This window comes from uncultured Gilvimarinus sp. (genome assembly GCF_963975215.1).
Classification (GTDB): domain Bacteria; phylum Pseudomonadota; class Gammaproteobacteria; order Pseudomonadales; family Cellvibrionaceae; genus Gilvimarinus.
The window spans coordinates 1-102,207 of record NZ_CAXBFW010000013.1; the positions used below are offsets into that span (position 1 = coordinate 1).

The 102,207-nt window shown below is 52.9% G+C and carries 77 protein-coding genes and 1 other RNA gene; 57 read left to right on the forward strand and 21 right to left on the reverse strand.

Annotation, left to right across the window (positions count from 1 at the left end):
• Positions 1-208 precede the first annotated feature (208 nt).
• The 3 genes from rimI to AAC019_RS10135 are packed head-to-tail and all read right to left on the reverse strand — an operon-like array spanning position 209 to position 3,056.
• Positions 209-709, reverse strand: a complete 501-nt coding sequence (gene rimI, locus AAC019_RS10125) for a ribosomal protein S18-alanine N-acetyltransferase (RefSeq protein ID WP_339898697.1) — start codon at positions 707-709, stop codon at positions 209-211.
• Entirely contained in the window at positions 702-1,496 is a 795-nt protein-coding gene (locus tag AAC019_RS10130) for a hypothetical protein (RefSeq protein ID WP_339898698.1), read from the reverse strand. The genes rimI and AAC019_RS10130 overlap by 8 nt, the downstream gene beginning before the upstream one ends.
• Positions 1,497-1,508: 12 nt before the next feature.
• The gene (locus AAC019_RS10135; RefSeq protein ID WP_339898700.1) at positions 1,509-3,056 is read right to left on the reverse strand and encodes a 2-isopropylmalate synthase; all 1,548 of its coding nucleotides are present in this window, start codon (positions 3,054-3,056) and stop codon (positions 1,509-1,511) included.
• Positions 3,057-4,567: 1,511 nt separating this feature from the next.
• Here AAC019_RS10135 and AAC019_RS10140 point away from each other — a divergent pair.
• The 5 genes from AAC019_RS10140 (at position 4,568) to AAC019_RS10160 (ending at position 9,164) form a co-directional block, all read left to right on the forward strand.
• Positions 4,568-5,902, forward strand: a complete 1,335-nt coding sequence (locus AAC019_RS10140) for an MATE family efflux transporter (protein WP_339898701.1) — start codon at positions 4,568-4,570, stop codon at positions 5,900-5,902.
• Positions 5,903-6,220: 318 nt separating this feature from the next.
• Positions 6,221-6,844, forward strand: a complete 624-nt coding sequence (gene cysC, locus AAC019_RS10145) for an adenylyl-sulfate kinase (protein WP_339898703.1) — start codon at positions 6,221-6,223, stop codon at positions 6,842-6,844.
• A 19-nt stretch (positions 6,845-6,863) separates the two neighbouring features.
• Entirely contained in the window at positions 6,864-7,670 is an 807-nt protein-coding gene (cysQ, locus tag AAC019_RS10150) for a 3'(2'),5'-bisphosphate nucleotidase CysQ (RefSeq protein ID WP_339898705.1), read from the forward strand.
• Positions 7,671-8,447 (forward strand): ABC transporter permease, encoded by a 777-nt coding sequence (locus tag AAC019_RS10155; RefSeq protein WP_339898707.1) that lies wholly within the window; start codon positions 7,671-7,673, stop codon positions 8,445-8,447.
• A 9-nt stretch (positions 8,448-8,456) separates the two neighbouring features.
• Positions 8,457-9,164, forward strand: coding sequence for an ATP-binding cassette domain-containing protein (locus AAC019_RS10160; RefSeq protein WP_339898708.1), 708 nt, complete (start codon positions 8,457-8,459; stop codon positions 9,162-9,164).
• 742 nt (positions 9,165-9,906) lie between these two features.
• Here the strand turns inward: AAC019_RS10160 and AAC019_RS10165 are convergent.
• Complete coding sequence (locus tag AAC019_RS10165) at positions 9,907-11,241, reverse strand: UDP-glucose/GDP-mannose dehydrogenase family protein (RefSeq protein WP_339898710.1); 1,335 nt, start codon at positions 11,239-11,241, stop codon at positions 9,907-9,909.
• A 234-nt stretch (positions 11,242-11,475) separates the two neighbouring features.
• Between AAC019_RS10165 and AAC019_RS10170 the strand changes: the two genes are divergently transcribed.
• The 21 genes from AAC019_RS10170 to AAC019_RS10270 all read left to right on the forward strand — a co-directional run bounded on the left by AAC019_RS10170 (position 11,476) and on the right by AAC019_RS10270 (position 47,666).
• Positions 11,476-11,829 (forward strand): winged helix-turn-helix transcriptional regulator, encoded by a 354-nt coding sequence (locus tag AAC019_RS10170; RefSeq protein WP_339898712.1) that lies wholly within the window; start codon positions 11,476-11,478, stop codon positions 11,827-11,829.
• Complete coding sequence (locus tag AAC019_RS10175; RefSeq protein WP_339898713.1) at positions 11,826-13,232, forward strand: hypothetical protein; 1,407 nt, start codon at positions 11,826-11,828, stop codon at positions 13,230-13,232. The genes AAC019_RS10170 and AAC019_RS10175 overlap by 4 nt, the downstream gene beginning before the upstream one ends.
• 6 nt (positions 13,233-13,238) lie before the next feature.
• Positions 13,239-15,422 carry a hypothetical protein gene (locus tag AAC019_RS10180; RefSeq protein ID WP_339898714.1) on the forward strand — a complete coding sequence of 728 codons (2,184 nt, stop codon included), beginning with the start codon at positions 13,239-13,241 and terminating at the stop codon, positions 15,420-15,422.
• Between the two features lie 3 nt (positions 15,423-15,425).
• A complete protein-coding gene (locus tag AAC019_RS10185) occupies positions 15,426-15,734 on the forward strand; it encodes a hypothetical protein (RefSeq protein WP_339898716.1) in 309 nt (102 codons plus the stop codon).
• A complete protein-coding gene (wecB, locus tag AAC019_RS10190) occupies positions 15,731-16,852 on the forward strand; it encodes a UDP-N-acetylglucosamine 2-epimerase (non-hydrolyzing) (protein ID WP_339898718.1) in 1,122 nt (373 codons plus the stop codon). The genes AAC019_RS10185 and wecB overlap by 4 nt, the downstream gene beginning before the upstream one ends.
• 14 nt (positions 16,853-16,866) lie before the next feature.
• On the forward strand, positions 16,867-18,144 hold the full coding sequence (wecC, locus tag AAC019_RS10195) for a UDP-N-acetyl-D-mannosamine dehydrogenase (protein WP_339898719.1): 1,278 nt from the start codon (positions 16,867-16,869) through the stop codon (positions 18,142-18,144).
• A 94-nt stretch (positions 18,145-18,238) separates the two neighbouring features.
• Positions 18,239-21,382 (forward strand): glycosyltransferase, encoded by a 3,144-nt coding sequence (locus tag AAC019_RS10200; protein WP_339898720.1) that lies wholly within the window; start codon positions 18,239-18,241, stop codon positions 21,380-21,382.
• The gene (locus AAC019_RS10205) at positions 21,379-23,460 is read left to right on the forward strand and encodes a glycosyltransferase (RefSeq protein ID WP_339898721.1); all 2,082 of its coding nucleotides are present in this window, start codon (positions 21,379-21,381) and stop codon (positions 23,458-23,460) included. Before AAC019_RS10200 ends, AAC019_RS10205 begins: the two co-directional genes overlap by 4 nt.
• A gap of 52 nt (positions 23,461-23,512) precedes the next feature.
• Positions 23,513-24,280 carry a hypothetical protein gene (locus AAC019_RS10210; protein WP_339898722.1) on the forward strand — a complete coding sequence of 256 codons (768 nt, stop codon included), beginning with the start codon at positions 23,513-23,515 and terminating at the stop codon, positions 24,278-24,280.
• A gap of 20 nt (positions 24,281-24,300) precedes the next feature.
• The gene (locus AAC019_RS10215; RefSeq protein WP_339898723.1) at positions 24,301-24,840 is read left to right on the forward strand and encodes a sulfotransferase; all 540 of its coding nucleotides are present in this window, start codon (positions 24,301-24,303) and stop codon (positions 24,838-24,840) included.
• Between the two features lie 571 nt (positions 24,841-25,411).
• A complete protein-coding gene (locus tag AAC019_RS10220; RefSeq protein ID WP_339898725.1) occupies positions 25,412-26,374 on the forward strand; it encodes a hypothetical protein in 963 nt (320 codons plus the stop codon).
• Positions 26,375-26,973: 599 nt separating this feature from the next.
• Positions 26,974-29,469, forward strand: coding sequence for an acyltransferase family protein (locus tag AAC019_RS10225; RefSeq protein WP_339898727.1), 2,496 nt, complete (start codon positions 26,974-26,976; stop codon positions 29,467-29,469).
• Positions 29,470-29,953: 484 nt separating this feature from the next.
• A complete protein-coding gene (locus AAC019_RS10230) occupies positions 29,954-31,291 on the forward strand; it encodes a class I SAM-dependent methyltransferase (RefSeq protein WP_339898729.1) in 1,338 nt (445 codons plus the stop codon).
• Positions 31,292-31,757: 466 nt separating this feature from the next.
• Complete coding sequence (locus AAC019_RS10235) at positions 31,758-33,734, forward strand: glycosyltransferase (RefSeq protein ID WP_339898731.1); 1,977 nt, start codon at positions 31,758-31,760, stop codon at positions 33,732-33,734.
• Positions 33,735-33,797: 63 nt separating this feature from the next.
• Positions 33,798-36,218: a glycosyltransferase gene (locus tag AAC019_RS10240; RefSeq protein WP_339898733.1), complete on the forward strand. Its 2,421-nt coding sequence runs from the start codon at positions 33,798-33,800 to the stop codon at positions 36,216-36,218.
• 1,251 nt (positions 36,219-37,469) lie between these two features.
• Entirely contained in the window at positions 37,470-39,611 is a 2,142-nt protein-coding gene (locus AAC019_RS10245; RefSeq protein WP_339898735.1) for an HAD family hydrolase, read from the forward strand.
• Between the two features lie 2 nt (positions 39,612-39,613).
• The gene (locus AAC019_RS10250) at positions 39,614-41,896 is read left to right on the forward strand and encodes a glycosyltransferase (protein WP_339898736.1); all 2,283 of its coding nucleotides are present in this window, start codon (positions 39,614-39,616) and stop codon (positions 41,894-41,896) included.
• 37 nt (positions 41,897-41,933) lie between these two features.
• Positions 41,934-43,397: an MBOAT family protein gene (locus AAC019_RS10255; RefSeq protein WP_339898737.1), complete on the forward strand. Its 1,464-nt coding sequence runs from the start codon at positions 41,934-41,936 to the stop codon at positions 43,395-43,397.
• A gap of 7 nt (positions 43,398-43,404) precedes the next feature.
• Complete coding sequence (locus AAC019_RS10260; RefSeq protein ID WP_339898738.1) at positions 43,405-44,880, forward strand: hypothetical protein; 1,476 nt, start codon at positions 43,405-43,407, stop codon at positions 44,878-44,880.
• A 33-nt stretch (positions 44,881-44,913) separates the two neighbouring features.
• On the forward strand, positions 44,914-46,749 hold the full coding sequence (locus AAC019_RS10265; protein WP_339898739.1) for a glycosyltransferase family 2 protein: 1,836 nt from the start codon (positions 44,914-44,916) through the stop codon (positions 46,747-46,749).
• Positions 46,746-47,666 carry a hypothetical protein gene (locus AAC019_RS10270; RefSeq protein ID WP_339898740.1) on the forward strand — a complete coding sequence of 307 codons (921 nt, stop codon included), beginning with the start codon at positions 46,746-46,748 and terminating at the stop codon, positions 47,664-47,666. Before AAC019_RS10265 ends, AAC019_RS10270 begins: the two co-directional genes overlap by 4 nt.
• A 577-nt stretch (positions 47,667-48,243) precedes the next feature.
• On the opposite strand, the gene AAC019_RS10275 is transcribed toward AAC019_RS10270, so the two are convergent.
• Positions 48,244-49,161: a glycosyltransferase gene (locus tag AAC019_RS10275; protein WP_339898741.1), complete on the reverse strand. Its 918-nt coding sequence runs from the start codon at positions 49,159-49,161 to the stop codon at positions 48,244-48,246.
• A gap of 24 nt (positions 49,162-49,185) precedes the next feature.
• Positions 49,186-50,217, reverse strand: coding sequence for a glycosyltransferase family 2 protein (locus tag AAC019_RS10280; RefSeq protein WP_339898742.1), 1,032 nt, complete (start codon positions 50,215-50,217; stop codon positions 49,186-49,188).
• A 362-nt stretch (positions 50,218-50,579) separates the two neighbouring features.
• Between AAC019_RS10280 and AAC019_RS10285 the strand changes: the two genes are divergently transcribed.
• A complete protein-coding gene (locus AAC019_RS10285; protein WP_339898744.1) occupies positions 50,580-52,163 on the forward strand; it encodes a peptide chain release factor 3 in 1,584 nt (527 codons plus the stop codon).
• Positions 52,164-52,663: 500 nt separating this feature from the next.
• On the opposite strand, the gene AAC019_RS10290 is transcribed toward AAC019_RS10285, so the two are convergent.
• Positions 52,664-53,884 (reverse strand): TonB family protein, encoded by a 1,221-nt coding sequence (locus tag AAC019_RS10290; RefSeq protein WP_339898745.1) that lies wholly within the window; start codon positions 53,882-53,884, stop codon positions 52,664-52,666.
• 360 nt (positions 53,885-54,244) lie between these two features.
• Between AAC019_RS10290 and AAC019_RS10295 the strand changes: the two genes are divergently transcribed.
• The 3 genes from AAC019_RS10295 to AAC019_RS10305 all read left to right on the forward strand — a co-directional run bounded on the left by AAC019_RS10295 (position 54,245) and on the right by AAC019_RS10305 (position 56,680).
• Positions 54,245-54,937, forward strand: coding sequence for a cyclic nucleotide-binding domain-containing protein (locus AAC019_RS10295; RefSeq protein WP_339898746.1), 693 nt, complete (start codon positions 54,245-54,247; stop codon positions 54,935-54,937).
• A 260-nt stretch (positions 54,938-55,197) separates the two neighbouring features.
• Positions 55,198-55,881 carry a flagellar brake protein gene (locus AAC019_RS10300; protein WP_339898747.1) on the forward strand — a complete coding sequence of 228 codons (684 nt, stop codon included), beginning with the start codon at positions 55,198-55,200 and terminating at the stop codon, positions 55,879-55,881.
• 1 nt (position 55,882) lies between these two features.
• Positions 55,883-56,680 carry a hypothetical protein gene (locus AAC019_RS10305; protein WP_339898748.1) on the forward strand — a complete coding sequence of 266 codons (798 nt, stop codon included), beginning with the start codon at positions 55,883-55,885 and terminating at the stop codon, positions 56,678-56,680.
• A 140-nt stretch (positions 56,681-56,820) separates the two neighbouring features.
• Here the strand turns inward: AAC019_RS10305 and AAC019_RS10310 are convergent, their stop codons facing one another.
• Positions 56,821-57,597, reverse strand: coding sequence for a hypothetical protein (locus AAC019_RS10310; protein ID WP_339898749.1), 777 nt, complete (start codon positions 57,595-57,597; stop codon positions 56,821-56,823).
• 296 nt (positions 57,598-57,893) lie between these two features.
• Here AAC019_RS10310 and dinB point away from each other — a divergent pair, with 296 nt between their 5' ends.
• Both dinB and AAC019_RS10320 read left to right on the forward strand, forming a co-directional pair.
• The gene (gene dinB, locus AAC019_RS10315) at positions 57,894-58,964 is read left to right on the forward strand and encodes a DNA polymerase IV (protein WP_339898750.1); all 1,071 of its coding nucleotides are present in this window, start codon (positions 57,894-57,896) and stop codon (positions 58,962-58,964) included.
• Positions 58,965-59,169: 205 nt separating this feature from the next.
• Positions 59,170-59,598, forward strand: a complete 429-nt coding sequence (locus AAC019_RS10320) for a biopolymer transporter ExbD (protein WP_339898751.1) — start codon at positions 59,170-59,172, stop codon at positions 59,596-59,598.
• 1,237 nt (positions 59,599-60,835) lie between these two features.
• Here AAC019_RS10320 and AAC019_RS10325 read toward each other — a convergent pair.
• From AAC019_RS10325 to AAC019_RS10355, 7 genes are all read right to left on the reverse strand, one after another.
• Positions 60,836-62,116, reverse strand: coding sequence for an aminotransferase class I/II-fold pyridoxal phosphate-dependent enzyme (locus AAC019_RS10325; protein WP_339898752.1), 1,281 nt, complete (start codon positions 62,114-62,116; stop codon positions 60,836-60,838).
• A gap of 102 nt (positions 62,117-62,218) precedes the next feature.
• Entirely contained in the window at positions 62,219-64,141 is a 1,923-nt protein-coding gene (locus AAC019_RS10330; protein ID WP_339898753.1) for a M48 family metallopeptidase, read from the reverse strand.
• 27 nt (positions 64,142-64,168) lie between these two features.
• Positions 64,169-64,765 (reverse strand): LemA family protein, encoded by a 597-nt coding sequence (locus tag AAC019_RS10335; RefSeq protein ID WP_339898754.1) that lies wholly within the window; start codon positions 64,763-64,765, stop codon positions 64,169-64,171.
• A gap of 21 nt (positions 64,766-64,786) precedes the next feature.
• On the reverse strand, positions 64,787-65,365 hold the full coding sequence (locus AAC019_RS10340) for a BON domain-containing protein (RefSeq protein WP_339898755.1): 579 nt from the start codon (positions 65,363-65,365) through the stop codon (positions 64,787-64,789).
• Complete coding sequence (locus AAC019_RS10345; protein ID WP_041524482.1) at positions 65,365-65,952, reverse strand: SIS domain-containing protein; 588 nt, start codon at positions 65,950-65,952, stop codon at positions 65,365-65,367. The genes AAC019_RS10340 and AAC019_RS10345 overlap by 1 nt, the downstream gene beginning before the upstream one ends.
• 23 nt (positions 65,953-65,975) lie before the next feature.
• Positions 65,976-66,365: a YraN family protein gene (locus tag AAC019_RS10350; protein WP_339898756.1), complete on the reverse strand. Its 390-nt coding sequence runs from the start codon at positions 66,363-66,365 to the stop codon at positions 65,976-65,978.
• Positions 66,362-68,362, reverse strand: a complete 2,001-nt coding sequence (locus AAC019_RS10355) for a penicillin-binding protein activator (RefSeq protein WP_339898757.1) — start codon at positions 68,360-68,362, stop codon at positions 66,362-66,364. The genes AAC019_RS10350 and AAC019_RS10355 overlap by 4 nt, the downstream gene beginning before the upstream one ends.
• A 78-nt stretch (positions 68,363-68,440) precedes the next feature.
• On the opposite strand from AAC019_RS10355, the gene rsmI reads away from it, so the two are divergent.
• The 22 genes from rsmI (at position 68,441) to AAC019_RS10465 (ending at position 94,197) form a co-directional block, all read left to right on the forward strand.
• Positions 68,441-69,286: a 16S rRNA (cytidine(1402)-2'-O)-methyltransferase gene (rsmI, locus tag AAC019_RS10360; protein WP_339898758.1), complete on the forward strand. Its 846-nt coding sequence runs from the start codon at positions 68,441-68,443 to the stop codon at positions 69,284-69,286.
• Positions 69,287-69,328: 42 nt separating this feature from the next.
• Positions 69,329-69,679, forward strand: an RNA gene (rnpB, locus tag AAC019_RS10365) — RNase P RNA component class A.
• Positions 69,680-70,001: 322 nt separating this feature from the next.
• Positions 70,002-70,442 (forward strand): division/cell wall cluster transcriptional repressor MraZ, encoded by a 441-nt coding sequence (mraZ, locus tag AAC019_RS10370; protein ID WP_041522469.1) that lies wholly within the window; start codon positions 70,002-70,004, stop codon positions 70,440-70,442.
• A gap of 8 nt (positions 70,443-70,450) precedes the next feature.
• Positions 70,451-71,383, forward strand: a complete 933-nt coding sequence (gene rsmH, locus AAC019_RS10375) for a 16S rRNA (cytosine(1402)-N(4))-methyltransferase RsmH (protein WP_339898759.1) — start codon at positions 70,451-70,453, stop codon at positions 71,381-71,383.
• 5 nt (positions 71,384-71,388) lie between these two features.
• Positions 71,389-71,691, forward strand: a complete 303-nt coding sequence (ftsL, locus tag AAC019_RS10380; protein WP_339898760.1) for a cell division protein FtsL — start codon at positions 71,389-71,391, stop codon at positions 71,689-71,691.
• Entirely contained in the window at positions 71,692-73,440 is a 1,749-nt protein-coding gene (locus AAC019_RS10385) for a penicillin-binding protein 2 (RefSeq protein ID WP_339898762.1), read from the forward strand.
• Positions 73,437-74,969, forward strand: a complete 1,533-nt coding sequence (locus tag AAC019_RS10390; RefSeq protein ID WP_339898763.1) for a UDP-N-acetylmuramoyl-L-alanyl-D-glutamate--2,6-diaminopimelate ligase — start codon at positions 73,437-73,439, stop codon at positions 74,967-74,969. The genes AAC019_RS10385 and AAC019_RS10390 overlap by 4 nt, the downstream gene beginning before the upstream one ends.
• An 8-nt stretch (positions 74,970-74,977) precedes the next feature.
• A complete protein-coding gene (gene murF, locus AAC019_RS10395) occupies positions 74,978-76,342 on the forward strand; it encodes a UDP-N-acetylmuramoyl-tripeptide--D-alanyl-D-alanine ligase (protein ID WP_339898765.1) in 1,365 nt (454 codons plus the stop codon).
• Positions 76,343-77,425 (forward strand): phospho-N-acetylmuramoyl-pentapeptide-transferase, encoded by a 1,083-nt coding sequence (mraY, locus tag AAC019_RS10400; RefSeq protein WP_339898767.1) that lies wholly within the window; start codon positions 76,343-76,345, stop codon positions 77,423-77,425.
• 20 nt (positions 77,426-77,445) lie between these two features.
• Positions 77,446-78,789, forward strand: a complete 1,344-nt coding sequence (gene murD, locus AAC019_RS10405; RefSeq protein ID WP_339898768.1) for a UDP-N-acetylmuramoyl-L-alanine--D-glutamate ligase — start codon at positions 77,446-77,448, stop codon at positions 78,787-78,789.
• A complete protein-coding gene (ftsW, locus tag AAC019_RS10410; RefSeq protein WP_339898770.1) occupies positions 78,786-79,991 on the forward strand; it encodes a putative lipid II flippase FtsW in 1,206 nt (401 codons plus the stop codon). Before murD ends, ftsW begins: the two co-directional genes overlap by 4 nt.
• On the forward strand, positions 79,988-81,058 hold the full coding sequence (gene murG / locus AAC019_RS10415) for an undecaprenyldiphospho-muramoylpentapeptide beta-N-acetylglucosaminyltransferase (protein ID WP_339898772.1): 1,071 nt from the start codon (positions 79,988-79,990) through the stop codon (positions 81,056-81,058). Before ftsW ends, murG begins: the two co-directional genes overlap by 4 nt.
• Positions 81,051-82,478, forward strand: a complete 1,428-nt coding sequence (gene murC, locus AAC019_RS10420) for a UDP-N-acetylmuramate--L-alanine ligase (protein WP_339898773.1) — start codon at positions 81,051-81,053, stop codon at positions 82,476-82,478. The genes murG and murC overlap by 8 nt, the downstream gene beginning before the upstream one ends.
• Before the next feature lie 11 nt (positions 82,479-82,489).
• Positions 82,490-83,425: a D-alanine--D-alanine ligase gene (locus tag AAC019_RS10425; RefSeq protein WP_339898775.1), complete on the forward strand. Its 936-nt coding sequence runs from the start codon at positions 82,490-82,492 to the stop codon at positions 83,423-83,425.
• The gene (locus AAC019_RS10430) at positions 83,422-84,240 is read left to right on the forward strand and encodes a cell division protein FtsQ/DivIB (protein WP_339898777.1); all 819 of its coding nucleotides are present in this window, start codon (positions 83,422-83,424) and stop codon (positions 84,238-84,240) included. The genes AAC019_RS10425 and AAC019_RS10430 overlap by 4 nt, the downstream gene beginning before the upstream one ends.
• A gap of 37 nt (positions 84,241-84,277) precedes the next feature.
• A complete protein-coding gene (ftsA, locus tag AAC019_RS10435; protein ID WP_339898778.1) occupies positions 84,278-85,513 on the forward strand; it encodes a cell division protein FtsA in 1,236 nt (411 codons plus the stop codon).
• A gap of 66 nt (positions 85,514-85,579) precedes the next feature.
• A complete protein-coding gene (ftsZ, locus tag AAC019_RS10440; RefSeq protein WP_339898779.1) occupies positions 85,580-86,734 on the forward strand; it encodes a cell division protein FtsZ in 1,155 nt (384 codons plus the stop codon).
• Positions 86,735-87,059: 325 nt separating this feature from the next.
• The gene (gene lpxC, locus AAC019_RS10445; RefSeq protein ID WP_339898780.1) at positions 87,060-87,971 is read left to right on the forward strand and encodes a UDP-3-O-acyl-N-acetylglucosamine deacetylase; all 912 of its coding nucleotides are present in this window, start codon (positions 87,060-87,062) and stop codon (positions 87,969-87,971) included.
• Positions 87,972-88,237: 266 nt separating this feature from the next.
• Complete coding sequence (locus tag AAC019_RS10450) at positions 88,238-89,170, forward strand: M23 family metallopeptidase (protein WP_339898781.1); 933 nt, start codon at positions 88,238-88,240, stop codon at positions 89,168-89,170.
• Between the two features lie 108 nt (positions 89,171-89,278).
• Positions 89,279-91,999 (forward strand): preprotein translocase subunit SecA, encoded by a 2,721-nt coding sequence (gene secA / locus AAC019_RS10455; protein ID WP_339898782.1) that lies wholly within the window; start codon positions 89,279-89,281, stop codon positions 91,997-91,999.
• Between the two features lie 13 nt (positions 92,000-92,012).
• Entirely contained in the window at positions 92,013-93,233 is a 1,221-nt protein-coding gene (argJ, locus tag AAC019_RS10460; RefSeq protein ID WP_339898783.1) for a bifunctional glutamate N-acetyltransferase/amino-acid acetyltransferase ArgJ, read from the forward strand.
• A 1-nt stretch (position 93,234) separates the two neighbouring features.
• Positions 93,235-94,197, forward strand: a complete 963-nt coding sequence (locus tag AAC019_RS10465; RefSeq protein ID WP_339898784.1) for a Nudix family hydrolase — start codon at positions 93,235-93,237, stop codon at positions 94,195-94,197.
• A gap of 177 nt (positions 94,198-94,374) precedes the next feature.
• Here AAC019_RS10465 and yacG read toward each other — a convergent pair whose 3' ends face one another.
• From yacG to pilB, 5 genes are all read right to left on the reverse strand, one after another.
• Positions 94,375-94,560 (reverse strand): DNA gyrase inhibitor YacG, encoded by a 186-nt coding sequence (yacG, locus tag AAC019_RS10470; protein WP_339898785.1) that lies wholly within the window; start codon positions 94,558-94,560, stop codon positions 94,375-94,377.
• A gap of 875 nt (positions 94,561-95,435) precedes the next feature.
• A complete protein-coding gene (gene coaE / locus AAC019_RS10475) occupies positions 95,436-96,050 on the reverse strand; it encodes a dephospho-CoA kinase (protein ID WP_339898786.1) in 615 nt (204 codons plus the stop codon).
• Positions 96,051-96,260: 210 nt separating this feature from the next.
• Positions 96,261-97,136 carry an A24 family peptidase gene (locus AAC019_RS10480; protein WP_339898787.1) on the reverse strand — a complete coding sequence of 292 codons (876 nt, stop codon included), beginning with the start codon at positions 97,134-97,136 and terminating at the stop codon, positions 96,261-96,263.
• A gap of 4 nt (positions 97,137-97,140) precedes the next feature.
• Positions 97,141-98,400 (reverse strand): type II secretion system F family protein, encoded by a 1,260-nt coding sequence (locus AAC019_RS10485; RefSeq protein WP_339898789.1) that lies wholly within the window; start codon positions 98,398-98,400, stop codon positions 97,141-97,143.
• A gap of 2 nt (positions 98,401-98,402) precedes the next feature.
• A complete protein-coding gene (gene pilB, locus AAC019_RS10490; protein WP_339898790.1) occupies positions 98,403-100,112 on the reverse strand; it encodes a type IV-A pilus assembly ATPase PilB in 1,710 nt (569 codons plus the stop codon).
• Between the two features lie 333 nt (positions 100,113-100,445).
• On the opposite strand from pilB, the gene AAC019_RS10495 reads away from it, so the two are divergent.
• Positions 100,446-100,931, forward strand: coding sequence for a pilin (locus tag AAC019_RS10495; RefSeq protein ID WP_339898792.1), 486 nt, complete (start codon positions 100,446-100,448; stop codon positions 100,929-100,931).
• A gap of 74 nt (positions 100,932-101,005) precedes the next feature.
• On the opposite strand, the gene AAC019_RS10500 is transcribed toward AAC019_RS10495, so the two are convergent.
• Positions 101,006-101,398: a hypothetical protein gene (locus AAC019_RS10500; protein ID WP_339898796.1), complete on the reverse strand. Its 393-nt coding sequence runs from the start codon at positions 101,396-101,398 to the stop codon at positions 101,006-101,008.
• 132 nt (positions 101,399-101,530) lie between these two features.
• Between AAC019_RS10500 and AAC019_RS10505 the strand changes: the two genes are divergently transcribed.
• Positions 101,531-101,785 carry a type II toxin-antitoxin system ParD family antitoxin gene (locus AAC019_RS10505; protein ID WP_339898793.1) on the forward strand — a complete coding sequence of 85 codons (255 nt, stop codon included), beginning with the start codon at positions 101,531-101,533 and terminating at the stop codon, positions 101,783-101,785.
• Entirely contained in the window at positions 101,785-102,081 is a 297-nt protein-coding gene (locus tag AAC019_RS10510; RefSeq protein ID WP_339898794.1) for a type II toxin-antitoxin system RelE/ParE family toxin, read from the forward strand. Before AAC019_RS10505 ends, AAC019_RS10510 begins: the two co-directional genes overlap by 1 nt.
• The last annotated feature ends 126 nt before the right edge of the window (positions 102,082-102,207 follow it).

Below are 102,207 nucleotides of genomic sequence, written 5' to 3' on the forward strand. Positions count from 1 at the left end.
CGATCGGGAATCTAGTGACTTTGGGTGTGGCACTTTGCCGGTACAGGCGTACCGTTTGTCTAAAGTCACTGGGTCCCCGATCGCCGCTTCGCTCTGTCGGGGACGACGCTGTAGTGTAGTTGGGTGTTTTTGCCGTCATTCTCGGCTACGAGGGGAGTCCCGTGCCTTCTACCTCGTCATTCCCAGCCGCGACCGGGAATCCAGTGTCTTACAGGGTGTAGGCCAGGATAATGGCGTCTTCGCGGCCTTTGGGGGCGGGGTAGTAATTGGGGCGAATACCCACTTCCACAAAACCGGTGTCTTCGTACAGGGCGATGGCGGATTCGTTTGACTCGCGCACTTCCAGATAGAGGGTGTCGGCGTAGGGGGTTACGGCCTTAATAACGTGTTGCAAAAGCGCGCGGGCAATTCCCTGGCGCCTGTTCTTTTTAGCCACCACCAGATTAAGTAATTCGGCATTGCCGGCAACGGCATTGACTACCGCAAAGCCAACGATATTCTCGTCATTAAAAGCAACCACGCAAGGCTGGCGCACGCCCAGACAATCGCTAAACAGTTTGCGGCTCCAGGGAAAGGCGTGTGCTTCGCACTCGAGCTGGCAAATGGCGTCAAGCAGGCTCTCGTCTAACAGCCGAAACTCTAGTGATAAACCACCGCTTGCTACGCCCGAGCCTTTGAGGTTATCGGGCAACAGCTTGGGCTCAGCCATTATCGTGTACCGTCGTCCAGAGTTTAGTTTTAAGCTCGGGGGTGTTGAGCATTTCGGTCAGGCTGGGCAATACCAGTGCCTCGCGTGTGCCCGATGCTTTATCGGCCGTGGCAAGCGGCAGCCGCTTAAAGTGATACGCGTCGGGAGTTTCTTTGGCGGCATCCGGCTGCAATAAAAACTTGGCGGCCTCTGCCCCAAATAACCAAACGTGTGCCTCGGGTGTTTTTTGCAGCTCTTCGGAGAACCACGCTTGCAGCTCTAGCTGCATATCCTCACGGGTATAAAGGTTGGCTACTTTGTCACTGATAGGGCAGCGAACCGCCTCGCCGGCATTTACTTGCACATCGGGCCGCCACAAAAGTTTTAGGATGTTGTGCAGCAGTTTATCGCTAGGCAAAGCGGTGCCTGGCTGGTAGTGATCGAGCACAATTAAATCTTCGGCGGGGCGCCATAGGTGTAGGTGAATGGTCTCTAATGCTTCGCGGCGTTTTGGCAGTGCGGCTTTTAATGGCTCTTTGCGTACCGGCTCAGATTTGCTGACGCCCATGTCACGCAAGACTTGCCCCACCGCCTCGGCACCGGCGGTGCCCGAGGCTTTTTGCGGTGCGGGTGCCTGGCTCGCGGCTGCTTGCTTAGGCGCACTTACCAAGGCCTGCGGCGCGGGGGCTTGTGTTACTTGCGGTAATTCACAAGGCACCGAGGGTTTTGCCCACGGCAATACCAGCCGGGGTACAAAGGTCTCGATACCTAAAGCCGATAAGTAACGCTGGCGCTGCAGTTCATCCATAGCCGGGTTCCGTTATATACCTTCGCGCTGCGGGTGCGAGCGCTCGGGCGCGACCAATAAATTTAGCGCGTGCAAATAAGCTTTGGCCGATGCCACGACAATATCCGTATCGGCGCCAACGCCATTAACGATATGGCCGCCTTTTTCTAAACGCACGGTGACATCGCCTTGCGAGTCTGTCCCCTGGGTAATCGCGTTAACCGAGTAAAGCTTTAACGTGGCACCGCTGTTTACCACGCTCTCGATGGCTTTGTAGGTGGCGTCTACCGGGCCACTGCCCGTCGCGGTGCAAGTGTGCGGCTCGCCGTTGATTTTTACATTAATGGTGGTGCTGGGCTGTTGCCCGCTTTTAGAGTGAACTTCCATCTCACCCAGCTGGTACACCTCGACCACCTCTTGCGGGCGAACATCGCTAACCAGCGCTTGTAAATCTTCGTCAAAAATCTCGTGTTTTTTATCGGCCAAATCCTTAAAGCGGGCAAATGCCGCACCCAGTGCCTCGGGGTTATCAAAGGTAATACCCAGCGCCTCAAAACGAGCCTTTACGGCGGCGCGGCCTGAGTGCTTGCCCAGCACCAGTTTGTTGGTGTTCCAGCCGACATCTTCGGCGCGCATAATCTCGTAAGTTTCGCGGTGCTTAAGTACGCCATCCTGATGAATGCCCGACTCGTGGGCAAAGGCATTGGCGCCAACGATGGCTTTATTGGGCTGCACCGGAAAGCCGGTGATGCTGCTTACCAAGCGAGAGGTAGGCACAATATGCTGCGCGTCGATATCGGTTTCAACCGGCATCATGTCCTGGCGCGTGCGCACAGCCATAACAATTTCTTCCAGCGCGGCGTTACCGGCGCGCTCGCCCAGGCCGTTAATGGTGCACTCAACCTGACGGGCACCGTGCATTACCGCCGATAAACTGTTGGCCACAGCCAGGCCTAAATCGTTGTGGCAGTGCGTCGAGAAAATGGCTTTATCAGCATTGGGAATGTTGCCAATCAGGCGGCCAAACATCTGGCCGTACTCACCCGGCTCGCCATAGCCAACCGTATCGGGCAAATTAATAGTACCGGCGCCGGCATCGATTACCGCCTCGATAATCTGACACATAAAATCAAACTCAGAGCGGCTTGCATCCTCCAGCGAGAACTCGACGTTATCGGTATGGTTGCGCGCCAGCTTAACCGCCGCAACGGCTTGCTCAAGCACCTTAGGCGGATCCATTTTTAGCTTGTACTGCATATGGATCGGCGAGGTAGCAATAAAGGTATGAATCCGGCCGCTGTTGGCAGGCTTAATCGCCTCGGCGGCGCGCTCGATATCGCCCGGTACCGCCCGCGCCAGCGAGCAAATGGTGCTGTCTTTAACCGCGCGGGCAATCGCCTGAATCGACTCAAAGTCGCCTTTGCTGGCAATCGCAAAGCCCGCCTCAATCACGTCGACTCGCATTTTCTCAAGCATCTTGGCGATGCGGATTTTTTCATCCCGCGTCATAGAGGCGCCGGGGCTTTGCTCGCCGTCGCGCAGGGTGGTGTCAAAGATATACAGTTTGTCTTTACTGGCCATGATGGTTCCCGATAATGCAGTGGCGCACCCAGCGGGCGCTTATTCATCAACACATTATAAGGGCTAGCCAGCCGGAAACCTACCGCGGGGGTTAATTGAGGGCCGAGGTGATCTGGGTGCCCGGTTGGTAGCCAAAGACGCTAGATTCCCGCCTGCGCGGGAATGACGGGATAAAAGTCACTAGATCCCCGATCGGAGCCGGGGATGACGGCAAGGCACCCGACACCTACACCGTCATTCCGGGCGAAGCGGAGCGTAGACCCGGAATGATGTGCAGGATGCACGAATGCCGGCGGGAGCAGGGAGAGTCGGAGCCGGCCCAGTGACTTTGAACAAACAGTACACCTGTATCGGCAAAGTGCCACACCCAAAGACGCTAGATTCCCGGTCGCGGCCGGGAATGACAAGATCGAAGACACTAGATCCCCGATCGGAGCCGGGGATGACGGCCAGGCACCCAAGCACCTACACCGTCGCCCCCGACAAAGCGAAGCGGCGATCGGGGGCCCAGTGACTTTGAACAAACGGTACGCCTGTGTCGGCAAGGTGCCAAATCCAAAGACACTAGATTCCCGGTCGTGGCCGGGAATGACAAGATCGAAGACACTAGATTCCCGATCGGGGTCGGGAATGACGAGATAAAAGACCCTAGATCCCCGATCGGAGTCGGGGATGACGGCAAAGCACCGAGTCACCTACATCGTCGCCCCCGACAGAGCGAAGCGGCGATCGGGGGCCCAGTGACTTTGAACAAACGGTACGCCTGTGTCGGCAAGGTGCCAAATCCAAAGACACTAGATTCCCGGTCGTGGCCGGGAATGACAAGATCGAAGACACTAGATTCCCGATCGGGGTCGGGAATGACGAGATAAAAGACCCTAGATCCCCGATCGGAGTCGGGGATGACGGCAAAGCACCGAGTCACCTACATCGTCGCCCCCGACAGAGCGAAGCGGCGATCGGGGGCCCAGTGACTTTGAACAAACGGTACGCCTGTGTCGGCAAGGTGCCAAATCCAAAGACACTAGATTCCCGGTCGTGGCCGGGAATGACAAGATCGAAGACACTAGATTCCCGATCGGGGTCGGGAATGACGAGATAAAAGACCCTAGATCCCCGATCGGAGTCGGGGATGACGGCAAAGCACCCAGTCACCTACATCGTCGCCCCCGACAAAGCGAAGCGGCGATCGGGGGCCCAGTGACTTTGAACAAACGGTACACCGTATCAGCGACGTGCCACACCCAAAGACGCTAGATTCCCGATCGGGGTCGGGAATGACAAGATCGAAGACACTAGATTCCCGGTCGGAGCCGGGAATGACGGGATAAAAGACACTAGATTCCCGGTCGTGGCCGGGAATGACGGGATAAAAGGCGCTAGATTCCCGATCGCGGCCGGGAAGGGCGACCAAAACAAAGCACTGGCCTCCCGCCCGATCAAAACCGGCCCGGTTGCTTTGATGGTGTATACTGCCGCTGCTTCACATTCACCTCGTTACAGGCCTGTTTATGCCTCCCATGCCCGCGACTTTGACAGAAGGCTCCGTACCCCGGCAGCTTCGTTCGCTCGCGTTGCCTATGGTGTGGGGGTTGCTGGCAACCATGTCGTTTAACGTGGTGGATACCTTTTTTGTGGCGCAGCTGGGCAATACGCCGTTGGCGGCCATGAGCTTTACCTTTCCGGTGGTTATGTTGCTTACCAGCATGGGCATTGGCCTGGGGGCCGGCACCTCGTCGGCTGTGGCGCGGGGGGTGGGCGCGGGCGACTCCGGCCGTGCCCAGCGCCTGGCCACCGATGCCGTTACCTTAACGCTGTTGTTGTCGGTGACGGTGTGCCTGGTGGGTTGGCTAACCATTAACCCGCTATTTACCTTGCTGGGCGCCTCGGCCGAGTTGCTGCCGTTAATCCATCAGTACATGAGCATTTGGTACATCAGCGCGCCTTGTTTACTGGTGCCTATGGTGGCGTTGGCCTCGTTGCGGGCCATGGGGTTAAGCCAAATCCAGGGCACCTTAATGGGCGCGGCGGCGCTGTTTAATGCCGCGCTCGACCCAATCCTGATTTTTGGCTTACTGGGCGCGCCAAAGCTTGGCTTGGCAGGGGCGGCGTGGGCCACCTTAATTACCCGCAGCATTACGCTGATAGTAGCGCTGTACATTTTGCGGGTACGGGTGGGGTTACTGGTGAGCCCGCTGGCGCCCTGGGCGCGGTTGTTGGCCTCGTGGCGCTCAGTCGTGCACGTGGGTGTGCCGGCCATGGCGGCCAATATGATTATCCCTTTGGCCAGTGCCATCGTGGTGATGATGGTGGCGCGCTACGGTAACGATGCCGTAGCCGGGCTGGGCATTGCCGTGCGGGTCGAGCCGGTGGCGCTGATTGTGTTTTACGCACTATCGGGTGTCATAGGCCCGTTTTTTGGGCAAAACCACGCCGCTGGCAAGCAGGAGCGGTTGGCCGAGGCTCAGCGCATATTGCTGATATTTTGTGTGGGGTTTGGGTTGTTGCTGGCCGCCATATTGTGGTTTTTAGGGCCTTTTATCGCCCGGCTTTTTACCAATCATGCCGAGGTGGCGGCGGTGGCGGTGCGCTACCTTGCCATTGTGCCTATCAGCTACGGCGCCTATGGCTTGGTGATGTCTTGCAATGCAGCGTTTAACGGTTTGGGTACACCCTGGCCTGCCATGCTGCTGTCACTGTGTCGGGTACTGGTGGTATTTTTACCGCTGGCAGGGGCTTTGCAATATATTTGGGGGCTAGATGGCCTGTTTGCCGCTGCCGCCATCACCAATGTAGTGGTAGGGGCGTGGGCGTGGCGTTGGTTGCGCCGGCACTTGCAGCAATAAACCAATTGTTTATTTTGCGATGTGGTACCCGTGGCACACATTGTCGCGCTTGGTGCGCGCCGGTGCTTGCGGTAGAATCCTGCTATTGGCCAATGCAGTGTGCCGCTCCTGCGGCCCCAAAAATTAGCCCCAAACAGGAAGCTTAAAGGACGTCTAACGGACAAAAGACCCGCCACGAGGGAATGAACCATGCATCAAACGATGTTATCAGTGCTCTCTTTTAGCGCGTCTTCACTAAACTCCTGCTTATTATTGTGCTGTGCCTTCAGCCGTTTGTTCGCCTAGCGCTGTAACGTAAGTGACATTGAGATTCGATATATGGACAAATCAAAATCTAGCCACCCTTACGAGCTTAAAGACATTACGCTCCCCTCCAATGCCGTATGGCACAAAAGCACCGTTTGCCCCGCCGAGCGGGCCGCCTCTATGGGCCAAACGCCGCGCTGTATTTGGCTTACGGGGCTCTCTGGCTCGGGTAAGTCGACGGTGGCCAATGCGCTCGACGCCACCTTACACGCCAATGGTTTTAACTCTTTTTTGCTCGATGGCGATAACGTCCGCCACGGCTTAAACAAAGACTTAGGCATGACTGAATCCGACCGGGCCGAAAATATTCGCCGCGTGGGCGAGGTGGCCAAACTGATGGTCGAATCTGGCCTGATTGTGATTTGTGCGTTTATCTCCCCCTACAAGCGCGACCGGCAAATGGTGCGCTCGATGTTTAAACCCGGCGAGTTTGTCGAGGTGTACCTAGACACACCCTTAAGTGTGTGTGAAAAACGCGACCCTAAAGGCCTATACAAAAAAGCCCGCGCCGGCGTTATTAAGCAGTTTACCGGCGTAAGCGACCCCTACGAGCAACCCGAAAGCGCCGAGCTAATTTTAAACACCACCGACATTACCGTTACTCAGAGCGTTGAGGCGATTTTAAAAGTTTTATAATTCTTATTTGGACTGTTTCATGTCAGCAACTAGCACTGTGTCGCCCGCGGCCTACCAACAGGTAGTAAGCATCGCGCAACAAGCCGGCGATGCTATTTTAAGCATCTATAATCGCGACTTTGAAGTACACAATAAATCAGACGATAGCCCCCTAACCGAGGCCGATTTAGCCGCCCACCGGCTGATAGTGGCCGAGCTTGGTAAATTAACACCCGATGTACCGGTATTGTCAGAAGAAAGCGCCACCACCGACTGGGCCGAGCGTCAACAGTGGCAGCAGTACTGGTTGGTCGACCCGCTTGATGGCACCAAAGAGTTTATAAAAAAGAATGGCGAGTTTACGGTAAACATTGCGCACGTTGTTAACGGCGAGCCTGTGTGGGGCGTGGTGGTAGCACCGGCGCTGGGGGTCACGTACCAGGGCGGCGCTGCCAGCAAGGGCAGCCAAAAAACCAGTGCCGGGGGCACGGCCGATATACACGTCGGGGAGCTACCCGGTAGCCCGGACGGCTGGTGTGTGGTGGGCAGCCGCTCGCACCAAAGCGACGAGTTTATCGAGTTTTTAACCGCCTTTAACAACCCCTCCATCACCAGCATGGGCAGCTCGCTAAAAATATGCCTGGTGGCAGAGGGTGCGGCGCACCTTTACCCACGCTTGGGCCTTACCAGCGAGTGGGATACCGCCGCCGCCCACGCGGTACTGATTGGTGCCGGGGGTAAAATCGTGCAGGCCGATACCGGTAATACGCTGGAGTACAACCAAAAAAATAGCCTGCTCAACCCGTTTTTTATTGCCGCGCCGGCAAGCTACCAAGGGGTAGCGTAAGTGAGGTTAAGGCAATTTTTTGAGCTGGTAGACGTGCAGGCACGCATGTCGCTTAAGGCCGAGGCCTCTAAGCTGTATTTAAGTTATTTGTGGTGGGTGCTCGAGCCAATCCTTTACGTATTGGTGTTTTACTTTGTATTTGATGTGGTGTTAAACAAAGGCCGGGCCGATTTTTTGCTGTTTTTAATGTGCGGCAAAATCCCTTTTTTGTGGTTCTCTAAATCCGTTAACAGCGGCAGCAATAGCTTAGTGCAAAACAAAGGCCTAATGGGGCAGCTGGATGTACCCAAAACCTTATTCCCCTACGTTACCTTGCAAGAGGTTCTGTACAAGCAATGGGCCGTGTTTTTGGTGTTGTTTGCCATGGTGGTGTACTACGGCAATATGCCAACGCTTAACTGGTTATGGCTGGTGCCGCTTATGGTAACCCAGTACGTGTTTATCGCATTTTGTACACTGCTGGGCGCCTGGTTAGTCAGCTATGTGCGCGATGTGCGCATGTTAATTCAAATGGGCACCATGTTTATGCTGTTTACCTCGGGCATTTTTTGGGATATCAACCAAGTGCAAAATGAGGCGCTTAAACAAGCCCTGTTAACCTGGAACCCGCTGGCTTTTTTAATCGATGCCTACCGCAGCGTACTGATGCAAAACCAAGTGTACGACTACCGCCATTTGGCGGCATTAGCCGGGGTAATGGCCACAGGTTTGGCATTGGTGCACGGCTTGTATCACGGCCAAAGTAAACGTATCGCCGCGCGTATTGTGGCCAGTTAAGGCGCCTGTATGACAGAGATTTTATTAAGCGCCGAGAATGTTAGCCTTACCTACAAAACCCGCATAGGCGGCTTTAAATGGTTTGAGCATAAAGCGTTAAGCGACATTAGCTTTACTCTAAAGCGCGGCGATAAGCTCGGCATTTTGGGCCGCAATGGTAGCGGTAAAAGCACCTTACTGCGCATTTTGGCGGGTATTGTGCCACCTACCAGTGGCAGCGTTAGCTGCGCCGCCGATGTTAGGCGCAGTTTATTAACGCTGGGGCTCGGTTTTAGGCAAGATCTATCGGGGCGCGATAACGCCCTGCTTAGCGCCATGCTGCAAGGCTATCGCCGGCGCGATGCCAAAGCACGGCTAGAAGAGATCAAAGAGTTCTCTATGTTGGGCGACTTTTTTGAGCGGCCATTGTTTACCTACTCGTCGGGCATGCGCTCGCGCCTGGGGTTTTCAACCGCGCTCTACACCGGCATCGATATTTTATTAATTGACGAAGCTCTTAGCGTAGGCGACGCCACCTTCCGCGAGCGCGCACAAAACGCACTCGAGCAGAAGCTAGGCGGCGATCAAAGCCTGGTGTTTGTCAGCCATGTGCCAGGGCAAATGGCTCAGCTGTGCGACCGCGTCATCTGGCTGGAAGACGGCTTGGTGCGTATGGAGGGCGGTGTGGCAGAGGTGTCAGAGCAATATGAACTGCCGGCAGAGCCGATGACAGAATAGACACTGGATTCCCGTTTTCACGGGAATGACGGGACAGAAGACACTAGATTCCCGATCGGGGCCGGGAATGACAATAAAAGCACCCCGCCACACTACACCGTCACCCCCGCGAAGGCGGGGGTCCAGCGACTTTGATCAGACGGTACGCCTGTATCGACAAGGTGCCACTGCCAAAGACACTAGATTCCCGATCGGGGCCGGGAATGAAGAGAAAAAGCACCCAACCACGCTACACCGTCACCCCCGCGAAGGCGGGGGGCCAGCGACTTTGATCAAACGGTACGCCTGTATCGACAAAGTGCCACTGCCAAAGACACTAGATTCCCGGTCGGGGCCGGGAATGACGGGACAGAAGACACTAGATTCCCGATCAGAGTCGGGAATGACAATTAAAGCACCCAACCACACTACACCGTCACCCCCGCGAAGGCGGGGGCCCAGCGACTTTGCTTGTGGTCAATGCACGAATACCGGCGGGGCAGGGATAGCCAGAGCTTACGGTACGTCTTTATCGATAAAGTGCCACTGCCAAAGACACTAGATTCCCGGTCGGGGCCGGGAATGACGGGACAGAAGACACTAGATTCCCGATCAGAGTCGGGAATGACAATTAAAGCACCCAACCACACTACACCGTCACCCCCGCGAAGGCGGGGGCCCAGCGACTTTGCTTGTGGTCAATGCACGAATACCGGCAAGAGCAAGGAGGGCCACCAAAGCCAGCCTCGAAACTTTTGCCCGATTAACCCTTTAACGCCCGTCCCACAGAATAATAAACAAACCCTTTCTGCTGCATACGCACAGGCTCATATAAATTCCGCCCATCAAAAATCACCGGGTCAGTAAGCGCAGTTTTGATTAAGTCAAAATCCGGTGCCCTAAAAGGTTGCCACTCGGTGGCAATAATAAGCGCATCGGCTTGGTGCAATGCCGCCTCTTTGGTACCGCAAAGCGCCAAGTCGGGGCGATTACCGTAAACCCTTTGAATTTCTGCCATAGCCTCCGGGTCGTACGCTTTTACCTTGGCGCCCGCAGCCCAAAGCGCCTCCATAATCACACGCGAAGGGGCCTCTCTTACATCATCGGTGTTGGGTTTAAACGCCAACCCCCACAGCGCGAAGGTTTTGCCTGCAATGTCACCTAGATAGTGCTTAAGCACTTTTTGATACAAAGTGGATTTTTGGTCCGTATTACGGGCCTCAACAGCCTTAAGTACTTTTGCCTCAAAGCCAATATCGTCGGCAGTGCGGATAAGTGCCTGCACATCTTTGGGGAAGCAAGAGCCACCGTAACCTACCCCAGGGTAAATAAACTGGTAACCAATACGGGGGTCACTACCTATGCCTTTGCGCACGGCCTCAATGTCAGCCCCCAGTAGCTCAGCCAGGTTTGCTATCTCATTGATAAAACTGATTTTTGTGGCCAGCATACAGTTGGCCGCATATTTGGTTAGCTCTGCACTGCGCGTGTCCATAGTCATAATTTTGCTATGTTTACGCTCAAACGGGCTATACAGTTCGTGCAATACTTCTTTTGCGTAGTCGCTGCTGGTGCCAATAATAATCCGGTCGGGGCTCATGCAGTCATGTACTGCAGAGCCTTCTTTTAAAAACTCGGGGTTGGATACTACATGGCACTCTAGCTCTGTTTGTTGTCGTATCCCCAGCGCAGCCGTGATTTCCTCTTGAACTTTGTCGGCAGTGCCGACGGGCACGGTAGACTTGTTGATGACGACCTTGGGGGTGGCCATATTCTCGCCAATAGTGCGGGCTACAGCTAAAACGTACTGTAAATCGGCAGAGCCATCTTCATCGGGAGGGGTACCAACGGCTATATAGATGACATCGCCATGGCGGACGCCATCTTGGGCGCTAGTGGTAAATTTTAGACGCCCGGTGGATAAATTCTTTTGTACCAAGGGCTCAAGTCCCTGTTCGTAAAAGGGCACTATGCCTTTGGAGAGTGGCTGAAGTTTGTGCGCGTCTATATCAATGCACAAAACCTCGTTGCCCATTTCGGCCAGTACGGCTCCTTGCACAAGGCCAACATAGCCGGTGCCAAAAATACTCACTTTCACGTGAAACCCCTATGGTGTTAAGTGCGCATATGTTACGCGCAAAGTAGGCCTGCGCAAACAGCGTAACGCTCATGTAGGTCGTGGCGCGCTTAGAGCGCAAAATTATAGAGAATGAGGGGTAGATAGTTGCATGGTTTAGTTAAAGTTTGTAGCATAGCGTTCATTGGTTGAACGGAAGCTGGCCATTGGCCTGTTGTACTTTCCTTATTGGGGTTCCTGCCCTAGGTTGCTAGGATGCTAACCGACGAATACCGTTATAAAATATTAAAAGTGCTGGAAGATGATCCGCACATCACGCAGCGTGAATTAGCTAAAAGGCTTGACGTCAGTTTGGGCTGGGTGAATGCCTGCCTAAAGCAAATGGCTGATGAGCAGTTAATCGAATCCCTGCGTTTATCCGGCCAATCCCACCAGTTTGTATACCAGTTGATGCCTACCGGGCGGCAAACCAAAAATATTATCGCAGTCAGCGTGCTAATCACTAAAAAGGCCCAGCTCAAAGCGCTAGAGCGTGATATATCTGAACTTGAAGCAGAGTTAAAACAAAGTAAAGCCCCTAGCGAAGTACCGCAGAGAGCAAGATTATGACCCACGACAATACTTTGGCGAATCAACAAGAGGCTTGTGCAGCGATTCTGGCCCCCATGGGCGGGGCAGATGTGATGCAGGCATATTTTCAGCAGCTAGGGTTGCTATTAACCCCTCTGGCAATTGACGCCGATGCGCCTGAATCGGCGCCACTGTTGTTAGCTTATACACCGCCGCAGATAGCCATTGCGCAGGCATTAGATGCGGGTGTGCAACCAGAGCAAGCGGTTAGTGATTGGTGCAGACAAGCAAGAAACCTTATCGACTATTATATAACGAACCCGGCGAATGCCAGCGCATTTTGTGCGCCAGCCGCTCTATTGCAATCAGGGTTATTATCACAGTGGCTGAGTGAGCGCCACGGAATAGAGTTTCCTGAAGCCGCTATAGAGGCGAATATCGAGGCCCCTCTGGCGTGGGAGCGGGGCTCCCCTCTGTCAAGTTTAACGGCTTCTTTATTTGTGGCGACGCATCCTGATGTGCTGGAAGTTATGCCCGAGCTACAGGCAATCAGTTTGCCTTTAGCTTGGGCCGAAGAGCCTGCAAGTGAACTACATCAAAGAGCGCATTCTCAAATCGCTGGTACTAGCCTTCAGTTGACCCAGGCTAAAGAGGGGGGGGAGTTAATTCTGGGGCAGTTGCACTCTGTACAAGAGCAGCTTGAGGCCTACCACCAAGATAACAACGTCATAACTCAAGAATTATCTGTGGCCAATGCTGATAAGGCGGCCTTACAAGAGGCGCTTAATTCGGCTCAAAGTGCATCGGCGGAATCTGCACAAACAATAAAAGCTTTAGAGGCAGAGCTGGCCGACGCTAAAGGTGAAGCCAAATTGGTTCTCGATCAACTGTTTTTAGTGCAAGAGCAACTGGAAGAGTATTACCTAAAAAACAAAGAGCTGGAGCAAACGCAAACGGATAGCCTTAAAAAAGCCGAAGATTTAAAACAAAAAGTACAGCAGCTTGACGGTGAGCTATCTGCCGAGCGGCAAGCTAAAGATGTAGTAGCTAATGATGTAAAAACATTGTTAGACCTAGGTAAAACGCTACAACCTGCGCCTAAAAGGTCAATGCTAAGTCCTGCCCGTGCGATGGTAAAAAACCTTTCACCGAAGCACCGTCAGCTTAAAAAAGATGTTGAACTGGTTAGGCAGTCAGAGCTGTTTGACCGAGAATGGTACTTGGAGCACAACCCAGATGTACTGTTCACAGGGGCAGATCCGGCGGCTCACTATGTGCTACACGGCGGTCCCGAGGGGCGTAGCCCAGGCCCTGCTTTTGATGCAGAGCGGTATTTGACAACTTATCAAGATGTCGCCGATAGCGGTATGAACCCGCTGCTCCACTATTTAAAGTTTGGCAAGGCGGAAGGCCGTGAATGTCAAGTAAGGCTAGAGGGGTAAAGATCAATGCAGGTAAAAATCCCCGACAATATAAACACGATTGTGCATATAGGTGCCGGCGAAGGATCAGAGCTGCCAACGTACCTGGAAAGTGCTGCTGCGCGTATCGTATTAGTCGAGCCTAATCCAAAGCTTGCAGAGTATTTGCGAGACCAAGTCGACAATAATGATCGAGTAATAGTGCTCGAGAGCGCTGTGGGTGGCGCCAGTGCTGGCAAAACACTATGTGTTTATAGCTTGACCCACACGAGCAGTGTGTACCCGCTTGGGGAACTTAAGAGTTTATATCCCGGGTTGAAGCTTCTTAGGTCTTATGATGTTGAGCAAGAAAAGTTTTCTCAATTATTAAAGAAATTAGATTTGCGCGGAAGTAATAACTTTTTAGTAGTGCAGGCCCCAGGAGTCGAAGCTGATGTTCTGGAAGGGTTAACTCATAGTAATTATTTAGAGTCATTTTCTCAGGTTTACCTACAAGAAACTAGACATGGTTTGTATCAATGCCCTGAGGTTGACGTTGTGTCCAAGCTGCTACAGCTAGGGTATAACCTTGATTCCAGTAGCAATGAAAGTACGGCGACACTTATACATGCTCACCTGGATTCCGGAAGGTTGGCATTGTCGCGCTTGACTGAAAGTTTGGATGTTTTAAGTAAGAAATACGAAAAAGAGTGTGCAGCGCATATCAAGACAAAAAAGAATCTAGATGGGTATAAAGAGCGTTCAGAGCAGAAGTTAAAAAATTTAGAGGGTCAGCTAGCCCGGAAAGAATCAGAGCTTGTTAATATGAAAGAGCAGCTCTCTGAGCAAGCCCAAAAGAACCAAAAAGCACTTAATAGTCTCATCTCTGATCATAAAGAACAATTGTTAAAAATAGAGGACATCTCTGGCAGTAAGCTTAATGCAGTACAGCTAAATCTCAGTGACGCGATCGATAAGCAAGCAGAAGCCGAGGTGAAGAACCAAAATCTTTTGCAGAATTTGGACGAGGTTAACGACAGACTCGACAAGGCTCTGCAAAGCAAAAAGGTTTTGGAGAATACGCTTCAGCCGCTAGGAAAAAAAGTCCTTCAGTTAAGTTCTCTGGAAAAACAAGTCGATGAGCATAAAAAACGCGCAGAGGATGTAGAAAAGGAGCTAAAAAGTTTTAAGCAGGCGGCCGAAAAAGATCTTCAGAATGAGAAGGATGCACATAAAGCGCTACAGGACGAGTGTTGCCAGCTAAGGGAATCTTTATCGGAGACTAAAAAATCACTTGAAGATAATAAAGCTTGGTTTGCGTCACGTAAAAAACAAGCAGAGCAGCTAAAACTTGAGGTGGAAGAATTAAGGGCTCAGTTGCTCCGGTCAGAGCAGCTAGCCAGTGGCTTTGAGGCAATTAAGCAGCAGTTGGAGCAGCTGGGTAGTAAGGTTACCTCGCATGTAGATAAGTCGCTGGAAAATAGTAATAAAAAACTTGAGTCTAGTATGGGGCTTAATCAGTATCTGGCGACAGGTGCTATGCCTTTGTCGGTGCAGGAGCGTCCTTTGGCTCCTGGGGCCGCTTTGTTTCTAGCTGAAAAAATAGAAGCAAACGACTATGACCTGATTGTATCATTGGGCGCAGGAAGTACTACAACGTTGGTCGCAAAAAGCATCCTTAATAAGATGCATCGGTTAGTCGGTGGTGAGGGGCTAGCCTTGCCAAGTGGTGGTGGAAAAGCAAGCTCTGAAGTTGTGGCACCTAGCCAACGTGATTTGCCTGTTAGAGTTGTTGTGTTCGAACATGATAAATCTTGCGTTGAAAAAATAAGAACCCAGGCGAGCTCTAATCAGTTGAGTTCGCTGGTCAAAGTATTTCATAGTCCGTTGGTCGACTATAAACACTCCGGCAGTGATTTTTTACATTACGATTGCGAGGCAGAGTTAAAACGTATGGCGGATTATTTAGACGGCCGGCCTTCCCGTCTTTTAATTATCGTAAATGGCCCACCATCGATGGTTGGGCCGAAGTCCTTCTACCCTGCTTTACCCAAGGTTCTTAACCATTTTAGTCAGCATGCTTTAGATGTTGTAGTCAGCAGTATCACTCGTCAAGATCAAAGAGATGTCATTGACGAGTGGTGCTCCCAATTGCAAAAGCGCAGCTTAACATTTAAACGATACGATAAGCTGGATTTCAGCATCAGCACCTTAGAAATTAATAAACAGTAAAATATGGAACAGTTAATTGTAGCGCAGGCAAAAGAGCACTTTGCTCAAGGTAACTATCAGGCGGCAAAATCGCTTTTTGAGAAGGCGCAAGCGCGCTATGGAAATGCTTTGTTTGAGGTAAACATAAAGCTTTGCTTGGATCGATTGGCGCGGGCTGCAAAAACAGTGCCGCAATCCAGTGGGTTAGGTGATGATGCGGTGAGCGCTGAACAGCAGCTGATAAAAACTCAAGCTTTGCTAGAAGAGTACTACACAAAATATCAGGAGGCCGTTTGGAGACTGCGGAAATTAGATCAAAAGGGAGAGTTATGAAAAAGGTACTAACGGTATTTGGTACACGCCCGGAGGCCATTAAGATGGCCCCGTTAGCCCTAATGCTAGAAAACGACGAGCGATTTGATGCCCGAGTCTGCGTCACTGCTCAGCACCGTGAAATGTTAGATCAGGTGCTTGAGTTGTTTAAAATCACGCCACAATACGATTTAAACTTAATGAAGCCCGGGCAGGATCTTACTGATGTAACTACCGGTATTTTACAAGGGCTTAAACCAGTGCTGTCTGATTTTAACCCCGACATTGTTTTGGTTCACGGAGATACAGCCACAACATTCGCAACTACATTAGCTTGTTATTATCAACAAGTGGCCGTTGGTCATGTAGAGGCGGGCCTTCGTACGGGTAACCTTTACTCGCCGTGGCCGGAGGAGGGTAACCGCAAGCTAACCGGCGCTATAGCGGCATTACATTTTGCGCCGACAGAGACCTCACGGCAAAACCTGCTAAATGAAAACGTGGATGAAAGTAGTATTACCGTAACCGGTAATACTGTCATCGATGCGTTATTGTCCGTAGTTGAGAGTTTAAAAGTCGACACTGAAATGGCCGAGGGTTTATGGTCACGTTTCCCATTTTTGGATGACAGTAAACGAATGATATTGGTCACCGGTCATCGTCGTGAAAGTTTTGGGGGTGGTTTTGAGCGAATTTGCCAAGCGTTGGCCGAAATTTCAGTTAGGCACCCTGACTGCCAAATTGTTTACCCGGTACACTTAAATCCAAATGTACAAGAGCCAGTAAAGCGGCTTTTGTCCGAACACGACAATATACATTTGATTGAACCGTTAGATTATTTACCTTTTGTTTACTTAATGAGTCGGTCTGAAATTATCCTTACGGATTCTGGCGGCATACAAGAGGAGGCCCCGTCACTTGGTAAGCCAGTTTTGGTGATGCGCGAAACCACTGAGCGTCCTGAAGCGGTAACCGCCGGAACCGTAAAGCTGGTAGGTACAGATGTCAAAAAAATTGTCAGTGAAATTGACACTTTACTCAACGATGAAAATGCCTATAAGAAAATGAGTTTTGCTCATAACCCATACGGTGACGGTAAGGCGTGCCAGCGGATACTTGATACATTGCATGGTTTTTAATTTTGGGGAAAATTATGTCCTTTAAAACTATTTCTGTCGTTGGGCTAGGGTATATAGGCTTGCCGACGGCAGCTGTTCTGGCCTCGCGCAAACAAAAAGTTGTCGGCGTGGATGTAAATCAGCACGCGATTAGCACGATAAACAAAGGCGAAATTCACATTATAGAGCCCGACCTAGACATTGCGGTTCGTTCGGCTGTGTCACAGGGGTACTTGCGTGCAACCGATAAACCCGAGCCTGCGGATGCGTTTATGATTGCTGTGCCCACTCCGTTTATAGAGAGGCAGGATGGCGGGCATACTGCTGACCTAAGTTTTATAGAGGCGGCAGTTAAAACAATTGCACCAGTGTTGAGCAAAGGTAATTTGGTGGTGTTAGAGTCGACCAGTCCAGTAGGGGCGACAGAAAAAATGGCTGGCTGGCTGGCTGAAGCTCGCCCGGATCTTACATTCCCGCAAACTCATGGTGAGCAGTCGGATATACGTGTTGCGCACTGCCCGGAGCGTGTACTTCCCGGGCACGTAATGCGCGAACTAATCGAGAATGACCGGGTGATTGGGGGGATGACTCCAGCCTGCTCAATGCGTGCATGCGAGCTGTATAAGATTTTTGTGCAGGGCGAATGCATTGCGACAACGGCACGTACAGCAGAGATGGCGAAGCTCACAGAAAACAGCTTTCGAGATGTGAACATTGCATTTGCAAATGAGTTGTCGACTATATGCCATGAGTTGGATATTAATGTTTGGGAGCTTATCAAGCTGGCTAATTTGCACCCTCGGGTAAATATTCTTCAGCCGGGCGCTGGCGTAGGGGGGCATTGTATTGCGGTAGACCCTTGGTTTATCGTCGACGCCTGCCCCGAGCAGGCGCGCCTTATCCGTACGGCTCGAGAAGTGAATGATGGTAAGCCGGGCTGGGTACTAGAGCAAATCAAAGTGAAGTTGGAGCAATTTCACCAAGCTAACCCCAATGCGACGCGAAGCGACGTAACGGTCGCCTGTATGGGTATTGCATTTAAGCCAGATATTGACGATTTGCGTGAAAGCCCAGCTTTGGGGATCGCTCAAAAAGCGGCCGAATTAGGTTGTCAGTTGCAAGTGGTGGAGCCAAATATTGAGGCACTTCCGCAAGAGCTTAAGTACGCCAATACTCAACTAGTTTCGCTCGAAGAGGCATTGGCACAGGCAGACATTTTTTGCGTTCTTGTCAAACATAAGCCTTTTCTAACAATAAAGGAAAAGCTCCAGAGCAAAAACGCCGTAATCGATGCTGTTGGTTTGTTGGAATAATCGAGAGTTACATAACTTTTTTCGTTGTAAAAATGTTTTTTCTGAATTGAAAAATCATACGTGACAAGTGCTTAGGTATAGTTATAGGAATCGAATGGATCTCTTACTCCAAAAAGCAGCTGATTTAGCCAATAGCCGCGATACGGGCTACCTGCCAATAGCCGGTCGGGTGGCATATGTGGTCAGTCATGGTCAAAGTTATGCTAGTAATGGCTATGCGGTTAGAACTCAAGGCATTGCCAGGGCGCTCAACCAGCACGGGCTGGAAACACTTTGTTTTGTTAAGCAGGGGCGCCCTTGGGATATCGGCGCTGCCGACGATGCAGTCTCACCAGAGATGTGCGTTGATGGGGTTCGTTATATCCACAGCCGTTGGCCTGACGGTATAAGGCCCGACTCGGAATTGGTTCAGTTAGAGACGGCGGCACGGCAGCTAGAGGAGTCATTTCATATTTATCGCCCGGAGGCTGTGGTCGCGGCCTCAAACTATATGTGCGGCTTGCCTGCTTGGGTGGCTGCCACTCGCCTGAATATTCCGTTTTATAACGAAGTCAGAGGCTTCTGGGAGCTTTCTAAAGCTGCGAGAGAGCCAGGTTATGAATTATCTCCAGAGTTTAAGCAAGAGTCTGTCCGTGATGCTTTTGTTGCCCGACGAGCGGCAGCAGTGTTCACCCTTAACGCACCGATGAGGCAGGAGCTCGCCAGGCGCGGGGTTGAGGAAGATAAAATTTACGTTGTACCTAACGGTATTGATCGACTGCCGAGTCTAGGGGATGGTAATCCTGAGTTGGCCGAGAGTGTAGGAATCGAGCCGAATGATAAAGTAGTGGGATACGTCGGCAGTAGAAATTCTTATGAAGGGTTAGCAACTCTTATAGAGGCTTGCGCTCAATTGGTGGGAAATGGCGTTAAGCTCAAACTACTTTTGGTTGGCGACGATCAGGCAGTGACCTGTGCTCTAGCTAAGAATAGTGTGGCAGCGGAAGGCGTCGATGACATGCCATGGGTCATTCACGTGGGGCGAGTACCTCACGAGCACATCTCGGATTACTACGCCCTCATCGATGTCATTGTCATTCCGCGTAAAGACTCTCCCGTATGCCAGTTGGTTCCGCCAATCAAGGCGGTAGAGGCTCTTGGCTACAGAAAGAACGTCGTTCTGTCGAATGTCGCACCGTTAAGACCTTACGCTGAGGCTTTCCCTAGTGCAACACTATTTGATTCTGCTTCATCTGACGCGCTTGCAGAGGCGATCAAAAAATCTTTGAGCGGAACTGGAATTGAGCCACGAGTAGATAATCTTAAATCACTGGAGTTTTTTTATACCGCTACTCAAATGCATCAAGTGTTGGCGGGTAATGCTCCCGAGGTAGAAAGCTACGAGTCGGGCCAGCTAGCTCGATTAAGCAATCTTGTATCGCAAGAGGCGGTAACTAAGTCGAGTCAATCGCTAGCGATCAATGTGGCTGGTTCGTCAGATAGTGAATTTATACCTACCGAGATAACTCGGGCTCCACTTTGGTTTGATTTTCCAGTAGATGAGCTTGTTCCTCATGATGTTAGTGGTACGCTAACTTTCGCTGAACGATCTGACCTATCCAAGCGCGCATGTATAGCGCGTATTGAGTATCGTGATCAGGACGGTAATACGTTGCCAGGCCCATACAGCGGATTAGCAGTATCTGAGCAGGTGGGGGCCTTTTCATATCTTAATGTTACCGGTGATGCACTTCTGCAAATCGTTCCGCCACTAGGGGCTAGGCGAGTATGTCTCGGCATCCAGTGCTGGAACGCTCGCAATGGCGTAACTCTAAACACGGTCATTCAGTGTAAAAGTCAAATTCCATCTGTAGCTGGAGGGCTTAGCTCCACTGCAGATATTAAACAGCATAATGCTAAACGCTCAAATGCGCCTACCCGAGACCTAAAACACCTAAAAGTAGCCGCCATTCTTGATGAGTTTACCATGGAGTGTTTTCGGCATGAGGTGGCGCTTACGGCATTGAGTCCCACTAATTGGGAAGAAGAGCTTGAGGCCGCAGAACCTGATTTACTATTTGTTGAGAGCTGTTGGTTTGGGAATGCTAACCAGTGGAGCGGCCTCATTTACGGTTACAATTCCAATGGCCCTAATAAAATGAATCAGCTGATTGAGGTTGTAGCCCATTGTCGAAAAAACGGCATTCCTACCGTTTTCTGGGCCAAAGAAGACCCGGTACACTACAAACGCTTTGGCCCGACCGCCAAATTATTTGATTATGTGTATACCACTGACGCCAATATGGTGTCGAGCTACCAAAAAGATTTCGGCATTGAGGCAGAGCCCTTGTCGTTCTTCTGCCAGCCTCGGGTGCACAACCCCACCTCCCTTATCACGCGCAACAATAAAGCAGCCTTCGCCGGCTCATACTACAGCGATAAGATCGAGCGTTGCGAGAACTTTCATTCCATCATGCGAGGGCTGGAGCAGGCAGGCGTGGGCTATGACATCTACGATCGTTGCCTAAAGCGCGGGGTGGCGCACTTGCAGTTCCCCGAGCACTTTAAGCAACATGTGGTTGGTTACCTTGAGCCACATGAAATGTGGAAGGCTTACAAAGGTTACCGGTACACCGTAAATTTGAATACCGTCAAACACAGTCCGACGATGTTCGCTCGGCGAGTGTATGAATCTTTGGCCTCCGGCACCCCGGTCATCAGTAACTACTCCGAAGGCGTTATTACCCAGTTCGGCGGTATTGTATGTGCCAGTGATAACCCGCAAGACGTGGTGGACTACCTCAACCGCCTAGGAGACTCCTCCGAGTACCAGGCCATCAGCGAACGAGGTGTTCGTGAAACCCTCGGGCATCACACTCTCGCGGATAGGTTGGAGCAGGTATGCGAGCGACTGGGCATCCCGGTCATTCCCCATCTGCCCATCGCTAATGCGGTTTACACCGCAGGTACTGAGGCAGAAGTCGAGCAGGCGAGGGCGCACTTTCAGGAGCAGGACTACCACCACAAGCGACTGGTGGTTAACCTAGAGAACAGTAATGTACTCTACCCCTACCTCAACCAGAATAATGAGGAAGAGATCTTCCGTGTGCTCACAGAATTTGCCAAGCCTTTGGAAGGTATAGAGGTGCCTATGACATTGGATGCACGGTGCCCGGCGACCTTACTGGAGGATGAAGCCATTAAGACCCAATACCAAGTTGGCGCTGAACCGGTGCAATTCGGGGAAACTGGGGTATGAAATCCATAAAGCTGCTGGTCTATGCTGACGTTAACCTCAATATCATGGACGGCTCTTCCGTATGGCTGGTCGAGCTCTTGAGTCTACTTGCCCATGACCCGCGAGTGCAGCTTGATTTTCTGCACAAAGCACCGGATCAGGGCGGCCCATTGAACGAGCAAGTGCGTGGCATTGCCCAGATAAACCGAATTGAAAAGCACCCCCGCCCCATGCAACTGGAGCAAGTGGTTGACGCCATCCGTGAACTCGATAGCCAAAATCAGTACGACCGGGTTTTGGTGCGCGGCAACATCGCTCTGGGTCAGGAGCTGATCAAGTACCTGCCGGGTCGGCTGGCCTACTATACGCTTGAACCCTTCCAACGTATGGAGGAGCTCACCCCTAGGGAAAAGGCTGCCATCGGCCAAATGCTTAAGGAAGCTGCATTCGCCATCGTGCAGAGCGAGCGCATGCGCACCAGCTATAGTCGGGAGCTCAATATACCAGACGAGCACATTTACATCCTGCCGCCGCTCATTCCGCCGATCGTGAAAAACCCGAGCTTTCGCAATCGCCTCAACACTCTGTGTTACACCGGAAAATTCTCGGAAGAGTGGGGCACTCCCGGTCTGGTAGACGCCTTCAAAGCACTAAAAAGGAGGCTACCCTACGCCAAGCTCAATATCGCGGGAAACAAGTTTCATGGCGATGTCGGAGGCCGAAAGACGGAAGTAGAACAGTTCTTCAGCTCCGACGAAGCAGTTAATTGGGTGGGAGAGGTTTCCCGGCAAGAAAGCATTGAGCTATCGCGAAATTCGGATATCGGTTTTGCTCTACGCTCCAGCGTGATTGACAACGACAACTCTCAGGAGCTCTCTACCAAGTTGTTTGAATACATGAGCGCGGGAAAGCCAGTTATTGTGCGGGCGACAAAAGTCCATAAAGACCTCTTGGGTGAAAATTACCCGCTGTTTGCTGAATCTTCAGCGCAAGCGGCTGATAAGTCTGCACAGGCACTTGCAGATGTGGCTTTGTACAATCACGCGGCGAAAATGGCTTACGAGGCCTACAAACGCTTTGCGAGAACGGTCAATCATCGAGAACTTGTCCAACGTTTGTTGACGGGGCGTAGAACGACAATTCTTTTTGCGGGACATGATTTAAAATTTGTAAAAGACATTATTGCGTCTTTTGAAGAAGATGAGGACTATGATGTTCTGATAGATCAGTGGAAAGGACATACGCAGCACGATGAGCGGGAAAGTACAGAAAAGCTTGATAAGGCTGATGTCATTTTCTGTGAGTGGGGCTTAGGGAATATACGCTGGTACTCAAGGCATAAAAAGCCAGGGCAAAGGTTGTTGGTTAGGGTTCACCGGCAAGAGGTCCAGAGGTTGGATTATCTAATTGAGTCCGCTTCCGAGAATATTGATTATTATATTTTTATTGCACCTTACCGGTATGAGGAGTTTGTGGAGAAAGTTCGAATCCCTCGCGATAAGGCGAAGATGATATTTAACACTGTGGATACGGATACATTTAACACGAAAAACAGGTTTTCCGATGGATTTACGCTAGGACTGGTAGGAATCGTTCCTTGGGGAAAGCGTCTTGATAAAGCGATTGATCTTTTGGCGCTGCTCTGGGAAAAAGATAAGCGTTATAAATTAAGAGTTAAAGGAAAGCGCCCCGAAGATTTGCCGTGGATGTTGAGCAAACAGCATCGACAAGAAATGAAAAAATATAATGATTTATTTGCTCGAATTGAAAGTTCGCCGTGGAAGAAGAATGTAGTTTTCGATCCTCACGGGAATGATATGCCAGAGTGGTACGAGAAGATTGATTATATACTCTCGGTCAGTGATTATGAGGGTAGTCATCAGGCCGTGGCAGAAGGGATGGCGTCAGGAGCTATTCCGCTAATACTTCCTTGGCTTGGGGCAGACACTGTTTATCCAAAAAGCTTGGTTTTCCCTGACGTGGCGTCGATTGCTCGTCATGTCCTGATTTTCCGAGACGAGAAAAATTACATGAATTATACAAAAAAGCATTTCGCCCAAGAGTATATCATCAGGAAAATTAAAGAGCTCTGTCGTTAACTTAGGTTTGTGCTGAATTGCCAAAAAATAAACGATTTAGTAAGGAGAGGGGATGGAAGTTTGTATTTTTGGAGGTTTTCCAAGGTCGGGGACTAGGCAGTATGCTGATATTTTAAATGGTCATGCATTAATGTCAGTAAAAGGGGAGTGTTTTCCTCGAGTGGTAAAGCTTCTCTCGAGAGTATTTGAGGAGGCGGACGATAAGCATCAAAAACGCTGGAGTAGCCAGAAATATGACGAATGGAGAGTTAAATCAGCCCTGAATGCCTACGCTGGACTGTCAAAGGGTTCGAATGCGCCTTATGACTTTTCCGGCCTGAAAGTTTGTGGATTTAAATCCCCAAGAGTTGAGTCTATATATGATGACTTGGGGGGGCTATTTTTCAAAGAAAAAATCAAGTTTTTCTATTGTGTTCGAAAGGTTTCTGAAAACTATTTGTCAGAATGCTCAACATTTGGGATATCGGTGGAAGATTATGTCTCCTCGACTGTTTCTTCGATAAAGAAATTTTTTGAGGTCGTAAATGACGAAAGATTCGACTGTACTGTTCTTAGTTTGGATAGTTTTCTTGCCTCAAAAAATAGAGCTAATTATATTCAAGATAATATATTCTCTAAGTTTTCTGGGGTCTCTACTTCCTTGGGGGAAGTAGAGGAGTTGATTGAGAGAACAAGAAATATTAATTCTACCGAGTCTAGTGGTAAGGTGCGCAGGCTGGATCTGCAGGGCTATGAGAGAGATTATATATTTAATAGTTCAGAGTTGAGAGCGTCTTGCGAAGTGATGAAAGCACACTTTGATGTAGATATATTTCGTTAGTTATAATTTCTGGGAAAGGTATGACGCCTATATTTATAGTCGGTAGTGACCGCAGCGGTACATCTGTTACCAAAAGAATAATCTATGAGCTTCTGGGTAAGCGTAGGATTCCTTTCGAGCCTAGGCTCCTGGCTGATGGAAATTTAGTGAAGTCACCTGTCGTTAGCCTCTTAAAAGAGTGCACGGATAAAGATCTGAGGATGCAGGCTTCATGGATTATGAGGCAATATAACATAAGCGAAGAGCGTGGCTGGCATATGTATTTCGAGAGAAAGGATATGTTAAATACCATCTGGTCATATTTGGATAAATTAAAACACGATAAGAGCGTCGTTCATCTAAAAGAGATGTTTGAGTTTTTCCATCGAAAAATTGCATGTGAGCACGGCGAAGAGTTTATTTATGCAATAGACGACACGCCAAGTAATGTTCTGATAATTGACCTGCTGGTTGCAATGTTCCCCAGGTGTAAAGTGGTGCATTGTATTCGTGACGGAAGGGAGGTGGCAGCTTCTGTTATTTCAAGACAATGGTGGGGGGGAGCTATCGATCGGCACTGATGGAGTGGCATAAAAGAGTTAATGTCGGCAGAGCTTTAGGTAGAATGTTTCCTGATAACTATTATGAGCATTCGTATACCGCGACTCAGAAAAACAAAGTGAACTCATTGAATAGTTTGGTTGATTTTTTGGGCGTGAAAGGGGAGGTTGATTATTCTCAGTTTGATGAATCAAGAACTCGAGTTTTTAATCTTTCAGATTTCGATAACGATTTTTTTAATAGCTTGGCTTCTGAATGGATTCTAGAGTTTGAGTGGGTTTCAGGGTAGCTTGTCAGGTGCGAGGAATGGCGCGGTTTGGGGTTGGATTAAAGAGAATTTTCTGGTTTAAGGGTGTAATATGCTGTAACTCCCGTCCAAGGAACCGCTAAATCTATTCTTTCTTAAGGTGGCCGCATCCGTTTTTGATTCATTTTATGAGCTTGGTAAGTTGTAGGAGTTTCTGGACTTTCATTAAACAACTTTATTGTGCGAGGCTAAGAGCTTCGATTATGTAGTTTCTCGATTAACGCTGAAGGAACATGACTAGCAACCCATTTTGAGTCGCTTATTTCAACTAAAAGATATGTCTTATGAAGTTTTTGCTCCCAGTGGATTCTCGTGTGCGGGACACCCAAGGTTTTTGCGTTTTAGATACGATTACAGGCGTGGTGGATTATACGCACACCGATGAAAGGTATCCGTATAGGCGGAAAGGGTTTCGAGGTGCTTGTACTGTAGGGGAGAGGGTCTTCGTTTGTAACTCTTTTTCAGTGAAGGCTTTTGAGTTTGACGTGGTTGATAGTGGGTTGACATTAATTCCCGTTTGGCAGCTGCAGCTGCCAGAATGGTTAGTGGGGCGGGCTGCTAATGCAGATTTGCATGCATTGCATCTTGATTCAGTGCGCGGTGTTTTATTGTTAGCCAATTCTTTCATGGATTCTGTTGATACCATCTCCCTTGATGGCGAGTTTCTGGGGCGCGAGTTTCTCTGGGAAATTTCTGGTCAAGTTCGGAGTCTTGTAGTCAATAGAAACTCTGCAGCTCCAGACTTATGTCATCTTAATCATATTGCTCAAGCGTTTGGTCAAACTTTTCTAACGTTGGGAAATATCAATGCGACTGGACAAGGCGCTGTGCTGCACAAGGAGTCTGGAGCGTTTGTTGTTGAGGGCCTTGAGCGGCCTCATGATGGCGTTTTTTGGAGAGATGAGTTTTGGATAACCGAAACGGCTGCGAATCAATTGAGGGTATATCGAGGCATTAATAGCGCTGAGTCGTTTAGAAATTGTAAAGCTGAGATAGTCGACTTATCAACGCATATAAATGAAGATGAAAAATTTTGGTGCCGAGGGTTGCACGTAACGGAAGAGCGTATTTATGTTGGTTGTAGCCAATTTCAAGATCGCGTAAACAACGTTGCGGGCATGCCCCCGTCACATGTCCTTGAGCTTGATAAGCAGTCGGGCCGGGTTATTGCTAGGTTCGCTATACTGGGGTCGAAAGAAATGGAGCGACCAGTGCTTTTCAGTTTATTACCGTTGGTCGAGTCGTGATTATTACCTGTCGAGGGTGCGGAGTTATCGGTAGTCAGGCTTGAGGTAGTTATATGAGTGCGATCGTGGCCAGTGAGCTTGGCACTAAATGTACCGCGCGAGGTTTAGAGGGCGTATGTAATAGTTGGCTGTTCCGGGAGCTAAAGGGGGGGGCAGATTTTCTCTGGCGTCAAACAAGGATCAGGGATGAACTCTCCGTTGGTCCCGAGAAATCTCACTTGTTTGGGGCCTTGAAAAAGTGAATCTAGCCTGAATGAATAGTTGTGCTAGGTTGTCACTATGCCCCATTATCTGTGAGCTTTTTAGGTCAATATTGCGAAGTTATGATGCCTATGGAAAATATTAAGGATCAATTTCACGCGCTCAGTGAGAAGTTGGAGGGCATCCTAAAGAGGTTGATAGACAAGTCCTTTAAGGGTTTTAATAATTCTTCAAAGCCGAAGCTCAGATGGAAATCTTAAGAGAGGTTTCGGCGGAGTCTTGGGGGCGTTATCCTGAACTAATTTTTCTCATAAGGCTGTTCTGTGGTTGTACTTAAATAAGTTGTTTCCTGAGGTACGTATGTCAATTATTTATGTTAGATGGTGGGAGTGTGGACGTTGACGAGTAGTAATGTCGGTGAGAGTTATTCTTACCGACCAGATATCGATGGTTTGCGCTGTATTGCTGTGGTTTCTGTAATACTCTACCATTTTAATAAAGAGCTCCTGTCGGGCGGCTTCTTAGGTGTAGATGTTTTTTTTGTAATATCTGGCTTCTTGATAACTGGAAATATCATTCGTGATTGGCAGAAAGGTACGTTTTCTTTTCTGGATTTTTATAGAAGAAGGGTTAAGCGAATTGCGCCTGTAAGTGCGTTCGTAATACTCGCCGCTCTGATCGCCGGGCAGTTCATTTTCTTGCCGGAAGACTACGCAAGGCTTGCTGATTCCGCGATTTACAGTCAATTGTCCTTGGCTAACTTTTACTCGACGTACGTTGTTGATAATGGTTATTTCGCACCCTCGTCAGAGTTTAGGCCTTTGTTGCATTATTGGTCTCTATCGGTCGAAGAGCAGTTTTATTTTCTGTGGCCAATGTTACTTTTATTTGGTCTTTGTTTTAGAGCGCGGTATGTGCTGCCATTAACAATTCTCTTGGCTTCGGTTTCAGTGATAGCGGCCGAGTATATGAGCCACTCTAACCCAGACTTTTCTTATTATATGTTGCCGACCCGGGCCGGGGAGTTGTTGTGTGGAGCCTGTCTGGCGTTTTTTTTGCCACGAATCTCTCGGAGCTCGTATCGTGGTGCCAATGTTTTGAGTTTTTGTTTGGGGGTGGTAGGGGTAGGCCTCATTGCGGGCAGTTTCGTAATGCTGAATGAGGAGGCGCCGTTCCCTGGTTATATGGCTCTTCCTGTGTGTGTTGGAGCTATGCTTGCTATTGCTTCGGGTTCGATTCACTACGGGGTTCTCCATAGCTTTATTGGCAATAAAATATTTGTAAGTGTTGGCTTGATTTCCTATTCCTTATATTTATGGCACTGGCCTGTTTTAGCTTTTTGGCGGTATTGGGGTGGGGGGGAGAATGAGCTTGAGCCTTTGGTCGTGATGGTTGTGCTTTCTGTTTTTACGTACTTTTTGATCGAGCGTCCAATTCGTGCGGCATCTGGAACCTTTGCCCCTGTATTTGTGAAGTTTTATCTAATTCCTACCTTTTTGATTCTGCTAATTTCTATTGGTGTGAAGGCTTCGGGTGGTTTTGGTTATCTGGCGTGGAATAGCGAAAATATCGCTCGTTTTGACAAGGCGGATGTCGCTCCTCAGCCTGCGATTGTGTTGCCATACGTATGTCAGTTTTCCAGGTTGAAGCCGTCTTCCCTGACAAGTAAAAATTGTATAATCAATAGTTATTCTGAGCCGTCAGTTTTGATGTGGGGTGATTCAAACTCCGCACATTATGTTGGCGTGGTTAAAGCTATTGCTGACAAGGAGGGGTTTAGCTTCAGAAATGTCGCTCATAGTTCATGCGCTCCTTTGGTGCGAAATGCGGATGTTTATGCGCCTGCTAAAAGGGCGGAGGATTGTAGAGTCTCCTCTCGGTTAATTCAAAATAGGTTGGATGATTATCGTGCGTTTATAATATCGGCGAGTTGGAATGGCGTTCTTTCAAGGGGGGGGGAGGACTTCTTATCAGACTTAAAAACAACAGTTGAGACACTTACTTCTGGTGGGCGACCAGTTTATGTGCTGGGGCGTGTTCCTATTCTGAAGGGAGTAAGTGCTAGCTGCGCGATGAGGAAGTTGACGGTCGTAGGTTCTCGATGTGAGTCGAGATTTTCAGTGCCTGTTGAGAGTGTTCAGAAAGTAAATCGAGCGATAGAAGATGTGGTTACAAGTGCAGGGGGGAAGTACATAGATTTTAACTCCATACTCTGCGGAAAGGGTGTTTGTGGGCCTTTTGTTGAAGGTGAGATGATTTACTTCGACTCTGGTCACATAAGCGCTCTTGGGGGAGAGGTTTTTGCTAAATCAGTTATTGATTCTGGTAGGTATTCCGATTTTTTTGATGGCTTGGATGAATTGTCGCCGATAAATAAGAGTGAGCTTTCCTTTGACGAAATTAATTGGTCGGACACTATTTTATCCTTACATGATTATGGTCGTGATGCTAGCGTCATGGATGCTCGAGGTCTTCGTCTTATTGATGACAGTACGGGTGAGTACGTGACAGAAACGACTTCTGTTGAGTTTTCCGCGCCAGAGAGCGGAGAAAGGTTAGCTTTGCGTGTTGTTGTATCTGAGGGGGCGGGGTTGCCATTAGTACGAATGAGAGTCACAGGGGGGGATGAAAAGATTTTACAGTATGATTACATAGCTGATTTTTCTAGAAGATTATTCCGCCCAAAAAATGAAGGTATTAAAGCGCTTTGGAGTAGTGCTAGTGAAGGCGGGTCTTTAACCCTACGCTTTTTAAGTGAAAAGCTCTATGGCGATGTAAAGGTTGAAGTTATTCTTTACGGTGGTGCTGTGAGCGATTCTGGAGGTTACTCTAAGAATGCGAAAGGCGAAGTTTTAGTTGAGGACTTAAGCGTCGTTAAAGTAAGCGCCATGTGAGCAGCCTCGGCGGACTTGCGCCCGCCGGGGCTTTAAAGCAAGCCGGATGCTGGTTATCGATCTACTTGATGGGGTGAAATCGTGTTGGCGCTACTTAAGCTCTGTTTAGCATGTTATTCTTGTATCGTTGGGGGTTAATGCTGGTTAGGGGCGGGGGAATATTTTACAGTATCATGAAGACTTTCCTGCATAAGACTGGTAAGGAATGTTCGCGCTGAAATGTTCTGTATTAAGAGTGAGGGAATAAGCCTCGCATTAGTGGCCAAAAAGCAAGGTTAGTTACCACTGGCGGCATCTCGTCGGTAACTTGCGATTAAACTTCACCCTTAAATTCGCCGGTACCCTTAGCACGACTTTTCTTCGATATTAAATAATCGCCTGCTCACTACCTTTTTAAAATTGTTAATTTGAGCAAATACCATGTGGGGTTGCAAAATGCCCCTCGCTAGGACTACGAGACCACCAGTGCGACGTTGTGATACCTATGGAAAATATTGAAAGTCAGTTTCAAATACTTACCGAACAGCTCGAAAGCGTCCGGAAAGAGATAATGAGCAAGTCTATTAAGGATTTGATCATTGTTCAAAACCGTATTTATTCTCAGGTAGAGGCGCTAACCTGGCTCAGTCAAGCATTGATGCTATTTGGTTCGCTCCCGCCGTTGCGTGGTTGGGCCGCTTCTCCCGATGTGCTTCTCCGTTTGCACGAGCATATACGGTTTCAAAAGCCCAAAGTGGTAGTGGAATGTGGCAGCGGCTCCTCTACCTTAGTGATTGCAGATGCGTTGCGACAAAATGGGCAAGGGGTCCTAATCTCGCTGGAGCACTCTGATAAATTTGGCGCACAGACTCGGTCGTTGTTGGATCGAGAGGAGCTTACTCCGTGGGTGGACTTGCGAATAGCGGATCTAGAACTTTGGGCCGGGCCGCATATGAATAGCGGTAAAGATGAAGTGCTTAGGTGGTATTCGGCGTCATCTCTTGTTGGCATTAAGGATGTTGATTTACTTTTTGTCGATGGGCCGCCAGGTAAGACCTGTAAGTATGCTCGTTACCCTGCTCTGCCTGCTATCGCAGACCGTCTGGCGCCCAACGCTCAAATTTGGATGGATGATACTGTGCGGCAGGAGGAGACGGATATTGCTAAAGACTGGGCGGAGAACTATGGCTGTTCGCTGGAATTTTTCTCTCTCGAGAAGGGGCTGGGAGTGCTGACCTCGGCGTTGCCTAATGGTGAGTTGGCGGTTGACGAGTTATCGAAAACGCCGGCATTTAATGTTGGGTTAGATGATGCGATTGCGAGCGCATTTGAGGCGCATATTAAGTCCCGTAGTTTAGGGGTTACATTACAATTTGGTATCAGCTCTGTCACATTGCACTTGGCCGAGGCGTTGAAATCTGAAAATGCAGGTAAGCTTTGCTGCGTGGCCGAGCCTTCTGAGCTGCTGGATGAATTGCAACTAGAAATACAAAAACGTGGGTTAGAGTCTGTTGTATCGCTAATTTCTGCTCCATTGGAAGCGTGGAACTATCTTTATCCAGACTCTACCGATCTAGCGTTAAAACGTTGGTTTGATGCCGAAACACTAGAACAGTTACCACCCCTTGATTGGGTGGTAGTAGATGGCCCTGATTGGCAAGCTAAGCCTTATACCCGCTACCCTGCCTTACCTTCGGTGTTAGATAAGCTTGCTCAAAATGCAGAGGTGTGGATGCTGGGCTCAGAAAGCCAGCAAGTGCGAAGTGTAGTAAATGCATGGTGCTCCGATTATTCTTTGACGTGTGATTCCTCGTCTTCCCGTATCTTTAAACTAAAGGTATAACTTACGCTCACGCAATCCTTATTAGGCTGAGTTACATGAGCTTTGATAGGCTTACTGCTTAAGCTGGTGAGGTTGAGAGTGTTTAGCGTGGCGTTAGTTTAAACAAGGTAATAGCGAAGCTTTGAGCAATATGAGACTTGTCGAGAAAGGTAATAGGGCTTTAGTTTCGGGTGATTCTCTAAACGCCATCTGCTACTTAGAGTTGGCGCAAATATTCTATCCCGCACTGCACGAGTCTCTAGCTATTAATATTGGGCTGGCTGAGCGGCAGGGTAGGGTTGGCCGTTGTGCCGGCGGGCTTACCGATGGCCTCCCTTCAGGCTCTGTGTTTTATCGTACTTTCTCGGAAATGGATTTGGTAAGAACACTACCTTTTGACGCGTTAACCCGTTTGGTCGAAAGAGCGCAGTTGTCTTATGAGACCGCTCCCAAAGCTACGGGCTCTGAACTTTTAGTTTCCGTAGTTATGCCTGCGTTTAACCGTGCTGACTTAATCACTAAAAGTATAACAACCGTGTTGCAGCAGTCTTATAAGAACCTAGAGCTTATCGTTTGTGATGACGGCAGCACCGATCGTACCGCTCAGGTGTTGGCCTCTATTTATGATCCCCGCGTAAAAGTAATCTCACAAAAAAATCAAGGTGCGGCTGCGGCAAGAAACGCTTGCTTGACTCAGGCCAAGGGCGAATTTATTGCGTATTTAGATACAGATAACTACTGGCACCCCGATTTTTTGGCTGTTGCTGTTAAAGCGTTTACGGATAACCCTGGTCTCACGTGTTTGTACACGAACTATGTCGACTATCAAGTGGATGTGGAGGGTAACGCGACGGTGCTCTCAACTGAACGGCCTGACTTTAACCATGAGAATCTGCTAAACAAGCCATTTATTGATTTAAATACCTTTGTCCACAGGCGGCAGCTTTACGATGCCTTGGGCGGTTTTGACTCTACCTTATCTCGTCGGCAAGATTACGATGTTATTTTAAAATACACCTGGCTGCGTGACCCGCTGCATATTAAGCAGTGCTTAGCGCTTTATCAGCGTAACGATTCGTTAGAGCAGATCACACAAAAGCACGGGCATGATCGGCGCCCGGTTGAGGTTATTAACCGTAAAATAGAAAGTTACTTTGACTCTGGCTTGCCGGCTGTGGGCGCCCCTGTAGTTAAAAAGGTTAGTGTGGTTGTGTGGGATTTATGCCGCAACCACTTTTCTAAGGCTTTTGCTGTTGCTGAGGCGTTGTCAGCAAGTTATCAGGTTGAGTTGATAGCCTTTGATTTTTTTGATGAGGGTGTATTTGCCCCGCTTAAGGGTGTTTCCCCCGGTTTTGAGGTGAAGTATTTTGCTGGCGGGCGCTTTCCTGATTTTTTTGGCAAATTACGCCAGGCGATGGATGCCGTGATTGGCGATATGATGTACGTGGTAAAACCGCGCTTGCCCAGTATGGGGCTGGCTATGCTGGTAAACCATGAGCGTGGTATCCCTTATGTTATTGAATCTAATGATTTAGAAACGGTAGTGTCCTCCCCCAGTAAAACCAGCCAACCTTCGGGCCACGGTAACCTTGACTTAAATATACAAGATGAAAGCCTGTTACTGCCGTATGCCGATGCTTGGTCGTATCTGTTAGATAGCTATGCTAAAAAGCAGCCGCAAATGGTGACCCATAATCACGCCCTGAGCGAGCATTACGGGAGCACCGGAATGTATTTGCGTAACATTAAAGACGAGCGGGTATATAACCCAGAACGTTACGAACGAGCTGCCGTACGGGCCGAGTTGGGGTTTGCGCCCGATGATAGGGTCATTTTGTTTGGTGGACTACTGCGCAAACATAAAGGCATTTATGAGTTGGTGGAATTACTTAATCGCTTAAATGATCCACGCTATAAGTTGTTGTTTGTTGGCTCGCGCGTTAGCCCCGACCAAACCGAGTTTATAGCTCAACACGGCGATCGGGTAACGGTATTGCCACCTCAGTCGAGGGAGGCGATGGCTAAAATCAATTATGCCGCCGATTTGGTGGTTTTGTGGCTAGACCCGGAGATTCCGGCCAGTCACTATCAGTTTCCGTATAAGGCGACGGATGCGTTTGCGATGGAAACTCCTGTGATTACCAATGATATTTCCGATCTGGGTGAGCTAGGGCGCCAGGGCTACGTCACTTTAGTGCCCTTTGCCGATTGGGGTGGTATTGTCACGGCGATACAGCAGCTATTTGATGATGAGCCTAGCCGCACAAGGCAAGTAGAGGCTGCACGGCGATTATTTTTACGGCAATTCTCTTATATGAGCGCCCGGACAAGCTTTGATCTGATTGCTCGGCGTACCCTTGCTGGAGCTGAAAAAAGCGCTGCCGTGAGCGCGGAGTTCGCCAATGATTTTAATAAATTTTACCAGCATGTTACGGGCTCCGGGGCCAAGTTTACCGTATGCTAAGCATGTTAAATAACCTTGATAAGGCCGTTGAAACACCCACTGGCTTAAGGCTAAATCCCCGTTATGAGTGACTCTTTACCGCAATACGACCTATACATCGAGGTGCTTAGCGCCCAAGAGCTTTGCGGCTGGATTGTCGATAGCGCGGCCCCCGGCCGAGTGTTTGATTTTACTGTGCAGATAAATGGTAAACCCGTTGCTACCGTCCAAAACAACCTCGAGCGAGCCGATTTAAAAGCCATTGGTAAGTCTGAGGGCCAGGGTGGCTTTAAGCTTATTTTAGTTAGCACCTTATTGGCTGAGGGGACTAACGAGGTCGCGCTGGCGTTGCCCGAGGGGCAGGTGTTGCCGTTGGGGCATATTATCTCAAGCAGCTCGGGTGGTGGCGACGATGTGTTTGTAGGCTACGATCGGCCCGTAACTGTAATTGTGCCTATTTATAATGCGTTAAATCATGTGGCCGTTTGTATTGAGCGGTTGCTGGCTTATACCTCGCCTGACGTTCGTATACTGCTGATTGATGACGCCAGCACCGATGAGGCGGTAGCACCTTTATTGGCGCAGGCGGAGCGCTACGAGCATGTTGAGGTGTTACACAACGAGGTAAATATCGGTTTTACCAAAACCGTTAATAGGGGTATTAAGTATGCCGGGCAAGACGATGTTGTGTTGCTTAACTCCGATGCCCGCGTTACCCCCCGCTGGCTGCAGGGGCTACAACGCGCTTTGTATAGTGACTCGCGTATAGCCACGATTACACCGGTATCTAATAACGCCGGGGCGTTTTCGGCGCCCGAGCAAACGGACGCCCACTTGTTGCTCGCCGATATTAGCGAGCCAGATTATGCCCGCGCTTTTAGGCGTTATGGGGCTGGCCTGTCCCCAAGCGTACCCACGGGTAACGGCTTTTGTATGTATATCCGGCGCGGCTGCTTACATGACGTGGGATTGTTTGACGAAGAGGCCTTTCCCCGAGGGTACGGTGAAGAAAACGACTTTTGCATGCGCGCACGCCGCAAGGGGTGGCGCCATGTCGTGGATGACCGCACCTATGTATTCCATGAGCGAAACCAAAGTTTTGGCGCCGAGCGCGACACGTTAATTAACGCCGGTGCCGGGGTAGTCGCGCAGCGTTACCCGGAGTATGAGTTTGAGATTGGCGTTTTCTCGGCCAGTAGTGCGTTTGCCACTATGCGTACTCAAGCATTGGATGCCGTGGCCCATGCCAGGCAAAACTCTATTAGGCCAAGGGTATTGTTTGTGGTGGCTACTCAAACCGGCGGGACGCCAAAAACCAATTTGGATCTAATGCGTGCGGTGGCCCATGATTATGAGCCTTGGTTACTGCGCTGTGATTCGGCCCATATGTATTTGTCATCATTGGATAGTAACGGTGAGCTGCAAACTGTTAAAAGCCACGATTTAACAGAGTCGGTCGAGCCATTGCAGCATGTGTCGTTTGAGTATGACCGGGTGATAAAGCAGTGGCTAGAGCGGTACGATTTTGACTTGCTGCATATTCGCCACCTTGCCTGGCACTCGGTTAATTTACCTAAGCTTGCCAAGCAGGCGGGTGCGCGGGTGATTAAATCTGTACACGACTTTTACGATATTTGCCCCACGGTAAAACTGCTAGATGCCGACAATAAGTTTTGTGGTGGCAACTGTAATAACTCCCGGGCCGCTGCCGATTGCGCCAATAGTATGTGGGCGCAGCATCCTTTTCCGGCGTTAAAATCTCAGTGGATTGGGCGTTGGCGAGAGATTTTTGCCGGCGCACTTAGCCATAGCGACGCTTTGGTTACCACAAGCCACAGCGCCCGCGATACGGTTAAAGCCGCTTTGCCGGCTGTGGCCGACAAAGCCTTTCATGTCATCCCCCATGGCCGTGACTTTACTGAGTTTGCCTTGCCGGCGGTTACCTTAAGTACGGCAACTACGCTTAACCTATTAGTGCCCGGCACCCTCGACGCCCCGAAGGGCGCCGATTATTTACTCGCGTTGCTCGAGTGTGATGCCAGTAAGAGGCTGCAAATACACTTGTTAGGTGAATGTGAATATCAGCCGCTGGCGCAACACCCGCAGGTTGTGCTGCACGGCCCCTACGAGCGAAATGAGTTTGTCAGCCGCGCCCAGAGCATTGGTGCCCAGATAGGCGCCGTGCTCTCGGTGTGGGATGAAACCTGGTGCCACACCCTAACTGAGTTATGGGCGGCCGGTTTGCCCTGTTTTGTATTAGATTTTCCTACGCTCAAGGCGCGGGTAGAGGCGTCGGGCGCGGGCTGGGTGCTGGATCCAGCCGACCCGCAATCCAGTTATGAACGGATGGTGAACCTAGCCCCCGAAGATTACGCGCAAAAAGCGTTAGCGGTAAGAGCGTGGCAGCAGGGCGAGGGGCAAGCCCACAGTACAGCTTGGATGGCGCAGCAGTATATCGAGCTGTATCAATCGCTATTAGCGCAGCCTGGCCGAGAGCTGCGTTAATTTTAGGGTTGCGGGTTAGGGGGCTTTGGCTTGTTGTCATTCCCGGCTGCGATCGGGAATCTAGTGCCTTTATCTCGTCATTCCCGCGTAGGCGGGGATGACGTTGTAGTGTGATTGGGTGCTTTTCTCCGTCATTCCCGCGCAGGCGGGAATCTAGTGTCTTTGGGTGTGGCACTTTGCCGATGCAGGGGTACTGTTCGTTCAAAGTCGCTGGGCAGGCTCTGGCTTTCCATGCTCACGCCTGCATTTGTGCATCCTGCACGTCATCCCAAGCCTTCGCGGGGATGACGCTGTAGTGTGATTGGGTGCTTTTTTCTGTCATTCCCGGCTGCGATCGGGAATCTAGTGTCTTCGGGTTTGGCACTTTGCCGATGCAGGTGTACTGTTTGTTCAAAGTCGCTGGGCAGGCTCTGGCTTTCCATGCTCACGCCTGCATTTGTGCATCCTGCACGTCATCCCAAGCCTTCGCGGGGATGACGCTGTAGTGTGATTGGGTGCTTTTCTCCGTCATTCCCGCGCAGGCGGGAATCTAGCGCCTTTGGGTGTGGCACTTTGCCGAAGCAGTTGCACCGTTTGTTCAAAGTCGCTGGATCCCCGCCTTCGCGGGGATGACGCTGTAGTGTAATTGGGTGCTTTTCTCCGTCATTCCCGCGCAGGCGGGAATCTAGCGTCTTTGGGTGTGGCACTTTGCCGATGCAGGTGCACCGTTTGTTCAAGTCGCTGGGCCGGCTCTGGCTTTCCCTGCTTTCGCCGGCATTTGTGCATCCTGCACGTCATCCCAAGCCTTCGCGGGGATGACGTTGTCGAGGGGTTTGGTGCTTTTCTCCGTCATTCCCGACCCTGATCTGAATCCAGTGCCTTGTTTTCTCCGTCATTCCCGGCCCCGGTCGGGAATCTAGTGGCTTTGCTTTATCTGTCATTCCCGGCCCCGATCGGGAATCCAGCGTCTTTGCTTGATTCGTTATGCCCACCTCGATCAAAGTCGGGAATGACGCTCCTTTGCGGAATGACGAAAGTCGGAGGTTGGTGGGTAGGCAGCTGCAATTCAGGCACCTTTAAGGCTGGGACGGGCAGGTGAACCCTGCCGCAAAACGAGGCCGATAAGTTGGCCTGATAAGGCGATATTGTGAGATCATACGCGCTACTTAGGCGCCCTGATAATTGGGTAGGCAAGGAGCGGGTTGATACTTGGCGTTGAGCACGCTCTGGCGGTATTGGCTTATAGACAAGGGGTTTGCAAGAGTACAGTGTATGCGGTTATTTAGGCCATTTTCTAGCACCAGCCAATCATCTCCCTCCCCAGAGGACGGTACTACGCCAGTCGTCGAGTTAGCGCCGCTGAGCCTAGAGCCATTTACCCCGTTTAATGCCCCCTTGTTGCCCGGCGCCTGTGGCGCAGACTGTGCCTGTAATGGCGGGGCGGTGCTGTGTAATGCCGCCTATGTTAAGGCAAACCCTGGCTGTACCTCTGTGGCTAAGGCGGGTGTGCATTATGCCGAGGCCGGTGCTAAAGAGGGCCGCTATAAAGCCCTGGGGCGCATGGCGTTTAAATACCAAACCATCGGCTCCTGGCAGTACAAAGAGGCGTTAGCCACCAGCCACCGGCTGGGGCAGTTTACCTCTGACTTTGTGCAAGAGAAGGACGTACCGGCGTTTATTTGGCGTGGCATTCAGCCGCATCAGTTGCACGAGGCCACGTTAGTGGCGTTCGATTTGTTTGATACCCTGGTCTACCGCGCCACCACCGAGCCACACGATATTTTTGATTTGGTTGCATGGGACACCGGCATTGCGGATTTTACCAAGCAGCGCATTGCGGCCGAGGAGCGCTGTAAAGAGGCGTTTGAGGTTAAACAGTACCTGCTTGAGGACATTTACCGCGAGCTGCCCTATACCGACGCCGACCGGCGGCGCGCCTACACCGCCGAGCTTGCGCACGAGCAAGCCAACCTGGCAGTGCGCCATAACCTATTTAATTTTGCCAAAGCGCTGCAAGCCAAGGGTTTGCGGGTGATTGTGGTAAGCGACTTTTACCTTACCAAAGCTGACTTACGCCACATACTGCCCGCCGACATTACCGAGGCGTTTGACGAGATTTATGTATCCGCCGATTTTGGTGTGTGCAAACACGATGGCCAGCTGTTTGAGCAGTTGTCCCAGCAGGTACCAGAGCTGGCCAGCCAGGGCGCCCTGTTTTTAGGCGATAACTGGCGCTCGGATTTTGGGATTCCGCAGCAGTACGGCTATAGCGCCTTTAGGACACCCACCTTGTACGAAACCTCGCGCCGCGAGCGTGGTTTTTTTGAGCTGTTAACTTACTGCCCACCCGAGCCCCGACGCGACAGCCTGGCACGCTTTGCCCGCAACGATAAACATTGGAGCCGCGATGTGCCCGCGTTATACGCGGCCTGCGCTATGGCTTTTGTGGCGCAACACTTAAAAGCCTTGTACGACAACGGCAACTACACAACCCCCGTGGTGTTTTTAGCGCGCGACGGGCACCTGGCCTGCCAGGTGTTTAAAGCGTTGTACCCGGAGATACCGGCCATCGAGGTGGCAAACTCGCGCTCGTTAAACTTTCATGCGCTGGTGAATAAGGTAAAAGATTTAAAAGCCGTGTTTAAGCGCGACGGTAAACCGAAAACCCTGCAGCAAACGCTGTTTAATCGGTTGGGCTACACCGTGGACGATTTACCCGAGGGGCAAATGGCCGATGCGTTATTGCACACGCCAGAGCTTTTTAACGGTGGCTTGACCGAGCAATTGGTTGACTTTTGCCGCGAGCAAACCGATAGCTACCGGGCTTACTTAAGTGAGCAGGGCGTTGCCAGCGGTAACGATTATTTAGTTTTTGATATTGGCTACCGCGGTACGGCGGCAAAAGCGTTTGAGCAACTGCTGCCCGAAAGCCAGTGCAACTGGGTGTACCTGACTACCTTTAAAAAGATGCTGCACGCCAAGCACCCGCATTTTGCTTTTATGCCCGAGTTTGATGCCGAGCGTTACGGCGATATTTTACCGGCGCTGGAGGCACTGCTAAGCGATAACGCGACCAGCAGTGCCCATTATTTTAACGCCGGTAAGCTGGTGCGGCGCGAAGGCGATAACGAGGCACTGAATACATTAATGAGCGAGTTACAAGAGCGCGCTGTGGCGTTGGTAAACGCGCACCCACAGGCGTTTAAGCGGCCGTTTCCGTTAACCTCTAACCCGGTGATTACACTAATGGATTACCTGACGCTGCCCAGCGCCGATTTTGCCCGGCACTTTGTGGGCGTGCCCAGTGAAGACAGTTTTGCCGGCGCTAGCTCGTATTATGTTTCACCCAAATTTTTAACCAGTGCCAGTATGTGGCAAGGGGCATTAAACGCCCTGCTGCAGGAGCAACGTTAACCGTGCAAGCAACCAATAAACTAACGGTACAGGGTGTCACACTCATCGCACGCGATAACTCCGACGCGCATTTTACCGTGCCGCAAGCGGTGTTAAACGATATTGTTGAGTGGGAGCAGGGCGATTATATTTGTCTGGCCAGCGCCTTTGTCGAGCTGGCTTTGCCGCAGGCGCACTTTGCCGACGTGGCCGAGCGCTTTGGCGCCTACACAGGCAAGGCCCCGCTAGAGTACCTAAGCTATTTGGTGGCCGATACTCTGTTAAATGCCGAGCAAGCCGTTAACCTGTTGGTAACCCCCAGCCCGCGTTTTGCCAAACGGCGCGAGCAAGCCACCTACCTTGCCTTATTTGCGGCACCGGTAACCGCTAGCGTGAGTATTATTATCCCCAGCTGTAAGCCCGATAACGTGATACACGCGTTGCGCGCGCTGCAGCCACCCGAGCATGTTGAGGTATTAGTTGCCCTTAACAATACCGACTTTTTACGCGCGGGCCAGTTGTTTGCACAATACCTGAGCGAATTTAGCAAAATCAGGCCCTTTAGTTACCAGTTTGCCGGCGGAGGCTTTTCGTTTGCCGAGGTGTGCAACTTTACGGCCGGTATAGCCACTGGCGATGCGCTGGTATTTTTAAACGATGACTTGCACATAAGCTGGGAGGCGCTTGCGCCTATTGTGGCCCTGCAGCGCTACCGGCAAATAGGCGCAGCCGCACCGCGCTTAGATTGGTACGGCGATGTGGTGCAAAACGCCGGTATTTTTGGTGGTGTGCAGCGCAACAATATGCCTGGCTTGCATGGCCGGGGTTTGCCATCAAGCGCTATAAACCTTATGCCAATTAGCTGCGATGCTGTGTCCGGCGCCTGTTTAAGTATTCGCAAAGCCCTATTTGACGAACTGGGCGGCTTTAACGAGCGGGATTTTGCCGTCGCCTACAACGATGTTGATTTGGGTTATCGCTTAGTGGCGGCTGGCAAAGTGTGCCTATCGGTTAACCATATTCGCGCCTTACATGTAGAGGGTGACTCCCGTGGCACAGGCTTGGGCAACGATAAACCCAGCGAGGAAGTCGCCATTGCCCTGGCCTACCGGCAGCTTGCGCAAAGCGTACGCGCCGCGCGCTTTAACTTACCGCTCGACCCGGAAACCGGCGCGCGCTTGCCGTGCAACGAGCGCGCACCGCAACCACTGCCGCAAAAAGCCGTGTTGGTTACCCACAACATGAAGCTTGAGGGTGCCTCTAAGGTCGCCTTGCGCGTGGCTAAGCAGCTAAAAGCCGCTGGCGTGAAGGTGTATGTGGCGGCACTGGAAGATGGCAAGTTAAAGCGTGAGTTTGCTGCGGTGGCCGAGCAGGTCTACATGGCCGACTGGGCACTGCTAACCGACAATCATGTTTACGCGACTTACGAGCACTGGTTGCACAGCGTAGAGCCAGATTTTGTGATCGCTAATACGGTTATTTCGGCGGCGGCGGCTTACCCGGCGTCCGATCGCCTCGAGTTGCCGCAAATAAACTATATCCATGAGAGTGAATCCATTAACGAGCATTTGGATCACTTTGGCGGCTACTGGGTAGACCGGGCAGCGCAATCATTGGTGACGAGTTTTAATATTTTTGTGTCGCGCTACACGGTGAATGCGTACCGGCATTACTTAAAAAATAACAACTTTGCCATTTTGTATAACCCGTTTGAAGCGGACGCCGACGTACCTGCTAAGCGCGAGCGTGGCGAGGTATTAGAGTTTGTAGCGGTAGGCAGCATTTGCGAGCGTAAAAACCAGATGATGGTGTTTGACGCCATGGACCATTTGGAGAGCCGCGACATTAAAGCGCGTTTTACGTTAGTGGGGGCCCGTGGCGGCGATTATTTAAGCGAGCTGCGCGATATGGCCGGGCAGCGCCGCGATGAGTATGTAAGCCTGGAGTTTGTACCCGAGACAAACAACGTAGCGCCCTATTACGCGAGGGCGGATGTGTTTATCTCGTTCTCTAAGATGGAATCCTTCCCGATTACCTTGCTGGAGGCCTCGTATTACGGGTTGCCGCTTATTTCCAGCGATGTGTTTGGCGCCCGCGAGATGATTGTACCCGGGCAAAACGGTTTTACGTTTGGCAGCCAAAATGTAGACAGCATGAACGGCGCCCTGGATATTATTGCCGGCGCCGACGTGGTGGGAATGGGGCAAAACGCCCGGCAACTATTGGCACTGTGGCCTACGCAGGATGAATACAACCAGCGCCTTGCCGGGCTGCTAAAAGCCGTGCTACCGAGGCTTAGTGTGTAATGTATTTAATGATAGCCGCTAAGTCTGGACGCCTGTAATGCTGTTTAGCTCGCTCGAGTTTATTTTTGCTTTTTTGCCGCTGGTGCTGCTGGGCTACTGGGCTTTGGCGGCGTGGGGTAGTTTGCGCTGGCAAAAAATTTGGCTGGTGGCGGCTTCGCTGTTTTTTTACGCTTGGTGGCGGCCCGAGTATTTAGGGGTGTTGGTCGGGTCGGTGCTGGTTAACTTTGGCGTTGGGCTGGCGATTAGCCGCGGCCAGTGGTTGCGGCCCAAAATCTGGTTGGTGCTGGGTATTGTGGCCAACCTGTTGTTACTGGGTTATTTTAAATACGCGGTATTTTTTAGCGGCAATATCAGCGCGCTTACCGGTGTGGGCTTTACGCTCGAGCAAGTAATACTGCCGCTGGCTATTAGCTTTTATACCTTTCAGCAAATTGCTTATTTGGTGGATGTGTACCGGGGCAACGTAGGGCGGGTAAACTTTTTAGATTACTGTTTGTTTGTTACGTTTTTTCCGCAGCTTATTGCCGGGCCCATTGTGCACCACAGTGAGATGATGCCGCAGTTTAAGGCCCGCCCCACGTCCGACGAGCGCTACCTAAATGTCTGCAAAGGCCTGTTTATTTTCAGTATCGGCTTGTTTAAAAAGCTGGCCATTGCCGACACCTTTGCCCGGTGGGCCAATGCCGGGTTTGATGCCGGCGAGCCACTTAGCTTTGTGGATGCCTGGGGCACAAGCCTGAGCTACACCCTTCAGCTGTACTATGATTTTTCTGGCTATACCGATATGGCCATCGGCGCGGCGCTGCTGTTTGGCATTAAACTGCCGCTTAACTTTTTATCGCCCTATAAAGCGCTTAGTATTCGGGATTTTTGGCGCCGCTGGCACATCACCTTATCGCGCTGGCTTAGGGATTATATTTATATCCCCTTAGGGGGTAACCGCGCAGGCGGTGGTCGCGTATCACTTAACTTAATGGTGACTTTTTTATTGGGTGGCCTGTGGCACGGCGCCGCCTGGGGCTTTGTGTTGTGGGGCGCGCTGCACGGGGTGGCTTTAGTGGTGTGTCATTTTTGGCAGCGCCTGGGTACGCGCCTGTGGCGCTGGGCGGCCTGGCTGTTAACCTTTATGTTTGTCAATGCCACCTGGGTGTTGTTTAGGGCCGATAGCCTCGCCGATGCGGCGCGGGTGTATCGGGGTATGCTGGGGCTTAACGGGTTACCGCTGGGGCCGTGGTTGGGGGTGGATGTGCTGGCACGGGCGTCCGCGGTTGGCACCAGCATTATGGGGGGCGTTGCTTTAACCTGTGTGGCCCTGGTGCTTGCGGCTACCCTGTGGTTGCCTAACTCGGTAGAGCTTGCCGATTATAACGGCCCAGAGCCCGGCAAAGGGCGGTTTAAGCCCACAGTAGGCAATGCCCTTTGGGCGGCGTTGGCGTTTGCGGTATCGGTGTTGTTGTTACTGGCATCGGTAGGTAGCGACTTTTTGTATTTTAATTTTTGAGGCCAGCATGAGATACATAGCGACATTTTTGCTTGCCGGGTTGCTGCTGGTGTCGGCCGTGGCGTTGGTGGCTATTGTGCCGGCGCTGGATGGCGAGGTGCAGGGCTTTGAGGTAAAGCAGCCCCAGTGGCCCGCATCGATGGCCGAGCTAAAAACGCATTATTTTAACGCCGACCGACTGTTGTTTACCTTAGGTGTTATTCGCAAGCCCGCGTTTGTCAGGTTTGGCCAGCCCGGCTGGCTGTTTACCGGCGATAATTACAGTTTGGTGTACTCGGATGCGATGGGCGAGCTTAATGGCTCGCTGGATGAGCTGCGTGATATTCACCGCACCCGTCAGGCGTGGGGGCAGTACTTTGCCGCACAGGGCATTACCTTTAGGGTTCAGGTGGCGGGTAACAAACACTCGGTGTACCCAGAGCAGCTCGCCGATACCCCGGCGGGCGATACGCGCCTGGACCGGTTTATGGCGTTACAGTCACCACCTGATGAGTACCTGGTTAACAGTGTGCCTTACCTGCTGGCGCGCAAAGCGGGCGGCCCCGATCTGTATTTAAAAACCGATAGCCATTGGAATGCGCTGGGCGCTTATTATGCCTACCAGCAGCTAATTGAAAGCCTGCCGGGTAAGCTTAAAACGGTGCCAGCGCCAGACGCCGATAGTTTTACCGCCACCAAAGCCGGGGATTTAGCCCGCCTGCTGGGGGTGCAGCCCCTGTTGCGCGATAACAATATTTTGGTGGCGGGCGCCCCCGTGACCGGCCGGCATTTTGACACGGGTAAGCAGCACTACGTGGGGCCGTCTTATCCGGTGGGGTCGCTTAAACGCGCCGAGGTATTTACCTCTCCCGGTGCGCTAAACCCGCAGCGGGTACTGTGGTTGCATGATTCGTTTGGTAATGCGCTTAGCCCCTATATGCACAAAACCTTTAAAGAGGTGTTGCATCAAAGCTACTTTGAGGGCCTAGGCGATAGCAAACAGCTTATTGATATGGTGCAACGCTTTAAGCCCGATATTGTGTTAATTACTCATACCGAGCGGCATTTGGGAGAGAAGGTTTTTAGACATGGCCCCCGATCGATTACCGAGCTAAACGCCGCCGATGATTACCAGCAAGTACTGTGGCAATTTACCGGGCAGAGCAGTGGTGCAAAGAATATCCAACCTATGGGTGATAGTGTTTATGAGGCGGCCAATAGCGACCCGATTATTGAGTTGCCAACGCTAGCGGGCTGCGCCGATGACTGCCTGGTGCGGATAAGCCTTGAGGTTGAGCACCGTACCCCGATGCAGCTGTTTTACCGCGACAAACCCGCGCAGGGGTTTGCGCCGCAGCGCTCGTACACTCGGGTGCTGACGCCGGGGCCGAATACTGTGCTGTTGCGAGTTCCTGCCGACTATGTTGCGTACGGGTTAAGGTTAGACCCTGTGGCTTACCAGGGCCGGTTTTTATTGCGCCAACTAGAGCTGCTCTCGGAGTAGTGTTGGCTACTGATGTTTAAGGATATGTTGTAGATGAAGTCGATTAAGAGCCTGTTGCGATCCATGGCTCAAAGCCTGCCCCCCTCGGTGCGGCAGAAGTTACGTAACTCGCATACTTTGGCAAGCTGGTATCAAAACCGGGTGCTTGCTTATCGGCCCGCCAGTGCGCCTACCAACCACGATGGTACCGTGGTTTATAGCGCGCACATTGCGGCCAAAGTGCCCGAGTGGGCGGCCCGGGTAGAGCAGTCGGGCGGCGGTATTAAAATCAGCATTGTTTGCCCGGTTTATAACCCCGAGGTGAGCTTACTGGCCGAGGCTGTAGATTCCGTTTTAGGTCAGAGCTACAAAAACTGGGAGCTTGTGCTGGTTGATGATGTATCGACCGACCCGGCGGTTAAAGATTATTTAACCTCGCTGGATGATCCGCGCATTAAAACGGTGTTTCGGCGCTCGAACGGGCATATCTCTAAGGCCAGTAACTCGGGGCTTGAGGTGGCCACTGGCGACTATGTGGCGCTGCTTGATCAGGATGATTTATTGCACCAGCACGCGCTGCTGGCCATGGCCGATGCGATAGCGCGCCACCCCAGCGCGGCGGTGGTCTATTCCGATGAAGACAAACTCAATGCCGATGGGGAGTTTTATCAGCCCCACTTTAAGCCAGACTGGAGCCCGGACTTATTTTACAGCAACAATTACATCTCGCACTTAGGTGTTTACCGGGCGGATTTGGTAACGCAGGTGGGCGGTTTTAGTGTGGGGCTGGAGGGCAGCCAGGATTACGACTTGGCTTTAAAGGTTATCGCCCAATCCGAGTGGTGCAATATTATTCACGTGCCTTATGTGTTGTACCACTGGCGCGCTTTGCCGGGCTCTACCGCCTACGCGGCCGATGAAAAATCTTACACCGTTGATGCCGGCCGCCGTGCGCTAGAGGGGTATTTTGATCAGGTTGGCGGTGCGGCAAGTGTGGGTTTAAGTCAGTTGCCCAATACGTACCGCGTAGCGTTTGCGATACCCGAGGCGAAGCCCTGGGTGGATATTATTATCCCCACCCGCAACCAGGGCGAGCTGTTACGCAATTGTGTGCAGTCGGTGTTAGAGAAAAGTGATTACCCCCATTACCGCATTACTCTGGTGGATAATCAATCGGATGAGCCCGAGAGCCTTAACATTATCGGCGAGCTGGCCAAGCACGAGCGGGTGAGTGTTTTAGCCTATAACAAACCCTTTAATTACTCGGCCATTAACAATTTTGCGGTGGCGCATACTGACGGCGATATTGTGCTGCTGCTTAATAACGATACCGAGGTGATTACCCCGAGCTGGCTAACCGAGATGGTGAGCTTAGTGAGCCGCGATTTTACCGGCTGCGTGGGGCCCAAGCTATTGTACGATGACGACACCCTACAGCACGCCGGGGTTATTTTAGGCGTTGGCGGCGTAGCTAACCACTCGCACCTGGGGTTTGCCGATACTCACCCAGGCTACTTTGGCCGCATGACCATTCGCCAAAACGTAGCGGCGGTAACCGGCGCCTGCTTGATGGTGCGGCGCGAGGTGTGGGATCAGGTGGGCGGCTTAAACGATAAAGAGCTGACCATCGCGTTTAACGATGTCGATTTTTGTATCAAGGTGATGCGGGCGGGTTACTACAATGTGTTTACCCCCTACGCCAAGCTGTACCACTACGAGTCTAAATCGCGCGGGCAAGAAGACACCCCCGAGAAGTACCAACGATTTGTCAGTGAGGTGGAGTATATGCAGGCGACGTGGCCCGATGTGTTGGCAAACGACCCTTACTATTCCCCTTACTTTAGCCGCACCAAAACCGATTTTAGTTTAAGTGAGAACGCGAGCGTATGACGTTTAACTTTATTCATGTTCCCAAAACCGCCGGAACCTCTTTTAGAAAGTCGTTGGAGAACAAACTGGGTAGCGAGGCGATTGCCTACGATTACGGCCGGTTTGTGGATGAAACCCACGATTTGATTCGCGAAGGGGTTTATAAAGGCTCCGTCTATGACATGCGCGAGCAACTGGCGCAGTTTAGTCTGATTGCCGGCCATGTGCCGCTTACCAAGTATGCGCCGGTGACGGGTGTTTCACGCTGTATTGCCTTTGTGCGCGAGCCGGTGCAACGCACTTACTCCGATTATCTGCACAACAAAAAACACTTTGGCTACAAAGGCTCGATAGAGGAGTATTTAAAGCGCCCCGCCCACCGCAACCGGCAGTTTACTCACTTAAGTGGAGTGCCTTTGGCGGCGATTGGTTTTATCGGCTTAACCGAGCGTTACAGTGACTCGTTAGCATTGCTGGGGTATCAGTTTCCATCGTTGCAGGTAGAAGAGTTATCGCTTAATACCCACCGCCGCAATATTAAAGCCGAGCATAAAATCTCCGATGAAGATCGCGAGATTATTTTGGCGGCCAACGATAAAGACGTGGCGCTTTATGCCCAGGCGAAAGCGTTGTTTGAGCAACGCTATGCGTTGTACCAAAATAAAAAGGCAATCCAGCGCGGGATGATTACCCGGGTGCTAAAGCACAAAATTGTGGGCTGGTTGGCCGGCGCCGAGCCAGGTGAGGTGCAGGCAGTGCACGGCGAAGCCAATGAAGTGGCGGCCCGGGCGAGAGCTGTGGAGTATCGACCCGCTGTGGCCGGCTGGGGCATCGAGCGCGATGGTTTTGTGGGCTTTACCCTGCACAATAACGAAGTGGACATGCACGAGTGCCGCGTGCGCATTGCCAACACGGATGTGTTTTTGACCGGGCCTTAGGGGCAGCTCTTCCTTTTTCGTCATTCCCGGCTCCGATCGGGAGTCCAACGTATTTTAGCTCGTCATTCCCGCGCAGGCGGGAATCTAGTGTCTTTGGGGGTGGCACTTTGCCGAAGCAGGGGTACTGTTAGTTCAAAGTCGCTGGATCCCCGCCTTCGCGGGGATGACGCTGTAGTGTGACTGGGTGCTTTTCTCCGTCATTCCCGCGCAGGCGGGAATCTAGTGTCTTTGGGTGTGGCACTTTGCCGATACGGGCGCACCGTTTGTTCAAAGTCGCTGGGCAGGCTCTGGCTTTCCCTGCTTCCACCGGCATTTGTGCATCTGTTCGAAGTCGCTGGTCCGGCTCCGGCTCTCCCTGCTCCCGCCGGCATTTGTGCTTCCTGCACATCATCCCAGATCTTCGTGTCACTACGTCCGGGATGACGCTGTAGCGTGGTTGGGTATCTTTGTTGTCACTCCTGGCTCCGAGCGGGAATCCAGTGTCTTCGATCCCGTCATTCCCGCGCAGGCGGGAATTTAGCGTCTTTTTTATTTGAAGTTACTCCGTTCTCCGTACCCCTTCACCCGTCCCCCGCCTTTAAGTCACTGGGCCGGTACTTAGAATCGCGAGCCATAGGGTGGCGGTGCGGATTGGGTTTTTGCGGTAGGGGCGTTGGGTTACTAAGAACTTTATTTTTTGCCAGTAGCCCCCTTTTAGCGCGTGGCTTAAGCCGGTAAAAAACGCGCGGTCGTGCGTTGTGAGCTGGGTTTTATAGGTGTCACCGAAGGCGGCGGCTTGTTGGATTATCGCCCGGCTGGCCTGAATTTTACTCCGGCGGCTTTGCCAGTAGCTTTGCCCGTTGTGACGCAGTGACTGGCTGCCGAGTTGCGCGGCGCGATGTTGGCGGTAATGCAGTGTGGGTGTGTTGATAATGCTGACGCGGCCTTGGGTGGCGGCGAGTAGGGCAATCCACCAGTCGTACATCACCATGTTGGGGTGGTAGAGCAGTTTATCGATTAACGCTCGGTTGAGGGCCGCCGAGGCGCCTTGCACGCAGTTGTGAAAAGCCAGCCGCTGCGGTTTGTGGATGTTGCCCGGGTCGAGTTGATCCAGTTGCCACAGGGTTTGCACTGGCGTTGCCGGAGGCTGCCAGATCCAGGCGTCCGAAAAAATCAGGTGCGGTGTTGTGTCGTGCTGCATTTGTTGGCTAAACAAGGTAGATTTATTGTCGAGCCATACATCGTCTTGATCGGCGATTAGCACGTAAGGCGATTGTGTGTGCCCCAGCGCAAACAGTAGGTTTTGGTTAATGCCTTGTTTGGGCCCTTGCAGTAGGGTTACGGGGGTGGCGCATACTTCGGCGCGCTGAGTGACCAGCGCGCAGGTGGCGTCCGCCGAGCCGTCATCACTAACAATTATGTGTGCGGGGGGGATTGCCTGATTAAGGATGCTGTCGAGTTGCTCGGCGATATGATGCTCGCCGTTAAAGGTACAGATGACAACGTCGTAGTTCACAAGCGTATTTAAAACCCCAACCGCTTACATCAGCCGCATGGCGGCGGCTACATACAACGCTGTGCTGCTCATTGGGGTTTGGCGGTAGATGCCCGATTGGCGCAGGTGCCAGGGCGCACGCAGCCAGCTGCTGCGGGCTTGTTTAAACTGTTGCAAAATGGCGTGGCTTTCGGCGGTGAGTAAATGCTCGGCCTGAACCAGTGCCGAGATATTGCGATTGTTCCAGTGTTTAAAGCGCCCGCGCAAGAGCATATGGATGCGTCTAATACGCGCGGCGGCGCTTACGCTGCCACCTACCAGGTTTTGCGCGTGCTGACGGTAGCGGACACTGGCGTAGTCGTCGTAAATAATTTTGCCGCCGCTGCCGCTAACCATTAAGTAGGCCCACCAATCGTGGCTGACGATATCCACCATGCCTACCTGGCTTAACAGCTCGCGCGCTGCTTTGTTAATAACGATGGTGTTGCCGCCAGCAATGCTTTGCACCAGGGCATTGGCAAAACAGGGCTCGCGCTGAAACAGTGGCGAGGCGCCTATCAGTGTGCCTTTTTCACAGATGAGGGCGGTACGTGAGCAGTACAGTGCCGGAGTGCCTTCGGGGACATCGGCGAGCTTAGCGAGTGCGCGCTCGAGTTTTTTGGGCTCCCAGATGTCGTCCTGATCGCAAAAGGCAAAGTAATCGGCTTGGATGCGCTGATTGCAGATTAGCGATAAAAAGTTACTGGCAAAGCCCTGTTGCGGCCCGCTGGTGATGTTAAGTGCGGTATCGCTGTACTCTGCCTGAAAGGCTTTTAAGATGTCCAGGGTGTTATCGCTGGAGCCGTCATCGGATACCCATAAATCCCATTGTTGATGGGTTTGGTTCTGGAGCGATGTAAGTTGCTCTGACAAGAACTCCTGACCGTCGTAGGTGGCCATTAAAATGGCCACTTTGGCGGGGGAGGTATCGTTAACCGGTTTGCTGTGTGGCGACAGGCGGGCTGCCCGGCCAAGACCTTGCTGCCGCGTTAAAAACGCGTTTGCCTGATTGCTTGTGTCGTGCCGTACCACTTCCATGCTACTGGTGATCCTCAAAAGTACATCTTTAGCTACCGGGGTAAACCGCTTGGGCTTTACAGCGCCAGTAGGGGCCGCCAAATGCTCTGGCAGAGGCTCTATTATAGCTGCGCGCCGTATGAATTGCTAAGGCGCGGGCCCAAAGTTCCCGGTTTGTTATATTGTTTTGTGTCGAGCGTCAAAGCTTTTAGACTATTGTGTGATGAATGCCGTGGTTTGGGGGCGGGGCTTCTAACACCACCTGTGTGATCACATGCCAGCCCCGTGTCTGTTTGGCAATTGTGAAATGCTGCGATTTCAGGGAGAATGGCGCGCTTACGTTATTGGCCCGCAGGGGCCGCCTGGCCTTAAGATCTAAAACTATGTCTCACGCTAACCTGCTTAAAAATATCCACAAGCGGCGCACCTTTGCGATTATCTCGCACCCGGATGCCGGTAAAACCACCATTACAGAAAAGTTGTTGCTGTTTGGCAATGCTATTCAGGTGGGCGGCTCGGTAAAAGGCAAGCGCGGCCCCCACGCCAAATCGGACTGGATGACGATGGAGCAGGAGCGGGGCATTTCGGTGACCTCGTCGGTGATGCAGTTTCCCTACAAAGAGCGCATTGTTAACCTGCTGGACACCCCGGGGCACGAGGACTTCTCGGAAGATACCTACCGCACTTTGACGGCGGTAGACTCGGTGTTGATGGTGATTGACGGGGCCAAGGGTGTTGAGGATCGCACCATTAAGTTGATGGATGTTTGTCGCTTGCGGGATACCCCCATTTTGTCGTTTATCAACAAAATGGACCGGGACATCCGCGACCCGATTGAGGTACTGGACGAGGTTGAGGATGTACTGAAAATCGCCGCCGCGCCTATTAACTGGCCGCTGGGAATGGGGCGCGATTTTAAAGGGGTTTATAACCTCTACACCGATACTATCCACGTGTTTGCCTCGGGCCACGGCCATATGATTCCGCCTGATACGCAAATCAAAGGGCTCGATAGCGACGAGGCGACTGAGCTGCTGGGCAGTGATGCCGATGATATTCGCGAAGAGATCGAGCTGGTGCGCGGGGCGACTCACGAGTTTGACCTGGAGGAGTATTTAGCGGGCCGTTTGACGCCGGTGTTTTTTGGTACAGCATTGGCTAATTTTGGCGTGCGCGAGATGCTGGACGGTTTTGTCGAGTGGGCGCCCAAGCCCATTGGTCGCGAAACCAAAAGTCATTTTGTCGAGGCCGAGGCCGAGGCGTTTAGTGGCTTTGTATTTAAAATTCAGGCCAATATGGACCCGCGCCACCGCGACCGTATTGCGTTTATGCGGGTGTGCTCGGGCGTGTACCGCAAGGGCATGAAGATGCGTCATGTGCGCCTGGGTAAAGACGTTAAAATATCCGATGCCGTCACCTTTATGGCCGGCGACCGCGAATCGGTAGAAGAGGCTGTGGCCGGCGATATTATCGGGTTGCATAACCACGGCACGATTCAGATTGGCGATACCTTTACCGAAGGTGAAGACTTAAAGTTTACCGGTATTCCGCACTTTGCCCCCGAGTTGTTTCGGCGCATACGCTTAAAAGATCCGCTTAAAACCAAAGCGCTGCAAAAAGGTTTACAGCAGCTGTCCGAAGAGGGCTCCACTCAGGTGTTTTTTCCGCTTAACAATAACGACATTGTGGTGGGCGCCGTGGGGGTGCTGCAGTTTGAGGTGGTGGCGTATCGGTTAAAAGATGAGTACAAAGTCGAGGCGATCTACGAGCCGGTGAGCATTGCCACCGCCCGCTGGACAGATTGCGATGACCCTAAAAAGCTTGAAGAATTTAAGCGTAAGTGTGCCGATAACTTGTGTATCGATGGCGGTGGGCACTTAACATATTTAGCGCCGACCCGGGTTAACCTGTCTCTGGCCGAAGAGCGTTACCCCGACGTGCTGTTTAGGGCTACCCGCGAGCACTAAGCCACTGCGCCGGGTTGGCTTTGCCTTGGTAGTCATTCCCGGCGGTGATCGCGAGTCCTGCGCCTTTTATGCTGTCATTCCCGCGAAGGCGGGAATCTAGTGGCTTTGTTATTTGAAGTCACTCCGTTCTCCGTACCCCTTCATCCGTCCCCCGTCCCAAGTCGCTGGATCCCGGATCTTCGTTTCACTACGTCCGGGATGACGTTGTAGTGAAGTTGGGTGCTTTGATTGTCATTCCCGGCTCCGTTCGGGAATCCAACGTATTTTAGCTCGTCATTCCCGCGAAGGCGGGAATCTAGTGGCTTTGTTATTTGAAGTCACTCCGTTCTCCGTACCCCTTCATCCGTCCCCCGTCCCAAGTCGCTGGATCCCGGATCTTCGTTTCACTACGTCCGGGATGACGTTGTAGTGTGGTTGGGTGCTTTGATTGTCATTCCCGACCACGGTCGGGAATCTAGTTTCTGTAGAACCAAAAAGCGCGGCCTTGGCCGCGCTTTTTACTATTGCTGCTGTAGGGTAAAAGTAATCGGGATCGTAAATTCGTGTCTTTGACCGGTGATTAGCTCTGGCACCTCAGGGAAGGGTTCGGCGGACTCTACGGCGCCCATCGCTTCATCGTTTAGCATGTCGTGTTCAGTTTGCTCAATCAAGGTTGCATTTAGCAGCTCGCCCTGACGGTTAATGCTGATGGCGATACGAATTGAGCCCTCATAGCCGCGTTGCATCGCGCGGCGAGGATAGCTGATCTCGCCTTGTACTTTGCGTACCAGGTTTGAGAAGTAGCGCTGGTTGGCAAGAATCGATTCGGCGGTAAAGGTTGGTACAAAGTCCTCATCTGACTCATCAACGGGCTCTTCTTTGGGCGCGGCCGGTGCGGTACTGCTGGCAACGCTTGAAGAGCTGCTGGCCACCGCGGCAATAGAGCTTTCGACTCGTGTCGCTTCGCTGCTGGCCTCGCTGGCGGTGCTTGGGGTGGCCGAGGGTGTTGGTGGGATCTCAATTTTTGGTTTGTTGGCCACCGCTGTTGCTGGCACGACGACTGGTGCTACGGCGACTTCTTCTTTGGGCTCTGGCTCCGGTGCGGGTTCTGGCTCTGGTTCGGGCTCAGGCGCGCCCCACAGTGCGACCTGATCGATACGCTCGGGGGTGGGGCTAATGCTTGCGTAGCGGCCCGTTAGCGATGCGCTAACGTCACCGGCGACCAACAGTTGTTCGCGATAGGTGGACGATAATGGTACCCGGCCCAGCCAGGTACTTAGAAGCAGGCCAAAAAAGTTGTCGTCGGGGATGGTGCCCAGAGTGATGCTGTTGACGCTGATGGCGACACCTTCACCTGGGTTTAAAGCGAAGACCACGTGGTCATTCTCTAGCAGGCGCTCCTGAAACATCTGGGTAAAAGCCACCATGTTGTCGGCTTGCTCGGTAAGGGCGCTACCGCGAATATTAATGGCCATGCCCTCGATCCACATACGGCTAAATTTACGTGCGGCAATACCCCGCTCGGCGGTAATTTTTAACTCCATGCGCATGGGGTGGTCGGCGGCCAACAGCTCGCTGGCATCGCTGCTTAGGGTTTCACTGTAGAGTGCGCCTATAAATTGATCGCGGCTTAGCTCTTGGTGCACCGCCATACCATTTAGCAAGGGCGCGCCGAGTGCTCCGTTAGCACTAAAAAATAACAGGGCTAGGATCCAGTAAACAGGGACTCTGAGTGTACGCATAGGGCTCGCTTCACTTTATTCTTGGGTTATCGGCAAGTGCCAGTGATCAGGGCATTGAGCAGCTGGCATGAGTGAGCCTTTTGCAAGGTGGGTGTAAAGCGGTAGTAGCGTCAGACTAGGCGGACACGCGACTTTCGGCAATACATTCCTGCTTTGGCTCTTTTTTAAGCTATAGGCTGGTACTCTACCTAAAAACAGCCTCCTAGAAAAGTTTAGTGCGTCAAATCGGCAATCAATATTTGCACTAGGCAATTATCACCGTTATAAAGTGTAAAGAGGAATTGTTAGGCGGGGTATCTGGTCATCCGGTTATAAAAACCCCAAAAATTGTTGCCGACCGCGGAGATGATCGACCGGCGTATGGAGATAAAACTCATTCAAAAGTTCCAGCGCGAGACAGTAGATCAGCTGCTCTCGGCCATTCCCTTTTTTAAAGCCGTTCGCCAGCACGATTTGGGGCAGTTTGAGGTCTTGTTGGCCCACTCGCGTATTATTACTTATCAACCCGGGGAGGTTGTTGTACACCGTGGTGATGGCGACCAGAGCTTGTATTTTTTGCTAAAAGGCTGCCTGGCTGTGTACCCCAGTGAAGCGCTAAAAGGGGAGCCGGTTAACATGATTACTCCCGGCGAAGTGTTTGGTGATTTAGCTCGGCTAACGCACCAGCCGCGCTCGGCGACCATCGTGGCGGACCACAACAGCCGCGAGGCGATGGTGTTTGCCGCCGATTTTAGTGTGTTTGGCGAGTTAAGCGCGACCTCCCCCATCAGCCTGCATACCAAGCTGCTGTATTATCGCAATACCGTCCACAACCTGCGCTGGAAACTTGAGGTGTACCGCTCGATGCAACCGGAGGCACCGCTGGCGAATGAGCACCGCGCAATAAAGTTATACGTGGGCCCTAAAGATTGCCTGCAAGAGCTGCAGTCGCTGCACGAACAAGCCTGCAAGCTGGCCGCTTTGTTGCTCAGCTGGAATAATCGCTTTGGGGCGCTGGTGCATGATGAGCCGATGGTTAACGACCGACTGCTAAAAGCACTAGGGCGCCTTTAAGCAAGGGGAGTATTTCCCTGGGTGACGTGCGGCGGTTAGGGCACGCCGCGCCTTGCCAAAAAAACGATAAGACGGCTTTGGTGTGGCGATTTGCTCCGCAGGTGTTAATTGAGTGATACTTAGCAAAATTGGCGAGACGCTTTACGGCGCTTTGTCGTCAGCGGCTCATTCGGCTTTGGTTAAGTGTCGCTCCGCTTAGCTCACCCCTAATGCTCTACCATTATCCTAACGACCCACTTAATAACTACCTAATAACGACTATGGAATTTTCCGACCTTAAACTGCCCTATGGCACCACGCTGCAGCTGCAAGTGACCAATAGCTCGGGGCAGCCTGAGCGTTTTACCTCACGTTTGATCGGGGCGTTACCGGGGCGTAGCTTGATTTTTAGCGTGCCTCGTGCCGCTGGTAAAACTGCACGTTTTCGAGCGGGACAAAAGCTTGCGGTGCGTATCATGGTGGCAAACGGTATCGGTTTGTTTGCGGCTGTGGTTGAAGCGCAAACCTCCGAGCCGTACCCCTTACTGCATGTTAGCTACCCCGAGGCTGTAACTTTCAAAGGCATTCGCGGTGCGACCCGGGTGGCGGTGGATTTAAAAGTGGCGGTAACCAACCAGGATGACCTTTCGAACGCTAAGACTCATGGCAACCTTGCCGATATTAGTATATCCGGGGCTCGATTAGAGCTGCGCGAGGCGGTGGTTAATGTTGGCGATACATTGACGCTGGCGGCCGATGTATTAATAGCCGGTCTGACCAAACAACTGACTGCCACGGCGGTTGTGCGCTCGCGCATTGAGCGCAGTACTAAAGAGCATGCCCAAGGATTGCCGGCCGTGTACGGAGTCGAATTTACCGAGCGCGATCAAGACGCTCTACTGGTACTTTACGCTTATGTTTTTGCGCGAATGGTTGAAGAACAAATGCCGCGGGAGCTGCACTAAATTGTTTGTGGCCAACCTAGGCTTGGGGCTTACCCTGACGCTTGCGCTGACTATGAGTACCGCCCAGGCGCAAAGCGCTAATGATGATGTCGATGTGCACCAGCTTCATTTGCCTCACACCTATTTGCGTTACCTTCCTTCTATGCTCGATGGTGCCCGCCTGATGGCGGCCGATGAGCACTGCGCTGAGTTTTTATCGGGCGACCTAAATATTGACGAAAGTACGCTGACTCATCCGGTGTTTCGCTATCAGTGCCGCGATTCGGCCGGTCAAACCTATCGCTGGCATATTGATGGGCAAAGCCTGGAGGTAATGGACGATACCCGAGCCGACGGGCGCATTAGCTTTGCCGAGTTGACCGCCGAATACGAGCAAGAGCGGGAGCTGGCCCGGCAGTTAGCGGCGGAGCGTCAGGCCAAGATTGACGCCCTGCAGCTGGAGCGACAACAGGTGGCCGCCGAGCGCGAAGCCGAACGCCTGAAGCGCGAACAATTGCTGGCGGAGCAAAAAGAGCAGGCGCGGCGTAACAGGTTATGGCAAAAATGTCAGGCGCAGTTGGCGCTGCAAACCGATGACATGATCGGGCGAGAGTGGCTAACCGAGACGCAGCCGGCGCCAACGGTTACCCCCGAGCGGGTAAGGTTTGCGATAGACTTTAACGCACGTAACCTAAATGATCAGGCGCTTAAATACCGAGCCTTTTGCGATGCCGAGACAGAGGGTGAGACCGTGGCCATTGAGATTCATCCGCGTGCTTTGGTGCAGGCCGCGTCAAGCCCCGAGGCAAAAACTGACTGATTATAGCGTGCCTAATGTAACGTGGGCGCCTTTGGGGTAGAGCGATAATATCCTCAAACAGCGATACCCGGGTGTAAAAAAGCCCGTGACAACCGAGTTGTCACGGGCTTTTTATTGGCTATAGCCTGTTAGCTTAAGTATTACTTAGCCTTTGGCTTACGGCCGCGCTTGGCTGGAGCTTTTTTAGCGGGTGCTTTAGCTGCAGCGCGCTTAGCGGGCGCCTTTTTAGCGGCCGGCTTTGCTTTAGTTGCTGCTTTTGCCTTGGCTGGCGCTTTTTTGGCTTTTGCTTTGGCGGCGGCTTTCTTAGCCGCTAGTTTGGCTTTGGCAGCGGCTTTACGCTCGGCGGCTTTTTGCTTTGCCGCTGCTTTTTTAGCGGCAGCTTTTGCTTTGGCGGCGGCTTTTTTAGCGGCCAGTTTAGCCTTGGCAGCCGCTTTCTTTTCGGCCGCTTTTTGGCGCACAGCGGCTTTTTTAGCAGCTGCTTTTGCTTTAGCCGCTGCTTTGCGGTCAGCCGCTTTTTGCTTTTTAGCGACTTCGGCCTTAGCTTTTGCGTCGGCTTTGGCAAACTGAGCGGCAACGCGGTTAGACGCTTTGATCGAGCTCAACGATTGCTTCAGCTCGGCCAGGGTAGCTTTGGCGCTGCTGGCATCGGTTTGGGCTTTGCGTACCGCGGCGTTTGCTGCGGTTACTTGCTTAGCAGAAGCCGCAGTGGCTTTTTTCTTTTTAGCCGCAGCCAGTTTGGTGCGGGCAGATTTGAGAGCATTGTTTGCTTTCGTTACTGCTTTTTGTTGAGTTTGAACCGCTTTTGCCGCAGCTGTTTCTTCTGCGGTGCGGGCTTTGGTTAACTGGTTTTGCAATTGCGCCAGTTCTTTTTCCAATTGTGCAACTGTATCAACAGCTTTAGTTTTACGAGCAGCCATGGTGAGCTTCCTTTATTGTTGTGAACAAAAAAGTGAGTGGATAATATCCGGGTGAGTAGTACGTTAAAACTTTGTGTATGAATTTCAAGCATTTTACGACATTTTTACCAAAAAAATTGGTTTTTTAGGAAAAATTAATCGCTTTATTGGATTTTTTTTGTGTTTAAGGCGGTTTTTTTTAGTTTTACGGGTTTCTATTAGCCGCTTACCGATTAAATTTTATATTAGGGTTTGCACCGCTACGCAATTAATGGCTTACTTAACCCTGTTTTTATGTACAGGTTTTGGGGCTGACTATGCAGCGCACTATTATCCATTGTGATGCTGATTGTTTTTTTGCGGCGATTGAAATGCGTGATAACCCGTCGTTACACGGGCGTCCGATCGCCGTCGGAGGTCGACCGGATCGGCGTGGCGTTATTTCAACCTGCAATTACCCGGCGCGGCAATTTGGCGTTCGTTCGGCTATGGCGTCGGCGTACGCATTGCGGTTATGCCCCGGCCTGATTATTTTGCCCCATCGCATGGCGCACTATCGCGAGGCATCGCAAAAAATAATGGCCATCTTCCATCAGTTTACGGATTTGGTTGAGCCTTTATCGTTAGATGAAGCGTTTTTGGACGTGACGGATACTGTGAGTGATAGCAACAGTGCCCGTGGTATTGCAGCGCAAATTCGCGAGCGGGTTGCGGCAGAGTTGGGCATTACTGTGTCGGCGGGGGTGGCACCTAATAAGTTTTTGGCAAAAGTGGCTAGCGATTGGCGCAAGCCAGATGGTCTTTTTGAAATCAGGCCAGAGCAAGTGGCTGAGTTTGTTGCCGCGTTACCCGTTAACTGCATACCGGGGGTAGGCAAAGTCACCGGGGAGCGCCTGGCGCAACTGCAGGTAAAAAGCTGTGGCGACTTATTACGCTTTGATGAGCGCGACTTGTGCCAACGCTTTGGCCAGTTTGGCTCGCGCTTGTACCATTGCAGCCGCGGCATTGATACACGCTTAGTGCGTCGCGAGCGCCAGCGCAAGTCTGTCAGTGTCGAGCAGACTTTTGCGAACGACATGCCTGTGGCCGAGGCGTGTGAGACTTATCTGGCTGAGTTGATTGCGCGGCTACAGGTGCGTATCGATAAACTGACCGATCAGTACGGTGTGGGTAAGGCGTTTGTGAAAGTGAAGTTTGCGGACTTTTCCAGCACTACCCTGGAGCGCGCCAACGGTGAGTTTAGCTACAATAGCTTTGCCGGGTTGATCCACGAGGCCGCGAACCGCCATGATGGCAGTGTGCGTTTATTGGGGGTGGGGGTCAGGCTTACCGAGCAGGCTGCAGCGCCCGCCGCCGGGGTAGAGCAGCTGGGGCTGTTTGGCCGCTAGCGTCCGTAAAGGAAGGGGCGGCGTACAGTTGCCCGATAATGGTGCGTGGCACCTGATTTTTAGGTTAAAATCTGTACATGTCGCCGGGTTTACGAATATTTGCGGACAAATTTGTGGTAAATGGTTAGTCAGGGTCAAAACAAGCTGGTAGTATTGTCCGCCTAAATATCTGCCATCCACTAGCATAATAACGGGAGTGTGTACGGTGAGTCGTAGAAAAAAGAGCCGTAACTCTGAAGAAAGTAACGAGATTGACCTGACGCCGATGCTCGACGTTGTGTTTATCATGTTGATCTTCTTTATTGTGACCGCGTCCTTCGTAAAAGAAGTCGGTCTTGATGTGAATGTTCCTGAAGAGAACGATGAGCCACCACCGCCAAACGCTGACCCCAATATTTTGGTGCAGATTACCGCTGATAACCAAATTTGGGTATTTGGAGAGAATGGCCGCCGTCGTATTGACGAGTCATCGGTACGCTCTAACATCACCCAGATGCGGGCCGAGCTGCCCAAGGCGTCGGTGATTATTCAGGCGAATAATAAAGCCGATGCTGGTGTGTATGTGGCCGTGGCTGATGCCGCTAAAGCTGCCAAAGCGCCCGCGGTTGTATTGGTGCCGGTTGAAGATAACTAAATCCTCGACGTAGCGTCTATACGCTAAAAAAACCACCTTCGGGTGGTTTTTTTATGCCTGGCATTTGATTATTCGCACGCTTGATCCGTGAAGAATAAACGTCGTTTTCTGCTGGAGAGCTTGGAGTTTACGCGGTTGCCCTAAGGCGCTGGGCAGGCTCTGGCTATCCCTGCTCACGCCTGCATTTGTGCATCCTGCACGTCATCCCGGATCTTCGTTTCACTACGTCCGGGATGACGCTGTAGGGTAGTTGGGAGCTTTGGTTATCAGCCGGGCACCTAGCGCCCTTTGGCTCGTCATTCCCGCGGATGCGGGAATCTAGCGTCCTGCATCCCGTCATTCCCGCGCAGGCGGGAATCTAGTGACTATGTTATTTGAAGTCACTTCGTTCTCCGTGCCCCTTCATCCGTCCCAGTCCCAATTCACTGGGCCGGCTCTCCCTGCTCCCGTCGGCATTGTGCATTAGCTACCAGCAAAGTCACTGGATCCCCGCCTTCGCGGGGATGACGGAGTAGTGCAGTTGGGTACGCTTATCGTCGTTCCCGGCTCCTTTCGGGATCCAAAGTAATTTGGCTCGTCATTCCCAAGCGGGCGGGAATCTAGCATCCTGCATCCCGTCATTCCCGCGCAGGCGGGAATCTAGCGCCCCTTATCTCGTCATTCCCGCGGATGCGGGAATCTAGTGACTTTGTTGGTTGAAGTCACTTCGTTCTCCGTGCCCCTTCATCCGTCCCCGTCCCAAGTCACTGGGTCGGCTCTCCCTGCTCCCGTCGGCATTGTGCATTAGCTACCAGCAAAGTCACTGGATCCCCGCCTTCGCGGGGATGACGGAGTAGTGCAGTTGGGTACGCTTATCGTCGTTCCCGGCTCCTTTCGGGATCCAAAGTAATTTGGCTCGTCATTCCCAAGCGGGCGGGAATCTAGCATCCTGCATCCCGTCATTCCCGCGCAGGCGGGAATCTAGCGCCCCTTATCTCGTCATTCCCGCGGATGCGGGAATCTAGTGACTTTGTTGGTTGAAGTCACTCCGTTCTTCGTGCCCCTTCATTCGTCCCCCGTCCCCCGTCCCAAGTCACTGAGCAGGTTCTAACTATCCCGGCTCCCGCAAGCATTCGTGCAACCTGCACATAATCCAGCGTCAAGGCTGCGCTGCGCCCGGAATGGCGCTGCCTTTAGTTAGGGGAGTCTGCTCTGGGGGAGGGGGCACCGGCCTGCGCTGCAGGCCGGTGAAAGAGGCTTACTGTTGGCTGAGCGCCTGGCGTACCGACGCTAGCTTAACGCAGGTGACGAAGACTTCCATGGCGCCTACCACTTCCTCGACCGAGGGCACGGATGGGGCGATACGGATGTTGCAATCGTCTGGGTCGTTGCCGTAAGGGAAGGTGGCGCCGGCCGGGGTAAGCTTAACGCCGGCTTCGGCGGCTAAGCGCACGGTCTCTTTGGCGCAGCCTGGGCGGGTGTCAAACGAGACAAAATAGCCGCCTTGTGGGGTTTCCCAGCTGCCTAAATCGGTGCCGCTAAAAGCGCTGTCGAGGGCGGTTAATACGGCGTCAAAGCGCGGCTGCAGCAACTCGGCGTGTTTTTGCATGTGGGTCATCAGCGCGGCACGGTTGGGTAAAAACTGGGCGTGGCGCAGCTGGTTGACTTTGTCGGGGCCGATGGTTGCGGCGCCCAGGAATTTTTTAATGCCCGCGAGGTTGGCGTCGCTTGCCGCCATAAAGGCAACACCGGCGCCGGCGTGGGTGATTTTTGAGGTCGAGGCAAACTGGATAACAGTGTTGTCGGTGCCGTGTTTGGCGCAGGCGTCAAACACCGAGGCCAGCTCTGGGCCGTTGCTGTTTAAATCGTGCACGGCGTAGGCGTTATCCCAGAAGACGCGGAAGTCGGCGTGGGCGATTTTGCCCAGCTGCGCGATGCGGTCGACGGTTTCGTCGGAGTAAACCACACCGGTTGGGTTGGAGTACTTGGGCACGCACCACATGCCGCGGATGCTGCTGTCTGATTTGATCAGGGCTTCTACCGCATCCATGTCGGGGCCGGTCGCGGTCATGGGGACAGTGACCATCTCGATGCCGAGCTGCTCACACACGGTGAAGTGACGATCGTAACCAGGTACCGGGCAGATTACTTTAGGTGCCGGGCCGTTTTTCCAGGCGCTGTCGGGGCCGGTTAAGCCAAAGTGGTGCGCCGTGAGTACGGTTTGGTACATCAGGGTCAGGCTGGCGTTGCCGCCGACCAGGATGTGACTGCTGGGCACGCCCATCAGGTCTGAACCCAATCGCTTGGCCTCTGCAATGCCATCGATGCCGCCGTAGTTGCGGGTGTCGGTGCCGTTGTCGGTTATGTATTGGCCTTCGAGTACGCCATCTAAAGTGTCCGACAGAGACAGTTGCTCGGCGGACGGCTTGCCGCGAGTGACATCAAGGCTGAGCTGTTTGGCGACAATGGCTTGGTATTGCCCGGCCAGTTCAGCTTCCCATTCACGCAGTTGTTCGACAGTGGCTTGATCCAGTTGCAAGGGGTCACCTCAATAGTTGGTTGCGGGGCGCATTGAGCGCAAGGGGCATCATTATACAACACCGCTGCGCTCTGTTAAGTGTTGGCTACTACTTGAGTGGGGTTATTGTCTCGCCAGCGGCGGCACCGGGCAGTTTAGGCTATCGGCAATGGCGCGAAACAGCTCGGCCTCGGCGGCGGTGATTTTGCCGTCGAACTCGATGGTGCGCATCATGGCTTTTAACAGCTGCGGTTTTTGCAGCGGGCGGGTGCGGTTTAACTCGTTTAGGGCGTTATCCAGCGCCGCGGTGTTCAGTTGTGATTTGTCGAGCATTGGCAGCTCGTTCATGCGCAATAGCTCGAGCGCTTGATTAAAAGCCTGGGTGGCCTCCGCCGTGTTGTCGTTGCCCGCGTGGGCGAGATAAGACAGTACCAGCTGGCAGCTGCTGCGCATTTGGCGCAGTTGTTTATGCTGACTGTGAAAGTCGGGCTCGTTTAAGTGATGGGTAACGATGCGGCGCAAGCTCCACTCGTGCAAGTCGGTTTTATTATCGGCGTCGATGAGTGTGTCCATCGCTTTTTGCAAAGTTTGGCCCTGCGGCTCACTTAAAGATTTTAATGCCGGGAGGCATAACTCCAGCAGAGCTAATCGGTCCAGTTCATCGACTGTGGCCGCTTGCTTTACCGTGTTGCGCCATTCGTGGAGTAGCGCTTTGCTGTAGTGATCGGCGAGCGATTGCCACTGGCGTTGGCGTAAATCGCTGTTGTCTGTGTCGAGCAGCAACCCAAATACGATAGCGCAGGCACCGATGGGGGAGTGAGCTGCGTCGCGCAGCGGCTCGCCAATCTGTTGCAGCTGTTGCTGCGCCTGAGATAAATTTTCGCTGGAGGTCTCGCCCATCTGTTCGACGGCGGCGGCGAGTACGCTGGCCTTAAAAAAGCGTTCGCGGTCTATCGTGGTATTGTTTGTTTCGTTATTGATTTCGGGCTCGGGGGCAGAGGCTGCAATAAATTCGCCATCCCAGTTTGGCTCAATGCGTTTAATGCGCTCGCTAAGCGGTGGGTGGGTGGCCATAAGGCTATTAAAAGCGGTGCTGACCCCCTGGCTAAAATACATATGGCTGAATTCGGCGCTGTGAGCGGCTTCGAGTTTGCTGCCGGCACTGGCGCCGCCAATCTTTTTTAGCGCGCCGGCAATGCCGCTGTTGTCGCGGGTAAATTGCACCGCCGAGGCGTCGGCAAGAAACTCTCGCTGGCGGCTTACCGCCGCTTTAATAATGTTGCCAAAGAACGTCCCGGCGTAACCAACAATAATTAAACCGATACCGGCAATGGCGATACCGCTGCCTTTATTGTCGCGATTAGAGCGCCCGATGCTGCTGTACATGGCACCGCGAACCATAAAGTGGCCAATTAACCCGAGCAACAAAATGCCATTTAACAAAGCGACTAGGCGCATATTTAAGCGCATATCACCGTGAAAAATATGGCTGAATTCGTGGGCAATAACGCCTTGCAGTTCGTCGCGGCTCAGCCGCTCGATACAGCCGCGGGTGATGCCGATAACGGCATCTTGCGGTGTGTGGCCGGCGGCAAAAGCATTAATGGCGGACTCCTCCATTAAGTACACCGGAGGCACCGGCGCGCCCGAGGCAATGGCCATTTCTTCGATGACGTTAAGCAGCTTGCGCTCGTTGGCGTCGCGGGTATCGGTGTTGATAAGGCGCCCGCCCAGAGATTCGGCCACAACCCGGCCACCGCGACGCAGTTGTTGATACTTAAAAAGCCCACCGATCAATACCACGGTAATAACAACCATGGAGATTCCGCTGACGGTTTGCCAGTCGAGCAAGGTGCCAAGGCTTGACCAAAAACCCAGCCCGGCGGTTTCTATGTGGTACGCACTGTTGTTGGTTTGCAGATAGAGCATGACACCGGCAAACATCGCCGAGGTCACTGCGATCAGGGATAAAACGGCAAGAATTAATAGCACCACCAGGCGCTTGGTGTTGCGCCTGGCAATGTCTTGTTGCTCAAAGAAGTTCATCGATGGTTAGCCGCTAAAGCCGCCCGTTTAAAACGACACTTTAGGGGCTTCGGCGATGGCTTCACTGTCTTCAAACTCCAGTAGGCTGGCATCTTGCGCGTGGCCGAACATGCCGGCTAACACAACGGGCGGAAATCCCTGCTTGTAGGTGTTGTAGTTCATCACCGAGTCGTTAAAGGCCTGACGGGCAAAGGCAATGCGGTTTTCGGTGCTGGTTAGCTCCTCGGATACTTGTTGCATATTGGCTGAGGCTTTTAAGTCGGGGTAGGCTTCCATGACTACGTTTAGGCGGCCCAGGGCACTGCTTAATGCGCCTTCGGCACCGGCCAGCTGGCCCATGGCGGCGGCGTCACCGGGGGCGGCCGATGCGGCCTGTAAGCCAGACATAGCCTGATTGCGTGCCTGAGTGACCGCCTCGAGGGTTTCGCGCTCGTGAGTAATATAGGCTTTGGCAGTCTCGACCAGATTGGGGATGAGATCGTAGCGCCGTTTTAGTTGCACCTCGATTTGTGCAAAGGCGTTTTCAAAACGGTTTTTTAAGGCCACCAGTTGGTTGTAAACACTGATAACGTACAGTATCAGCCCGGCGAGAATAACGAGTACAACAATTGTGCTTATGTCCATGTGGCAATCCTTTGTTAGCTATTAGTCGATGTATTCAAACACTCGTACAACTTTTTGCACTCCACCGGTATGACGGGCGATGTCGGTAACCGTTTCGGCTTCGGCCCGGGTGACCAGCCCCATCAGAAAAACGGTGTTGTTTTCGGTGACGATCTGCACGCGGCCGCTTTCAATGTCGCGATTGGTCAATAGCTTAGAGCGTATTTTGGTGCTTAGCCAGCTATCGTTGGCCCCCGCGAGTAAAGAGATGGGGGCCTGAACCTGTAGCTCGTTGTGCACCTGACGAACGTTGGGCATTTTGCGTACGGTGTTGCCGGCCAGCTCGCGCGCCTCGTTGGTGGGAACCTGACCCACCAGCAGTACCACGGCGTTAAAACTGTGGACACTAACAGGGGCGTTATCCAAAACGCTGCTGGCTTTGTCGATATTGACGGAGGCAATCGTCTCGATCTGGCTGTCGTCGATTTTTACTCCCAAAGAGCGCTTGCCCGGGTTGATTTTAATCGGCTCGTCGGTGGTGGCGCTAATGATACTGGTGCAACCGCTGCCAAGTGCCAGAAGGGCACCTATTAGCAGCCAGCGGGACAGTAAGTGAGGCATTATTCGTGGCTCCCAAACAGTTGTTCTTCAATTAAATCACACAGGCAAAAAAGCGTAAGCAAGTGGACTTCGTGAATGCGGGCAAAGCTTGCATCGGGTGCCCGCAGTTCGACATCGCGATTGTCCAACAGTGCAATGACATCGTCACTGTCGCGCCCGGTAAGGGCAATAACGGTGATGTCGCGGTCGTGGGCGGCGCTGATCGCCTGCAGTAAGTTACTGGCGCTGCCCGAGGCGCTGAGCAATACCAGGACATCGCCCGGCTGCCCGAGTGCGCGGATCTGTTTGGCGTAGATCTCGTTGTAGGTGTAGTCGTGGGCAATGGCCGATTGGGTAATAACGTCGGCGCCGATGTTAATGGCTGGCAGGCTGGGGCGCTCGTGCTCAAAGCGGTTTAGTAAACTTGCACTAAAGGTTTGGGCCAGGGCCGCGCTGGCGCCGTTGCCGACGGTGATAATTTTGCCCTCGTTAAGCAGGCTTTCTACTATCAGTTCACTGCTGTGGGCAATGAGCGGGGCAAGCTGTTCGCCCGCCTGCATTTTGGCTTCGATACTTTCGTGAAAGAGGGTGATGACCCGCTGATCCATAATTGTCTCGTTATCGTTAGGCATTAAGCCGCGCCAAAGGCGTTTTTGATCCACTCGGGTTGCTGCTCCGAGTCCAGTGTTTGCAATGCTACCACATCAAATCGACAGGGGACTTTATCGGTGAGTTTTTCGCGCTGAAGGTAGTATTGCGCCGCCTGCATCAGCTTGCGCTGTTTGCTGTGGGTAACGCTTTCGCTGGCGCTGGCAAAGCGCTGGTTGCCCCGCAGCCTGACCTCGACAAACACCAGAGTGGTTTGTTCGCGCATAATTAAGTCTATCTCACCGCCGCCTCCGCTGATATTGGCGGCGACAAAGCTAAGCCCGGCGCGCTCTAAAAATTGCCGTGCGCGCTGCTCGGCCTGCGCGCCGCGGCTGCGTTTTGCTTGCAGTTTGTTGAGCGCCTGTTTGATCACTTGCGTGGGTTGGCGCGCTCAATGGCGCTGTTGCTGATGGGGGTGGCAACACCGCCGTCAAATTCAGCCCAAATTTGCTCCCGCACAATGCGCCCGTCTTGCTGCATGCTTAAAGTGCCGGTGGCGCCCAGCACCCGGGTTTGCGGCAAATGCTTTAGTTGCGGCAGGCGCGGGTACAGATGGTAGGCATCGGCGCCCATAGCGTGCAGCCGCTCGTACGCTGGTGGCGCATCGGTGTTGGCTTTAATCGATTGCGCTTCCGGGGTATCGGCAAACAGCCATGGCAGTGTGTTAAAGCGAATGCCGTTTAGGTCGCGATCGGCCTTGGGGTTGTCGGTGCCGTTGTAAATTTGGCTGGTGGCATACACCGGAATGTCACCGGCGTAATGAAACGCCAGGGTCGGTTTAATTTGTCGCGCCTGAGGTGGGTTAGCGATTAAAAAAATCATCTCGACGTCTTTGCGCCGGCGCGGCTCAAAGTGGGTGTTGGTGTAGATAATTTTGCGCAGCTCGCTGTGGCGCCGCTCGCTGTCGTCGACCAGCAGTGTGCGTTTTAATACGTCGGAGTAATCGCCGGCGCCGACATAGCGGCTTAGTGCTACCACCTCGCCATCGAGTTGCTGCCACTGCCCAATAAACGCATCGATGCTGCGCTCGGCCCAGTCGATATCGGGCGCTATGATCATGGCGCGGCGGTGACCCTGCAGGTGCGCATGGCGGGCAATTTGCCGGGCTTCATCTTCGGCCGCCAGGCCAAATTGGTACAGTGCCGGGGCAAAGAGACTATTGTCGGCTGGCGTGGTTTGCGCGTTGTTGTCGGGCGTGGCTGCACTGGCCCCAAGAGAAATTACCCCAGGCAATTTAGGTTGCATTTGCGGAATGGTTAGTTCACCCAGATTAATGCTGGTAATGGGGGCGTTTTGTTTGCTCGGTTGCTCGCGATAGTTAAGGGCTAAAACCGGTACGCTTAGCGCGGCCCGCTGGGCGAGGGCGTCGACGTTTTCTTTGGCCAGTGGCCCGACTACAAGCTCGGCCCCGTCGCTGACAGCTTGATCGTAAAGCTGGTTAATGTCGGCGGACTCGGTGTCGTATTGGCGAATAGTGGGGCTTTGCTCGGCGCTGCGCTCGGCAAAATAAGCGGCCAAAAAGCCATCGCGCACGGCGCTTGCGGCGCCGGCTAAACGGCCACTTTGTGGCAGCAGTAGGGCGATGGTTTTGGGTTGCCGGGCGATCAGTTGTCCCAGTAGTTGCAGGTCGCTGGGCAGCTCCAGGTTGGCGGGGTGGGTGGGGTTTTGCATGCGCCATAAATCGACCCGCTCCAGCTGACGATTAAGGTTGGCGGCACTGTCCCGGGTGACTTGTGCAAGCTCGGCCCAGCGGCCCAGGGTGGGGCTGTCGGGGTTGTTGGCCAAGGTGGCAAGCTCGTCGCCAGACAGGCTCATCAAATCCTGCCAAATCGCCTCGTTGTTTAGGTACAGCTCGTCGCGCCCCAATAAATAGCCCAGCTCGACCCGCGCCGCGAGGCTGGCTTGGTAGTCGCCCAGTACGGAGTTGGTTTGCGCTCGCAGCTCTAGCAGGTCGCGCTGTTGGTCGGGGGTCAGGTTGCGCCACAGTTGCTCCAGCCGGTTGCTGGTTAACGCATCGCGCGCGGCAAAAAAATGATCGCTGGCGTAGGCAATGGCGCTGTAGCTTTGCAGGTAAGTTAGATATTGCGCGTCGCTCATCGCCTGCGGCGATAACGGCTGCAGCAGCGAGAACGCCCAGTCATCCTGCGCTTGCTCGTGCAGTAAGTCGGCGGCTTGCAGTAAGTAAGTGACGCGCTCATCGGCGCTGCCCTGACGGGCTTTATCCACCAGTTGGGACACTTCGCGCTCGAGCTGCTGGGCGCTGGTTTTGGGGGTGTCGGTGCTGTCTGTGCGGGTGGTTTGCGGTGCGCAGGCGGTTAGGATCACGCCCAGAGTTAGGACAGACAAAGCTCGTGCTAGGTTATTGCGCATGGTTCGACTCTTGTTGAGATGGGCAGCGGTGACGTGCTCGCGGTGGTAAACTGCGGCTTTTGTTAATCAGGTGCCATTATGTCGCAGTCGCTCGGTACATTATATGTCGTAGCCACACCCATCGGAAACTTGGGGGATATGGTACCGCGCGCGGTGCAGGTGCTCCAGTCCGTTGCCTTGATCGCCTGTGAGGATACTCGCCACAGTGCCCGTTTGCTGGAGCATTTTGCCATAACTGGCCGCTGTATTGCGTACCATGATCACAGTGATGATAAACGCACCGAGCAGATTCTAACGCAATTACTGGCGGGCGAGGAGGTGGCGTTAATCAGTGATGCCGGTACGCCGCTGGTCTCAGATCCGGGCTACCGGCTGGTGCGTGCGGCGCGTCAGGCCGGTGTGCGAGTGGTGCCAATCCCGGGGCCCTGCGCTTTTGTGGCGGCCTTGAGTGCCGCCGGGCTGCCGTCTAATCGTTTTACGTTTGAAGGTTTTTTGCCCGCCAAGGCCGGTGCGCGATTAGCCGCCCTTGAGGCGCTGGCCGATGAGGCGCGCACCCTAATTTTTTACGAGGCGCCTCACCGGGTGCTGGCGTGCGTGCAGGATATGGCGCGCGCTTTTGGCCCGGATCGCGAGTTGGTGATTGCCCGGGAAATCAGTAAAACGTTTGAGACCATTTATACCGCGGGCGCGAGCGACATGGCGGACTGGATCGCGGCCGACAGCAATCAGCAGCGCGGCGAGATTGTGCTATTGGTACACGGTGCCCCCGAGCGCAAAGCGGGCATGAGTGCCGAGACCGAGCGGGTGATGAGTGTTTTGCTCGACGAGCTGCCGGTCAAGCAGGCGGCCGCATTGGGCGCGAAGTTAACCGGTGCCAAGAAAAACGAGCTGTATCAGTGGGCGCTGGCCCAACGGGCGGATTAACTTTGCTTGACTTTTAGGGGCGCTACGCTAAGGTGTTGGCTCGGAGTCGGCTCGGCAGTCGCTGCTCGCTTTTGCGGGTGGAGGAAAGTCCGGGCTCCATAGGGCAGAGCGCCAGGTAACGCCTGGGAAGTGCGAGCTTACGGAAAGTGCAGCAGAGAGTAGACCGCCTAAGCAGCTTCGGTTGCCGGTAAGGGTGAAAGGGTGCGGTAAGAGCGCACCGCGCGGCTGGTAACAGTCCGTGGCATGGTAAACCCCGCTCGGAGCAAGACCAAATAGGAATCCATTGGTGTGGCCCGCACTGGATTCGGGTAGGTTGCATGAGGTGTGTGGTGACATACATCCCAGATGAATGACTGTCCCAGACAGAACCCGGCTTACAGGCCGGCTCCGAACTACTTCTTTAGGTCGCGTTCTATATGCCGCGATCGTCTATGTTAGATCCTCGCTTAAACCGAAACGATCCCATACTTAAAGTAACTTCTTAAGAGTTTCGTCTATCTGTTTGTAAATCAAAGAGAATCGTCCTTATTTTGGCGCGATTCCTTTGTTAGATGTCGACCAGTTAACGAACTTTTCCCCTGCTTTTGTGAATTTTACCTGCATTTTCCTGCGTGCTTGCTTGACTTTGATCCCACCGGATTTATAGTGTGCAATGTGGAAAAAAGTGGGTAATAGTGGTTTTTTGTGGAATCAAACCCCTAATAAGTGGTGAAAAGTGTTTACAGGTAGTCATGCCATCAATATGGACGCCAAAGGGCGTATGGCGATACCGACCCGAGTACGTGAAGGGTTGGTGGAGTCGTGTGCCGGACGTTTGGTGGTGACGGCCCATACCGAAGATCGTTGCTTGTTGGTGTTTCCCGAGCCTAAATGGCAGGAAATTCTCCCCAAAATTCAAAGCTTACCCACTATGAATAAGGCGTCACGCCGGGTTCAGCGGTTGCTGATCGGCTACGCCTGCTCTCTCGAAATGGATGCTAATGGTCGGATTCTGGTGCCGCCAACGCTGCGTTCTTACGCTGATCTGGATAAAAAACTGATGCTTGCAGGGCTTGGTGACAAGCTGGAGTTGTGGAGTGAAAGCAGCTGGTTTGCCCAGATGGAAGAGCCCGGCGACGACGACATGCCCGAAGAACTGCAGTCACTGGTGTTATAGGAGACAACATGGGTGAGCAGCCACATATTACCGTGCTTCTCGATGAGGCGGTTGACGCGCTGGTTGAAAACGCGTCGGGCTTTTATGTCGACGGTACTTTTGGACGCGGCGGGCACAGTGATCGCATTCTGAGCCGCTTAAATACCGACGGCCAACTGCTGGCGATCGATAAAGACGCCAGTGCTATTGAGGTGGCGCATCAACGCTTTGGCGCCGATGCGCGCTTTGCGATAGAGCACACCAGTTTTGCCGAGTTGAGCCGCCTGATAGGCGAGCGCGATATGGTGGGCAAGGTAGATGGCATTTTGTTGGATTTGGGGGTTTCTTCCCCGCAGCTGGATGAGCCCGAGCGCGGCTTCAGCTTTTTAAACGATGGCCCACTCGATATGCGGATGGATCAAACCCGCGGGATGAGTGCGGCCGATTGGATTAATACCGTCGCCGAGGGCGAGCTTGCCCGGGTTATGAAAGAGTACGGCGAAGAGCGCTTTGCCAAGCGCATGGCCAATGCGGTGGTGCGTGAGCGCGAGCAATCGCCCATTACCCGGACCGGACGTTTGGCGCACATTTTAAAAGAGGCCAATCCCGCTTGGGAGAAGGGCAAGCACCCTGCTACCCGGGCGTTTCAGGGGATTCGCATACACATCAATAACGAGCTTGGCGATCTGGAAAGCGTGCTGGACCAGGCGCTAGAGATGTTGGCCGTTGGCGGCCGCTTGGTGGTGATCAGTTTTCACTCGCTGGAAGATCGCCTGGTAAAGCGGTTTATTCGCCGTCACGAGAAGGGCGACCCGGTGCCGCGCGGCGTGCCTTTAATGGAGTCGCAATTAAACCGGCGTTTGCGCAGTCGCTCAAAGGCGGTTAAGGCTGGCGGCGATGAGTTGGGGCGCAACGTACGCGCGCGCAGTGCGGTGATGCGCGTTGCTGAAAAACTCGCGTAACCGCTGTGAGTCACGGGCGGGTAGCGGGAGTTAGTGCGGGGCGCTGGATGCTGGTGGTGGGCTTGTGGCTTGCCAATATTGTCTCGGCACTGGCGGTTGTTGCGGTTACCCAGCAAGTGCGGCGCGATACCAACGAGCTGGAAGCCCTGCGCCGCGAGTCGGCTGATTTAGAGGTTCAGTGGGGACAGTATTTATTAGAGCAGAGCACCTGGGCCTCTTATACCCGGGTGGAAAAACAAGCAAGCGAGCAATTGGGTATGAAAGTCCCGGATGCGAGCCAAATTATCTTAATCGAGAAGGAGCGTTAAGTGCGGCAACTCACGCTAAAGTCCTGGCGTTTTTACAGTGTGCTACTGGCTTTGCTGGTGCTTGCTGTTGCGCTGCTTGGGCGAATAGCGTCGTTGCAGGTGTTGCCCGACGCTGACCGTGGTTTTGAGTTTTTGCAGGGCCAGGGCAATGCCCGCACCTTGCGCAGCGAGCCGATCAGCGCCTATCGCGGCGTGATCACCGATCGCAATGGCGAGCCGCTCGCCGTGAGTACACCGGTTGAATCTATCTGGGCTAACCCGCAAGTGTTGCTGCAAAAGCCGCAGCAGTGGGCGGCGCTGTCGCAAAAACTGGGCTGGAGTCAGGCGGAGCTTGAGTCGCGCCTATCGCGTTTTGCCAATAAAGAATTTATGTATTTAGAGCGGCACTTGCCCCCGCAAGAGGCGCAGGCGATTTTGGCGTTGGGAGTGGATGGCGTTTACGCCCAGCGCGAATACCGGCGTTATTACCCCGCCGGTGAAGTGGCGGCGCAGCTGGTGGGCATTACCGATGTCGACGATCGCGGCCAGGAGGGGATGGAGCTTGCCTACGATGCCTGGCTGACCGGGGAGAGTGGCGCCAAGCAGGTGATTAAAGATCTGCGCGGGCGCACCGTTAAAGATCTGGGACTAACCAAGGCCGCCCGCAGTGGGCGGCCTTTGGCGTTAAGCATTGATTTACGTTTGCAGCATCTTGCCCATCGCGAGCTGAAAAAAGCGGTGCAGGAGTTTGGTGCAAAAGCGGGCTCGGTGGTGGTGTTGGATGTGCACACCGGAGAAATTCTGGCGATGGTGAATCAGCCCTCGTACAACCCGAATGATCGCAACAGTATCAAAGCTGCCAGTTTACGCAATCGCGCTTTGACTGATGTATTTGAGCCGGGCTCGACCATGAAGCCGCTGGCCATGGTGGCGGCACTAGAGACCGGTAAGTTTCACCCCTATAACGTGATTGATACCACGCCGGGTTACGTTCAGGTGGGGCGTAAGGCACTTTATGACCCGGTTGATTACGGCAAGCTGGATTTAAGCCGAATTATTGCCAAGTCGAGCCAGGTGGGTATGACCAAGCTGGCCCTGAAGATGGATCCGGACACCGTTCGCAATATGTATTATCGCCTCGGGTTGGGGCAGGGTACTGGCACCGGGTTTCCGGGAGAAGCCGTTGGCGTGTTGCCCTCATACAGAAAGTGGAAGCCCATTCAGCAGGCTACTTACGCGTTTGGTTATGGGTTAAACCTTACCATGGTGCAGCTTGCGCAAGCTTACAGCGTACTTGCCAGCGGCGGGGTAAAGCATCCCGTGTCGCTGCTGCGCAAAGAGGGAGAAGAGATCCCCGGTGAGCACGTAGTGGATGCGCAGTACACGCAACAAGTCATGAAAATGTTGCGCAAGGTGGTTGCTAAAGGAGGTACGGGTACCCGGGCCAATGTCGACTCATACTCGGTGGCAGGCAAAACCGGTACGGCGCACAAAGCGGATGCTGGTGGTTACGCCGATAACCGTTATGTGGGCTCGTTTGTCGGGGTGGCGCCTGCGCAAGATCCCGCCATTGTGGTGGCGGTTATGATCGATGAACCGCGCGATGACAAATACCACGGCGGTCAGGTGGCTGCGCCTTTGTTCTCCAGTATTACCGGTGGAGCGTTGCGTTTGTTGCAAGAGCCGCCTGAAAACAAAGGCACCCGCGTGAGCGTCAGAAAATTAGAGCCGGCGCCTACTCTGGCACAGCATGGAGGGGCACTACTGTGATTACTGCCCGAGCCAATGAGCGCGCCATGACGCTGGCGCAGCTATTAGATGACGACACACTCGGCGAGCTGGATTCGGTGCGTTGGTCGGTGCTGCAATCGGATAGTCGCCGTATTATGCCGGGGCATATTTTTGTGGCGCTGCAGGGCGCGACTGTGGATGGGCGCGACTATATTAACGATGCCATTAACCGCGGAGCCAGCGCTGTTTTTATCGAGGCGGAAGGCAAAGCCAATGCGCTGGAGTACCGCGGTGCCGTGCCGCTTATTGCGGTAGCCGGGTTGGCCGGTAAATTGAGCGAGATAGCCGGGCGTGCCTACGCCGACCCGAGCGCCGGGTTAAACATTATCGGCGTAACTGGCACCAATGGTAAAACCACCTGTAGTTTGCTGATCGCGCAACTGCTTGAGGCGCTTGGTGAGCGCTCGGCGGTTGTGGGCACTCTGGGTTATGGCCGGGTTGGCGAAACCTTGCAAAGCACGGGCTTTACCACGCCTGATGCTGTTTCGAGTCAGGCGCTGTTACGCGATCTGGCCGAGCAACGCATTAAAACCGTGGCAATGGAGGTTTCCTCTCATGCGCTGGTTCAGGGGCGGGTTAAGGCGGTGCGCATGTCGACGGCTGTGTTTACCAATTTATCCCACGATCATCTGGATTTTCACGGCGACTTAAAAGCCTATGGCAAAGCGAAAGCGCGCTTGTTAAAAGCGCGAGATTTGCAGTGCGCGGTGGTGAACCGTGATGACAGTTGGTGTAAATCTCTGCTGAAAAAAGCCGAGACTTTGAATCAGGTGTTGAGTTACTCGCTAAGCTCGAAAAAAGCGGATCTTTACTTTGAAGGGCTCGAATACTCAGCCCATGGCATTGCCGGCACCCTTTGCACCCCTGTGGGTAGTGCGCCGCTTAGTTCATCGCTGATTGGTGACTTTAATGCGAGCAATATTTTAGCGGCGGTTGCTGTGGCGATAGCGCAAGGTTATCCACTGGATAAAATTGCCGCGGCAGTGCCGCAATTGCAGCCGGCCCCCGGACGCATGGAGCAGGTAACGGTACGTGCCGATCAGGGGGTTCAGGTGGTGGTTGATTATGCTCACACACCGGATGCCCTGGAAAAAACACTGCGCGCGTTGCGTCGCCACACCGAAGGTAGCTTGTGGTGTGTGTTTGGCTGTGGTGGCGATCGCGATCGTGAAAAGCGCCCGGCAATGGGACGCGTCGCCGAAAAGTCGGCCGACTATACGATCGTGACCAACGATAATCCGCGCGGCGAAGACCCGGCGAGTATTGCCAGCGAAATTGTTCGCGGCATGCACCACCCCGAGCGCTGTCTGGTGATTGCCGAGCGCGATAAAGCCATCGACCTGGCGGTACAGCAAGCACGCGCCGGCGATACAGTGCTACTGGCGGGCAAAGGTCATGAAGCGGTGCAAATATTCTCCCAGCGGCAGCTGCCCTTCAGTGATTTACAGCAGGCGAGAACGGCCCTAGTGCGCCGTCTGGAAAAAATCGCAGCGGGAGGGCAGGCATGATAGGCACTATGTCGATTGCACAGCTGCAGCGGGACTTTGCCCCGCACTTAACCGCGATGGCGAACGGCGCCTCGGTGGATTTTAATCGGGTGTGTACCGACTCGCGACATATTCAGGCGGGCGATTTGTTTGTCGCTCTGCGCGGCCCGCGCTTTGATGGTCATCAGTACTTATCGGAGGTCCAGGCCGCCGGCGCTGTGGCGGCACTGGTTGATACTCTGGAGCCAGCTTGCACGCTGCCACAGTTACAGGTCGACGATACTGTGCTGGGCCTGGGTGAGATCGCCCGGTTAAATCGCGAGCGGTTTGAGGGGCCAGTGGTGGCGATTACCGGCTCGAGCGGTAAAACGTCGGTGCGCTCTATGGTCGACGGTATTTTGCGCTGCCAGGGCGACGTAATGTCCACTCAGGGTAACCTGAATAACCACATTGGCGTGCCACTGACGCTGTTGCGTCTGGATGGTCACGAAAAATATGCCGTGATCGAGATGGGTGCCAGCGCCATTGGCGAAATTGCCTATCTGTGTGAGTTGGCGCGGCCGGACGTGGCGCTGGTTAACAACGTGATGCCTGCACATTTGGAAGGCTTCGGCTCGATTGAAGGTGTTGCCGACGCTAAAGGCGAAATTTATCAAGGTGTGGCCGCCGACGGCACCTGTGTTATCAATCTCGACGATCAGTTTGCGCCCATGTGGCTCGCGCAGCTGCACGATCGCTCACACCTTTGCTTTGCCCTGGCCAACCCCGCCGCCGATTGTTACGCCAGCGATATTGCGCTGCGCGGTTTGACGACGCGTTTTACCTTAAATCTATGTGGCCGATCGGTACCGATTACGTTGCCGGCGATTGGCTTACACAGTGTGCGCAATGCGTTGGCCGCTGCTTGTTGTGCCCATGCGGTAGGCGCCAGTGATGCCGCAATCCTTACCGGCCTCAATAGCTTTTCGCCGGTAGCAGGGCGCATGAATATCAGTGTCGGGCGCGCCGGAATCCGTGTCATCGATGACAGCTACAACGCTAACCCGGGTTCGGTAAGGGCCGCGATTGATGTGCTGGCCGAGATGCCCGGCAATACTATTTTAGTGATTGGCGATATGGGTGAGCTGGGTGAAGAGGCTTACCTAATGCACGCCGAGATAGGCGATTATGCCGCCGGAAAAAAACTGCAGGCAGTGTTTAGTTGCGGCTCACTGGCTCAGGCGGTAAGCGATAACTTTACCGGCACGAGCCGGCATTTTGATACGCACGATGAGTTGATTGCGCATCTTTATAAGGTTGCCAGCGGAGCAGATTGCACATTATTAATTAAAGGCTCGCGTAGTGCCCGAATGGACGTCGTGGTTCGGGCTCTGACTGACGAGGAGAAACAATAAATGTTGTTATGGCTGGCCGAGCAATTACAAGAATATTATCGCGGCTTTTTTGTGTTCCAGTACTTAACCCTGCGCGCCATATTGGGGGTGATGACAGCGTTGGGTATTTCGCTGTTGCTGGGGCCGTGGATGATTCGCAAACTAAACCAGTTGCAAATCGGCCAATCGGTTCGCGATGACGGGCCGCAGTCACATTTAAGTAAATCCGGCACGCCTACTATGGGCGGCACGTTAATTCTGGCGGCCATATTTATCAGCAGTTTGCTGTGGTCGGATTTAAGTAATCGCTATGTATGGGTTGTACTGGTGGTAACGGCAATCTTTGGCGCGGTGGGTTGGGTCGATGACTATCGCAAAGTGGTTCAGAAGAATTCACGGGGTTTGCCCGCCCGCTGGAAGTATTTTTGGCAGTCGGTCGGTGGTTTGGGGGCGGCTATTTACCTGTACGCCACGGCAACCTTGCCCGCAGAAACCCAGTTATTTTTGCCGTTTTTAAAAAGTTTTGCTTTAGAGCTGGGTATTTTTTACGTAGTGCTTAGCTACTTCGTCGTAGTGGGCGCGAGTAACGCCGTCAACTTAACCGATGGTCTGGACGGTTTGGCAATTATGCCCTCGGTAATGGTGGCCGGCGCGCTAGGGGTTATCGCCTATGTGACGGGCCACTACGAATTTGCCCAGTACCTGCATATTGCTCATGTTCCGGGCAGTGGCGAGTTGGTGGTGTTTTGCGCGGCCCTGTGTGGTGCGGGGTTAGGGTTTTTATGGTTTAACACCTATCCCGCGCAAGTATTTATGGGCGATGTAGGTGCGCTTTCGCTGGGTGCGGCACTGGGCATTATCGCCGTTATTGTTCGCCACGAAGTGGTGTTCTTTATTATGGGTGGCGTCTTTGTCATGGAGACCGTCTCAGTGATTTTGCAGGTTGGCTCTTACAAGTTAACCGGTCGCCGTATTTTTAGAATGGCGCCATTACACCATCACTTTGAATTAAAAGGTTGGCCAGAGCCGCGCGTTATTGTGCGCTTTTGGATTATTACCGTCATGCTCGTGCTGTTTGGGCTGGCGACACTGAAACTGCGCTAAGCGCATAGGGTATTAACAACGTGAGTAATTTGATCGCCTCAAGCAAAATGATCGCCGTAGTGGGCACCGGAGTATCCGGTTTGTCTGCGGCGCGTTTTTTGCGCGCGCAAAAATTGCCCTTTGTATTGTTTGATACCCGCGAGGCGCCTCCGGCGCAGGGCGTAATTGCCGCTGAGTTTCCCGACGTGCACTGCCAGTTTGGTGCGTGGGATGAGTCGCTGTTGCAAAGTGCCGACGAGATTGTACTCAGCCCCGGTTTACCGTTAAGCATGGGCGCGATCGCCGCCGCCCGGGAAGCCGGTGTGCCGGTGATTGGTGACGTGGAGTTGTTTGTGCGCCACGCCAAGGCGCCGATCATAGCCATTACCGGCTCTAACGGCAAAAGTACCGTGACCACGTTAGTGGGTGAAATGGCCAAGGCCGCGGGTATTAAAGTGGCGGTAGGTGGCAACTTAGGTACGCCGGTGCTCGATTTACTGAGCGATGACGTTGAGCTTTATGTACTTGAGCTTTCGAGTTTTCAGTTAGAAACCGTCACTAAGCTCGGTGCCACTGTCGCCTGTATTTTAAATATGAGTGCCGATCACCTCGATCGCTACAATGGCATGCCCGAATACCACCGGGCTAAGCAGCGCATCTATTTTGGCGCCCGTCACGTAGTGGTTAACCGCACCGATCCCTTAACGCAGCCGCCGCTGGCGGACGATGTGACGCGCAGCTCGTTTGCCGGCAGTGCCGACTTTAAAAATATGGGCGTGCGCCAGCAAGAGGGCGACACCTGGCTGTGTGATGACCTTACCCCGGTTATTAAAGCGTCCGAGTTAAAGCTGCCTGGCCGGCACAATATCGACAATGCCCTGGCGGCGATGGCTATTGGTAAAGCGGCCGGTTTGCCTATGGCTTCTATGCTGCAAACGCTAACGACTTTTAAAGGCCTGGAGCATCGCTGCCAGTGGGTGGCGGATGTGGCCGATGTGGTTTACTACAACGACTCTAAGGGTACCAATGTCGGGGCCACGTTAGCGGCGATTAACGGTCTGGCAAATAGTAACGGTAAGTTGATCGTTATTTTGGGCGGCGTCGCCAAAGAGCAAACTTTTACGTCACTCTTGCCAGCGCTAAAAGCCCATGCTCGCGGTTGTATATTAATTGGTGAGGCGGCAGGCGAGCTCGCCGCTATGCTGCAAGGCGAGATCGACTTTGAGCGCGCCAGCTCCATGCCCGAGGCGGTAAGCAAAGCTCAAGCGCTAGCGCACAGTGGCGACCGTGTGTTACTCAGCCCGGCTTGCGCGAGCTTTGATATGTTTGACAATTATCAAGCGCGCGGCGATGCCTTTTGCGCGGCGGTAGGAGGGTTGCAATGAAGCAGTCACCGCTTGCTATTTATTCGCGCACATCGGTTGACGGCACCATGGTGTGTTTGTGGTTGGCGCTGTTGTCGATAGGTTTGATCATGGTGGCGTCGGCCTCCGTGGCGTTTGCCAGTGCAACCTATGATGACAGTTGGTACTTCTTTAAACGCCATATAATGTTTTTGCTGATTAGTGCCCTTGGCGCAGGTGTGGTGTTGCTGTTGCCGAGTGACACCTGGCGCCGTTTTAGTGTGCCGTTATTAATTATTGCCATCGTGTTGTTGGCCGCGGTGTTAGTCCCGGGTGTTGGTAAGCGGGTAAACGGCGCGCAGCGTTGGATTAGCTTTGGCCTCTTTGCGGTACAAATATCCGAGATCGCTAAGTTTGCCGTGCTTATGTTTTTTGCCAGCTACTTTGCGCAGCGCTACCCCCAGGGGCTTAGCGGCTGGCGCGAGTTTGGCAAGCTTATTTCGTTGTTGGCGTTGGTGCTGTTGCTGTTGGTGTTAGAGCCGGACTTTGGCAGTACGGTGGTGATTGCGGCAACGGTTATCGCCGTGATGTTTATTGCCGGACTTAAGTTGCGTTACTTTTTTCCGCTGGCAATTGGTGCGGTGGCGGTAATGGCGGCCATTGCCATTATGAGCCCCTACCGGCTCAAGCGGTTGGTAACCTTTATGGACCCCTGGGCGGATCAGTTTAACGCCGGTTACCAGCTGACGCAGTCATTGATCGCGTTTGGTCGCGGTGAGTGGTTTGGTATGGGGTTGGGCAATAGCTTGCAAAAGCTTTTCTATCTACCTGAGGCCCACACAGATTTTATTTTTGCCATCTATGCCGAAGAGTTTGGCATGCTTGGCGGCGTGGTGTTATTGGCGCTCTTTGGTGCCCTTATTATGCGTATTCTAGCGGTATTTCGCACTTGCATGAGCCGCGCTAACCACTTCTTAGCGTTTGCGGTATTTGGTGTGGCGGTGCTGTTTTCACTACAAGTGTTTATCAATGTTGGGGTGGCTTCGGGCTTACTGCCGACTAAAGGTTTGACCTTGCCCTTTATCAGTTACGGCGGCAGCAGCTTAATTGTCAGCTGCGCGCTGATGGCATTTGTGGTGCGAGCGGATATCGAGATGCGGGCAATCCCAGAGAAAAAAATATCGGTTACTAACCCGTCCCGTGTGCGTCATACGGAGCAAAACACGGCGGAGGTCAGCGCATGAGTCGGGTACTGATTATGGCAGGTGGCACGGGTGGTCATGTATTTCCTGCGCTGGCGGTAGCGCGACGGTTAACGGCTGAGAACGTGTCGGTGAGTTGGTTGGGTACCCGCAAAGGTATTGAGGCACGGGTAATCCCCGAGGCTGGCATTGACATTGATTATATTCGTATCGAAGGGGTGCGTGGTCGAGGCGCGCTGGGTTTATTAAAAGCACCTTTTTTAATTTTGGCTGCGCTGTTTCAGGCGATTGGTGTTTTGCGCCGCAACAAGCCCGATGTAGTGGTGGGCTTTGGTGGCTTTGTGTCAGGTCCGGGCGGCTTGGCCGCCTGGTTGTTGCGTATCCCGCTGGTGATTCACGAGCAAAACGCTATTGCCGGTACCACCAATAAAATTCTAGCCCGCTTCGCCCGGGTGATTGCCACCGGGTTTGCCGAGGTGTTGCCGGGCGCGCACTGGGTGGGTAACCCCGTGCGAGATGAGATTGTAAACCTGCCGGCGCCGGCCGGGCGCTTTGCCGAGCGTCAGGCCGAGCCGTTGCGGTTGTTGGTGTTGGGTGGCAGCTTGGGCGCGCGGGCCATTAACGAGTTAATGCCGGCGGCATTAGCCGGCTGTGCCCCGGCGCAAACCTTTGATGTGTGGCACCAGTGTGGCGCCCGCCATCAAGAGGCTACGGTAGCCGGTTATGTCGAGCATCAGGTTAAGGCCCGGGTCGAGCCTTTTATTAACGATATGGCCAGTGCTTATGGTTGGGCCGATGTGGTGGTGTGTCGCGCTGGTGCTTTGACTGTGGCCGAGTTGGCGGCCGCCGGGCTCGGCGCCTTTTATATTCCGCTGCCTAACGCCATTGACGACCACCAGACACACAACGCGGCGGTGATGGCGAGTGCCGGCGCCGGTATTAGTATTCCTCAGGCGCAATTAAATGCTGAGAGCCTGACGCGGCTGCTGAGCGAGCAGTTGTCAGATCGCCAGGCGCTGGAGCAAATGGCCAGGGCGGCCAGAAGCTTACATAAAGATGATGCTGCCGGTGCGGTCGCTAAGCTCACCGAGGAGCTTATTCATGGATAAAGTTATGACGTATTACGAAGTACCTGAGATGCGCCGCATTCGCCGTATTCACTTTATCGGTATCGGTGGTGCGGGTATGAGCGGCATCGCAGAGGTGCTGATAAACCAAGGTTACGAGATTTCAGGGTCAGATTTAAAAGAGTCCAGCGTTACTCAGCGTTTGGCGAGCTTAGGTGCAAACATTTATTTTAATCACAGCGCCGGTAACGTTTTGGGTGCCGATGTCGTGGTTAACTCGAGCGCCGTCGGTGAGTCTAACCCCGAGATGATAGCCGCGCGGGATAACCGCATACCGGTTGTGCGCCGCGCCGAAATGCTGGGCGAGCTGATGCGTTATCGCCACGGTATTGCGGTTGCCGGCACTCACGGTAAAACCACCACCACGAGCTTGTTGGCATCTGTGTTGGCGGCGGCCGATCGTCACCCCACGTTTATTATTGGTGGCTTAGTAAACAGTGCCGGCAGCAACGCTCAGTTGGGTGAAAGCCGCTACTTAGTGGCCGAGGCCGACGAAAGTGACGCGTCATTTTTGCACTTGCAACCGATGGTGGCGATTGTCACTAACATCGATGCCGACCATATGGATACCTACGACGGTGACTTCTCTAAATTGAAGCAAACGTTTGTAGAGTTTTTGCACAACCTGCCTTTTTACGGGTTGGCGGTAATGTGTGGTGACGACCCGATCGTGCGGGAGATTTTGCCCGAGGTGGCGCGCCCGGTTATCACCTATGGCCTGAATGACGATTGCGACTTGCGCGCCGTTAATATTCGCCAGGACAAAATGTTTAGCGAGTTTGATGTTGTGAGTGGCGCTGATGACGGGGTGTTGTCGGTTCGTTTAAACATCCCCGGCGTGCACAATATTTTAAACGCACTGGCCGTTATTGCGGTGGCACGGGACGAGGGCGTAAGTGACGAGGCTATTGTCGCCGGGCTTGGCAATTTTGCCGGTGTCGGGCGCCGGTTTCAGGTGTACGGCGACTTCCCTGTGGAAGATGGTACCGCGATGTTGGTGGATGATTACGGGCATCACCCGCGCGAGGTGGGTGCGACGATCAAAGCAATCCGCGATGGCTGGCCCGAGCGTCGTTTGGTGATGGTGTATCAACCGCATCGCTATACCCGAACCCGCGATTTATTTGAAGATTTTGTCGATGTGCTATCGGGTGTTGATGCGCTGGTGTTGCTTGAGGTTTACAGCGCTGGCGAAGAGTCGATCCCCGGGGCGGATGGGCGCCAACTGTCCCGCAGTATTCGCAATCGCGGTCAGGTAGACCCGATTTTTGTCGAAGGTGTGGACGGCGTGCCCGGTGTTATTAAAGATATTGCTCGCGCCGGAGATATTGTGATTACCCAAGGTGCGGGTAATGTGGGGGCGTTAGCGGTAGAGCTCGCTAAACGCCAACTCATTCAGTAGTGGATGTATTAATGAAAGAGCAAAACAGCCAATTAATAAAGCAGCTAGGGCGTGTTGGCGTACTGTTTGGCGGTCGCTCGGCCGAGCGTGAGATTTCGCTACGCAGTGGTGCGGCCGTGGTCGCTGCGCTGTCTGAGCTGGGTGTCGAGCATGTGGCTATCGATATTGGCGAGCACAGTATCGATCACCTGCAAAAAGCCGGTATTGATCGCGCTTTTATCGCGCTGCACGGCCCCGGTGGTGAGGATGGACGCATTCAGGCGGTGCTGGAGTATTTGGATATTCCCTACACAGGTAGCGATGTGCAAGCCTCGGCCATTGGCATGGATAAACTGCGCACCAAACAACTGTGGCGCGGTATTGGTGTTAATACTCCGGACTTTGCAGTGCTCAACGAACAATCAGATTGGGCCGGCGTGTTAAATACGTTGGGCGGCGATGTGATGGTTAAGCCCGCTCACGAGGGCTCGAGCATTGGTATGGCTCGGGTGAGTAGCCCCGGCGCGCTAAAAGACGCTTACGTGGCAGCGGCTAAGTTTGATGCCGTGGTAATTGCCGAGCGGTTAATTACCGGCGCGGAGTACACAGTGGCGATTTTGGGTGAACGGGCATTACCACCCATAAAACTTGAAACAGACCATACGTTTTACGATTACGACGCTAAATATTTTGCCGACGACACCCGCTACTTGTGCCCTTGTGGTTTGGATGAGACGACCGAGCAGCAACTTCAGGCGCAAGCGTTGCAAGCATTTCGCAGTATTGGTTGCCGTGGTTGGGGCCGGGTTGATGTGATGTGCGACAGCAATGGCGTATTCCAGATGCTGGAGGTGAATACCGTGCCGGGCATGACCGATCACTCATTGGTACCCATGGCCGCTAAGGCGACGGGGCTGGATTTTAATGCATTGATACTGGCGATTTTGTCGGAGAGTTTAAGCCAATGAGTAAACGAGCGGCGCGCGCCAAAGGCTACCGTCAGGCGACACCTAAAGGTGCCAGCCGCTCGTCCAGCTCGTCAGTGGTTGCTCGTTTGTTTGTATTGGTGTCGCGGGCTGCTCTGGTGGTGTTTGTCGCCGGTATTGGCTTTGGGGTTTATCACTATGGTGGTGCCGCGGCCAACCGGATTTTGCAGCACCCGGTCGATGAGGTGCGTGTTGAAGGGCCGTTTCACTTTGTGACTCGTGAGGCGGCCACCGATTTGATTGGTGCAGCGATTGATAACGATTTTGTCGACTTGGATATTACCGAGTTAAAGCAAAAAATTGAGCAACACAGCTGGATCGAGCGCGCGGTGATTACCCGCAGTTTACCCAGCGCGCTGGTGGTAACGCTGGTCGAACAAGTGCCGATTGCGCGTTGGGGCGACAAGGGTTTTTTAAATCAGCGCGGCGAAGTTATTACGACCGATGAGACGGAGCTGCTAAGCGATATGCCCGAGCTGAGCGGCCGCGAAGAGCAATCAACCCGGATCATGCAGCAGTACCAGGATTTATCCGGTTTGCTGCGCTCGCGTAATTTAACCATTGTGCGGCTGTGGGTAGATGAGCTAAGCACCTGGCGGATCACCTTAAATGGCGGTGTCGAGCTCGTGTTAGGTAAAGATGACTTGGCGGAAAAAATACAGCGCTTTTTGCTGGTATACGACGAGCATTTAGTGCCGCAGTTTGACGCCGTAGTGCGAGTTGATTTGCGCTATACCAACGGCCTGGCAGTCGCCTGGTCGAATGAATATGAAGTGCTGGTGGAAGAAGCCAGTTAACTCACACATTAAGTATTGGGGAAAGAGGTCCATTTAAATGGCGGGCTCAAACGACAACAAAATGATAGTGGGCTTGGATATCGGCACATCCAAAGTGGTAGCCATCGTCGGCGCCATTACCCCTGACGGGGATTTGGAGATCGTCGGTATTGGCTCGTGTCGCTCTAACGGGCTGAAAAAAGGCGTGGTGGTGAATATTGAATCCACTGTGCACTCGATTCAGCGAGCGGTTGAGGAGGCTGAGTTAATGGCTGGCTGCCAAATTCACTCGGTTTACGCGGGTATTGCCGGTAGTCATATTCGCAGCTTGAACTCCCATGGGATTGTCGCCATTAGGGATCGCGAAGTTTTTTCGCAGGATGTAGACCGGGTGATTGATGCCGCGCAAGCGGTCGCGATTCCCGCCGATCAAAAAATTCTGCACATTTTGCCGCAGGAGTTTTTGATCGATGACCAGGAAGGCGTTAAAGAGCCTCTGGGTATGTCGGGTGTACGGCTTGAGGCAAAAGTGCATCTGGTGACCTGCGCGGTGAATGCGGCGCAGAATATCGAAAAATGCATCAAGCGCTGTGGCCTTGAGGTGGAAGATGTCATTTTAGAGCAGCTCGCCTCAAGCTACTCGGTACTTACTGATGATGAGCGCGATTTGGGTGTGTGTATCGTCGATATTGGTGGCGGCACGACAGATATCGCCATTTTTACCGATGGTGCGATTCGTCATACAGGGGTTATTCCCATTGCCGGTGATCAGGTGACCAATGATATTGCCATGGCCTTGCGTACCCCGACACAAAATGCCGAAGAGATAAAAATTAAGTACGCCTGCGCACTGGCGAAGCTAACCGGCCCCGATGAAACCATCAAGGTGCCAAGTGTTGGCGATCGCGCCGCCCGTAATTTATCGCGTCAGGCGTTGGCCGAGGTGGTCGAGCCGCGTTACGACGAGTTGTTTACCTTGGTGTTGGCCGAGCTGCGACGCAGCGGGTTTGAAGACATGCTGCCCGGGGGCATTGTGCTAACCGGCGGCACCGCAAAAATGGAAGGCGTGGTCGAGTTGGCCGAAGAGATCTTTCATATGCCGGTAAGGTTGGGTGCACCGCAAAACATTACCGGGTTATCCGACATCGTAAACAATCCAATTTACTCCACCGGTGTGGGGCTGTTGCAATACGCCGTAAAGCAACATTTGGGCGAAAATCACACGACACCGGCAAGCGATAGTGAACCTACGTTTTTTAGCAAACTGAAAAGAATGTTTCAGGGCGAATTTTAATTTTTTAATCTTCAAATTTTATTTTTTAACTTTTAAATTTTACTTTACGGAAGAGAGGATATAGCCATGTTCGAGCTCGTAGACAGCATGCCACAAAATGCAGTGATCAAAGTTATTGGTGTCGGCGGTGGTGGTGGCAACGCCGTAAAACACATGATTGAAAACAACGTTGAAGGTGTAGAGTTTATCTGCGCCAACACCGACGCGCAGGCCCTTAAAGATGTAGACGCGCGAGTTGCTTTGCAGTTGGGCAACAGCATGACCAAGGGCTTGGGTGCGGGTGCTAACCCCGAGATTGGTCGCCACGCTGCGATGGAAGATCGCGAGCGTATCGCCGAAGTCCTTCAGGGGGCCGATATGGTATTTATCGCCGCGGGTATGGGCGGTGGTACCGGTACCGGTGCCGCGCCCATCGTGGCAGAGGTTGCCCGCGATATGGATATCCTGACGGTCGCGGTCGTTACCAAGCCATTTCCGTTTGAGGGCCGCAAGCGTATGCAGGTGGCGGAAGCCGGTATTAAAGAGTTGCAAGAGCGCGTCGACTCTTTAATTACCATCCCCAATGAAAAGCTGCTCTCGGTACTGGGTAAGGCCACCAGCTTGCTGGATGCCTTTAAAGCGGCCAACAGTGTGTTGCAGGGCGCCGTTCAGGGCATTGCCGATCTAATCATCCGCCCCGGTATGATCAACGTCGACTTTGCCGATGTGAAAACCGTTATGTCTGAAATGGGCATGGCCATGATGGGCACGGCACACGCTACCGGTGACAACCGCGCCCGCGAAGCGGCCGAGGCGGCTATCCGCAGCCCGTTGCTGGAGGATGTGAACCTGCAAGGCGCGCGCGGCATTTTGGTGAATATTACCGCCGGTATGGATTTGTCGTTGGGCGAGTATGGCGAGGTGGGTGAAACCATTGCCGAGTTCTCATCGGATGACGCGACCATCGTTGTGGGTACTGTGATCGACCCAGAGCTGCAGGACGAGCTGCGCGTTACCGTGGTAGCAACTGGCTTGGGTATTGCCGGGCAGGCGGCTAAAGCGCCCACCAAGGTGGTGGTGGATAACACTCGTCGCGCCGATGGCCAGCTGGATTACTCGGCCCTGGATCGTCCAACGGTTATGCGCAATGCGGGCGGTCAAGCGGCGGCTGCCGCACCGGCAGTAGATAAAGACATGGAATATCTGGATATTCCGGCCTTTTTGCGCCGTCAGGCCGATTAAGTCATTAAGCCGTGGCGTTTGTGGCGCACACAGTCGTGTGCCGCAAACGCTATAGCGGCCGCACAAAGCTGGTGCGGCCGCTTGCTAATGGCTGGTGAATCTGAGCATTTTTTGCTATAGTTCGCCGCTTTACGCAGCCATAAAAGATGGGCGATATCGCTGTGCGGTGGTTTTGTTGGGGCCTGACGTTTTTTTAGGGTCGAAACTTCCGTGAAGATGCGGGTTAATGTCGGTATTTTCGGCAATTAGCTGTGACTTGTGCGATCGAATATAACGCCTGCACGGGATGTTTGTTTACACCATCTATATAGAGCCAAACCCAACAATGATCAGACAGCGTACCCTTAAAAATGCCATTCGCGCCACAGGTGTGGGTCTTCACACCGGGCAAAAAGTTTATCTCACACTCTTGCCTGCCGAAATCGACAGCGGCATTGTGTTTCGTCGGGTCGACCTCGATCCGGTGGTTGAGATTGAAGCCAAAGCCGAGAATGTGGGCGATACCACGCTGTCCACCAGCCTGGTAAAAGGGGATGTGAAGGTCTCCACGGTAGAGCATTTGCTCTCGGCCATGGCGGGGCTTGGCATCGACAACGCGATTGTCGAGGTGAGTGCACCGGAAGTGCCGATTATGGATGGCAGCGCCGGTCCGTTTGTGTTTTTGATTCAGTCAGCGGGCATCCAGGAGCAGGCGGCGGCGAAGAAGTTTATCCGCATCAAACGCCCGGTTACCGTACAGGATGGCGATAAAACCGCCAGTTTTATCCCGTTTGATGGCTTTAAAGTGTCTTTCTCGATCGAGTTTGACCACCCGGTGTTTAAGGGCCGCGCGCTTGAAACTTCGGTCGACTTCTCCAGCACCTCGTTTGTTAAAGAGGTTAGCCGTGCCCGCACGTTTGGCTTTATGCATGAAATCGAATACCTGCGCTCTAAAGGTTTGGCTAAGGGCGGCAGTGTTGATAACGCCATCGTGGTTGATGAGTACCGTATCCTTAACGAAGACGGCCTGCGCTACGAAGACGAGTTTGTTAAGCACAAGGTGTTAGACGCCATTGGCGATTTGTACTTGCTGGGTAATAGCTTGATTGGTGAGTTTAAGGCTCATAAATCGGGTCACGCGCTTAACAATAAGTCGCTGCGCCAGCTTATTGCGCAAAAAGACGCCTGGGAAGTGGTCACGTTTGATGATGAGAATGCAGCGCCCATTTCATATATGAAACCGCTGCTCGCCGTATAGCATTCGACGGGTTATCGTTGCGGCGATAATTGCCAGTAAAAAGAGGCTCGCAGATTGTACTCTGTGAGCCTTTTTTATATAGTTGGCAAAATTTACCGCGTAAATAACGAAATCGAAATATAAATAACGGCGCGATATAACGACGACATGTAAGTGAAATGGTGTAAAAATCTAGGCATTACTGGCCCTGTGGGTATGTTAGTGCTTACTTTTTATTGCCGTTTGATAATGAGACAAACACACAGAGTACCCTTAGATATACCGACATGAAGATTATTCTGGTCAGTAAACGCCACGGTCACGCGCGCAGCATTACGCTGGGCGGCTGGACGCGTGCGTTATTGTCCGTGTGTATTCTGGGGTTGCCGGCGGTCGCCGGTGCATTGGGTTACCACCTGCTGGTGGCGCAAAACAACAGCGACTTTTTTACCGCTGAATCCCGCCGGGCTTGGGATAGCGCGCTCGCCGAGCAGCAAAGCCAGGTTTTAGAGAGCCGCCAGCGGGCGCGCTCGGAAGTCGCCGCGCTGACCTTAAAAGTGGCCGAGCTGCAGGCGCGGCTAGTGCGGTTGGATGCATTGGGCGAGCGCCTTACCAACATCGCGAAGCTTGATTCTGGCGAATTTGATTTTAGTCAGCTGCCCGCCCTGGGTGGCCCGGAAGATACCGAATTAGGTGATGCGTATTCACCCCCTCGCTTTATTGATGCTATCGATGAGCTGTCCCGGCAGATCGCCAACCGCGAGCAACAGCTAGAGACGCTGGATGCGCTGCTGGTCAACCGGCGCCTTAAAGAAGATATTTTTGTTGCGGGCCGCCCCATCGAAAAGGGCTGGATGTCGTCGCGCTATGGTCGGCGTACCGATCCGTTTAGCGGCAAAGTAGCCTGGCACGGTGGTGTCGATTTTGCCGGTAAAGAGGGGGCTAACGTTGTCGCTGTTGCCGCCGGCGTTGTTACCTGGTCCGATGATCGTCACGGTTACGGTAACTTGGTTGAGGTCAACCACGGTGGTGGTTTCTCGACCCGTTATGCCCACAACAAAGAAAACACGGTAAAAGTTGGCGACGTTGTTAAAAAGGGCCAGGTCATTGCGTTGATGGGCTCTACCGGTCGCTCGACGGGGCCTCACGTACACTTTGAGGTGTACAAAAATGGCCGCTCTGTCGACCCTGCCTCGTACATACATCGCACCTTGCGATAACCCTCTTTCGGTTTTCATCTCTGCCTCTATTGTGCCTGAGTTTCAGGCTGTAGCGCGGTTGTCTAAGGACGGCGGCGCAGACGTTTATTGATTTTATGGATTTATTGCATGTTAGCTAAAGTGACTAAATGGGTCTTGGGCTCCAAAAACGATCGCGTACTGAAACGTATGCGCAAAACAGTGGTGCGTATTAATGAGCTGGAAGAGCAAATGCAAGCGCTCTCGGACGCGGACCTAAAAGCCAAAACCGCCGAGTTTCAGCAGCGTTTTGCCGACGGTGAAAAAATCGATGCGATTCTGCCTGAGGCTTTTGCCGCTGTACGCGAAGCCAGCCATCGCGTTTTGGGTATGCGCCACTTTGATGTGCAGTTAATTGGTGGCATGACGCTGCACGAAGGCTGTATCGCCGAGATGCGCACCGGTGAAGGTAAAACCCTGATGGCCACTTTACCAAGTTATCTGCGGGCGATTACCGGTAAAGGGGTGCATATTGTTACGGTCAACGATTATCTGGCAAGCCGCGATGCCGCCTGGATGCAGCCGCTATATGAATTTATGGGGCTAAGCGTAGGTGTAATTCAGTCGGGCCAAATGACCGATGCCAAGCGCGAAGCCTACGGGGCTGACATTACCTACGGCACCAACAACGAGTTTGGCTTTGACTACCTGCGCGACAATATGGCCATGCGCAAAGAAGACAAAGTTCAGCGCGAACTGCACTTTGCCGTGGTGGATGAGGTGGATTCGATTCTGATCGATGAGTCGCGCACACCGCTGATTATCTCGGGCCCCACACAAAACAGCGCCGAGCTGTACCAGCGCATGAATAAACTCATCGGCAGCCTGACTCGTCAGCAAGAAGACGAAGAAGAGGGCGATTACTATGTGGATGAGAAAAGCCGCCAGGTTGAGCTGACCGAGCAGGGTCATCAGCATGTCGAGCAACTATTGATTGACGCCGAGCTACTGCCCGAAACAGACAGCCTATACTCGGCCGCTAACCTGAGCTTACTGCACCACGTAAACTCGGCGCTGCGTGCCCACGCGTTGTTTCATCGCGATGTCGAGTACATCGTGCAAAACAACGAAGTCGTGCTGATTGACGAGCACACGGGCCGCACCATGGCGGGCCGGCGTTTGTCCGAGGGTTTGCACCAGGCGATTGAGGCAAAAGAGGGCGTGCGGATTCAAAGCGAGAGCCAAACGCTGGCCTCGACCACCTTTCAAAACTACTTCCGTTTGTATCCAACTTTGTCGGGCATGACAGGTACCGCTGATACCGAAGCGTTTGAGTTTCGCGATATTTACAGCCTGGATGTGGTGGTTATCCCCACCAACCGGCCTACCCAGCGTATCGATAAAAACGATTTGGTGTACTTATCGATCCCGGAAAAATTTGATGCGATTGTGCACGATATTGAAGAGTATCGTAAAAACAACGCGCCTATTTTGGTGGGTACCGCCTCGATTGAAACCTCCGAGGAAATGTCTAAGCGTTTAAAACAAGCCGGTATTCCGCACCAGGTGCTTAACGCTAAGTTCCACGAAAAAGAAGCCGAGATTATCGCTCAGGCCGGTCGCCCCGGTAACGTCACTATCGCCACCAACATGGCGGGTCGCGGTACCGATATTGTGTTGGGCGGCAGCTGGGAGGCTGAAGTCGCGGCACTTGGCGACGCCTCTGAGGCGCAAATAGAAAAAGCTAAAAGCGAGTGGAAGGTTCGTCACCAGCAAGTCATTGAAGCCGGCGGCTTACACATTATTGGTACCGAGCGGCACGAGTCGCGTCGTATCGATAATCAGCTGCGTGGCCGTGCCGGTCGTCAGGGTGATCCGGGGGTTACCTGTTTTTACCTGTCGCTGGAAGATAACCTGATGCGTATCTTTGCCTCAGATCGCGTGCGCAATTTAATGCAGGCGCTGGGCATGGAAAAAGGCGAAGCGATTGAGCATCGTATGGTGAACAACGCCATCGAAAAAGCCCAGCGCAAAGTCGAAGGGCGCAACTTTGATATTCGTAAGCAACTGCTGGAATACGATGATGTGGCGAACGATCAGCGGCAAATTGTGTATCAACAGCGTAACGAGCTGTTAGAGGCGCAGGATATTTCTGATACCGTTGCCAACGTGCGTGAAGACGTAGTGGACGATCTGGTCAGCGCTCACGTGCCACCGCAGTCGATTGAAGATCAGTGGGATATCCCAGGCTTAGAGAAACAACTAGAAGCGGACTTTGGTTTGCAGCTGCCGGTGCAGCAATGGCTGAACGAAGACGACAACCTGCACGAAGAAACCCTGCGCGAGCGTATTCAGCAAGCAGTACAGCAGGCCTATAGCGAGAAGTGTGAGCGCATTGGCGAGGTCATGCGCGAGATCGAGCGCCAGGTGATGCTGCAGGTGCTGGATAACTCCTGGAAAGAGCAGTTAGCCAGTATGGATCATTTGCGTCAGGGCATTAACCTGCGCTCGTACGCGCAGCGTAACCCCAAGCAAGAATATAAGCGCGAAGCCTTTTTCTTGTTTCAGGAAATGCTTGAAACCGTTAAGCGCGAGTCTATTAATATGCTGGCGCGGGTCGAGCCGGTTAGCCGCGAGCAAATGGAAGAAATGGAGCGCCGCCGCATGGCCGAAGAAGCCCAGGCGCGTCAAAAAATGCAGCTTACCCACGATCAGGCTTCGGCCATGGGCACAGAGGGCGCTAAACGCCCCGAGGCCGGTCAGGCGGGCGCAGCACCCGTTACCCGTGAAGGTCGCAAAGTGGGCCGCAACGATCCGTGTCCCTGCGGCTCAGGGAAGAAGTATAAACAGTGTCACGGTACGCTGACTTAAGAGAGCTCATAACATGGCTGTAGGTGAATATCCGTTTCCCACTATGCCGCCGGTGGCGGGTGTTGCCATTGCCGCCGCGGGCGCCGGTATTAAAAAGCCCGGGCGCGACGATGTACTGTTGTTTGCATTGGCGCCTGGCAGTACTGTGGCCGGAGTTTTTACGCAAAATGCGTTTTGCGCGGCGCCGGTTAAAGTGTGCCGCGCACACCTGGCCGAGGCCGAGGCACGTTATTTAATTATTAACTCGGGTAACGCCAACGCCTGCACCGGCGATTCGGGTTACCAAAACGCGTTAACCGTGTGCGCCAGTGTTGCGGCGCAAATGGGTGTGTCTCAGGCGCAGGTGTTGCCGTTTTCTACTGGTGTTATTGGCGAGCCACTACCCGTGGCTAAAATTACCTCAGTAATACCCACGCTGTGCCAAAGCACTCATGAAGATGCGTGGGAGCGCGCAGCCCGCGCCATTATGACCACCGACACCCGGCCTAAAGGGGCAACCCGGCAGCTGGTGCTGGACGGCCAGACGGTTACCGTAAATGGAATCTCGAAGGGCGCCGGCATGATTAACCCCAACATGGCCACTATGCTGGGTTATATCGCCACCGATGCTGCCGTTGCGGCCGATGTGTTGCAGCAACTGGTGCGCGAGTCGGCCGGGTTGTCGTTTAACCGCATCACGATTGATGGCGATACCTCGACCAACGATGCCTGCATGTTAATGGCATCCGGCCAGGCGGGTAACGCGGTTATCAGCGATACCAGCTCAGGCGATTACGCGCTGTTGCGTACGGCGGTGATCGACGTGGCCACCGAGCTGGCACAGGCGATTGTGGCCGACGGCGAGGGCGCCACTAAGTTTGTTACCATCGATGTGACTGGCGGCGCCAGTCACGATGAATGTTTAAAAGTGGCCTACGCCGTAGCGCACTCACCACTTATTAAAACGGCGCTGTTTGCCAGTGACCCTAACTGGGGGCGTATCGTGGCTGCCATCGGCTATGCCGGCGTTACAGACCTGGACGATGAGGCCGTGACGGTGCATTTAAACGATGTATTGATCGTCGAGCACGGCGGCCGCGCGGCCAGCTATACCGAAGAGCAGGGCCAGCAAGTGATGAATGGCGAGCGCATTACCATCGCTATTGATTTGGGCCGTGGGGTGGCACAGGAAACCCTGTGGACCACCGATTTATCCTACGAGTATGTGCGTATTAACGCCGACTACCGCACGTAATATGAAGCAAGTGCATGTGGCCGTTGGCGTGCTGACGGATTCAGAGGCAAACATCTTAATCGCCAAGCGCCCACAAACCGCTCACCAGGGTGGTTTGTGGGAGTTTCCCGGCGGTAAGGTCGAGCCGGGCGAAACCGTGCAGCAGGCGCTTGCTCGCGAGCTCTATGAAGAGCTAGACGTGCATTGCGATAAGTTTCAGCCGGTGATCCAAATTGCCCACGACTATGGCGATAAACGCGTATTGCTCGATGTACACCGCGTACTAAACGTTAGCGGTACGCCCATCGGCAAAGAGGGGCAGCCAGTGCGCTGGGTAACGGCCGCCGAGCTCAGTCAATACCCATTCCCCGCAGCCAATTACCCTATCGTCAATGCCTTACAGTTGCCCGAGCGACTGCTCATTACCGGGCCGTTTAACTCTGAGGCGGATTTTTTAGCGCGTATTGATAACTCGTTAGCACAAGGGCTACGCCTGATTCAGCTGCGCGCCCCGCAGTTATCGCCAGACGCATTAAAGCCGTTGGCGCAAAAGGTTAAGGCACGTTGCGCCGATTATGGCGCGAAGCTTGTAATCAATACGGATACTGCGCTTGCAGCGGAATGTGAGGCCGACGGAGTACACCTAAACAGCGAGCGGCTGCATGAGTTAACGCAAAGGCCCGCGAGTGTGTCGGGCTGTTTGGTGGGGGGCTCTTGTCATAATGCGCGGGATATCGCCCAGGCTAATCATTTAGGGCTCGATTATTTGGTGCTGTCGCCGGTACAGGCAACCTCCTCCCATCCTGATGCCAGCCCTATGGGATGGGATACATTTGCCGAGCTTACCGCCAAAGCAAAAATGCCTATGTATGCACTGGGAGGCATGACCGACCGGGATACTAATAGAGCGCAGCGCGCCGGCGGGCAGGGCGTTGCCGCTATATCGGCGTGGTGGGGTGGGGAAAGTCTGACGTCGGACGGCTGATGTTGGATGCCAAGCCGATGGTTAGGCTCTTGTTCAATGGCTAAGGGATGTTAAATGGCTAAGGGCTTTGTCGCTCCCCCATACTGTCATTGCCTGCCGGGGTACGCAGTTCACCTAAAAGCGCGCAAGCATCACTTATCTTCAAGCCTGACACGATGTCAGCCATCCGACTTTCTTTTATTCAAACTCATCATTCTTTGCCTGGGCATCCTCGCCCGGAATACGGTGGCCTTCGCCCGCCCACTCCCCCAAATCAATCATTTTGCAACGCTCACAGCAAAAGGGGCGAAAAGGGTAATCTTCGCTCCAGACAATGGCTTTTTGGCAGGTGGGGCAGTTTAGTTTTATCACATCATCATTCATGGTGGGGATTATCCCTCGAGTCGAGCGGTGCCGCAAGCTGACAAAGTACGACGTGCGGTAAATCAAAGCCACTAGGTTCCCATTTTCATGGGAACGACGATCAAGGGAGGGTGGTGGTGGACGGGGGAGGAGGGGCCGGCACCACTCTCTCTCTACACCGTCATCCCGGGCGCAGCGAAGCGGAGACCCGGGATCCAGTGCCCGTAAGCTACGGAGTGCGTCAAATCAAAGCCGCTGGATTCCCGTATTCACGGGAATGACAGCAAAGTGCCTACTCTCTACAGCGTCATCCCGGGTGCAGCGAAGCGGAGACCCGGGATGACGTACAGGAAGTACTAATGTCGGCAGGAGCTAGGGATAGCGAAGCCGATCCAGCGTCTTTGTCAGTTCGAACACTGCCCCGGGATGACGTACAGGGAGTATTAATATCGGCAAGAGCTAGGGATGGCGAGGTCTATCGAGAGTCAGCAAAGTAATAGGTGCGGTAAATCAAAGTCACTAGGTTCCCATTTTCATGGGAGCGACGCTGTGGGGGGCGAGATCAGCACAACACACGCTCTACTACATCGTCATCCCGGGCGTAGCGAAGCGGAGACCCGGGATCCAGAGTCTGAGAGCTACGGAGTGCGTCAAATCAAAGCCACTGGGTTCCCGTATTCACGGAATGACGGCAAAGTGCCGTACTCTCAGCGTCATTCTGGGCCCAGCGACGCAGAGACCCAGGCTGACGTAAATGGAAGTACTAATGTCGGCAAGAGCCAAGGATGGCGAGGCCGATCCAGTGCCTGTAAGCTACGGTGTGCGTCAAATCAAAACGGCTGGGTTCCCATTTCCATAGGAATGACAATTGAGAGGGGTTAGTGCAACGTAATAATCTAGTCGAGGCTGTCACTCAAAGCCAAATAACGTTGGTGCAACTTACCAATCTGCACCTCAAGGTCATCCAGGCTGCCATGGTTGTGCAACACGTCCTGCGCGCGTGCCAATCGCTCGGTGCGGTTTAGCTGAGTCGCCATAATCGCCTCTATTTGCGTCGGCGCAATATTGTCCCGCAGCGCGGCGCGGGCTACTTGTGACTCTGGCGGGCAGTCGATAACCAATATCCGGTCGGTGAGTTGGTGTTGGCTAGTCTCCAGCAACAACGGCGATACAAAAATCACATACGCCGATTGGGCATTAGCTAGCTGCTCTTTTAAGCGCTGATTGATAATGGGGTGCAGCAGCCCCTCAAGCCAGGCTTTTTGGGTGGGGTCGGCAAAAATAATTTGCCGCAATTGCGCCCGGTCAAGCGTGCCTTCAGGCTGTAAAATTGTGGGGCCAAAGTGTTGTGCGATATCGGCTAACGCCGGCGTGTTAGGCTCGACCACTTCGCGGGCAACGACATCGGCATCTACCACGCAAATCCCTAACCGCTCAAAGCAGGCCGACGCGGCGCTTTTACCGCTACCGATGCCGCCGGTAAGGCCGATGGTTAGTTTAGGAGAGGGCATGGGGTTTTCGGCTCCTACTTATGGCATTAAGCGGGGTTGGCATTGGAGGGTGGCTAGGAGGTCTGACGTCGGACGTAAAAGATAGCTAGGCAGTCATTCGGTATGACGGCCTGGCGGTGGGCAGACGAAGGCCTGTCTCACTGTAGCCGATTTATTTCTTTCACATCAGACGTCCGACGTCAGCCATCCGACTTTCTTTTTCACATCCGTTCACCCCACCATCGCCACTTGCAAATACTGCGCGACGACTTCATCGCCCCACAGCAGCGCGATCCAGCCGGCAATAGCTAAGTAGGGGCCAAACGGAATGGGTATGTTTTTATCGCGGCCCATTATTAAAATCATGCCGATGCCAATAACCGCACCCACCAGCGACGATAAAATAATAATCAGCGGCAACATCTGCCAGCCCATCCAGGCGCCCAGTGCGGCGAGCAATTTAAAATCGCCGTAGCCCATACCCTCTTTGCCGGTCAGTAGCTTAAACAGCCAAAATACCGACCACAGCGATAAATAACCAAACACGGCGCCCCACAAGGCGCTGGGTAAATCGGTTACTAAGCCAAAGTAATTAACAATTAATCCCAGCCACACCAAAGGCAGGGTAATATCATCGGGCAGTAGCTGGGTGTCGATATCAATAACCGTTAATACCAGCAGCGCCCAGGTTAAAACCAGCAGCGCGCCAGAGGTGGCGGTTACCCCAAATTTAACCACAATAGCCAGCGACAATAGCGCTGTTATAGTTTCAATAATCGGGTAGCGGGGCGATATACGCACTTTGCAGCTAGCGCATTTACCCTTAAGCAGTAAATAGCTAATAACCGGAATATTCTGCCAAGGCTTAATGGCAGCTTTGCACTTAGGGCAATGAGAGGCCGGGAAGGCCAGGCCGAGCTTTTCTGTTGGCGCGTCGTTTGGTTGCTCTAACAACTCACAGCACTGCTCACGCCAGGACGCCTCCATAATTTTGGGGAGGCGCAGGATGACTACGTTGAAGAAGCTGCCAAGGGTTAAACCAAATAAAACGGTAACGATATACACAAACCAGCTGTATTCGCTGGCTAAAAAAGAGGTTGTCGACATGAAGTTACATAACCTGCCCGAGCTGGAAGATAGGTAGATACATCGCGATCATCAAGCCGCCCACCAAAACCCCCAAAACTGACATAATCATGGGTTCTAGCAACGACGATAAGCTGTCGACTTTGTTATCCACGGCTTCCTCGTAGTAAACCGCAACTTTATCCAGCATTTCGTCCAATGCACCAGATTCTTCACCGATTGAAGCCATCTGTATTAACAAGGAGGGGAAAATACCACGGTTTTTTAGGGCTGTATTGAGCTGAATACCCGTCGAAACTTCCTCTCGTACGGTGATAATGGCATCTTGGTATATACGGTTACCCGCCGCACCGGCCACGGATGTCAGCGCATCGATAAGTGGAACACCGGCGGCAAACGTTGTAGAGAGTGTACGGGCAAAGCGGGCCATCACAGATAGGTACAAAATGTCGCCGATAATAGGTAGTTTTAGCATGTACCTATCCACTGCGTAGGCGACTTTTTTACTGCGAAACTTTAACTCTTTAAATGCAAAAAACAGCGCGATCAGTCCAACAAAGAAGTAAAGCCAATAAGCTTGCGCCAAATCTGACAAATGAAGTACAAACAGCGTAAAGGCGGGAAGCTCTGCACCAAAGCTGCCAAAGGTTTCGGCAAACTGCGGTACTACTTTAATAAGCAAAATAGCGGTAACTACAATGGCTACCACGATAACGGCGATGGGGTAGGTGAGCGCTTTTTTAATTTTTGCTTTAAGGGCCTCAGTTTTTTCTTTGTAGGTCGCGATGCGATCTAGCATCGTCTCGAGGGCGCCCGACTGCTCGCCGGCCTCTACTAAGTTGCAAAACAAGTCGTCAAAATAGCGCGGATGCTTACGCAGTGCCGGGGCAAAGCCAGTGCCCGAGGCCACCTCGTCGCGAATTTCATTAATCAGCTTTCGTACCGAAAGGTTGTCGACGCCGTCAGCAACAATATCAAATGCTTGCACCAGTGGCACACCGGCTTTCATCATAGTGGCCATTTGGCGGGAGAATACGGCAATGTCAGTTGCTTTAATCTTTTTTCCGCCGCTCCCCAATAAGGGCTTAGGCTTCTTTTTAACTGACTTTACGTGTAGCCCTTGTTTTTGTAAGTGAGCGCGAATTAACGCCGGGCTGGTACCGCTGGTCTCACCCTGTACCGGCTTGCCTTTTTTGTCGGTGGCTTTATATACAAAGGTCGACGAGGTGACGGCTTTGGTTGGTCTGCGTGTTTTTGCTTTTTGTTGCGCGGTTGCGGTCGCCATGGTTAATCCTTGGTCACTCGGTTGGCTTCTTCTAGGCTGGTTAAGCCTTGAGCTGCTTTGCGCAGCGCAGAAACTCTTAAGTTATTAAAACCCGCCTCGTTAGCTGCTTTGGCTATTTGAAGTGAGTTCCCCCCCTCCATTATAAGGCTAGATATCGCAGGTGTGATGCGAACTACTTCATAGACGCCCACACGGCCTTTATACCCCTTTAAGCAAGAGTCGCACCCAACCGGGTGGAACAGCTCAAACTCCTCCCGTGGGATGCCAATATCGTCAAACCCTTCTTCGGTCAAAATTTCGGGCGGTATATCGGTTGCCGGCTTTTTGCACTTGGGGCACAGGCGGCGAGCCAGTCGCTGGGCAATAATTAAGCTAACACTGGTCGCCACGTTAAACGCCGGCACACCCATATTCAGTAAGCGGGTTAAGGTTTCGGGGGCGCTGTTGGTGTGCAAAGTTGAGAGTACCAAGTGGCCAGTTTGCGCGGCTTTAATGGCAATTTCGGCCGTTTCCAGGTCGCGAATCTCACCCACCATCACAATGTCCGGGTCTTGGCGCAAAAACGAGCGCAGCGCCTCGGCAAAGGTTAGGCCCACCTTGGTGTTCATTTGTACCTGATTGATGCCCTCGAGGTTAATTTCCACCGGGTCTTCGGCGGTGGATATATTACGCTCCTCGGTATTAAGAATGTTTAGGCCGGTATACAGCGATACGGTTTTACCGCTACCGGTAGGGCCGGTAACCAGAATCATGCCCTGCGGCTGCTCCAGCGCGTCCAGGTACATCTTCTTTTGCGCGTCTTCGTAGCCCAGGGCATCGATGCCCAGTTTGGCCGAGCTTGGATCCAGAATCCGCAGTACAATCTTCTCGCCAAACAGTGTTGGCAGCGTGTTAACCCGAAAGTCGATAGCGCGGGTTTTGGATATCTTCATTTTTATCCGGCCATCCTGCGGTACCCGGCGCTCGGAGATATCCATTTGCGACATCACCTTTAAGCGTGCGGCTAGCCGGGTGGCCAGGTTAATGGGCGGCCGCGACACCTCTTGTAATATGCCGTCGGTGCGTAACCTAACCCGGTAGGCCTTCTCGTAGGGCTCAAAGTGAATATCCGAGGCGCCAATTTTAATGGCGTCCAGCAGCACCTTGTTAATAAAGCGCACAATCGGTGCTTCGTCGGCCTCGCTGGTCTCCTCATCTTCTTTTACTGCTGTGCCTTCGGCGCTTAGCCCGTCCAGGTCTTCATCGTCCAGCCCACCCAAGGCATCACCAATACTCTCTTCATTGGCGTTAATGTAAGCCTCGATGGCAACGGTGAGTTTATCGGCCTCGACCAACACGGCCTCGGTATTAATACCGGTATTAAATTTAATCTCGTCTAGCGCGTGCAAATTGGTGGGGTCGACGACGCCCACAAACAAACGGTTGCCGCGGCGCATTAAGGGTAGGGCGCGGTGCTTTTCAATCAGCTTGGCGTCCACCAGCTTGCTGGGCATTGCTTGCGGGTTAAGGGCTTTAAGGTCAAATACCGGGGTGCCAAATTCATCGGCCGCTACCTGAGCCAGGGTTTTGGCATCCAGCACACCGCTTTGCACCAAATAGATAACAAACGGCAGTTTTTGTTTGTTTGCCTCGGCCAGCCCGCTCGCGGCCAGGGTTTCATCCAGCAGGCCGTCGTTAACCAGTCGCTTTGCCAATCCGTTAAGTGCTGCCATAGGCTTAAATGCTTTTGTTCGTGTAATGGTTTAGGTCGCAAGCTTAGTGCCTTGTGTATAAAGGCCGTTATTGGGGTTTACTTTACGAACTGTTGGCCTTGTTGGCAATGTTTGTGTGGCGCAACTCAATTTTGCCGTTTAAAGGTGACGTTTTTTGGCACTGATGGTCGTCGGGCGGCAGTCTCGGTTGGCGTGTTGGTCTAATAACTTCTGTTTTAGCTCTTATCAACCGCTTTGTGCGTGTTGGCCCACACCTTGCTCAGTTACCGCTAGGCTCAATGGGGGGCCGGATAAGAACACAATATTTTACTTTGAGCATATTTGGAGGCTCTAATGAAAAAAGTACAACAAGGCTTTACCCTGATCGAATTGATGATCGTAGTGGCGATTATCGGTATTCTGGCGGCTGTAGCTCTGCCTGCTTACCAAGATTACACTGTGCGTGCACAGGTATCTGAAGGTTTGGTTGCCGCGAGTGAACTGAAGGTTGGCGTAACTGAGATGTTTGCGACTGGTGGTATTGCTGGTGTGGCTGCATACTCTGGTGAGGTTGCTGCTGCTGTTGGTACCGGGGAAATCCTTACAACTCGTATAACTAATGTGGCTGTTGATCCTGCCACTGGCACTATTGATGTGACTTTGGGCGGGATTCCGCAGCTTGGTGGTACCAACGTTGTTCAATTTGTCCCTACTATCAATAACAATCCAATTACTGATGCTAACTCCAGCGGTACCGTCGAGTGGAACTGCTCTCCTGCTGCTGGTGCAGGTGGCACCACCATTGAGACTCAGTTCTTGCCGGGTGAGTGTCGCTTGTAAGTCATTCGACAAAGTTGTTTGATCTTTTTAAAAGCAGCCTCGGTTTTGCCGGGGCTGTTTTTTTATGCCGAGCGTTATAGTTGAGTGAAAGATGCGTCCACCCGCATCGACAAATTCACCGCCCGGCGGTGCTTGGTTAGCGCCCCCACCGATATCCGGCTGATATTTTTAAATAAGCTTTTCAGCGCGTTGATTTGTGCGATGTCTACCCCGCCCGATAGCTCTAGCTGCGCTATAAAGGTTTTGCCTTCTAGGTGACGGTTTACCTCCTCTAAGTCCATTTCGTCTAGCATCACAATATCTGCTCCGCTCGTCAGGGCTTCATCCAGCTGAGAGGCGCCGGGGTCATATATGGTCCGCCCCGTATTGCAAGATAAATTTCTTATGATCGTAAAAGGGTTGCTTCCATATATCCGGCCTTCGGGTAAGGTTATTAAAGCCTCTGGCCCTAATGGAATCCGCAGAATATCATATGGTCCTCAGTCCCCATGGATGAGGTAGCTTAAGTATCTGGCCTCCCAGTCCTTGTGTTGGCACTGCTCCGGTGCGCAAAGGTGGTATGATAATGTCATATTACTGCTGTTTTAGGAGCTCCCACTATGAGTATGCACCGAAAAACCATCACGCTGACCGAACAGCAAAACGACTGGGTGAAGGGTCAGGTTGCAAGCGGTCACTTCGGTAATGATAGTGAGTATATTCGCGATCTCATCCGAAGAGACCGACAGATGAAAGAGCGTCTTGCCACGCTGCGACAGGCCCTCGCTGAGGGTGAGTTAAGCGGTAAGCCTAGGCCGCTCAGCATGTCGGCTGTCAAGGCGGCTGGCCGTGACCGTATGAAGGTGGCTGATTAGTGCTTAAGCTGTGCATCACCCCTAAAGCGGAGTCGGATTTAATCGGAATTTGGGTGTATACCTGCGAAGCATGGGGGAGTGAACAGGCGGATAAATATTTGGATCAGCTGGAGGAGGGAATGGCAGCGCTGCTTGATCATCCCGCGCTGGGCGCGGATTATGCCCATGTTTCTCCTAGGTATCGCAGGTTGCAGGCTGAGCAGCACGCTGTTTTTTATCAGGTGCTTGAGTCGGGGGTGTTGGTTGTTCGTGTGCTGCACGAGGAAATGGATGCACCCGAAAGGCTTCTGGGTTAATAGAATGGCTAGCCCTAGGTTGAATATGGCATCTGGCGGCAATGGCTACCGGCCCCGCTGTTCCCACATATGTACTCGAATGGCGTCGATTATGGCTTCCAGGCTGGCCCGTACTCGTCGTTGCCA

Coding starts and splice junctions, on each gene's coding strand:
- rimI (WP_339898697.1), bottom strand. CDS start 709: ATGGCTGAGCCCAAGCTGTTGCCCGATAACCTCAAAGGCTCGGGCGTA.
- AAC019_RS10130 (WP_339898698.1), bottom strand. CDS start 1,496: ATGGATGAACTGCAGCGCCAGCGTTACTTATCGGCTTTAGGTATCGAG.
- AAC019_RS10135 (WP_339898700.1), bottom strand. CDS start 3,056: ATGGCCAGTAAAGACAAACTGTATATCTTTGACACCACCCTGCGCGAC.
- AAC019_RS10140 (WP_339898701.1), top strand. CDS start 4,568: ATGCCTCCCATGCCCGCGACTTTGACAGAAGGCTCCGTACCCCGGCAG.
- cysC (WP_339898703.1), top strand. CDS start 6,221: ATGGACAAATCAAAATCTAGCCACCCTTACGAGCTTAAAGACATTACG.
- cysQ (WP_339898705.1), top strand. CDS start 6,864: ATGTCAGCAACTAGCACTGTGTCGCCCGCGGCCTACCAACAGGTAGTA.
- AAC019_RS10160 (WP_339898708.1), top strand. CDS start 8,457: ATGACAGAGATTTTATTAAGCGCCGAGAATGTTAGCCTTACCTACAAA.
- AAC019_RS10170 (WP_339898712.1), top strand. CDS start 11,476: ATGCTAACCGACGAATACCGTTATAAAATATTAAAAGTGCTGGAAGAT.
- AAC019_RS10175 (WP_339898713.1), top strand. CDS start 11,826: ATGACCCACGACAATACTTTGGCGAATCAACAAGAGGCTTGTGCAGCG.
- AAC019_RS10180 (WP_339898714.1), top strand. CDS start 13,239: ATGCAGGTAAAAATCCCCGACAATATAAACACGATTGTGCATATAGGT.
- AAC019_RS10185 (WP_339898716.1), top strand. CDS start 15,426: ATGGAACAGTTAATTGTAGCGCAGGCAAAAGAGCACTTTGCTCAAGGT.
- wecB (WP_339898718.1), top strand. CDS start 15,731: ATGAAAAAGGTACTAACGGTATTTGGTACACGCCCGGAGGCCATTAAG.
- wecC (WP_339898719.1), top strand. CDS start 16,867: ATGTCCTTTAAAACTATTTCTGTCGTTGGGCTAGGGTATATAGGCTTG.
- AAC019_RS10200 (WP_339898720.1), top strand. CDS start 18,239: ATGGATCTCTTACTCCAAAAAGCAGCTGATTTAGCCAATAGCCGCGAT.
- AAC019_RS10205 (WP_339898721.1), top strand. CDS start 21,379: ATGAAATCCATAAAGCTGCTGGTCTATGCTGACGTTAACCTCAATATC.
- AAC019_RS10210 (WP_339898722.1), top strand. CDS start 23,513: ATGGAAGTTTGTATTTTTGGAGGTTTTCCAAGGTCGGGGACTAGGCAG.
- AAC019_RS10215 (WP_339898723.1), top strand. CDS start 24,301: ATGACGCCTATATTTATAGTCGGTAGTGACCGCAGCGGTACATCTGTT.
- AAC019_RS10220 (WP_339898725.1), top strand. CDS start 25,412: ATGAAGTTTTTGCTCCCAGTGGATTCTCGTGTGCGGGACACCCAAGGT.
- AAC019_RS10230 (WP_339898729.1), top strand. CDS start 29,954: ATGGAAAATATTGAAAGTCAGTTTCAAATACTTACCGAACAGCTCGAA.
- AAC019_RS10235 (WP_339898731.1), top strand. CDS start 31,758: ATGCCTGCGTTTAACCGTGCTGACTTAATCACTAAAAGTATAACAACC.
- AAC019_RS10240 (WP_339898733.1), top strand. CDS start 33,798: ATGAGTGACTCTTTACCGCAATACGACCTATACATCGAGGTGCTTAGC.
- AAC019_RS10245 (WP_339898735.1), top strand. CDS start 37,470: ATGCGGTTATTTAGGCCATTTTCTAGCACCAGCCAATCATCTCCCTCC.
- AAC019_RS10255 (WP_339898737.1), top strand. CDS start 41,934: ATGCTGTTTAGCTCGCTCGAGTTTATTTTTGCTTTTTTGCCGCTGGTG.
- AAC019_RS10260 (WP_339898738.1), top strand. CDS start 43,405: ATGAGATACATAGCGACATTTTTGCTTGCCGGGTTGCTGCTGGTGTCG.
- AAC019_RS10265 (WP_339898739.1), top strand. CDS start 44,914: ATGAAGTCGATTAAGAGCCTGTTGCGATCCATGGCTCAAAGCCTGCCC.
- AAC019_RS10270 (WP_339898740.1), top strand. CDS start 46,746: ATGACGTTTAACTTTATTCATGTTCCCAAAACCGCCGGAACCTCTTTT.
- AAC019_RS10280 (WP_339898742.1), bottom strand. CDS start 50,217: ATGGAAGTGGTACGGCACGACACAAGCAATCAGGCAAACGCGTTTTTA.
- AAC019_RS10285 (WP_339898744.1), top strand. CDS start 50,580: ATGTCTCACGCTAACCTGCTTAAAAATATCCACAAGCGGCGCACCTTT.
- AAC019_RS10290 (WP_339898745.1), bottom strand. CDS start 53,884: ATGCGTACACTCAGAGTCCCTGTTTACTGGATCCTAGCCCTGTTATTT.
- AAC019_RS10295 (WP_339898746.1), top strand. CDS start 54,245: ATGGAGATAAAACTCATTCAAAAGTTCCAGCGCGAGACAGTAGATCAG.
- AAC019_RS10300 (WP_339898747.1), top strand. CDS start 55,198: ATGGAATTTTCCGACCTTAAACTGCCCTATGGCACCACGCTGCAGCTG.
- AAC019_RS10310 (WP_339898749.1), bottom strand. CDS start 57,597: ATGGCTGCTCGTAAAACTAAAGCTGTTGATACAGTTGCACAATTGGAA.
- dinB (WP_339898750.1), top strand. CDS start 57,894: ATGCAGCGCACTATTATCCATTGTGATGCTGATTGTTTTTTTGCGGCG.
- AAC019_RS10330 (WP_339898753.1), bottom strand. CDS start 64,141: ATGAACTTCTTTGAGCAACAAGACATTGCCAGGCGCAACACCAAGCGC.
- AAC019_RS10335 (WP_339898754.1), bottom strand. CDS start 64,765: ATGGACATAAGCACAATTGTTGTACTCGTTATTCTCGCCGGGCTGATA.
- AAC019_RS10340 (WP_339898755.1), bottom strand. CDS start 65,365: ATGCCTCACTTACTGTCCCGCTGGCTGCTAATAGGTGCCCTTCTGGCA.
- AAC019_RS10345 (WP_041524482.1), bottom strand. CDS start 65,952: ATGGATCAGCGGGTCATCACCCTCTTTCACGAAAGTATCGAAGCCAAA.
- AAC019_RS10355 (WP_339898757.1), bottom strand. CDS start 68,362: ATGCGCAATAACCTAGCACGAGCTTTGTCTGTCCTAACTCTGGGCGTG.
- rsmI (WP_339898758.1), top strand. CDS start 68,441: ATGTCGCAGTCGCTCGGTACATTATATGTCGTAGCCACACCCATCGGA.
- rsmH (WP_339898759.1), top strand. CDS start 70,451: ATGGGTGAGCAGCCACATATTACCGTGCTTCTCGATGAGGCGGTTGAC.
- murF (WP_339898765.1), top strand. CDS start 74,978: ATGTCGATTGCACAGCTGCAGCGGGACTTTGCCCCGCACTTAACCGCG.
- mraY (WP_339898767.1), top strand. CDS start 76,343: ATGTTGTTATGGCTGGCCGAGCAATTACAAGAATATTATCGCGGCTTT.
- ftsW (WP_339898770.1), top strand. CDS start 78,786: ATGAAGCAGTCACCGCTTGCTATTTATTCGCGCACATCGGTTGACGGC.
- murG (WP_339898772.1), top strand. CDS start 79,988: ATGAGTCGGGTACTGATTATGGCAGGTGGCACGGGTGGTCATGTATTT.
- murC (WP_339898773.1), top strand. CDS start 81,051: ATGGATAAAGTTATGACGTATTACGAAGTACCTGAGATGCGCCGCATT.
- AAC019_RS10425 (WP_339898775.1), top strand. CDS start 82,490: ATGAAAGAGCAAAACAGCCAATTAATAAAGCAGCTAGGGCGTGTTGGC.
- AAC019_RS10430 (WP_339898777.1), top strand. CDS start 83,422: ATGAGTAAACGAGCGGCGCGCGCCAAAGGCTACCGTCAGGCGACACCT.
- ftsA (WP_339898778.1), top strand. CDS start 84,278: ATGGCGGGCTCAAACGACAACAAAATGATAGTGGGCTTGGATATCGGC.
- ftsZ (WP_339898779.1), top strand. CDS start 85,580: ATGTTCGAGCTCGTAGACAGCATGCCACAAAATGCAGTGATCAAAGTT.
- lpxC (WP_339898780.1), top strand. CDS start 87,060: ATGATCAGACAGCGTACCCTTAAAAATGCCATTCGCGCCACAGGTGTG.
- AAC019_RS10450 (WP_339898781.1), top strand. CDS start 88,238: ATGAAGATTATTCTGGTCAGTAAACGCCACGGTCACGCGCGCAGCATT.
- secA (WP_339898782.1), top strand. CDS start 89,279: ATGTTAGCTAAAGTGACTAAATGGGTCTTGGGCTCCAAAAACGATCGC.
- argJ (WP_339898783.1), top strand. CDS start 92,013: ATGGCTGTAGGTGAATATCCGTTTCCCACTATGCCGCCGGTGGCGGGT.
- AAC019_RS10465 (WP_339898784.1), top strand. CDS start 93,235: ATGAAGCAAGTGCATGTGGCCGTTGGCGTGCTGACGGATTCAGAGGCA.
- yacG (WP_339898785.1), bottom strand. CDS start 94,560: ATGAATGATGATGTGATAAAACTAAACTGCCCCACCTGCCAAAAAGCC.
- coaE (WP_339898786.1), bottom strand. CDS start 96,050: ATGCCCTCTCCTAAACTAACCATCGGCCTTACCGGCGGCATCGGTAGC.
- AAC019_RS10480 (WP_339898787.1), bottom strand. CDS start 97,136: ATGTCGACAACCTCTTTTTTAGCCAGCGAATACAGCTGGTTTGTGTAT.
- AAC019_RS10485 (WP_339898789.1), bottom strand. CDS start 98,400: ATGGCGACCGCAACCGCGCAACAAAAAGCAAAAACACGCAGACCAACC.
- pilB (WP_339898790.1), bottom strand. CDS start 100,112: ATGGCAGCACTTAACGGATTGGCAAAGCGACTGGTTAACGACGGCCTG.
- AAC019_RS10495 (WP_339898792.1), top strand. CDS start 100,446: ATGAAAAAAGTACAACAAGGCTTTACCCTGATCGAATTGATGATCGTA.
- AAC019_RS10505 (WP_339898793.1), top strand. CDS start 101,531: ATGAGTATGCACCGAAAAACCATCACGCTGACCGAACAGCAAAACGAC.